The 115,343-nt window shown below is 42.0% G+C and carries 65 protein-coding genes and 2 pseudogenes (1 of these 67 running past the window's edge); 34 read left to right on the forward strand and 33 right to left on the reverse strand.

Going from position 1 to position 115,343, the window contains the following annotated elements; all coding sequences use genetic code 11:
* Positions 1-114: 114 nt before the first annotated feature.
* The 10 genes from N5O98_RS04955 to N5O98_RS05000 all read right to left on the reverse strand — a co-directional run bounded on the left by N5O98_RS04955 (position 115) and on the right by N5O98_RS05000 (position 16,727).
* Positions 115-888, reverse strand: a complete 774-nt coding sequence (locus N5O98_RS04955; protein WP_004298756.1) for a radical SAM protein — start codon at positions 886-888, stop codon at positions 115-117.
* A gap of 115 nt (positions 889-1,003) precedes the next feature.
* A complete protein-coding gene (locus N5O98_RS04960) occupies positions 1,004-3,115 on the reverse strand; it encodes a DUF5117 and DUF5118 domain-containing protein (RefSeq protein WP_022199732.1) in 2,112 nt (703 codons plus the stop codon).
* A 25-nt stretch (positions 3,116-3,140) separates the two neighbouring features.
* Positions 3,141-5,489, reverse strand: coding sequence for a zinc-dependent metalloprotease (locus tag N5O98_RS04965; protein WP_015531908.1), 2,349 nt, complete (start codon positions 5,487-5,489; stop codon positions 3,141-3,143).
* A 15-nt stretch (positions 5,490-5,504) separates the two neighbouring features.
* A complete protein-coding gene (locus N5O98_RS04970; RefSeq protein ID WP_022199733.1) occupies positions 5,505-7,178 on the reverse strand; it encodes a PKD-like family lipoprotein in 1,674 nt (557 codons plus the stop codon).
* A gap of 17 nt (positions 7,179-7,195) precedes the next feature.
* Positions 7,196-7,879, reverse strand: coding sequence for a DUF4843 domain-containing protein (locus N5O98_RS04975; RefSeq protein ID WP_004316104.1), 684 nt, complete (start codon positions 7,877-7,879; stop codon positions 7,196-7,198).
* A gap of 9 nt (positions 7,880-7,888) precedes the next feature.
* Complete coding sequence (locus N5O98_RS04980) at positions 7,889-9,412, reverse strand: RagB/SusD family nutrient uptake outer membrane protein (protein ID WP_004316103.1); 1,524 nt, start codon at positions 9,410-9,412, stop codon at positions 7,889-7,891.
* Between the two features lie 16 nt (positions 9,413-9,428).
* Positions 9,429-12,782: a SusC/RagA family TonB-linked outer membrane protein gene (locus N5O98_RS04985; protein WP_022199734.1), complete on the reverse strand. Its 3,354-nt coding sequence runs from the start codon at positions 12,780-12,782 to the stop codon at positions 9,429-9,431.
* A gap of 133 nt (positions 12,783-12,915) precedes the next feature.
* The gene (locus N5O98_RS04990; protein WP_022199735.1) at positions 12,916-14,094 is read right to left on the reverse strand and encodes a FecR family protein; all 1,179 of its coding nucleotides are present in this window, start codon (positions 14,092-14,094) and stop codon (positions 12,916-12,918) included.
* A gap of 31 nt (positions 14,095-14,125) precedes the next feature.
* Complete coding sequence (locus tag N5O98_RS04995) at positions 14,126-14,635, reverse strand: sigma-70 family RNA polymerase sigma factor (protein ID WP_004298736.1); 510 nt, start codon at positions 14,633-14,635, stop codon at positions 14,126-14,128.
* 43 nt (positions 14,636-14,678) lie between these two features.
* On the reverse strand, positions 14,679-16,727 hold the full coding sequence (locus N5O98_RS05000) for a helix-hairpin-helix domain-containing protein (RefSeq protein WP_022199736.1): 2,049 nt from the start codon (positions 16,725-16,727) through the stop codon (positions 14,679-14,681).
* A gap of 144 nt (positions 16,728-16,871) precedes the next feature.
* Here N5O98_RS05000 and N5O98_RS05005 point away from each other — a divergent pair, with 144 nt between their 5' ends.
* Positions 16,872-17,450 (forward strand): DUF4294 domain-containing protein, encoded by a 579-nt coding sequence (locus N5O98_RS05005; protein WP_022199737.1) that lies wholly within the window; start codon positions 16,872-16,874, stop codon positions 17,448-17,450.
* Positions 17,451-17,810: 360 nt separating this feature from the next.
* Here N5O98_RS05005 and N5O98_RS05010 read toward each other — a convergent pair whose 3' ends face one another.
* Positions 17,811-18,338, reverse strand: coding sequence for an RNA methyltransferase (locus tag N5O98_RS05010; protein ID WP_004298728.1), 528 nt, complete (start codon positions 18,336-18,338; stop codon positions 17,811-17,813).
* A 502-nt stretch (positions 18,339-18,840) separates the two neighbouring features.
* Between N5O98_RS05010 and nadA the strand changes: the two genes are divergently transcribed.
* Positions 18,841-19,779 carry a quinolinate synthase NadA gene (gene nadA, locus N5O98_RS05015; RefSeq protein WP_004298721.1) on the forward strand — a complete coding sequence of 313 codons (939 nt, stop codon included), beginning with the start codon at positions 18,841-18,843 and terminating at the stop codon, positions 19,777-19,779.
* A gap of 144 nt (positions 19,780-19,923) precedes the next feature.
* Here nadA and N5O98_RS05020 read toward each other — a convergent pair whose 3' ends face one another.
* The 4 genes from N5O98_RS05020 to leuS form a co-directional block, all read right to left on the reverse strand.
* Positions 19,924-20,766, reverse strand: coding sequence for an OmpA/MotB family protein (locus tag N5O98_RS05020; RefSeq protein WP_008775350.1), 843 nt, complete (start codon positions 20,764-20,766; stop codon positions 19,924-19,926).
* Between the two features lie 31 nt (positions 20,767-20,797).
* On the reverse strand, positions 20,798-21,379 hold the full coding sequence (locus tag N5O98_RS05025; protein ID WP_008775349.1) for a non-canonical purine NTP diphosphatase: 582 nt from the start codon (positions 21,377-21,379) through the stop codon (positions 20,798-20,800).
* 50 nt (positions 21,380-21,429) lie between these two features.
* Entirely contained in the window at positions 21,430-22,347 is a 918-nt protein-coding gene (locus tag N5O98_RS05030; protein WP_008775348.1) for a YitT family protein, read from the reverse strand.
* Between the two features lie 110 nt (positions 22,348-22,457).
* On the reverse strand, positions 22,458-25,292 hold the full coding sequence (gene leuS, locus N5O98_RS05035; RefSeq protein ID WP_009040664.1) for a leucine--tRNA ligase: 2,835 nt from the start codon (positions 25,290-25,292) through the stop codon (positions 22,458-22,460).
* Positions 25,293-26,028: 736 nt separating this feature from the next.
* Here leuS and N5O98_RS05040 point away from each other — a divergent pair.
* Positions 26,029-28,599: a family 78 glycoside hydrolase catalytic domain gene (locus tag N5O98_RS05040; protein WP_009040663.1), complete on the forward strand. Its 2,571-nt coding sequence runs from the start codon at positions 26,029-26,031 to the stop codon at positions 28,597-28,599.
* Positions 28,600-28,713: 114 nt separating this feature from the next.
* Here the strand turns inward: N5O98_RS05040 and N5O98_RS05045 are convergent, their stop codons facing one another.
* Together N5O98_RS05045 and N5O98_RS05050 are read right to left on the reverse strand one after the other, a co-directional pair.
* A complete protein-coding gene (locus N5O98_RS05045) occupies positions 28,714-29,631 on the reverse strand; it encodes a HEPN domain-containing protein (protein WP_118160989.1) in 918 nt (305 codons plus the stop codon).
* A gap of 16 nt (positions 29,632-29,647) precedes the next feature.
* Positions 29,648-31,399, reverse strand: coding sequence for an AAA family ATPase (locus N5O98_RS05050; protein WP_009040286.1), 1,752 nt, complete (start codon positions 31,397-31,399; stop codon positions 29,648-29,650).
* Between the two features lie 130 nt (positions 31,400-31,529).
* Between N5O98_RS05050 and N5O98_RS05055 the strand changes: the two genes are divergently transcribed.
* The gene (locus N5O98_RS05055; protein WP_007757676.1) at positions 31,530-32,405 is read left to right on the forward strand and encodes a DMT family transporter; all 876 of its coding nucleotides are present in this window, start codon (positions 31,530-31,532) and stop codon (positions 32,403-32,405) included.
* Between the two features lie 73 nt (positions 32,406-32,478).
* Here N5O98_RS05055 and N5O98_RS05060 read toward each other — a convergent pair whose 3' ends face one another.
* Genes N5O98_RS05060 through N5O98_RS05070 form a run of 3 tightly spaced genes read right to left on the reverse strand, consistent with a single transcriptional unit; the run spans position 32,479 to position 36,996 of the window.
* Positions 32,479-33,615 (reverse strand): alkaline phosphatase, encoded by a 1,137-nt coding sequence (locus tag N5O98_RS05060; RefSeq protein WP_022199739.1) that lies wholly within the window; start codon positions 33,613-33,615, stop codon positions 32,479-32,481.
* Between the two features lie 12 nt (positions 33,616-33,627).
* Complete coding sequence (locus N5O98_RS05065) at positions 33,628-34,731, reverse strand: metallophosphoesterase family protein (protein ID WP_022199740.1); 1,104 nt, start codon at positions 34,729-34,731, stop codon at positions 33,628-33,630.
* Positions 34,732-34,737: 6 nt separating this feature from the next.
* Complete coding sequence (locus tag N5O98_RS05070) at positions 34,738-36,996, reverse strand: GH92 family glycosyl hydrolase (RefSeq protein ID WP_022199741.1); 2,259 nt, start codon at positions 36,994-36,996, stop codon at positions 34,738-34,740.
* 773 nt (positions 36,997-37,769) lie between these two features.
* Between N5O98_RS05070 and mutS the strand changes: the two genes are divergently transcribed.
* Complete coding sequence (mutS, locus tag N5O98_RS05075; protein ID WP_032846723.1) at positions 37,770-40,358, forward strand: DNA mismatch repair protein MutS; 2,589 nt, start codon at positions 37,770-37,772, stop codon at positions 40,356-40,358.
* A gap of 130 nt (positions 40,359-40,488) precedes the next feature.
* Here the strand turns inward: mutS and lgt are convergent, their stop codons facing one another.
* The 10 genes from lgt to N5O98_RS05125 form a co-directional block, all read right to left on the reverse strand.
* Positions 40,489-41,325 carry a prolipoprotein diacylglyceryl transferase gene (gene lgt, locus N5O98_RS05080; protein WP_004317337.1) on the reverse strand — a complete coding sequence of 279 codons (837 nt, stop codon included), beginning with the start codon at positions 41,323-41,325 and terminating at the stop codon, positions 40,489-40,491.
* Positions 41,326-41,342: 17 nt separating this feature from the next.
* Positions 41,343-42,260: a ketopantoate reductase family protein gene (locus tag N5O98_RS05085; protein WP_004317339.1), complete on the reverse strand. Its 918-nt coding sequence runs from the start codon at positions 42,258-42,260 to the stop codon at positions 41,343-41,345.
* Positions 42,261-42,307: 47 nt separating this feature from the next.
* A complete protein-coding gene (gene ychF / locus N5O98_RS05090) occupies positions 42,308-43,411 on the reverse strand; it encodes a redox-regulated ATPase YchF (RefSeq protein ID WP_004298673.1) in 1,104 nt (367 codons plus the stop codon).
* Positions 43,412-43,477: 66 nt separating this feature from the next.
* Positions 43,478-44,620: an MFS transporter AraJ gene (gene araJ / locus N5O98_RS05095; RefSeq protein WP_008646862.1), complete on the reverse strand. Its 1,143-nt coding sequence runs from the start codon at positions 44,618-44,620 to the stop codon at positions 43,478-43,480.
* A 301-nt stretch (positions 44,621-44,921) separates the two neighbouring features.
* Positions 44,922-46,331 carry an alpha/beta hydrolase family protein gene (locus tag N5O98_RS05100; protein WP_022199497.1) on the reverse strand — a complete coding sequence of 470 codons (1,410 nt, stop codon included), beginning with the start codon at positions 46,329-46,331 and terminating at the stop codon, positions 44,922-44,924.
* Between the two features lie 386 nt (positions 46,332-46,717).
* Entirely contained in the window at positions 46,718-48,724 is a 2,007-nt protein-coding gene (locus N5O98_RS05105) for a glycoside hydrolase family 97 protein (protein WP_032852431.1), read from the reverse strand.
* A 6-nt stretch (positions 48,725-48,730) separates the two neighbouring features.
* The gene (locus N5O98_RS05110) at positions 48,731-49,756 is read right to left on the reverse strand and encodes a FecR family protein (protein ID WP_008646853.1); all 1,026 of its coding nucleotides are present in this window, start codon (positions 49,754-49,756) and stop codon (positions 48,731-48,733) included.
* Between the two features lie 40 nt (positions 49,757-49,796).
* Entirely contained in the window at positions 49,797-50,357 is a 561-nt protein-coding gene (locus tag N5O98_RS05115; protein WP_118160987.1) for an RNA polymerase sigma-70 factor, read from the reverse strand.
* Between the two features lie 107 nt (positions 50,358-50,464).
* A complete protein-coding gene (locus tag N5O98_RS05120) occupies positions 50,465-51,337 on the reverse strand; it encodes a fimbrillin family protein (protein WP_055235708.1) in 873 nt (290 codons plus the stop codon).
* 22 nt (positions 51,338-51,359) lie between these two features.
* Complete coding sequence (locus tag N5O98_RS05125) at positions 51,360-53,234, reverse strand: fimbrillin family protein (RefSeq protein WP_008646849.1); 1,875 nt, start codon at positions 53,232-53,234, stop codon at positions 51,360-51,362.
* Between the two features lie 243 nt (positions 53,235-53,477).
* On the opposite strand from N5O98_RS05125, the gene N5O98_RS05130 reads away from it, so the two are divergent.
* The 7 genes and pseudogenes from N5O98_RS05130 to N5O98_RS05160 all read left to right on the forward strand — a co-directional run.
* Complete coding sequence (locus tag N5O98_RS05130) at positions 53,478-56,858, forward strand: TonB-dependent receptor (RefSeq protein WP_008646848.1); 3,381 nt, start codon at positions 53,478-53,480, stop codon at positions 56,856-56,858.
* A gap of 11 nt (positions 56,859-56,869) precedes the next feature.
* Positions 56,870-58,600, forward strand: a complete 1,731-nt coding sequence (locus N5O98_RS05135) for a RagB/SusD family nutrient uptake outer membrane protein (RefSeq protein ID WP_008646846.1) — start codon at positions 56,870-56,872, stop codon at positions 58,598-58,600.
* 13 nt (positions 58,601-58,613) lie between these two features.
* Positions 58,614-60,143, forward strand: a complete 1,530-nt coding sequence (locus N5O98_RS05140) for a hypothetical protein (protein ID WP_134978715.1) — start codon at positions 58,614-58,616, stop codon at positions 60,141-60,143.
* Positions 60,144-60,276: 133 nt separating this feature from the next.
* Entirely contained in the window at positions 60,277-62,739 is a 2,463-nt protein-coding gene (locus N5O98_RS05145) for a hypothetical protein (RefSeq protein WP_008646842.1), read from the forward strand.
* Between the two features lie 15 nt (positions 62,740-62,754).
* The gene (locus N5O98_RS05150) at positions 62,755-65,841 is read left to right on the forward strand and encodes a glycoside hydrolase family 2 TIM barrel-domain containing protein (RefSeq protein WP_008646840.1); all 3,087 of its coding nucleotides are present in this window, start codon (positions 62,755-62,757) and stop codon (positions 65,839-65,841) included.
* A 97-nt stretch (positions 65,842-65,938) separates the two neighbouring features.
* The gene (locus tag N5O98_RS05155; protein ID WP_008646838.1) at positions 65,939-67,495 is read left to right on the forward strand and encodes an endo-1,4-beta-xylanase; all 1,557 of its coding nucleotides are present in this window, start codon (positions 65,939-65,941) and stop codon (positions 67,493-67,495) included.
* 451 nt (positions 67,496-67,946) lie between these two features.
* Positions 67,947-68,572, forward strand: a pseudogene (locus N5O98_RS05160) (glycoside hydrolase family 3 N-terminal domain-containing protein); the annotation flags it as partial.
* Positions 68,573-68,618: 46 nt separating this feature from the next.
* Here N5O98_RS05160 and N5O98_RS27570 read toward each other — a convergent pair.
* Positions 68,619-69,251 (reverse strand): annotated as a pseudogene (locus N5O98_RS27570) (transposase); the annotation flags it as partial.
* A gap of 837 nt (positions 69,252-70,088) precedes the next feature.
* On the opposite strand from N5O98_RS27570, the gene N5O98_RS05170 reads away from it, so the two are divergent.
* The 10 genes from N5O98_RS05170 (at position 70,089) to N5O98_RS05215 (ending at position 87,587) form a co-directional block, all read left to right on the forward strand.
* Positions 70,089-71,615, forward strand: coding sequence for a sulfatase-like hydrolase/transferase (locus tag N5O98_RS05170; RefSeq protein WP_008641386.1), 1,527 nt, complete (start codon positions 70,089-70,091; stop codon positions 71,613-71,615).
* Between the two features lie 113 nt (positions 71,616-71,728).
* On the forward strand, positions 71,729-73,387 hold the full coding sequence (locus N5O98_RS05175) for a hypothetical protein (RefSeq protein ID WP_032841896.1): 1,659 nt from the start codon (positions 71,729-71,731) through the stop codon (positions 73,385-73,387).
* A gap of 21 nt (positions 73,388-73,408) precedes the next feature.
* Positions 73,409-73,819, forward strand: coding sequence for a hypothetical protein (locus tag N5O98_RS05180; RefSeq protein WP_004307741.1), 411 nt, complete (start codon positions 73,409-73,411; stop codon positions 73,817-73,819).
* 12 nt (positions 73,820-73,831) lie between these two features.
* The gene (locus N5O98_RS05185) at positions 73,832-75,457 is read left to right on the forward strand and encodes a DUF1735 domain-containing protein (RefSeq protein ID WP_004307742.1); all 1,626 of its coding nucleotides are present in this window, start codon (positions 73,832-73,834) and stop codon (positions 75,455-75,457) included.
* Between the two features lie 44 nt (positions 75,458-75,501).
* Positions 75,502-76,491, forward strand: a complete 990-nt coding sequence (locus tag N5O98_RS05190; RefSeq protein ID WP_004307743.1) for a glycoside hydrolase family 43 protein — start codon at positions 75,502-75,504, stop codon at positions 76,489-76,491.
* A 140-nt stretch (positions 76,492-76,631) separates the two neighbouring features.
* Positions 76,632-79,820, forward strand: coding sequence for a SusC/RagA family TonB-linked outer membrane protein (locus tag N5O98_RS05195; RefSeq protein ID WP_022199269.1), 3,189 nt, complete (start codon positions 76,632-76,634; stop codon positions 79,818-79,820).
* A 20-nt stretch (positions 79,821-79,840) separates the two neighbouring features.
* Positions 79,841-81,727, forward strand: coding sequence for a RagB/SusD family nutrient uptake outer membrane protein (locus N5O98_RS05200; protein WP_032855758.1), 1,887 nt, complete (start codon positions 79,841-79,843; stop codon positions 81,725-81,727).
* Between the two features lie 22 nt (positions 81,728-81,749).
* Positions 81,750-84,833, forward strand: a complete 3,084-nt coding sequence (locus N5O98_RS05205; protein ID WP_004307746.1) for a SusC/RagA family TonB-linked outer membrane protein — start codon at positions 81,750-81,752, stop codon at positions 84,831-84,833.
* 25 nt (positions 84,834-84,858) lie between these two features.
* Positions 84,859-86,655 carry a RagB/SusD family nutrient uptake outer membrane protein gene (locus N5O98_RS05210; RefSeq protein ID WP_004307747.1) on the forward strand — a complete coding sequence of 599 codons (1,797 nt, stop codon included), beginning with the start codon at positions 84,859-84,861 and terminating at the stop codon, positions 86,653-86,655.
* A gap of 29 nt (positions 86,656-86,684) precedes the next feature.
* Positions 86,685-87,587, forward strand: a complete 903-nt coding sequence (locus tag N5O98_RS05215) for a BT_3987 domain-containing protein (RefSeq protein ID WP_004307748.1) — start codon at positions 86,685-86,687, stop codon at positions 87,585-87,587.
* A 440-nt stretch (positions 87,588-88,027) separates the two neighbouring features.
* Here the strand turns inward: N5O98_RS05215 and N5O98_RS05220 are convergent, their stop codons facing one another.
* Entirely contained in the window at positions 88,028-92,038 is a 4,011-nt protein-coding gene (locus N5O98_RS05220; protein WP_118160986.1) for a hybrid sensor histidine kinase/response regulator transcription factor, read from the reverse strand.
* 208 nt (positions 92,039-92,246) lie between these two features.
* Here N5O98_RS05220 and N5O98_RS05225 point away from each other — a divergent pair, with 208 nt between their 5' ends.
* The 5 genes from N5O98_RS05225 to N5O98_RS05245 are packed head-to-tail and all read left to right on the forward strand — an operon-like array spanning position 92,247 to position 100,993.
* Positions 92,247-94,304, forward strand: a complete 2,058-nt coding sequence (locus N5O98_RS05225) for an alpha-L-arabinofuranosidase C-terminal domain-containing protein (RefSeq protein WP_004307751.1) — start codon at positions 92,247-92,249, stop codon at positions 94,302-94,304.
* A gap of 26 nt (positions 94,305-94,330) precedes the next feature.
* Positions 94,331-95,884: a sulfatase family protein gene (locus tag N5O98_RS05230; protein ID WP_004307752.1), complete on the forward strand. Its 1,554-nt coding sequence runs from the start codon at positions 94,331-94,333 to the stop codon at positions 95,882-95,884.
* Positions 95,885-95,931: 47 nt separating this feature from the next.
* A complete protein-coding gene (locus tag N5O98_RS05235) occupies positions 95,932-97,119 on the forward strand; it encodes a family 43 glycosylhydrolase (RefSeq protein WP_004307753.1) in 1,188 nt (395 codons plus the stop codon).
* Positions 97,116-98,783, forward strand: coding sequence for an arylsulfatase (locus N5O98_RS05240; RefSeq protein ID WP_004298622.1), 1,668 nt, complete (start codon positions 97,116-97,118; stop codon positions 98,781-98,783). Before N5O98_RS05235 ends, N5O98_RS05240 begins: the two co-directional genes overlap by 4 nt.
* 5 nt (positions 98,784-98,788) lie before the next feature.
* Entirely contained in the window at positions 98,789-100,993 is a 2,205-nt protein-coding gene (locus tag N5O98_RS05245) for a glycoside hydrolase family 2 protein (protein WP_085931445.1), read from the forward strand.
* A 169-nt stretch (positions 100,994-101,162) separates the two neighbouring features.
* Here the strand turns inward: N5O98_RS05245 and N5O98_RS05250 are convergent, their stop codons facing one another.
* Entirely contained in the window at positions 101,163-101,606 is a 444-nt protein-coding gene (locus tag N5O98_RS05250; RefSeq protein WP_004302766.1) for a VOC family protein, read from the reverse strand.
* A 683-nt stretch (positions 101,607-102,289) separates the two neighbouring features.
* Between N5O98_RS05250 and N5O98_RS05255 the strand changes: the two genes are divergently transcribed.
* The 7 genes from N5O98_RS05255 to N5O98_RS05285 form a co-directional block, all read left to right on the forward strand.
* Positions 102,290-103,318 carry a Fic family protein gene (locus N5O98_RS05255; RefSeq protein ID WP_004302765.1) on the forward strand — a complete coding sequence of 343 codons (1,029 nt, stop codon included), beginning with the start codon at positions 102,290-102,292 and terminating at the stop codon, positions 103,316-103,318.
* Between the two features lie 188 nt (positions 103,319-103,506).
* Complete coding sequence (locus N5O98_RS05260) at positions 103,507-105,156, forward strand: DUF6377 domain-containing protein (RefSeq protein ID WP_004307755.1); 1,650 nt, start codon at positions 103,507-103,509, stop codon at positions 105,154-105,156.
* 212 nt (positions 105,157-105,368) lie between these two features.
* Positions 105,369-108,368, forward strand: coding sequence for a SusC/RagA family TonB-linked outer membrane protein (locus tag N5O98_RS05265; RefSeq protein ID WP_050541648.1), 3,000 nt, complete (start codon positions 105,369-105,371; stop codon positions 108,366-108,368).
* Between the two features lie 42 nt (positions 108,369-108,410).
* Positions 108,411-109,874, forward strand: a complete 1,464-nt coding sequence (locus tag N5O98_RS05270) for a RagB/SusD family nutrient uptake outer membrane protein (RefSeq protein WP_373187401.1) — start codon at positions 108,411-108,413, stop codon at positions 109,872-109,874.
* A gap of 36 nt (positions 109,875-109,910) precedes the next feature.
* Positions 109,911-111,425, forward strand: a complete 1,515-nt coding sequence (locus N5O98_RS05275) for a SusF/SusE family outer membrane protein (protein ID WP_004307758.1) — start codon at positions 109,911-109,913, stop codon at positions 111,423-111,425.
* A gap of 14 nt (positions 111,426-111,439) precedes the next feature.
* Positions 111,440-113,218 carry a glycoside hydrolase family 66 protein gene (locus N5O98_RS05280; RefSeq protein ID WP_004307759.1) on the forward strand — a complete coding sequence of 593 codons (1,779 nt, stop codon included), beginning with the start codon at positions 111,440-111,442 and terminating at the stop codon, positions 113,216-113,218.
* Between the two features lie 36 nt (positions 113,219-113,254).
* Positions 113,255-115,343: the 5' portion of a glycoside hydrolase family 31 protein gene (locus N5O98_RS05285; RefSeq protein ID WP_032855760.1), read on the forward strand. It continues 416 nt past the right edge of the window; the window shows 2,089 of its 2,505 coding nt (coding positions 1-2,089); it begins with the start codon at positions 113,255-113,257; the stop codon falls past the right edge of the window.

Below are 115,343 nucleotides of genomic sequence, written 5' to 3' on the forward strand. Positions count from 1 at the left end.
CTTTTGGATGTCTGCAAACGACCTTTTCCACATCAAAAGCAAAAGCGTAACGACCACTCTTTCAGTTGAATCGCTACGCTTTTCTCAAATTTACTTTTTAGCTATCTGTTTATTTTAATAAGAAGCTGTTGCCGGAATACCTTCCTTTTCCAATAAAGCCACAATACGGTCTAACTCTTCATGCGTAGCCTTTTGCAAATCGTGGTCGGGAGTCTCCCGGTCAATCGTATAAATCATCACTTGACGGGGAGCGATTTCTTTCACTGCTTCTATCCAGGGGAGCACATACTTGTCGGATGTATTATCCATGTCTTTTCCCTGATAACCTCCTTTCAGAAACATCGTCTGTACGATACAGTTTCCTTTGAACTCTTTCATTCTTTCGATGATCTTCTTAACAGAATATTTTCCGTTAGGACGATCCAACAGATGAATGTATTCTTCATCCACCGTATCCAGTTTCAGGATATTATTATCTATCTTGTTCAGTGCTTCGAATACGGCAGGACGGTCGATAAATGTAGAGTTACTCAATACGCTTACTTTTGCTTTTGGGAAATACTTGTCGCGAAGCGCAAGTGTATCTTCTATGATTTCCGGGAAATGGGGATGCGCAGTCGGTTCACCGTTTCCGGCAAATGTCAGTACATCGGGAGCAGGGCCGTTTGCCTGCATGTCTTTCAGTTTCTCTTCGAGAGCCGTGCGGACTTCTTCACGGGTAGGAAGAAGTTTCTTCGTACGATGTTCGGCATTGAAACCACACTCACAATAAATGCAGTCGAATGAACAAACCTTACCGTCGTCCGGCAATAAATTGATTCCCAAAGAAACGCCCAAACGGCGGGAATGAATAGGGCCGAAGATGGGTGAAGGAAAAATAATAGTCATCTTATTCTAATTATTTATTCATAAATCATAGCAAAGATAACCCAAAACTTATAGGTTATTCTATCTGTACGACCATTTTTTCATCATCCCAAACAAATTATTACTCTAACGCCACTCAAGAAACCACACGGAAATATTGATCCATTCTTCTCAAAAGCAGAATATACATATCACGTACTTCCCTTTGGGAATGTGTCGTGCTAAGCTCCTCCAGTCTATCGTGCAGACTATGCAATTCGTTCGTTAAACGTTTCTTTATACTATTATGTTCAGTAGCTTCCTGCATAATATCCAGCCACGCTTCCAAACATATCAGCTGAATATCCATCTGTTCATAACTAACGGCAGACTGCGGATCAAAACCATTAAACAATCCTTTATAAAGATCCCGGAAAAAATCAATATCGTCATACCCCTTCCGGTCACTCTGCAACGCCTGCAATCGAAGAGCTGAAATTGTCTTTACACTCAACAATTGTTTGAACAACTTCGCCAGTTCCGGATACAGAAGATTGTTTCTTGTTTCCAACAAATTCTCTTTTACATAGGTACATTCCATCTTTTTAACAGAATGAAATAAATAGTTGTCCAAATCAAGCATTGCCTGACGCTGCGCATCTGCCGGTTGAGAACTACCCACCACCTTTGCCATTTCCATCAGATAACTCCCATACAGACGAATAGCTTTTCTGTATATATCAGTGAGCGAACTCCCTTTATCGTATTTCTTCCCCTTATACACAATCTTATCCAACCGACTCACTACAGTCTGTAAATCCGATATTTTGACCGCATAATCTTCTGGAAATGAAGAATTAGAATTCTCCTTCCCTGATGGTTGGAATAAACGAATGTGATCTGGTAAATTATGATCTATCCATTGGCGGAGCTTCTCCCGTTCATCATAACAATTTTGGTCTCCTTTGAAAGGATGATAGCCAAAATAAATAGTCCGGCAATCATCATCTCCAACTTTTAAAGTCTTTCCACACGAGCTTTTCGATAAACTTCTGCGCAAACCTAAAAGATATCCAATTTCTTCCGTTATTTCATTTTGCAACAATTCTTTTTCCACTTCTTTAGAATAACGGTCAGCCAGAATACGCGAATCCGAGGCACCGCAACTTAACAGATAGTCGTCTAATTTTCCTTTTAGGAATCCATGTCCGATATTCAGACGACATGAAAGTATTTCTCCGGTACGAGGATGACAGATAAAGTCACTTTTGATCCCCGGTATTCTTAAATCATAAGATATAAAAGCACGTTGTTCCGCCGGAATTATCTTTCGGTCTGCATACCTTACTTGTAAAGCATCATGAATACCTGCTTTATGGAAGGCGGTATTCCATGCTTCCACTCCTTCCTTTACTGCCTGGAAGTATTCCTTCGGAAAAAGAGTGTCTACATAGAAAGTAAGCGGTTGTGACATATCCCAACGAAGAATCAATGAATCTTCTACCATACAATAAGGATTTTGCGAGTAATCTTTGAAACTCAATGTCCGGTAAGGTATTCTGTAATCTGCCAAGCGGATCTGATCTTTTTTCAGAGGTAGCAAGCGTACTGCACAAGTGACTTCCAAAGGCATACTACCTTCAGGCAATATAATGGCAGAACTGGACAGCATATATCTTTCCGCTTCAACTCCATGATAGCGCCTGACCGTAAACGACACACCTTCCTTAAAAGGATGTATTTTCATTATTTCCGACAGTTCCGGAACCAAGGAACGAATAAAACTATCATTATAGCTGAACCAGTCATCGCCAGTCATCAGATACTCTGTTATCCGAATAATAGCTCCCTGCTCTTTTGAATAGGCCACCACTGGATAACTTTTACCGGCAGGTTGCATATTTGACAACGAGAAAGATTGCTGATATGTGCTTTTTTCATCTAAAATACGCTCTGTATAAAACGGTTTTTGAAAGCAAATTGTAGCTTTATCCGGAGATATAATACGCACTACTCCCAGTCCGTCAACCGGACGATTCAACAAATCAAACCCTCGGTCTATCTGTCCACTGACTTCAATTTCCCGCCCGATATATTTTTCGGGTATTTCCAAATAGATTTCTTTTTCCGCTACATACACAGGAAACACACCGTCGATCTTATCCATCCCGGCAACAAAAAACTCGTCAAATGACTTGACGAAATCCTGTGCCTGAAGCAAAGCTGTGACACACAACAATATACCAATCACATATCTTCTTCTCTTCATGAATTTCTTTATTTACTTTTCATCATTAAAACAAAATACTATCTACAAGAAACATTGCCCGTTTTTTGGCAACCGGATCCGTAATCTTATGGCTATAATCAAGACTTTCCTCCTTTATTCTATTCAAAGCCTGCATGATGGAAACCAATAATCTCGACGAAGTTATCTTTTCTGATCTATCCAACAATTTAACAAGTTTACTCACATAAAGCAGCTGCACTTTATACTTGGCGTCACTTACAGGAATATTGTCAGCCCATTCGGTAAATAATTCTTTATGTATGCTTTCCAAAAACTCATCTACAGACAACATATCCTCACAAACATTCTCCGTTCTTTCCACTTCCCGGAGGGAACGAATCATTTCCGACATCAGCTCTTCATAAAAGCGATCGAACTCCCGACTACCATTTATTTCTAATTTAGCGGTAAGTTTTTCATCAAACATCCACACAGGCGGTTGTAATATATAAGCCTGTATAAAGCTCATAACCTTCTTATTGTAATCGGCTTTTTCAGGTATGTAAATATTCTCATCATCCGGCTCAGCAAGACGTTTCCCGCCCAAATGAGACAAAACGTGCTGTACCCACTGTTTATAATGCTCCAATACCGCTTCATAACGCCCCTGTAATACACGCAAAGACGTTTTATCCGTCACATTCCAGACATCCGGATGTTCACACAAATATTTCAAGTTCTCTATTCCCTGTGTATTAACCATAACATGGTCATTACCCAAATCTTCTGCCTGAGCCCTTACATCCATTCTGCCCGAAAAATGTAACGAGGGATCTTTCTGTTTTTCCTGATTCCAAAGGCTCCTGTTCTTTTCTCTTTCAGAAGCATCTTTACCCGGAAATATACGGTAGCCCCATTCAATAGCCCACTTATCATATTCGCCGACACGTACCCGTCTGTTTCTCAAATCAACTTTATCTTGAGGACGCAAAGCATAATTACACCGCACATAATCCATTATGGAACTACCAATACTATATTGACTTAAAAAGTCATTATCACGTAATTGATCGATGGAGTAATGAGAACTACCCAGAAAGTTATGTTCCAACCCTAATGTATGACCCACTTCATGTGTCAATACTTGTTTTATCTGTTCGTATTGCAAAGAGTCCGGCAACTCTATATTCCATGCCTGCGGATCATTCGCTCCACATTGAGCAAAATACCATTTCTGTTCCAAATTCAAGACACTGCAAAAAATACCGATGTGGCAAGCTATAATCTCACCGGACCGGGGTTCGCATGGAGTCGGTCCATAAGCGTTATTTTGTCCTGATATCTTCCATGAGATGAACGGATAAGTACTGTCATAAATACTAAAATCAGGATCTTCCTCAACGGTAGGAGCCAGTCGCGCATCAATGGCGTTCTTAAATCCAGCTTTCTCGAAAGCCGGACGCCAGTCACGCACCGCTTCAATGATACAGTCGATGTACTTTTCCGGTGTATTACGATCTATATAAAAAATAATAGGTTGTATGGGTTCTACCAGTTCCCCCCTCATGTATCTTTCTTCATCTTCCGCCCTTATTTCCAGCCGCCATCGTTTGACAACAGATTTCCGAATAGCAGGCTGATTCCCTTGAAAACACTCCTTGCTGATAGAAAAATAAGCTCCGGTATTTGCAGCAACTGCCTCCAACGGTCTTTTTGACAGTAATTTTATGCAGATACCTGTATCCCAGTCTCCAATATAAGGAGGTGCAACAGGCTTACCTGGTATTTTCATTGACGAACTTCGATAAACTCGTGATGCGTGTATCAACAAGCGGTTGTCATATCCTTTAATTTCCTTGATATAATCTTTCTCTCTTAAACGCGTACCTATCAATAAATCAAAAGATACAATATCAAGAGTAAACAAAGGAAAATCTTTTAATACTTCACCAATCTCTATCAAGCTGCTTCCCTGATTCCTAGCTTTAATCGGTAATATCTTATAAAGCCTTTCGTTCCCACGTTGGGCGGCGATTTTTGCATACGTTCCTTCAGGATTTTCTATCACCCTCTCATATTGTGGATCCATCATCCACAACTCGTCACCCTGTTTACGGAAACTGAAAAATACCGGACCTATCATGTCACCCGCATATCCGAATTTCTTTTCCATATCCCGGTCCGGACGGGCAGGAGCTGTCAGGATAGTTGTCGTTACGGCAAACTCACGTCCAATCAATGAATCCGGGATTTCCCAATAGATATGTTTATCACTTCGGTAGGTAGTAAACATACCGGGAATAACTTCCACTGGTGCTTCTTCTTTAATAAAAGTTGTAATACTTTGCTGTTGCCCGTACAGACAAGTACAGACAACAGCAAGAAATACTGCACCGATAATTCCTTTTAGCATAAAGACCGGTTTATACTATTCATAATTATAGCTAATATCAACAATCTTCCCAATAGGCTGATCGGGATCTTCGTAAACACAAATGCTGTTTTCTTCACGAGCTACATCGCCCGCCACTGTCAATTGCAATTCGACAACTACACCTTTGTCAGCAGTATTGATACCCAACCCGAGAGACATACCTAGTTTCTCCTTATATTCGCCTATTTCCTCATCGTCATCTTCCTCTCTCACACTTTCAGGGTCCTTAAATTTAAAACTAACTATCTGTGCTGACGGATCAGTTTCATAAGTATAAAGTTCAATTGCCCTTCCGCGACCAAGATCAATGCGATATAATTTATTACCCGATGTCATAAATATAAGGTTTGCCGTATACGCGTAAGAAGCTGCAAATTTTGCTGTTTCTACATTTACTTCGGACGGTAAAGCAATCGTATACCGGGCAGCACAAATCGGATCTTCATCTTGCGCACTGAATTTAAACACAGTCAGCTCTTTTCCGTTATGGGGAGCAGCAATTGCATAAGCAAAATTTCCCCCGTTTCCTCCCGTAACAATGTCATGCACTTCTAAAGACGGATCAATCTTATTTGGATCAAAGACATTTGATTCATCAGACGACATTAAATATGTCCTGACAGGTTTCTGATCAGTCCATTTAGTTCCATAATTACGTATATCTTGAGTAGCCGAATTCGGTACCATATAATCGCTAAAACCCAGAATAGAGGAAGCAAGAAAACGATGATTTTCAGAATCAAAAAACAAATAGCCTCCTCCATACGAACCATAAGCGGAAATGGCGGGAAACTCACTTTCCTTTTTTACTGAGAATGGTACACAAAATCCATCCATAGGAGCACAATATGCTTTTCCACTATTCACAAACAATTCACCATGAGTACTCATCTTATAGAGCTCGATATTCAACGGTTCACCTTTTCCAGTCGGTTCAAAAAGTATTTTATTCGATGGATATCTCGTTATTAAAGTACTTGGAGTCAACAAGGCCAAGTCCCGATCGGTTACCACCATTAACGCCGGACTTACTTTAAAACCAAAAAAACCCAGCATACTACTTAAAAACGAATCCCCATAGTTTTTTCTTGCACTTACCGCCAAAGGTTTTCCTTCTAACGGAAATGACTGATTCAATTCTGATTTAAAGACATCCGGATAAACATAATATCCTTCCGGAGTACCCTCTATCGCTCCTAATACTCCCTTTCCTTCTTTTTCCTGCAATACAAACCAGCAAGGATTTAAAGGACGAATAATTGCAACTTCACCTATCTGATACCAGATTGTTCCATTCTTTTTATCCGTAATGACCAACATCAAACCTATATTTTCGGATTCATAAGGCTCGACTGTTACTTTACATTCTTTGCCTACGGAATAATCTTTATAATCACTAAGTCTGTCCGACCCCGCTTTCTTTCCTTCGATTGTTTTCTTCCATTGAAATACAAGGTTTTCCTCATTTTGCTCCAAAGTCTGAGAAATCTCGGGTATAATTGAAACTTCGACTGCTTCCTCTTTAGGCATACGTACCTTCGTTTCAGGTATTACGATATCCATCGTATTTACATCATGATAATCGTAATCTCCCTTGTCATCGTAACAGCCTGTTTGCAATAAAGCCGCTCCGATAAAACTTACTATACAGATGATATATTTCCTCATAACGTTTCTTTTTAATCTTATTCATATTCTATTTCATCACCCTCTTCACCTAAAATCGGTGGATTTCCCTCCTCCTTATATTCTCTATAAGCTTGCTTGATTACATCAATATCTTCATCTTCCAAATCATCCCATACACGTTGACATACATCCATAATAAACATATATTTAGCATCGCTATAACTGCCAAATCCCACATAATCACTCCATTCGGTCGGTTTCAACTCCCATCTGACATTTAAAACGATTTGATTCTTTTCTACCAGACCTTTATCAAACTGATGAAGAGGGTTATTCAAATCAAACTCCAGATAACAACCATAAACATTTCTACCTGCCTCTACTTTCGGACGATTTATTTTATAATAGAATATCTGGCAAACTGTATCAAGGTCAGTATATGTATACTTGCTTTCCAATAATACATCCACTGAATTCTGATAATCATTATTCGGAGTTACTTTCACACAGAAATCACGATTCTCTTTCAAAAAATCTCCTTGTATTCTTACCTCGAAACTGTCTACAGCATAAGGTTCTTTCTTCACATAATCCGTATCAACCAAAGTACGGACATGCGTAGTGCTACCATAGAAATTGATACGAGGTGTCTGGTCATATAAGTCTATCTCGTTTTCACTGCATCCTACATAAATGCCGCAAACAAGAATAGCTAAAACAAAATATATAATACGTTTCATAATGCTTCATCATTTAGAGTTGTTTCCAAAAATATACTCGTCATCCGGCAACGTCATCTGATAATGGGCTTCAGTCATCGTTTCAATCCCACAACCATAATAAGTGCTATAATTATGCGCTTTCAAGAAATAGAAAAGTTGACCTTCCGCGAAATATTCTTTTCTATATTCTTTCATTATCTCATTAATACGTTTAGTCTGGTTTTTGTCTTCTTCCGAAGTATTATCAAGGTCATCATATCCGGTAGTCGGTATTTCATCACTATAAGAGATACCACGTGCAAAACGTACGGTATTTAACGCGTCAGCACTTTCCGATGCAGAAGGAACACATTCTGCTACAATATAATACATTTCGGGTAAGCGTATCAAAGGGATAGCGTCAGCACCGGAATAAGCATATCCGCCATTCAAAGGTTTCTGATTATATTTTCTACAAAAAACATCTGTCCGACTTGCCCCATTAATAACCTCAAACATTTCCGTATTTTTTCTCCAGTCAGTATTCCCTGCATCGGCAGTTTCATAGAAGAATTTAAATTTATCTCCATCCAGATAGAAATGTTGCTGAGTATTGGTATTCTCCATATCCATATAATTTCCAATAAGCAAATTGGAGAATTCATTGACTGTTATTCCAAAGATTTGCTCTGCGTAGCGTATGGAATTGTAATTGGAAGCAGTCTGCGATTTATACAATGTAAAATACTTAGAGGCAGCAATCACTTGTTTAGCGTACTCTGTGGCCAATCCTTTACTTTCCGCATCACCTTTGTAACAATATACACGAGCCAGCATAGCTTTAACCGCATATAGATTCATACGAAACTCACGATTGACAAGAAAATGATTTTTATCTATAAAATCTTCATCCGTCTGATCGGTAAAGAAATCAAGAGGATCACTCTCTTTCAGTAATTTTTCAGCGTCATTCAAATCTTTGAGAATAGCGTCAACCACTTCACTGGCTGGTAAAACAGGAGTGGCATCCTTATCAAAAGCAATACGGTAGGGTATAGCTTTGGATGCAGGATGTTCTTTATAAACAGGACCGAACATACGCAACAAATCAAAGTGAAGAAAAGCGCGAAGCCCGAGTGCCTCTCCCTTCATAGTTTCATAATAGCGTTCGGTAACTAAAACATCTTTATTTTTGTCTACGTACTCCAAGAAGTTATTAATATTGGCTATGATGTTATACATCGTTGAGTAAATCCCATTCTTCTTACTCAAAAACATGTTCTCATAATCGAACACGATACTTTGGTCGAAAACAGCATTTGTATTATACCCCGGATAATCGGAATATAATCCTGCCAACTCATCCAAATAAGCATAAGTCAAGTCTCCGGCATATAATGTCGTGGTTCCCAACTTCAAATAAATACCTGTAAGCGCATCCTTAAATCCTGATTCCGACTCAAATTGCTTGTCGGTAGGAATAGAAGTCTTCGGAGATACATCCAACCAGTCGCTGCAAGACATAAGTCCCAGCATTGTTGTTGTTAATAGTATATATATTATCTGTTTCATACAAATAGGTTTTTAATTAGAAAGCAACATTCAGAGCAAATGTAAACTGACGGGAATACGGATAGTACAAACCTCTTTCGCGTTTCACTGTAGACCAATAGAAAAAGTCTTCCATATTAAACGTCACTTTGGCGGAGCTCAATCCCCAATGGCTGATAAATTTTGTATTAGTACGATCCATGCGATAGTAGACAGACAACGAGCTTCCCTGAAATATATTTTCATCCATGATAAACCGGGATGTAGCTTTCGTTTCCCAACCGCTCGGATTAAGAGCACGGAATTGTGCCTTGTCACCCGGTTTCTCCCAACGTAACTGGCTCACACGTTGGTCTACATTATATTTCAGATTGGCATTTTCCACCTTGTCAATCAAAGTCTGGTTATACACCTGACCGCCAAACTGGTATCTGAAACTAACATCCGCTCCCCAACCTTTGTATGTAAAGGAAGAATTAATATATCCTTGCCATGTAGGTTCCGTATTGCCGATAGGTACTACATCATTCGCACTCCAGTTAACGGCACTGGTCATTTCTCCGTTACGCTTTAATAATATTTCATCTCCGGAAGCGGGATCAATACCTAATGAACGTACTACCCAAATGCGGGAAAGAGATTCGCCTTCTTCATAACGTGGCAATGGTGTATCTTTCAGATTTGACGCATTCAGGTCATTCCTGTATTTCATTGCTTCCGATATCTCCAGCAATTTGTCTGTATTGCGAGAACCATTCACCGTAATGGTCCAATAAGCCTGCTTGGCAGTATTCTTATAAGGAATAGCCGAAAGAGAGATTTCCCAACCTTTATTCTCTATCTTACCCAGGTTTTCCGGATAACTGCCGAAGCCAAGAGAAGGAGCAAGACTTATATTGGCAACCATATTATCTGTTATTTTCCGATAATATTCCACACGTGCAGTAAAACGCTGATCGAAAAAACCGAGTTCCAAGGCAAGATTAGTACTTTTTGTAGTCTGCCATTTTAAACTTTCATTATGCATAGCCAAGATTTCCGAACCTGTTGCATCCGACGAGTAATAAGGAAGCAGTAAATTGGAATATGTATAATAACCATGTGCCTGATAAGGATCAAAACCTTGGGAACCGGTCGTACCGTATGTACCCCTCAAAATGAAATCGGAAATAAAAGATACATCTTTCAAAAAGTTCTCTTTTTTCAAATCCCAACGTAATCCGGTTGACCAGAAAGGAGCCCAACGGTTATTTTTTCCAAACTGTGATGAACCGTCCAAGCGTATATTAAAGTCGAACGAATACTTATATTTATAAGAATAGCCTCCAGCAGCTACCCAACCAATGGAGCGCGTTGTCCTCTCATCGCCCGTCACTTTCTCGTTATATTTCTTACCAAACAACAAGTTATCCATATTATCATTCGGGAAACCGGTCACATAGTTTCCATAAGTCTCCGAATTATTCTCCAATACACTCATGCGTGCATTAGCAGTCAGATAATGGTCTTTCAATTGCTTGTTCCAGCTTCCTGTCAAATCGATTCCCCAACTGACAGCTTCACTCTGGCTTCTGCGGTAATCACCTCTTAAGGTAGGATCGGTCACATTATCAAAAAGCGTATGTTGTGCAGGACGGAAAATATCACGATGTCCTACACTTTTGGACAAATTAAAAGCTCCTTCAAACCGTAATTCATTAGTAGGATTATATTCTACCCTGAAAAGTTCACGTACTGTGAAGTTCTTACTCTGATCTTTGCTGTTGAATGTCGTATTGTACATCGGATTCAGGTAGCTCGACTCACCACCCACTCCTTCAAAATTATCAAGCCGTTTTTGTATTTCTCCGTTCTCTCCATACGGACGCAGATAAGGATTCAAGCGGGTATATTCACTAAAACTTCCCCACGGAGACTCATTAGCCACCGAATTATCCAACGTAATGCTATTCTTTAACAACACCTTTTTCAGACGATACTGAAAATCAAGTGAACCGGTCAGTACATCACGTTTGCTGTCTTTCATCACACCCGGAGAACTATTATATCCGACATACATCCGATAGCGTAAGGCTTCATCACCACCTTCCAGCGTAACCGTATGTCGTTGTTGGAAAGCTGTTTGCAAAGGCTTGTCCAGCCAATAAGTATTTACTCCTGCCAGCACTTCACGCAATTTAGATTGATAGAGCTGCCATTTTTCAACTGTTTCGCCGCCGTATGTATAAAGTCCGCTTTGCAACTCTGCATCTATCTTCTCTCTTGCATTCATCAAGTTATACCCGGTCATATCCGGAGCTTCAATACGAAGTTCCCCACCATAAGTCACCCAAATCCGTCCCGGTTTGGGAGTCTTGCTTTCGATAACAATTACTCCATTTGCCGCACGCGAACCATAAATAGCCGTAGCTGCCGCATCTTTCAACACAACGATGGAAGCAACACGGTCGGGATCCATATCAGCAAGTGTCTGTATACTGATTTCAAATCCGTCCATGATAAGCAGCGGTTGATTGGCATAGGTCTCATATTCGCCCTGAACTGCCAGCACATCATTACTGGCAGAATTTAAATCTACCGTAGCCTGTGCATTCAAATCCATATTTGCACCGCCACGCATACGCATATCAGGCAGATTATTCGGATTAGACCCCATATTGATATTATCCATGATACGAAGCCCGGGAGCGACAGCAGCTATCGCTTTAGCCACATTATTCGTACTATACTTTTTCAGTTCTTCACCCTTGATAGTAACAGCAGAACCAGTGAATCCCTCTTTCTTTCTATTAAACATACCTGTCACCACCACTTCATCGAGTGCTTTTGTATCAGACTTCATCACTACCGACATATAGGATGAAGGATTCAAGAACTGAGTCTCCAAACCTACATACGATATTCTAACCCGACTATCTTTCGAAACATTAGAAAGCTGAAAATTACCATTATTGTCCGTGATAGCCCTAATATTATTGGCATCTTCTACGATAATAGTGGCACCGATAACAGGAAGTCCGTCTTCCTCGGAAAAAACTTTTCCTTTTACTTGTGAAAAAAACTTTTTAGAATCCTCTTTTGTGATATTGATGAATTGTCCGTCAATGTGGTATTTCAACGGATTTTTCCCGATAATCACTTTCAATGCTTCATCGACTGTAGCTTTTTCTACTTTTCCGGTAGAAGTATAAGAACTGATTTCATCGTAGATAAAAAGAACTTTATATCCCGATACTTTTTCAAAACGTTTAAAAATAGAGGGTAATCCTTCATTTTTAAACTCCATTGTTATTTGCTTTTCCTTACCTGTTTGCGCTTCAACACGCCATGAATAGGCAAAAAGGAAAAACAAGAACAAGACAATGAACTTTTGTGCTTGATTCTTTTTCATAAGCCCGAATAGTTAAATAATATTTCATTCTTTTAATTATATACGAAGTTTAAAAAAGAATGGTTACCCTTAAAAGAATTTATTTTTCAGAAATATATATTTCTATTCAGATTTATGACTTTTTGCTCGTTTTTTATTCAATAATTAGTTTTCCTGTTTCAAAATGAGCATGTATCCTCTCCATTCGATTCAATAATTCAATCAAGTGAAAGATGTCTTGGTGACGATTTGCAAAGAAATGCATACGAAGATCCATAATTTTGCTATTGCGGAACTCAATATCTATATTATACCAACGCCCTATTTCTTTCATCATGTCAACCAGGGCAACATCGTCAAAATAGAAAAATCCTTCCTTCCAATATAAAAATGATTCAATGTCCACCTCGTTCACAGCAAACGTTCCGTCAGAAGAAAGCTGTGCACTTTGTCCCGGCATCATTTCAACACTATGAATTCCACAAGTATCGCTAACAGCCACTTTTCCTGTAATGAGCGTAACACGGACATCAATAGGAGAGTAGCTACGCACATTAAATTCCGTTCCTAATACGCGAACCTGTAGATTTCCACTTTTCACAATAAAAGGATGTTTTGCATCTTTAGTAACTTTAAAATAAGCTTCACCTTCCAAAGAGACGACTCTTTCTTTTCCTTTAAAAATCGTAGGGTAAGCTAATCGGCTGTCTGAATTCAAGAAGACTTCGGTTCCTTCGGATAAAACAACTTTGAATGTCTCTCCCCTGGGAATACTTAATCTATGTATCTGTACTTTCTGCTTTCCTACTTCCTTGGTTTCTGTCTGAAGAAGAGCACGACTATAATCTATTTCTTTAGAAGACAACTGTGCAGTAGAGGAAGACGAAAGAGATTCTACCACTTCTTTTAGTGGTTTTATTTCCTTCTCATCATTCACTTGTAAAGTGACTTCTTGGGCAACATGATTGGCTTGAAACACTTGAATGATTTCCGGTTGCGACGAAATCATCATTGCACGCAAAACTAAAATTATGACAACAGCTGCCGCTACACCTGTGATACTGGCCCACAACAGCATGCGTGTATTTTTTCTTCGATCGTTTTTAGAATGTTTATTATGAAAATCTGCCAGTTCATTCCGGACATCAATTGCCAGCATATTTTGTTTTTTCTGCATCTCTATCACAATTTCTGTCAAATCAGAACATGCTTGCAAGCACTCCTCATCTTCTTTCAAATTATGTAATTGATCAGCAGTTATATGAGAACGATTCTCCATAATTTCCAGGAGTTCTTCTTCCGACTTGCTTATATTTATATTCTTTTCATCCATAAATAATGTATTCAATATATATATTTACGTTTTAAAGTCTATTCCGGTTACCCTCTTGCCCCAATTCTTCGCGAAGAATACGCAAAGCCTTTACTATATTCTTATGAATAGCCGCAACACTTACATTCAATTCTTCGGCCACTTCTTTATATTTCTTATTATGAATATAGCATGCTTCCAATATATGATAATTATAAGGAGTCAACTTTTCCATAGCTTTACGAATACGCAAAACACGAGAATCAGAATGTTGTGAATCGACTTCTATCATTTTATCAGTTAATTGCGAAGTGAACTCTACATATTCTTCATGAATATTTTGCTTGCGAAGATAGTCAATGCAACGTGTACGAATGATTGTATAAAGATAAGTTTTAGCCGTCGCTTCTTCTATCTTTTCATAATTACGCCACAAATACTCAAAAGCATCACTTACGATATCTCTGCATACCTCAGCGTCATTTATAAAATAATATGCAAAATATACAAACTGTGCATACCATTCATTAAACATTTTGTCAAAAGTAGCCCTGTCATCCATTTAATATCGTATTCTTCTGTTATTTCTGGCAGACAAATATACATTAAAACTTAATACGCAGTTGCATTTGTACATCTGCTTTTTTATTTCCACAGATCAAATCATTGCCCGAACCGATCTCATTCCGGTCTAAATAGACTGTTTCGCCAAACTTGGTTATGAACAACCAATGCTTATTCAGTTCATATCTGAAACGAACGGAGCAGCGAAATCCACGACCTTGGAAGGACGGTGTGTAAAACGTATAAAGCAATCCGCTTTCCGAAGCATATACACGCGAATCATAATCGTCTGTAAAAAAGTAACTGCCCTGAACGTCAGCAAACAGCCTGGCCCAAGGCAGTTGGGAGGATATCATTTGTGTAACCTGATATCCTATATTAGCAGCTCTGTCCTGAGAATGAAAATGATTATAATCTAAAGTTGTACGACTGCTTAACACATCTCCTAAAGAATAGTTCAAACGGTAGCGAAGTTGATGGTGAAAAATAGGAAGTGTTAGTGTTCCTTTACTACCTGTCCAATCCCTTTCTTTGCGTTTATAGCGGTACTTCAGATACATGGATAGATAGCTGCGTGGAGTGAAAGTGGCTTGAAGCAATCCGTCTGTTCCGCGAGAGGGTTTATTTACTCTGTATTTTTTCCAAGGAAAGGAAAATAAATCGAATGAGGCGAAGAATTTCCAATAGGCAAAAGGAGAAGTTTCCATGCCGATATAATATCCCTGTTCATTTTGTGTCGTACTTCCTTCACCAAAAGAATGGGCAAACATGGCCCAATAGTTATAAGAATAAAACCGGTGTATCAACATGATTTGAGTGTTTTGAACCGGTGAATACTGCAAACGGTTCAAAGAGGCCCAACCTTGTTTTCCTATGGCCGTCTCTCCTTGAAAAGAAAAACGATGCCAGCGATAAGCATAATCAATCCCCAGATTATAGAAGTTGTTTCCATGAAGATTGTATTTGGAATAGCCTGTTAATTCCGGTTCATAAGGTCGGTTGAAAAGGTAGTAAATACCGGTGATACCCAGTCGGATACGGTTGTGTTGATAACTCACGTTTCCACCTGTTAATTGCATGGTGAACAGGTTCTTTTTATTCGCTTCTTTTTGACTTCGGTGCAGTCCAGTTTTATAGATAGAGGTGATTGCTCCATCAGTGATTACTCCATCTAATAAACGGTGTGAATAGAAACCGGAAAGATCCCAATCTTTAGATAAAGCAATAGTGGCAGCCACTCCCCGAAAATAATTGTATTCATCGCTGGAAGAGTGTTTCTTTATTCCGCCACTACGATTGTTGAAAGAAGAGGCATAGATTGTTTTTCCCATCAGATAATCAGTGCTAATCACTAATCCTTGTCCGAAACTAAGCCGATAGTTACCAATAGCTAATGCTTTTAATCGTCCACAATCTTTTAATAACAGATAAAAGGAATAATAATCGTAGCCATAACGATTGTGTAAAGCTCCAAAAGGTTCTCCAGCATCTTTTTCAGCAACGACTCCTGCATAGAGTCGGTCACTGTATCGGAAACTGTATTTCACAGAGTTATAAACAGAAGGTCCTAAATAGGTATGTTCATAACCTTTTCGCCTATAAAATGGTATATCAAAGCGAGTTAACAGCTCATTCTTTCCATACTTTGCTGCGCTTTTCAACAGACTTTTCCACCGAAAAGCAGGTTCATTGTTAATAGCTTTTATACAGACAAAAGGTAGTAAATACTGGATTGTTTGCCTATCCATCTCTTCTACCAGTTGAAGTTCATAGATGGTTTTCATCTGTCCGTGTATATAGATGTAGGCCAGCAGATGTTCAATCTGAATATCACTAAGGAAAGGAAACTGTTCGAGTTGTTCACGGGTAGCAACATTCAAATTAACTGGTTCCTGCATACGATTGGAAAGTTCTTCCAATTCATTTTCCCAATTAGGAATATTAACAGAGTTATCAGTTCCATTATTAACAGATAAATCTTCAAGAACATCTTCTAAAAGACTTTCGGAAGGGTTTTGAGCACTACAAGCAGGAATTATTAACAGACTGTTTATAATACTTATCAACCGTAAAAGTTGAATCGTTTTCATCAATAAAATGGTTTATTCTTCCTGCTTTTTAACAGATAAGGCCGCAAAGATACTTTAAATAGGTTAACATCGAAGAGAAATGTCTGAATAATAAAATTTTAATTCTATTTTTGTATCGTGAAAAGAAGGCTTAACATAGTAGTAATGACGCTGTTTGCTATTGTTTGTTGTTCGTTGCGCCTGCAAGCTCAAGATAAACAAAGCATCAATGGATATTTGGTTCCGATGTGTATCTACAATGGAGATACCATTCCATGTGTCCAGTTAAGAACTGTGTATATTTTCCGTCCGTTGAAATTCAAAAATGAAAAGGAACGCCAGGAATATTACCGACTGATCCGCAATGTGAAAAAGGTATATCCCATCTCCAGGGAAATTAACCAAGCTATCATCGAAACCTACGAATATCTTCAGACATTACCCAATGAGAAAGCCCGCCAAAAACATATCAAACAGGTTGAAAAAGGATTGAAAGAGCAATATACTCCCCGAATGAAGAAACTCTCGTTTGCACAGGGAAAACTGTTGATTAAATTAATAGACCGCCAAAGCAATTCTACCAGTTATGAACTGGTAAAAGCATTTATGGGACCTTTCAAAGCGGGATTCTATCAGACTTTTGCTGCATTGTTCGGAGCCAGTTTAAAAAAAGAATATGATCCGCAAGGTGAAGACAAACTAACGGAACGTGTAGTGTTGATGGTGGAGAACGGACAGATCTAAAATCAATCGGCTTATAAGTTTATCAACTTTATAAACTAATTGATCACTACTCAACCATACTAGTTATCATTTCAAGAATTAACAAACTTCCTGTAAGGTATTATTTTCCGGTTTCTCAGAAGTTAATACTTGAGTTCCCAGCTATTAATACGTATCATATAGACTGTTAATACCTGACAACTCAAATATTAACAGCCTGAAAACGAACTATCAACAACTATAATAATAACTACCCAACACCCATAGAATCAACATGGCTCCATATAGTTATAAACAGAACATAGTTATTGATTATAAATGAATTAACTAAGCTATTAACTCGTTATAAACAACTTATTAACCAATCCTGTATTATGACTATTAGTGTAACTTTTTGAATAAATCCCAAATTACAATACCAGTAGTTACGGAAACATTTAGCGAATGTTTGGTACCATATTGAGGAATCTCTATACAGCCATCCGAATGGTTAATAACCTCCTGCTGTACCCCTTTCACCTCGTTTCCCATAACGATAGCGTACTTCTTGGTTTTATCCAGCTGAAGTTCATCAAGCATGATGCTTCCTTCCGCCTGTTCTACAGAATAAACGATATACCCTTCGTTTTTGAGGTTATCAACAGCATCAACAGCGTTATTAACATACTTCCAGTCGACAGTGAACTCTGCACCCAGCGCAGTCTTATGCATTTCAGGGTGCGGTGGGGTAGCTGTTATACCACACAGATAGATACATTCAATACGGAAAGCATCCGAAGTACGGAACACAGAACCTATATTGTGCAAACTACGAATATCATCCAACACTACCACCAAAGGCAGTTTTTCAACCTGTTTAAACTCTTCGGCACTGATACGGTTCAGCTCTGTTATTTTCAGTTTACGCATACGTCTTTTCTTTTATTATGTTCTTGTCCACAAAGGTAATTCTTTTCAGTTAACAAGGTGTTGATAACGGTTTAAAACCTGTCAAAACTATCGGCAAAGATTTTGAAAAATAATTCTTGCATTATTCAAAAGAAGATATAAGAGGCCTTCGTTATGAACATTCCAAAAAACTAACCCAAAACTTTCTACACAGACATAAACATATTTTTCAGCACTTATCTACCTGTTTATATCCATAAAGTTTTTAACTTTGCACTTTATCAACAGGGAGTTAATAGCAAACTTCCATTTGACGGCATTTAACGATGCTTTCATTGATAATGAAGCAAGTAGAATAGGATATCTTGCCCTTTACATCAGTTCATAACCGACTCATAAAGCAGAAGTATGGACTAATAACTTATCTGGCAAGAGAAATCGTATTTATTTGCTAACATTATTAACAGGCTATCATCACTAACAAAGGATTTTTTTTTAAAAGGAAAGAAATAAGAATATTATTATGAATGAACTCATAAAGGCTATTAACGAGCTAAAGAAAGAAAAGAATGCAATCATTCTGGGACACTACTACCAGAAAGGGGAAATACAAGACATCGCCGATTACGTTGGCGACAGTTTGGCATTGGCTCAATGGGCAGCCAAAACGGAAGCGGACATTATTGTGATGTGTGGCGTTCACTTTATGGGGGAAACGGCAAAGGTGCTTTGTCCGGACAAGAAAGTGTTGGTACCCGACATGGCGGCAGGTTGTTCGTTGGCGGACAGTTGTCCGGCGGATCAGTTTGCACAGTTTGTCAAAGAGCACCCGGGATACACCGTTATTTCGTACGTCAACACAACAGCTGCCGTGAAAGCAGTGACAGATGTGGTGGTGACTTCCACCAATGCGAAGCAGATCGTGGAAAGCTTCCCCAAAGATGAGAAAATAATCTTTGGTCCGGATAGGAATTTGGGTAATTATATCAACTCTGTTACGAACAGGAATATGTTGCTTTGGGACGGAGCCTGTCACGTGCATGAACAGTTCTCTGTTGAAAAGATTGTGGAATTGAAAGCGCAGCATCCGGAAGCGTTGGTCTTGGCACATCCCGAATGTAAGAGTACGGTTTTGAAACTGGCGGATGTGGTAGGGTCTACGGCAGCATTGTTGAAGTATGCCGTGAACCATCCGGAAAACACGTATATTGTGGCTACCGAATCGGGTATCTTGCATGAGATGCAGAAGAAGTGTCCGCAGACAACGTTTATCCCTGCTCCTCCGAACGATAGTACGTGCGGATGTAACGAGTGTAGCTTCATGCGGTTGAATACGTTAGAGAAGCTCTATGAGTGTTTGAAGAATGAAGCACCGGAAATAACGGTAGATCCGGAGGTGGCTAAGAAGGCAGTGAAGCCGATTCAGCGGATGTTGGAGATTTCGGCTAAGTTGGGATTATAAAGAAATTTGGTTTTTATTATTGTTCTTGAATGAATAACAGTTAGAAACTGTTTTAAAATAATTCAATTCTTTAAAGATAAAAAAATCCTCCCAGTTTATTAACCGAGAGGATTTTTTATTGTTGATTATTGAATCAATTATTTTTTATTTGGATTCTTCCGAACTTTGAAGCATCTGGAACAACTTATCCAACTTCGGAGCCATGATAATCTCCGTACGGCGATTCTTGCTTCTTCCTTCTATTGTTTCGTTGTCATCAATAGGCATATATTCACCGCGGCCGCTAGGCTGAATCTGTAAAGGATTTACATTGTAATTCTTGATGAGGATACGAACTACGGAAGTGGCACGGATCACACTCAAATCCCAGTTATCTTTGAATTGTACAGTATTGATCGGTTTGTTGTCCGTATGTCCTTCGATAAATACGTCGATGTCCGTCTGTTTGTTCAATACTTCGGCCAGTTTGCCGAGAGCTTCCTCTCCACGTTTATCTAGGCGGGCACTTCCTGACTGGAATAATAATTTGTCGGACATCGCTACATATACTTTTCCGTCTTTTTCGCGAACGGTCAGCTCGTCAGTACTAAAACCAAGTAATGCATCTTTTACATTACTCAAGAGATTTTGTACCTTATCATTCTGTGCCTTAATCATGTCCTGCAATTCATTGATCGTGCGTTCTCTTTCGTTCAGCTCATTTTTCTTCTGGCTCAACAGCGCATTCAGTTTTTCCTGTTCAGTCATGTTGACATTCAACATACTCTGATATTGGCGGATACTGTTCCCCATCTTGGTCGTATCACGCAAGAGGTTTTTGACTTGTGCCGATAGCTGGTTACCAACTTCGCGGGAGTTATTCAACAACCCTTGCAGACTGTCTTTGCTTGCGGTGGCTGCCATCTCTGCAAGCATGAACTTCTTTTTTGTTACACACGAAGTACACAATAGGAGCGTAAGTAAAGTAAATAAAGTAATTTTCTTCATTGTGTTTTATATTTTAAGTGGGTATGTATAATCAGCTTTGCAGAAACTCACAAAGTTTCTGTACAGCCAGTGCGCGATGGCTGATTTGGTTTTTTATATCATTTCCCAATTCGGCAAAAGTCCGGTCGTAACCTTCAGGCATGAATACAGGATCGTAGCCAAATCCGGAATCACCACGTTTTTCTTTGATTATTTCGCCTTTTATCACTCCTTCAAAGAGATACTCCTTTCCGTCCAGTATCAACGAAATAGCGGTGCGGAATTGTGCTTTACGGTTTTCTTTTCCGTCCAGTTCGTGAAGAAGTTTGAGCATATTTGCCTGGGCGTCGTGTCCTTCACCTCCTGCATAGCGGGCGGAATAGACTCCGGGAGCTCCGTTCAAGGCTTCCACTTCCAATCCCGTATCATCGGCAAAACAATCCAGATGATAGTTTTTGTAGATATAGGAAGATTTTAATAACGCATTTCCTTCCAGTGTTTCAGCAGTTTCGGGAATATCCGCTTGGCAACCGATATCATTGAGACTTAATAATTCTACTTGATCTCCCAGGATAGCGGCCACTTCTTCCAGTTTATGAGCATTATTGGTAGCAAATACAAGTTTGCGTTTCATCATCTTATTTTTTGTTTTAACAGGGTTGTTCACTACTTATCAACCGGTTATTATTTCACTTTCAGCTTATCGAATCCTTCGCCATACACACCGATAACGGAACTTTGAGAGATAAAAGCATTCGGATCAATGCGTTTTACCAAACGGAAAATTTCGAGTGACTGACGTTTCTTGGCAAGTACTACCAACACTTTCACATTGGTTTTACTGTACCATCCCGTACCGTCGAGTACCGTTACTCCCCGGTCGGCGTCTTTAATGATACGGTCGGCTATTTCATCATATTTCTTGGAGAAGATGAAAAATTGAACCGATTGACGGGCACTGTTGATAATCCAGTCGAGCACAACACCAATAATAAATAGGGTGACAAAACCGAAAATAACCCGGCGCCAATCATGAAATATAAAGTAACAGGAACTGATAATGAATACATCACAAATCATAATCATTCGTCCAAGCGATACATCTTTGTATTTATTGACGATGGCTGCGATAATATCTGTTCCACCCGTACTTCCATTGTAGTTGAAAGTGATACCGAGGCCTACACCGCACATGGCTGCACCAATAATACAGGCCATAAAATCCTGTCCTGTACCGAGCAATAGCGGCTTACCGTCCGGCGTCATATCCGGTGCTTCTACGTAATTGTTCACCACTAACTGGAATAACCAAAGCAGAAAAGTCAGCGTAAAAATAGCATAAGTCGTTTTTATACTGAATTTCGGACCCAATATCCGGATGGCAAACGTCATCAGAACTGCATTGATAATAAAGTATGACCACTGAATTGGAAATCCTGTTGCATAATAGATAATAGCTCCGATACCGGTAGTTCCTCCGGTAGTTATCTGATAAGGTAACAGGAATGCAGCCCATCCCAAAGAATAGCTTATCAATCCGAGAGTGATATAGATGTAATCTTTCACTTCTCTCATTATTTCCGCTTTTGTCAGTTTATGCATGGATTTTAAGTTCAAGTATTAGGTAATAAGTATTAACCTGACGGATATATTTGGAAAACGACTACGGATAATACTTATTACTTAATACTTATTGTTTTATACTTAATACTTTAAATTACAACGTTTACAATCTTTTTCGGAACGACAATGATCTTTTTCGGAGTCTTGCCATCAATCCACTTCTGTGAACGTTCGTCTGCCAATACTGCGGCTTGGATAGCGTCCGAAGCTTCATCTGCTGCAAATTCCATATTGAAACGTGCCTTTCCGTTGAAAGAGATGGTATAGTTGATAGTATCTTCTTTCAGATATTCTTCGTTGTATGCAGGCCATTGGGCGTCGCATACGGAAGTTTCGTGTCCCAATACATCCCACAACTCTTCGCAGACATGCGGAGCGAAAGGAGCGAGAGTGATAACGAGCTGTTCCAGAATCTCTTTTTTGCTGCATTTCAGGTTGAAGAGTTCGTTTACACAAATCATGAATGCGCTGATAGATGTATTGTAAGAGAACTGTTCAATATCACCAGTCACCTTCTTGATTAATTTATGAAGGCTCTTCAATTCTTCTTTTGTTGCAGGTTCGTCCGTTACCAGATATTCGTCCGTACGGCTGTAGAACAACGACCAGAATTTACGGATAAAACGGTGTACACCGTCGATTCCGTTTGTATCCCACGGTTTAGACTGTTCTACCGGGCCGAGGAACATTTCATACATACGAAGTGTATCTGCACCGTATTTCTCAACAATCATATCCGGATTGACTACATTGAACATAGATTTACTCATCTTTTCAACTGCCCATCCGCAGACATATTTTCCGTCTTCGAGGATAAATTCGGCTGTTTTATATTCAGGACGCCATGCTTTGAATGCTTCCAAATCCAAAATATCATTAGATACGATATTTACGTCTACGTGAATAGGGGTAACTTCGTACTGATCTTTCAGGTTCAGTGAAACGAAAGTATTGGTGTCTTTGATACGATATACAAAGTTGCTGCGGCCTTGAATCATTCCTTGGTTTACTAACTTTTGGAAGGGTTCTTCCATTACAGACACACCCATGTCATACAGGAATTTATTCCAAAAACGAGAATAAATCAAGTGCCCTGTTGCATGTTCGGTACCACCTACATATAGGTCTACATTTTTCCAGTACTGGTCAATTTTCGGATCAACTAATGCCTGATGATTATGCGGGTCCATGTAGCGGAGATAATAAGCCGAAGAACCGGCGAATCCCGGCATGGTGTTCAGTTCCAGCGGGAAGACGGTTACATGGTCAATCTTCTCATTTTCTACGACACATTTGTTTACTGTATCCCAAGCCCATTTAGTTGCGTGTCCTAATGGAGGCTCACCTGTTTCGGTAGGCAGGAATTTAGCGACTTCCGGAAGTTCCAGCGGCAGGCTGGCTTCGTCAATCATATAGGGCATTCCGTCTTTGTAGTAAACAGGGAACGGCTCACCCCAGTAACGTTGGCGAGAGAAAATAGCGTCACGCAGACGGTAGTTCACTTTCACACGGCCCAGATTGTGCTCTTTTACATATTTCTTGGTTGTTTCTATCGCTTCTTTGATGGTCAGTCCGTTCAATGAAAGATCACAGTAAGGAGTGACATCAAGACGCGGAGAGTTGCAAACAATGCCTTCTTTTGCATCGAAACTTTCTTCGCTAACATCACAACCTTCTACCAACGGACGGATTTCCAATCCGAAATGTTTGGCAAATGCATAGTCGCGGCTATCATGAGCAGGTACAGCCATAATAGCTCCTGTTCCGTATCCGGCCAGTACGTAATCGCTGATCCATACAGGCACTGCTTCACCTGTGAACGGATTGATAGCATACGAACCACTGAACACACCGGTAACACTACGGTCGGCAATACGTTCGCGTTCCGTACGTTTTTTGGTACGATCGAGGTAGGCGTCTACTTCTGCTTTTTGTTCAGGAGTCGTTAACTGTGCCACCAATTCACTTTCCGGAGCCAATACCATAAAGGTAACACCGAACATGGTATCTGCACGAGTGGTGAAAATAGTGAATTCGAGGTCACTGTCTTTTACTTTGAATTGCACTTCAGCACCTTCCGAACGTCCGATCCAGTTTCTTTGGGTTTCTTTCAGAGAATCTGTCCATTCGATCGTGTCCAATCCATCAAGCAAGCGTTGTGCGTAAGCGGATACACGCAGACACCATTGGCGCATTTTCTTCTGGATAACAGGAAAACCGCCACGTTCGCTGACTCCGTCTACTACCTCGTCGTTAGCCAGTACAGTTCCTAATTCGGCACACCAGTTTACCATTGTTTCACCCAGATAAGCGATACGATAGTTCATCAGGATTTCCTGCTTTTCTTTTTCGCTTTTGGCGTTCCACTCTTCGGCAGTAAAGCTGATATCTTCGCTGCAAGCGGCATTGAGTCCTTCGTTTCCGTAGATGGCGAAGGCTTTTTCCAGTTCTTCGATAGGACGGGCTTCCTGTTCGTCGTTACAATAATAGCTGTTGAACATTTTTTGGAAGACCCATTGGGTCCAATGATAATATTCCGGGTCGCAAGTACGGATTTCACGGTTCCAGTCGAAAGAGAAACCTATTTTGTCCAACTGCTCGCGGTAGCGGTTGATATTGTTGACGGTAGTGATGGCGGGATGCTGTCCGGTTTGGATGGCATACTGTTCTGCCGGCAGACCGTAAGCGTCATATCCCATCGGGTTGAGTACATTGAAGCCCTGCAGTCGTTTGTAACGGGCGTAAATATCCGAAGCAATGTATCCCAGCGGATGACCTACGTGTAGACCAGCTCCTGATGGGTAAGGAAACATGTTTAGTACATAAAATTTTTGCTTCGAATCATCTTCCGTAACTTGGTAGGTTTTCTCTTCTACCCACCTTTTCTGCCACTTCTTTTCAATTTCTCTGAAATTGTACTCCATAGTGATAAAGTTTTTATTTATAGTGATTTATACTGTTATTTCTAATTCGAGGCACAAATTTACGTGTTTATTTTCAGATAACCACGCTTTCCCTATTGACTTTCTTCTTTTTATTTTGTATATTTGAGGTCAATAATAATAAAGAAATAACAATGAAATATATAAATTTTATTACATAAAGTTCAATAGGTTAATATGCGAATTGCATAACGAGGATAACAAATGGGCAAGAAACTGTGAAGGTTCTTGCCCATTTTTGTTGCAATAATTCTATTTTAGGTATTGAAAGTGTCAAAAAAGAGTTTATAATAAACTTGGATACCGTTTATAATAAACCTCTTTGTTATTTATTAAAAACTTGAATAGAGTTTATTCGATTTCGAGGCTTTCGTGTAAAGAAGAAAGAATGATTGCAATGAATAACCGGCATCTTCTTTTCTTCTTTAATAAATAATTTCTACAATATACTGAATGAGTGTATTGATTATATTATTTTACAATATGTCATTGTTTTGCCCGATAATCGATCATTCAACGTAAAAAGCTCCTGCTGTCTGTTCAATCAGTTCGGACTTATGAGTCAGTTCTCCGGATTGAATAGAAACCATCATTGAGTCAAAAAAAATGCAGAAATCGTCTGTCATATCATATAATTCTGTAATTTTGTTGTGCAAGCCCTGTAAAACTAAAACAGCATTTCCAAGTTAATCTTTTAATACTAAAAATACATATAAGTATGAAAATGAATCTTCATTGTTTTGCGAATCTTATCCCGATAATGATTCTCGCGCTTTTCTCGAATAGCGGACTGATAAACGCAACCGAAGTCGGAAAACGTACTGACGCATTGGAAGCATCAGCCTGGAACGAATCCAAATGGATTTCCGCAGTAGACGCTCCTGTAGTGAAAGGACATAACGACGATCGCGCAGCCGATGGCGCGAGTTGGTTCGTGTCCACCGTGAAAAATGAACAGAAAATTGTCTCCGCCAAGTGGATGACCGCTGGACTGGGAGTTTACGAGTTGTATGTGAATGGGAAACCCGTAGGCGAGGAATTTCTGAAACCGGGCTTCACACACTATGCCAAGACCAAACGTTCTTTCACTTATGATATTACAGACATCATCCGTACCAAGCTAAACGCCGAGAACATGCTTTCCGTACAGGTAACGCCGGGATGGTGGGGTGACAAAATCATAACTCCCGGAGGATATGACGGCATGATAGGCAAGAAATGTGCCTTCCGTGGTGTACTGGAACTAACTTTTTCTGACGGAAGTAAGAAGCGTTACGGTACCGACCTCGAAAACTGGAAAGCCGGAATTGCCGGTCCGGTGAAACATGCCGGTATCTTTGACGGAGAAGAGTACGATGCACGCGAACCGATGGGCTTCGAATGTGTGGATAAACTCTCCATACCCGAAGAGAACACCGAATTTTCTGGCGACATTCTGCCTTCGGACGGAGCGGAAGTCTATCTGCGTACAGATCTTGCTCTTGCTCCTATCAGAGCATATATTTGGAAGAATATAGAAGGAGCGAAAGAGAACGAGTTCGGTAAGGTGATTATCGCCCGTGAGTTCGCATCGGGCAAGGAGATAACCGTAAGTCCGGGAGAGACGTTAGTGGTGGATTTCGGGCAAAATTGCGCCGGCATACCCTCTTTCGTATTCAAAGCTGCCGAGGGAACGGTGCTGACCTGCCTTCCTGCAGAGCTGCTCAATGACGGCAACGGCGCCAAGATTCGTGGGATGGACGGTCCGGAAGGAAGCTGCCATCGCGAAAACCTGCGCATCCCCCACACCGGTATCCGTCTGGATTACACCTTTGCTGGCGGAGATAACTATGTGGCCTATTATCCTCACTGCACCTTCTTCGGTTACCGCTATGTCTCCATAACTGCCACCGGGAATGTTGCCATCAAGTCGTTGAAGTCCATCCCCGTTACTTCCATCGCAAAGGAACTGGAGACCGGCACTATCACCACAGGCAACGACCTTGTGAACAAGCTCATCTCCAACACTTATTGGGGACAGCTATCCAACTACCTGTCTATACCCACCGACTGTCCGCAGCGTGACGAGCGTCTGGGCTGGACAGCAGACACACAAGTGTTTGCAGAAACCGGTACGTTCTTTGCTAACACCATGAAGTTTTTCCATAAGTGGATGCGTGACATGCGCGACACTCAAAACAGTTTGGGTGGATTCCCCGGAGTGGCTCCCTTGGCACAATACGGTGATGAGAAAATGCGTTTGGGTTGGGCCGATGCCGGAATCATTGTGCCCTGGACGGTATGGAAGCAATTCGGTGACACGCAAATTATTGAAGAGAGCTGGAACGCCATGGACCTGTTTATGAACCACATCAACGACACCAAGTATAATCACGAGACTCTCTGCGGTGAGAACGGCAACTACCAATGGGCCGACTGGTTGAGCTACGAACCACTGGAAAGTTGTAGCGGACTCGCTTTCTCTCCCCAAGGCCCGCTTCCTGATGCCGTCAGCTATTGGAACTATTTGAGCGCTTCTTACTGGGTGATAGATGCTTTCATGATGCGGGATATGGCTGCCGCCACTGGTCGCGATGCCGCCAAGTACCAGCAAATGGCCGATTCGGCAAAGGCATACATCAAAGAGAACTTCCTCAACGAGGACGGCACCTTCAAAACCGCCATCCTCAACACCATGCAAACTCCTGCCTTATTTGCCCTAAAGAACCAGCTTGTGGAAGGCGAAGCCAAAGCGAAGATGATAGACCGCCTGCGTGAAAACTTCGCACAGCACGATCTTTGCTTGCAGACCGGATTCTTGGGCACATCCATTCTCATGGCCACCCTCACGGAGAATGGCATGGAAGACATTGCCTATGAACTCCTCTTTCAACGTAAGAACCCAAGCTGGCTGTATTCTGTGGACAATGGAGCCACCACCATCTGGGAACGGTGGAACAGCTATATGATAGACAAAGGAATGGGACCGCGCGGCATGAACAGCTTCAATCATTATGCCTATGGATGCGTATGTGAATGGATTTGGGAAACCGTTGCCGGCATCGCAGCCGATCCTGCCACCCCCGGCTTCAAACATATCATTATGAAGCCCATTCCAGACAAGCGGTTAGGACACGTGACTGCCGAATACCGTTCCGCCGCCGGACTCATCAAGAGTGCCTGGAAATACGAAGGAGATACCTGGATTTGGGAATTCACCATTCCTAAGGGTGTTACCGCTACCGTAACCCTTCCCGGAGAGATGAAGTCAAAGGAGTATGGAAGTGGAACTTACAAGGTGACCAAATAGTTCTTCATGTAAGAATTTGATAGTAAGGAGATGTATCGAAACTCTCTTTTAACGTGATTACCCTCATTACAGCTATTTGTGATGAGGGTAATTCTTCATTTTTACAATATATGGTTATATCTTGTCTTTCTCTTCTTTTTCTATCATCTCGTCGTAATATGTTATGCGTGCAGCACATTCTCGGATAGTCACTTCGCGCAGTACCTCTGTTCGTGCCAGCATATACTCGTATTCCTCTTTGTTGACGGTGAACAGCCGGTTGTATCGCGCTTCGATATATGCCCTGCATAATTTATCAAATGCTTTATTATCTTCGAAAGTATTGGTAGGAAACACATTAGCAAATCCTCGTGAACAGCTTCTGACCATCGCTCCCAGTACTTTTAATTCATGAGATTTAGGGCGAATTCCGTTATACACAAGCGTAAATGATTTGTAGAAGCGCTCGCAGGCTTGATGTAATAAGAAAGAACCTAATTTATAGTCTCCATCTTCATAGGCTAGTTCGCCATGTCTTAAGAATCCTTCTGCTAAAGGAAAACATTCTTCATATTCTTCCTCTGCATATTGCTTAATCTCCCGATACGGCAACTTTTCAGGTTTGCCAATATGAAACGTACCATTGTCATACAACAGAATTCCGTCTTTTATAATTTCATAAAAGAAATAATGCTTCCTTCTTATAGCTCTATTAATGGTCACTGGAGTTTCTACAATAATATTAGGCGGTGCCGGATGCCGCTTTCCTTCCATTCTTGTATCATATTTAGGAACGATCACCTCGCGCGCATGCCTCTCTGCTTTATTTGCGTCTCTCGTATCACATATCACCAGAATATCCAAATCACTTTGGTAGTAAGTAGTTACTCCACGTTCGTCGTATATTTCATCCCAGATAACATATTTTCCCCGTGCATAACTTCCATACAAGATAATCATACGCACATTCGTAAGATTCGACAATATCAGCTCTTGCAACACCGCCAACTCTTCTTGCGTGCGTTTGGGCAAACGTTTTATTGATCTTTTCATATTGTTAGCCTATCTGTTAAACCTCTTCACATATCGGCATATCCATTCCTTTGTATACCACCACAATCTTATGAAGTTGTGTAGTGCCGACTGCTCTCTTTACCGTATCAGTGTCAGCATAATGATTCGCTTGGGCAATAGCTTCCTGTCGCAGTTCTTCCACGCGGCTTTCGGGATCTTTATACTTGGCATACTTCAGTTCCACAATGTAGCTGTGCTTCATGTCGGAATAGATATCCAGTAGCGGACAGAGGAAAATATCGACATAACCTGCCTGTGTGTCCTGTTCGGAAATGGGACGGTAGAAACGGTTTTGTGCCGTCATGGCAAGCGTAAAGCCGTGGACAAAAAATTCACCTTTCTGCTTGTCACGCTGGGAAGTGTAGTGTTTCAGGCAGTCAGCAATATAACCGAAATAGGCTTTCCAATCGCCATCGTAGGCAAGAGCGCTGGCAAGTTCGTTCTTTTCGTAACTACTGAAATTGAGTTCGGCTTCGTTATAGGTACTTAGCAGATAAGTGTAAATTTGTTCGCGGACTACCTGATTAGGAATGGTGAGTTTGGTCTTTCCTTTATACGTGCCGCTAATGGTGAGCATACCGAAATAGTAGAGCAGGCTCACAAAGTTGTCGGGATTGGTGATATTGATGGCAGGAAAACCTTTTTTCAGTTCTCCGGTGACGTAGCCTTCGCTCACCAATGTCTGTATGATGGAGGCATCATGGGCAAACTCTTTGTCCTTCCGGATGAGCATACGTAATTTTTCGTAGTCGATACGGATATTGTCTTCTACCATATCCCGGGGGGCTTTGCCTCGTTGAATATAATTCTTGACGAAGTAGAGTACCATATTAGAGTTGTACATAGTGGTTTCACCATAACATTCTTCCGCAAAGCAGTAGTTGTCATACCAAGGTTTCATTATTTCTATCAGTTCGTCCACACTGTGGTTGAATGGACTGGTGGTGGAATAGTAAGTGAGCATTTGGCGCACTTCTTCTTCCGTGAAACCTATCATCTCGTTGAATTCCGGTGTGAGCGAGTAGTTGGTTCCGATATTGAAACCACTTGTGAGGTCGTCCATTGTCACGGGGCTTACGCCGGTGATGAAACAACGCTCGATGCTGGAATAGGTTCCGGCTTTGATTTTATTGAAAAAGGCGCGCAGATAACCTTCGCCATGTGTTTCGTCCGTATAGCGATGCAGGCTTTCTATATCCGAGAGGATGGCATTGGTGAAATGGTCGTATTCGTCGATAAAGAGGTAAATACGTTGGTTGGTCTTATTACATTCTGTGAACAGGTATTCAAATTGTTCGACAGCTCCTTCTTTTTTGTCGAGTTCTTCCTTGATGCCTTTGGGGAGATAGTCAGCGTAAATGTCACAGAAATAGTCGAACATTGTTTGGCAATGCGCGTCCAGTCCCTTGCGGTAGTTGTGTAGTTCGCCTACTATTCCGGAGAAGTTGAGGTATAGTACCAGATAGCTGTTCCGGTCGCGCGTAGGGTGCTTTCCGATGTAAAGGTCGCCAAACAGCGCTTCGAACTTATCCTTGGCAAGTATATCATAATAGTGCTGCAACATATTTACAGTGAGGCTTTTGCCGAAACGGCGCGGACGAATAAAGAAGAAAAACTTGTCCGCTTCTTCTATCATGGGTATAAACCGGGTTTTGTCCACATAATAACAGTCGTCGCGGCGGATTACTGCAAAGTTCATCATGCCGTATGGGATACGTTTTCTGTCCGGTGCTATATATTTTTCCATAACTTATACCTTATTTTAGGAGCTTTCTTTGAACATAAACAAAGGTACGGGCTTTTTGTTACTTCTCCAAACAAACATTCCATAACTTCTCGCTATCTTTGCACTCTATTAAACAAACATCACCACCATTATGGAATTGAAGCATGGATATTACCATCTGATTGCGATACTTGTAGTTGCTATCTGGGGATTGACTTTCATATCAACCAAAGTATTAATTAATCACGGACTGACCCCACAGGAGATATTCTTTTATCGTTTTCTCATTGCTTATCTGGGTATTTGGGTGATTTCTCCCAAACGTCTGTTTGCGGGTAATTGGAAAGACGAACTTTGGTTGATGGCAGGAGGTTTCTTCGGTGGTTCACTCTATTTCTTTACAGAGAATACAGCTTTGGGAATTACGCAAGCATCCAATGTCGCTTTCATCATTTGCACAGCTCCCCTGCTTACTACCATTCTTTCCCTTCTCTTTTATAAGAGTGAAAAAGCCACCAAAGGTTTGATTTATGGTTCCATATTAGCTTTAATCGGGGTGGGACTGGTGGTCTTTAACGGTAGTTTTGTACTTAAATTATCTCCGGTAGGGGATCTGCTCACTTTACTTGCCGCCCTGTCGTGGGCATTTTATAGTTTGGTGATAAAGAAAATGACAGGGCGGTACCCCACTGTATTTATCACCCGCAAAATATTCTTTTATGGAGTATTGACTATACTTCCCGCCTTTCTTCTTCATCCGTTACAACCTGATTTCGATGTACTTTTAAAACCGGTTGTATTATCCAATCTCTTATTTTTGGCCGTCCTGGCATCCTTGGTTTGTTATGTCCTCTGGAATGTGGTATTGAAACAGTTGGGAACCGTTAGAGCCTCCAATTATATCTATCTCAATCCGTTGGTAACAATGGTGGCATCCGTAATCATTCTTCACGAACAAATCACATGGATTACATTATTGGGAGCAGGTTGCATTATTTTTGGAGTCTATCAGGCAGAGAAAAAATAAGAAAGAATTTCTTATTTTCATATAGAAGAAATTCTTTCTTATTTCAGTTTGAATGACAGATCTGTTTTATATCTTATTTAGCGAGTAATTGGAGAATTTTATTACTAACATCGCTGTTTTCCTGAACACCACCAAAAAGCTTGGATTGTGGACCGTATGCAAACAGTGGAACCATGATTGGTGTATGTCCTTTAGATACAAACATTGCTTTCATTTTGCCTTCTTTTATGTTTCCGTCACGTAAAGCTAATGCTCCGGTTTCATGATCAGCTGAAATAATCACTAATGTATTTCCATCTTTTTCTGCAAATCTGATAGCAGCTTCTACCGCCTTGTCAAAGTCCAATACTTCACGGACAACTGCCGAATAATCATTACTGTGCGCACTTTTATCTATTCGGGCACCTTCTACCATTAAGAAGAAACCGTTAGTACTCCTGCTCGAAAGATAGTCAATAGCCATTTGGGTGGTAGACGGAAGGAAATCTCCCCGGTTTTCGTTTACAGAAGCTGTTTTGCTCTTTGTGGGTAAGTATCCCAGTTTTTTAGATTTCTTGATAGCTTTGTCATTCGGTTCCTCTATGATGGTAAACTCTTTTTTGATTTCCTTTTGAACGTTTGGTGCTTGTTTTTCAAATAGTTCATAACTACCGGCAGAAAAGAATGTCAGCTTACTGTTAGGAAGATCCGCCCAAATTTCTTTAGACATTCCACGCTCCGGTTGGTGAGCAAAAAAAGCAGCAGGAGTAGCTCCGTCGAGATTGTCAGTGGTAACAATTCCTGAAATGTAGCCATAGCCGGATAACTTCTCCGGTAAGTTTGGAATAACTTGGTTATTTTCATCCATTCCGAGTGCTCCGTTTTTAGTTTTTTTTCCGGTTGAGTAAGCGGTTCCGGAAGCAGCTGAATCTGTTGTAAACTTGTTGGCGGATTGCGTTCTGACGAAACCGCATGTTTTTAAATTAGTGATAGTAAGCTGTCCTTGATTGGCATACATTCCTGAACAGATATGTGCCAGTCCCATGCCGTCACCTATCATTAAGATGACATTCTTCACCGGTTTGTCGGTAGCATCCATGTCAAATGAAGGAACATACGAACTTTGTGGATTTTCGTTCTTAAAATCTCCTTTGACGATTTCTTGTGCTGATAGATTATAGCAAAAGAATAAGGAGAGAATAAATAAGTGAGTTTTAAATTTTACATTCATGGCTAATATGTTTTAATTAGAAGTAAGTAATTCGGATATGTTGACTGTATCGTATGGCTTTTCTCCAAATGCGGCATAATATTTTAATTGTATCTGGTTGTTTTCTTTGTCAATAGAAAGGATGCCGTAGCCCGGTAAATCCATTTGTTTGAAAAAACGGATATGGGGAGTTTCTTTATCAATCCATTCCATACGCTGTTGTAGAGTAGAAGGTTGCCATTGTGGGTGTGCCGTTACTAATTTAGGACTATAGTCTGTAACTACCTTTTTCGGAATCAGCATATTTTTATCTTTGATGACACTGTTGACGAGAATCTGAACGATAGGTCCCCAAGGAGTGTCCCGACAGATAACGGAGTATAGATGCAGATGTGCACAGAGTACGATTGCTTGTTGACTGGCGATGATTTGCAGTAATTGTTCCCTCTTGGTATTATCTTGTCGGAATACATGCCAGCATCTTTCGTTTACCGGAATCACAGGCTCGTGTAACATGACAAACTTGTAAGTAGCCTTCGAACCGGCTAGTGACTTTTCTAATTGTTGTAGCCCTTCCGGATTCCGATCCCATGGATCATAACACACAAATAATACATCATCAAGAGTAGTAGTGTAATTGGCTGACTGTAAGGATGGATGTCCTGCCAACCTTGCCATATTGGGTAAGTATACTTTTTCAAAAGCTTCTTTAGCCCCTGGCCCTGTGATATCATGATTACCTTTAGTCATAATGAAAGGTACTTTCAGATTCATTTTGTTGACAGCTTTAAAAGCACTGTTAGCCATCTGTATTGCTTTTTGTGGAGAACCGGCCAATCCTTCTGATAAGTCCCCCATTTGCAGAACGGCTTTTATTGACGGCTGGTGTTTTTGAACTTGCCCGCTGATTATCCGGGAGAATTCCGGCCATGTATTTTTCGTGAATACTGAATATTCTTTGGTAACTTGGCGCAGATCATCCGGTTTGGTGGATAACCATTCCATATCGTGATCTTCCAATAAATCATAGTGTATATCTCCCAACAAGAGAAATGAAACTTCTTTTTCATTTTGCTCTTGGGAGTATGATTGCAGAGAAGTCAAAAGCGATAAAAGGACAAATAATATTTTATTCATATTCTGTTACTTATTTATTTCAAAAGAAGGGGGGACACTGTCTGCCGCCCAATTCTTATTGGGAGTGTTTCCCATTGTAAATTCCAGTTTGCCGCCATTCATCAGTTCTTTATGTTCGAACCAGGATTGGGTCCAATCTTTGCCATTTAATTTGGCTGATTGGATATATTTATTTGTCGGCGAATAGTTGTGCGCAATGACCTCGAATGATTTTCCGGCTCCTGTTTCAATAACTGCTCTTTCGAACATAGGAGTTCCGATGACATAAATAGGCAAACCAGGAGTAATAGGATAGAAACCTAGCATAGAGAAGACTACAAATGCTGACATTCCTCCGCCATCTTCGTCGCCCGGGAGTCCCATCAGGTCATTTCTAAACCATTCATCGAGCAATGTCCTTACTCTTTTTTGAGTTCTCCAGGGCTCTCCTATATAGTTGTACAGATAAGGAATGTGCATACTGGGTTCGTTAGCCATTGAAAATTGACCTACATTACCCGTATGATCCGGTAATTGTGCATAAAATACATATTTGGCTTCGCCCAATGGGGTGTTATACATCGTTTCAAGATTATTTCTGAATGCTTCTTTCCCTCCCATCAGTTCAATTAAATCAGCAATATTATGGGGAACATCCCATCGGTATATCCAACCGTTATTCTCGCCGTATGCTTCACGAGCACCTAATCCACCGGCAGTGGCATAATCAAAGGGTTCTATGAATTCGCCTTTTGCATTTTTGGGATGGAAGAATTTTGTTTCAGGATTGAAAATATTCCGATAGTTTTTACTCCCTTGTAGAAAGTAGTTATAGTCTTTCTCATACCCAAGTTGTTTGGCTATTTGTGCCAGACACCATTCATCGTAAGACGTACCTAGAGTGACGGCTACTGGTTGGCGTTTTTCAAATGGGTGTACTTCGTCAGCTGTTTCTTGTTCTCCCGGTGCCAATGCCGGTAAATATCCGTTTTCCCAATAGAATTTTGTGATTTCACCTCCCTTTATGCCTGACCACGGGGCTAACGTTTTTTCTGTAATACCAAGTTTGCAGGCTTCGTAAGCAGCTGATAAATCAAAGTTACGGATTCCTTTTATATATGAATCAATAACAGTGGCTACACCGTGATTGGAATTCATTCTACGGCTGTCTCCCGTAACTTCAGGAAATGTAGGCATCCAGTTATGTTCCATTTGCTGTGCCATTCTGATAAAAGACTGAATCATGTCAGCTTCCATTTGTGGTTCGATGATAACACGTAAGGGGTGGACTGCTCTATACGTGTCCCAAATCCAATCGTCGGTATAAAATGGGACAGAATCTTTGTGGATACTATTGTCGAAAGCACTGTAATAGCGGTTGTCTTCCGAAAGGCAAATCATCCGTTCGTAAGTCCGGTAGAGGGAAGTATAGAATATTGCTTTTGCATTTTCGTCTATTCCTTCCACTTTGATTTTATTTAATGTTTGATTCCAGATGTTTTTGGCAATGTTCATCTGGTTTTCCACATCATAATCTTTTATTTCCCGCTGTAGGTTGGCTTTTGCTTGCTTTTCATCAATGAAGGAAATACCGTAGCGAACTTTGATTGTTTTTATATCTGTTGAATATAAGAGAGCGATACCCACGTTCTTGCCTTTTATGGCAGTGTGGCTGTGATTTATTTCTTCTTTGCTGACAGTCATCGTTTTTTCCGGCAGTGCGGAAGTCTCCATATAAACATATACTTTGGTTTGATGATCTATGTTCTGATAACCGGAAATGGTATTCTCCGTAGTTTTAAGCTCACCATTGGTGGTACTAAGTATTAAATATGGAGCATTGTTTTTCCGGAAACTTAGTTCATAGATTCCTGCCTGGTGGGAAGGAGCGAATTTAGTGGAAACCTCTTCTTCTTCAAAATAGGAAGAATAGGAATAGGGTTTTATCACTTCATTATCATAACAATAGTAATATACCGGTTGTAATCCGCTCTCTGCTCCCTGATAGAAAGACAGGCTGAATGCAGACTTTCCCCGATGCGAGGTGACAATGACCGGTAAGCCTTTTATTTTATCAGAGGTGTAATCTGCTCTTTCCGGATAGATGCGGAGCATACTATTGGGAAGATGGACAGTTGGGTAAGTAGGAACTAACAAATGACTGATATTCCCCATATAGGGATTTACATAGTCAACCGGAGTTAACACTACCTCTTGCTTGTTGCTGCATCCATTGACGATTAAAATCATTAACAGTACTAACGGAATGAATTTTCTCTTGTACATAAACAGATTTTTTTATTTTTCGATGGTTTTAATTAGATTTGCTGTAAATATAGGATGATTTGATTAATGAAAACTTAATGTAACCTTAAAATCTATCTTCTACAAATATTTTTTTTTGTAAAGTTTCGCCATTAAGAGAATATTAATCACCATAAAATATCTTTGGTTCATCTTTAATGCATTAATCAATACTGTATTTTTTAATTTAATAATTAAGTATTATGAAAAACTAAATACAGTATTAAAACAGGTTATCTCTTACTGGCTATTGGAAGCTACTGTTTAGTTTAGTTCATTAGAGCACCGGAATGAATCTATTTTTAAAGGTGGGGCTGCTCTGAACCGAATCTCTAGGATTTCAGGTTGGCCAAAAGAATCTGATGATTGAAAAAGAGAGAGTTCTGCTGGTTTATATCAAATAGGGACGAAGCGTATAGGCATAAAAAAAGGAGCAACGCCTTGCTCCAACCTTTGTTAACCTTAAATCTAATACTATGAAAAACACATTGCAAAGATACGGACTCTTGGGAAATTAGCAAATTATCCAAGAAAAATAGCATGTTTTATAACACGTTTTAATAGTTTTCCCCTACTTATTAAGAAATAAACTCTCCTTTTTTCAAGGTATGCAACATTTATTTTGAAAATTGAATCGGAGCATACCGTTGATTCTCTGCCGAAAAACCGTTATCTTTGCAAGGATAATTCATTATATACTCAACAAAAAAGAAAAGGAGACACCCGTGAACGAAGAAGAGATTGTCCTCACCCCGATGATGAAACAGTTTCTGGATTTGAAGGCAAAACATCCGGATGCAGTGATGCTGTTTCGTTGCGGTGACTTTTATGAAACATATTCTACGGATGCCATCGTTGCAGCCGAAATTTTAGGGATCACACTAACAAAACGTGCCAATGGGAAAGGAAAAACTATCGAGATGGCAGGTTTTCCTCATCATGCCCTTGATACCTACCTTCCGAAACTGGTTCGTGCCGGAAAACGTGTCGCCATCTGTGACCAGCTGGAAGACCCGAAAATGACGAAGAAGCTGGTGAAGCGTGGCATTACCGAATTGGTTACTCCCGGTGTTTCTATCAATGATAATGTTCTGAACTATAAAGAAAATAACTTCCTGGCTGCCGTTCATTTCGGAAAGGCTTCCTGTGGAGTTGCTTTTCTCGATATTTCTACCGGTGAATTCCTTACTGCAGAAGGGCCTTTTGATTATATAGACAAGCTGTTGAATAACTTTGCCCCTAAGGAAATTCTTTTTGAACGTGGCAAACGCCTGATGTTTGAAGGTAATTTCGGTAACAAGTTCTTCACATTCGAGCTGGACGACTGGGTATTTACAGAAACGACTGCCCGTGAGAAACTGCTGAAACACTTTGAAACGAAGAATCTGAAAGGTTTCGGAGTGGAGCATTTGAAGAATGGCATCATTGCTTCCGGTGCTATTTTGCAGTATTTGACAATGACGCAGCATACGCAAATTGGTCACATCACTTCATTGGCGCGTATTGAAGAAGATAAATACGTCCGTCTGGATAAGTTTACGGTGCGTAGCCTTGAGTTGATTGGTAATATGAATGATGGCGGAAGTAGCCTGCTCAATGTGATCGACAGAACGATCAGCCCAATGGGAGCTCGTCTGTTGAAACGCTGGATGGTTTTTCCCTTAAAGGATGAGAAACCGATCAATGAACGCTTGAATGTAGTGGAATATTTCTTCCGCCAACCTGATTTTAAGGAACTGATTGAAGAACAGTTGCATTTAATAGGAGATTTGGAACGTATTATTTCCAAAGTGGCTGTAGGACGTGTGTCGCCCCGTGAAGTCGTTCAGTTGAAGGTAGCTTTACAAGCTATTGAGCCGATAAAACAGGCATGTATGGAAGCTGATAATGCGAGTTTGAATCGTATTGGCGAACAGCTGAATCTTTGTATTTCTATTCGTGACCGGATTGCCAAAGAGATTAAAAATGATCCTCCTTTACTGATAAATAAAGGTGGAGTGATTCAAGATGGTGTGAACGCAGACTTGGATGAATTGCGGCAAATCTCCTATTCAGGAAAAGATTATCTGCTAAAGATACAGCAGCGGGAGAGCGAGGAGACGGGTATTCCGAGTTTGAAAGTGGCTTATAATAACGTATTCGGTTATTATATCGAAGTCCGTAATGTCCATAAAGATAAAGTTCCTAAAGAGTGGATTCGTAAACAGACGCTGGTTAATGCGGAACGTTATATCACGCAGGAACTAAAGGAATATGAAGAAAAGATTTTGGGAGCGGAAGATAAGATTCTGATTCTGGAAACGCAGCTATATACGGACTTAGTACAGGCATTGATGGAGTTTATTCCACAGATACAGATTAATGCGAATCAGATTGCACGTCTGGACTGTCTGTTGTCATTTGCCAATGTGGCTCGTGAGAATCGTTATATCCGTCCGATTATTGAGGATAATGACGTATTGGATATTCGTCAGGGACGTCACCCGGTAATAGAAAAACAACTTCCGATAGGTGAGAAGTATATTGCCAATGATGTAATGCTGGACAGCGATACACAGCAGATTATTATTATTACAGGTCCGAACATGGCTGGTAAGTCGGCACTCTTGCGTCAGACGGCGTTGATTACGCTATTGGCTCAAATCGGCTCGTTTGTTCCTGCGGAAAGTGCGCATATCGGTTTAGTTGATAAGATATTTACCCGTGTAGGAGCGAGCGATAATATATCAGTCGGTGAATCTACATTTATGGTAGAGATGAATGAAGCGGCTGATATCCTGAATAATGTTTCTTCCCGGAGTCTGGTATTATTTGACGAATTGGGTCGTGGTACTTCTACTTATGATGGTATTTCCATTGCCTGGGCAATTGTAGAGTATATCCATGAACATCCGAAAGCAAAAGCACGTACATTATTTGCTACGCATTATCATGAATTGAATGAGATGGAGAAATCTTTCAAGCGCATCAAGAATTATAATGTATCGGTGAAAGAAGTTGATAATAAAGTAATCTTCCTTCGTAAACTGGAACGTGGCGGTAGTGAACACTCTTTCGGTATTCATGTGGCAAAGATGGCCGGTATGCCGAAAAGCATTGTGAAACGTGCAAATGAGATATTGAAACAGCTTGAATCTGATAATCGCCAACAGGGCATAGCAGGTAAACCGTTGGCAGAAGTGAGCGAGAATCGTGGAGGTATGCAGTTAAGCTTCTTCCAGTTGGACGATCCGATTCTCTGTCAGATTCGCGATGAGATATTGAATCTTGATGTGAATAATCTTACTCCTATTGAAGCGCTGAATAAACTGAATGATATAAAGAAGATAGTCAGGGGGAAATAAGCTGAAAATGTATATAATGTCTTAGGATATGTTTTCGATTGTTGTCCTGACATTAGGGAAATGGCATTTGTTTTATTGATAAAAAAGAGGGATTAGTGATGTTTGAACCGCTAATCCCTCTTTTTTTGATTTAGGCTATTTTATTTTTCTTCTTGTCATAGAAGAACATGAAATAGACGCCTATTATGATAAACGGAACGCTTAACCATTGTCCCATATTGAACATCATGCTGTTTTCAAAATCTTCCTGATTTTCTTTTAGGAATTCGATGAAAAAGCGGAAGGTGAAGATGTAAGTCAGGCAGAGCCCGAAGAAGAAGCCACGGTGCAGTTTCTTGCTGTAATTCTTATACAGGTAAATCATGATGAAGAACAGGATAAGATAAGCAATGGCTTCGTAGAGCTGTCCCGGATGACGGGGGAGCATATCTACACGTTCGAAAACGAATGCCCAGGGCACATCAGACGGTTTGCCGATGATTTCGGAGTTCATCAGGTTGGCAAGGCGGATGAAGCAGGCGGTGATTGGAGTAGCTACGGCAATCATATCCAGCACGTCCATATAATGGAGCTTCGTCTTGCGGCAATACAGCCAAAGGGCGATTATCAGTCCTAATGTACCGCCGTGGCTGGCAAGTCCTTCATATCCGGTAAATTTCCAGTTTCCGTCCGGCATGAACTTGATAGGAAGAATCATTTCCCAAAAATGAGACAGGTAGTATCCCGGGTCATAGAACAGGCAGTGTCCTAGGCGGGCACCGATTAGAATACCAAAGAAACAGTAAAAGAAAAGAGGGTCAAACTTCTTTTCCTCTATCTTTTTATCCCGGTACTGGTAGTGAACAACCACATAAGCAAAGAATATTCCTACTGCCCACAGTAATCCGTAATAACGGATAGAAATGCCGAACAGGTTGAATAGTTCGGGATTCGGGTTCCAGTTGATGGATAATAGCATGGTATTCATTCTATATTGGATTAATGTTAATGATTAGATTCTTTGAATTTCTCCGCAACCATCCGGTAGGTCGGTATATCTATTCCCTGTTCTTCGGCTGCTGCAATCATGTCGAAGAGCAATCCTTGTATTTCCGAGTCGTGTCCGCGTGCCAGGTCTTTTTGCATAGAAGCGGTACTTTCGGGATCGAGCTTGTCAATCACTTTCAGGTTGTAGCTGACTGGGTCTTCGGGAAATTCGACGCCCAGTTTCTTTCCTAAGGCAGCGCTTTCCGTAGAAAGTCCGATAAATGTATCCCGTATCTTTCCCGGTTTCTGCACTTCTCCCATCGGAACGTCGTAGTAAGCACCCGTCACAGCCATTGCGGAGATAAACGACCATTTGATAAACGTATCCCGGTTGATGTCCGGTGAGAGGTCTACCTTTATGCCTGCTTCCTGCAAGTCTTGTTGGATAGCTTCCAGTAATCCGGGTTTTACAACTGTGCCGCGATGAGCGCCGTATACCAACCGGAATATCTTTCCCATTTGGGTGATTTCTCCGGTGCCGGATACGAAGCCTACGATATAGATGCAGCCGTCGAGAACGGTGACTTCCGGAACTAGCTTCTGTATGCGCGGCCCTGTGCCATATACATTCAGAATAGGGATGACAACCGTGTCTTTGTGTGCTGCTCTTTTTATCAGTTCTACGATAGAATCGACCGAATAACCTTTTACGCATACAAATATCACATCTGCTTTTCCATTGAATTCTTCAGCGGTAGTAGCCGGAATCCGGAGCGTATGTTCGCCCTTCAAATCCGATTTCAGTTTCAAACCGTTCGTTTGAATCGACTGCAAATGAGCTCCACGGGCAATACAGGTTACATCTTTGCCTGCCAGCGACAAGAATCCTGCGATACTGCCGCCTACACCTCCCGTTCCTGCAATGAGATATTTCATATTGTTAGCGAATTAGTAATTAATAAGTCGTCGGTGGTAACCGATAATCACACGTTGAAACGGAAATGCATGATGTCGCCATCCTGCACCACATATTCTTTTCCTTCCACACCCAGTTTTCCGGCTTCTTTCACAGCTGCTTCCGAGCCGTATTTGATATAATCATCGTATTTGATAACTTCGGCACGGATAAAGCCTTTTTCAAAATCGGTGTGGATCACTCCGGCACATTGAGGAGCTTTCCATCCTTTTTCGTATGTCCAGGCACGTACTTCTTGTACACCGGCAGTGAAATATGTTTCGAGATTCAGGAGTTTATAAGCAGATTTGATAAGACGTGCTACGCCCGATTCTTCCAAGCCTACTTCGGCAAGGAACATTTGACGGTCTTCGTACGTTTCCAGTTCGGCGATGTCCGCTTCTGTTTTGGCTGCGACAATCAGGATTTGAGCATTCTCGTCTTTTACGGCTTCGCGTACCATATCTACGTATTTATTTCCGTTTACTGCGCTTGCTTCATCAACATTGCAAACATACATTACCGGTTTGCTGGTCAATAAGAACAGTTCGTGAGCTATCTTTTGTTCGTCTTTTGTTTCAAAAGTCACTGTACGTGCAGATTTTCCCTGTTCCAATGCGTCTTTATATTGAACGAGTACATCGTAAGCTAACTTTGCAGCTTTGTCTCCGCCCGTCTGTGCTTGTTTCTGTACTTTCTGGATACGGCTTTCGATGGTTTCCAGGTCTTTCAATTGAAGTTCGTAGTCAATGATTTCTTTGTCGCGGACGGGATTTACGCTTCCGTCTACGTGTGTCACATTGTCGTCATCGAAGCAACGGAGTACGTGGATAATTGCATCTGTCTCACGGATATTGGCAAGGAACTTGTTTCCCAGTCCTTCACCTTTGCTTGCGCCTTTCACCAGTCCGGCGATATCTACGATTTCTACAGTTGTAGGAACAATTCGTTGGGGGTGCACCAATTCAGCGAGTGCGTTCAGACGTTCGTCAGGAACAGTGATTACACCTACATTGGGTTCAATTGTACAGAAAGGGAAATTTGCCGCCTGTGCTTTCGCATTCGACAAACAGTTGAAAAGTGTCGACTTACCCACGTTCGGTAGTCCTACAATACCACATTGCAATGCCATTTATCTATTTCGTTTTTATTTAGTTATCGATAATCTGACTGCAAAGATAGGCATTTTGGCAGAGTTTTAATATTTTGCCTGATATTTCTTATAGAAAATCAGGAATAAAGTAAATCCAATTAGGGCGAATGGTACACCCGCCAGGGACGGATAACGGTATCCACCACTAACAGCCAGTCCGCCTGCATAAGCACCGATGGCATTTCCGAGATTGAATGCAACCTGCACGCAGGCTGCTCCCAGCATTTCTCCTCCTTTTGATACGCGGATAATTAATATCTGCTCCGGACTGGATACAGCGAACAGTCCTGCCGTACAAAGGCACATCAACAGGGCTGCTGCCCATTTATAGGGAGAAAGGAAGAAAATGAGCAATAACATAATACAGATAAGTGCTTGAGCGGCAGTCCCTATTTTTCCGGGGGTGTAGCGGTCGGAGAGACGTCCGCTAATCAGGTTTCCCACTACCATACCGAAGCCGGCAAGGATCATTAAAGGCGTAATGCTTTCTGCGGAGAAGCCGGACACATTGGTAAGCATCGGATTGATGTAGCTATACCAGCAGAATACACCGCCATTACCTAGTGCCGTAGCACCGAGAATCAGCCACGGAGCCGGAGTTCTAAGAAAGCGGAATTGTCCTTTAAAGCCGGTATCTTTTAAGCCTTCTACATGCGGAACCCATCGCCAGATGTAATATAGGATAACAATTCCCCAGATACCGACCAGCAGGAAAGTGGCACGCCAGGAAAGCATGGTACTTAGGGAAGTGCCCAAAGGTACACCAAACAGGTTGGCAATGGTCATTCCTGCAATCATGATGGAGACGGCTTCCGAACCTTTACCCTTGTCGGCTAGTTTCTCTGCAACAATAGAGCCTACTCCGAAGTATGCACCATGAGGCAAGCCGGAGATAAAACGGGCAGCGAGCAACACCCAGTAATTGGGAGCCATAGCCGCACAGATATTACCTATCATAATTAAGGTAACTAATACTAACAGAATATGTTTTAGCGGATATTTGCGAGCCAGTGTCAATACAGGTGCACCGACACAGACGCCTAATGCATAAGCAGAAATGAAATGCCCTGCGGTAGGAATACTAATACCTAAATCTTTTGCCACATCGGGCAAAATTCCCATCATTACAAATTCGGCAATACCTAATCCCAGTGTGCCGAACGCCAATGCAATAAGACTCTTCTTCATACAAAACTTTACCTTAATACCTGTTACCTTTTTACCTTACTATTATTTGCCGCTTATTTGTTTTGGCTGCAAAGGTAAAACAAAATCTTTCAGGGTGAGTTCGATGAGATGGATTTTGATTTAAATCAAATTAGACAATGTTGGTGTAAGCTGATGACGGGAGATTTATGTAGTATATGTAAATTGTAGCCATTTACTTTCTTTCCAATTCTTGCAAATATTTGAAGAATTTGCAAGAATTAGCAAGAAAAGAATGTGATATTGAGAAATGTGTACTTGCTAAGTAATATCATTAATAGACTTATTGTTTCCTTATCCATTCAATGATATCTTTCAAGACTTCCGGATTGATTGTTTCTTCCAACTGCCCGTATTCAGCCAATGTTCCTTTTTCGCAAGTCTGAAACAGATGATTTAAGTTCGGATAGGCTTTGACTGTTACATTTTTGTTTCCATTTCCGGTGATTCTTTCCTGAATGGCAGCAAGATTCATGGCGGCATCCACTTGAATATCCTTTTCTCCGTTCAGAGCCAGAACCGGACATTTTAGTTTCTTCAAATCCTGGCCTGGGTCATATCTCATAAAATGAAGATACCATGGAGAAGTCATCGAACTGATTTGTGCAGATATCTGCTGGATGGTATTTAGGTCTTTCAATTGTTCGGGAGACATTGTTTTTGTGACGTCTGCATACAGTTCTTTCTGCAACTCTTCGGGAGTTTTGTCTGTTTGTTGCAGTATGGCATATCTGTTCCGTATTGAAGGCTTCATCCCTTGCCAGACGGCATCCGGCATTCCCTGGGATTTAGAGATTAGCTCTACCTGCTTCAGCATCAGACTGTCGCCTCTTACACCGGCTCCTGCCAATGAAACGACAAATGCAATGGATAGGTCCTTTTTAGCAACGATGAATGCAATGATTCCTCCTGCGCTATGTCCGATAATTCCGATTTTCTTTGCATTTATTTCTTTTCTGCTGCGCAGATAATTCACCATTGCTTCCGTATCTGTGGCAAAATCCTCATTGGTAGCTGTTGCGTGAGTACCTTGTGAAGCGGCAGTACCCCTGTCATCACATCTAAGTACAGCAATTCCGTTTCGGGTCAGATAATCGGCGATGACAAAGAAAGGTTTGTGTCCCATGATTTCTTCATCCCGGTTCTGCGCACCGCTTCCCGTCACCATTACCACTGCCGGAAACTTAGTTCCTTTTTCGGGAAGAGTCAATGTTCCGGCAAGGTTAATTCCATCGCGTTCATTCCTCACGGTGACTTCTTCACTTCTGTAAGGGAAAGGCGGTTGAGGCTCCTGCGGACGCTTGGGACGGCTGGCTTCTCCCTTTACCAGATTCAACGGAAGGGGCATTCCTTGTGTAAATGTTCCGTTGATTGTGTTATCACTGTTCAGCTTTCCTTTGTACGAAGCATGAATCACAGGTATCTGGATAATTAAAGTAGAATCATTGAAAGAAGTGGTCTGTGTCTTGATACCGTTGGCTCCTTGGTCGGGACTGTCCAGTGTGGTCACATAAGCGCCTTGTTCCGTTTGACTGATGTGGAATACAATAGTCAATGAACCGGTGGGAAGGGAAAGTTTTCCGTGCCAGGTTCCCGAAATTTCTTGGGCGGAAACAGAGGATGAGAAGAACACTCCGGCTAATAGTCCGGTAATGAATAATATAACGATGTAGGTAGCCTTAACTATTTTCATAAGCGAAAAATTAGGTTTAATCTTAATTGTAAATATAAGATATATACAAAGGTAACAATTTTCCTCATTATAAAATAAGACATTACCTAATCTTGTCAGAATCCGGTAATATCTTATTTGGCTGTTCCTGTATACAATAGTTCGTTAAATGTTAATTTAAAATTTAACGAACTATTGTTTATCTTTACCGCCGATTTATTCAGCAAGCCGATGATTATCTCACTATATTGGTCAAGTTCGTTCAGATTCATTTTTTTCAGGATGTAGGAACCCTTAATATAATGAATCGGTTCGACTTGACTTAATATTTTATTGTTAATTCAAAACTTAACGAACTATTGTCATTAAAAAGTGGAATTATAATTGCTTGAGTTATCTATATCAAATTAAGGTAAGTAGCCCTCTATCTTCATCGCAAATCCACCTCCTGGTGCTAAATGAAGCTTATGTATTTTTGTAATATCCTCTGTTACAAAAAAATCTTTCTTATAGTCCGTTGCATTGCGGTCTGCATTGATTCCATCTTTGAAGATTTCTATTTTATATTTTCCTTGCGGTAAAAAAGAGAGATCTAATTTTACATCACGCGATGTCCAGTTTGTGATTCCTCCTACATACCATATGGAATTATTACGCCGGGCAGTTATAATCCATTCACCTACTTCTCCGTCAATAATTCTTGTTTCATTCCATACTGTAGGAATGGAAGCGATAAATTCTGTACATTCTATTTCTTTGTTGTAATGAGTAGGAGAATCGCAAAGCATGTTCAACGGTGAGTCTAAAATCATATAAAGAGCCAACTGGTGGCATCTGGTTCCTTGACTCATAGGTTTGAAATAGCAAGGGTAAAAATCTTTTTTGGTTGCATTCAGCATAGCTCCCTGCGTGTAGTCCATGGGACCGGCTAACTGGCGAATGAAAGGAATGGTAACATCATATTTCATCTGGTCCTTACTGATATCGTTCCATTTCATCTGCTCCAATCCATGTACACCTTCAAAATTCAGTACATTAGGGTAGGTTCGGTTTAGCCCCGCAGGTTTATGTGTCCCATGTAAATCAAGTAATAGTTTGTATTTGGCAGTTACTTGAGCTGCCTGATAATTAAAGGCTGTCATTTTTTGGTCATCCCGGTCCATAAAGTCCACTTTAAAGCCCTTTACTCCCAACTTGGAATAGTACTTGCACACTTGTTCCATATCCCGATGAAAAGCATAATAACCCGCCCAGAGTATAATGCCAACTTTCTTTGTAGCTGCATAATCTATTAAAGCTTTCAAATCAATTTCAGGAACAACGCACATTAAATTCGCTTTACCGTTTTCGGCCCATCCTTCATCTAATATTATATATTCTATATTTTTTGATGCGGCAAAATCAATATAGTATTTGTACGTATCCGTATTTTTCCAAGCACGAAATTCTACATCAGCCAAATTAAGCGCATTCCACCACTCCCAAGCCACCTTTCCCGGTTTTATCCATGAGATATCTGAAATACGGGACGGCTCTGCCAATAAGAAACTCAAGTCTGATGCAGCTAAATCTGTATCCTTTTGAGCTATAGCAATAATTCGCCAAGGAAAGGTTCGCGCTCCATTCACCTCTGCTATATACTGTTCACGTTCCGTAACGAGTAATTGCAGATTATTATGACCACCTTGCTTTACGTACTTTGGATAACGGGCAAAGACTCCCACCATTGTATGTGGATGTATTTGGGAAATATTCATATAGAGTCCCGGATAATTCTCCAGATTGGTCTCAGTAATGCACATTTTTACTCCGGTGCCCGTATCGACCAATAGTGGCAGAAAACTCAGACGTTTAGGGTTATAGCCTGTAAGCGATGTGGTTTCATACACATTTTCAAATGAATTAAAGAATTGTGCTTCTATATTTCCTTCATTTTCCCTAACATAAGGAACTGTGACTTGATAATTATCAGGAAAATGGTACTCTACCGTCTCATTTTTGATGCAGAAAGGTTGTTTGGAGTGATTAATGAAGCGATACGCTATTCCATCGTTGTAGGCTCTAAACTCGATACTGAAATCTCCTTTAAAGCGAAGCACAAGCGACTTATAGTTTTCGGTTATTGAATCTGCACGGTAAAAAGGAGAAACAATATTGCCTTTTTTCTCATAATGATTCGCTTTAATGACTTTGGGTTGTTCTCCCCATGTGTTTCCATTAACGAGTGTCAGTGCTATCGGAGAATTTTCCAATAAAATTTTTCCTTTATTTTGAATTTGGTACTCAATTTTTTCTCCTACATACACATTTGTCTGCAGATTTTCGTCAGGAGATGTAAGAGTGTATTGTTTCTGAGCGAAAATTGAACTTATCGCAGTAAATGTCATGACGCACAACAGATAATATTTCTTCATAATTTATTAATTTCTTTTTTTACAGCTGATTTTAACATATTGTTTTTCAGTATGATCGCTACTTCCATTCTTAAGATATTGACACTCTATTGACATAGTTTTTTCCAATAAGTGCAAAATCCTATCCAATGATTCATCTTTAAAAGTTGCATGACAGATCAGATTTTTACTCATTTCATCCAATTGGAAACTGATGTTATACATTTGACTTAACCGTTTAAAAATATCCTGCAACGGTTCATTGCGGAAAACTAATTCTCCCTGCTTCCATGAACACCATTTTTCAGGATTACCCAAATATAATTGATAATCTTTGTTGCGGTGATTGTAAACGATACGTTCATTCGGATTCATAAGAATTCGACGTTCTTTGGACGAAACACATACACTGCCTGTGACCAATGTAACTTGCGTCAAACTGTCACTATCATAACTATAGACATTAAATTCCGTTCCCAAAGCTTCAATATCAAGACGAGGCGTATGTACAATGAATGGACGTTTTTTATCAGGAGCTATTTGAAAATAGCCCTCACCTTTCAACTCGACATCGCGCTTTTTACCTTCGAAAGGAAGCGGATAACGCAATGTACTACCACCGTTCATCCAAACTACACTACCATCAGGTAACACTGCTTTAGTTCGTGTGCCATATAAGGCATTCAGTTCTTGCCAGACGTGATTTGTCGATTCTTTCTTCTGAAGATATCCCAAATAGAAAGTCGAAAGAAGCAATGGAACAGCTATGAAAGCAGCTATCCGTTGCCAAGTTCTGACGAAAATTTCAAGCCGATTTCTTCTTTGCCTTCCTTTTATTTTCTCTAAGAGTTGTTCCAGCCGGTACTGAGGTTGAATGCTTTCAATATCAAAAGCAGGATGAGAGATATCCCAGATATTCTTCATCTTCAGGAAATAAGCCAAATGCTCCTTGTCCGCATCCATCCAACGAGACAACTCTTTAGATTCATCAACTCCCGCTTCGCCTGACAAACACTTTATAATCAGTTCATCTATGTATTCTTGTTGATCCATTATTTAATCTATTATATTGTTAGATAATTAATAAAATAAGTCACAAAGGCCATAAGTCTTTCAGGTTATCTCTAAGGTATTTCAATACATTTCCAACGCGTACCTCAACGGTTCTTCTTGATACGTTCATTTCTCTTGCGATATCATCATATTTAATAGATTGGAAACGACTCATACGAAACACATCGACAGACTTTTTATCAAATTGTTCCAACAATGTATTTATTTGTGTCTCTAGCTCAGAATAGCTTACATAATGATCTACATCCCAATTGGTTGCAGTAGAACATTCAAGTACATAAGCTATATGACTTTCAACTATTCTACGATGCTTGATTGCATCATAGCAGTCATGCCGTACAACTCTCAGTAAAAAACTTCTCAAAGAAGTATCAATACTCAATTCTGTTCTTTTCTCCCAAAGTTCCAAAAATATGCTTTGAATAATATCTTCGCATTCGTTTCTGTCTGCAATAAAAGTCCCACAGTATAACAACAGGTCAGAATGGTACTTAATAAAAAGAGTGGAAAAGGCATGTTGATCGTTTTTCCGCATCCGATTGACTAATTCAAAATCATCTATGACATGTTTTTCTTTCATTTGTTATTTAAGGTATTATATATACTGTCCTTATTGCCATGGTCATTGGGGGATAATTTATTAACAAGTATTATCCCCCGAAAATGTTTTTCAGAAATATTCTTTAATCATAAAAAAGTTTCTACATCCCAATCTTCAATCTCTTTTAAATTAACTTCAATGCCGGGCAGAGAAACCACAATGTCAAAGGTATATTGTTTTCCCATTTCAAATGTCATGTTCCCTATTTTTTTTCTATACTGATTTCCGGCAACATCAAATAGTAGAAGCCCGTTTCCCGTACTTGGAAGTAAGACACATTCTCCATAAGAACCTTCTGATGAAACAGAAACAGGGATATCTCCCGCTTCCATTTCTGTCATTTCGGCAGTTCCCAAAGAAAATTTCCCTATTGCCGGCAAATCAGAACAAGTCAGTCTCAACACTTTCAGGTCTTCCGCACTAATACCTTCACCGTTTCTAATATGAAAGATCATTTTCGCAAAAACATGTTTGAATACCACTTTTACCGGTGTGGTTGTACGATACTTGTTTTTAGCATTATTGCTGTAAAGATAATCGCAAAAATCTGATTTTGCTTGATTCCGGACGTCAAGTTGTAGTACATTCTCTTCCAGACTTGGATTCCATGGTGCATAGAGAATAAAATCCACCTTTGTCGCATCTGTCGGATACAAAAAAGCAGGCTCTTCTCCGGAGACCTTTAACATGCCATCCGCCTGAACTTGCATTTTTTTATTGAAAATTTGGTTGATCGAATTCTCTAATGAAAAATCGGCTTTATTCCGTATCATATAAACACCTACCGTTTCACCTTCTTTCCACTTTTCGACTTCATCTTTGTCATAAGAAGTGATAGATGGCTTGAACAAAACGGCAACTTCTGTTTGCTGATGGTTTTCACCGCCTTTATAGATGTCTTCACAAGCTGCCAAGCCGCACAGGCAAAATGACAATATTATCAATTGTTTTATTTTCATAATTCCATATAATTAATTCGGTTTATTTTGCAATTTTCACACAGCGTACCGGCATAGCGTTGGCACGACTATAATAATTATTATCTATTTTGTTTTGGTCTTTTGCAAGCATTACCATATAAGTCTTTAGATTGGAGGAAGACTCTCCGCAATAAATCATTGCCGACTTTGTTGCCCATTGGAAAGTGCCATCGAATTTTAATCTTCCTGCCAAAGGATAGTTACCGAATGCAGTTCCTGCCGAAGCTAGATATTCAGTATACGTAGTCGGCAGATTCTCCCAAGGCGATTTCCCGTTTTTGTAGATGGGAAGCATCCAGCCCGCAGGTGACGGGTCATAAATAGTCTTTTCCTTTGTCTTACTGTTAGGCCAAAAGTCAGCGGCAAGGTCGTTAGAGGCATTTGGATTAGTAGTCACCCAACTATAGGGCTCGCCTTTAGCAGAGATAAATAGCAGAGGATCTTTCAATACACGACGAATAGACTGTCCTTGGTCGTCTCCCCAAATAGCTTCTACTTTAATCTTCGGCTTATTTCCGTTGTGTCCGAACAACTGGATATCCGCGACGGATGCTCCTTCTCCGGGAAATGTGACAGAACTAGTGGGAAATGGGGTATTTCTACCTCCCTGATAAAAGCAACCGACGGAATTAGGATTGTTTGCATCATCAGTCAAGGCGCCTAAATTGCGGTCCATAAAGTAGTAATCTGTCACCCCGTCTCCATTGTTGTCATAGGCATAAGTGTGTTCATCCGGATTGTAATCTGTTACCCAAATATGCCATACCCAACGGGTATCATTACCGATTTTTACTGCAATGACAGCATTTCCTTGCTTGCCGGCAGATGTTCTCACAGTAATCGTACTTTTATCTGCCTGTTGTCCGTCTTTACTTAAAATTACACCTTGCTCAGGAATAAGGTCTTCTGTGTCCATCCACAACAATGATACGCTCAAAGTCCCGGACAAATCCGGATTCCCGCAGTAGGATTCCTGCCGCCAGACTTCGTACGCTTTCAATACGGGAAAAGTAATTTCTCCACCAGGCTTCACCATATAGCAGTTGGGCAATGAAGGCAAATCTACAAGTTTTGAAGCAATCTGATAACTGTAAGCTTTACCAGGTTCAAACTGTTTATTAGCGGGAGAATATTCATGTTCCGAATTTCCGGCTTTTATAATAAAAGACAGTTCCTGTAGAGGCTGAGAAGGTATGTAAGCTCTGAAATTCTTTTTCCGTTCTTCATCGAAATCTATATTTCCCATAGATGTCTCTTCATCTGCAAGCTTCATTTTATCAGGTGTACCAATTTGAGCGAGATTAAACGTACAGGCGGGTATTACATTTTTCATCTCTATATTTTTCCCACCGCCCGAAGTCAGCTTGACGTCCACCAACGTCAGTTGATGTTTAAATAATAATTGCACTGTTCCGGAAGATGAGGCCAAGTCTACTGTTTTTGCCAGCATCAAGTCATACATGGATTTGGAAGCATCATAGTTGATTGCTGTAGGATTAATGTTTTTGGAGTAAGGATAATAAGCATAAAAATCGAGAACTTCTCCATTCTTCGGAAAATAGACAGGAGTTCCTTCCATTATCCATTCTCCGTCTTTAAGTGTTAATTTTCGATTGTCTATGTAATTACCTTGAGATTGAAGCGCTGTTGAATTACCCGGTAAATGCGATACCGCAAAGACACCAACCGCATCTCCTTCATTAAAAAAGGTCTTAAAGCTGTCGTCAGTAGTCACACGTGTGTTTTTGTCATTGTCTACAGCCAAAACAAATTGTATCTGCTCCCCGCCTGAAGGAGAGGTCTCTGCGAGTTCTGTTTCCTGCTGACAGGAAAACAAGGAAAGAATTCCTATACAATAATAGCAAATTTTTTTCATACATTGTTTTTTTAAGTAATATGCAAAGGCTCTTAAGGCATAAAATAAACTATTCTTGTTTAAAGGGCGATTTAAAAAGAAAATTCCACATCATTCTTATATTGTTTTTTAGATTTTAAAAAAATATGATTATCAACGTGTGTGATTACAATTTGGAATCGCCTTATAAATACATTGGCAAACTGTATAAAATAAACTAATCTTATTATTAGAATTTGCTAACAATTAAATCTTTAAAGAAACATGTCAAAAGAATTATTAAACAGCAAAAACTGGAATAAACTGAAGAAAACTGCTCAGCAGTGGTGGGCGACTTTTTGTTTTCCAGTTATCATGTTGCTCTGCTTTTCTCTGCCGGCATTGGCACAGGAGAAGCAAACAATCACATTACAAGTGAAAGACACATCCATTTCGGAAGTATTGAACATGGTTGAAAAGCAAAGCCAATATAGCTTCTTGTACAACAAGAATGAAGTTGACGTAAGCAAGACTGTTACTCTCTCATTAAAGAAAGCTTCGATGAAAGAAACTTTAAATAAGCTCTTTGCCCATAGCAACATTACGTATGAGTTTGACCGAAACTATGTTATTTTGAAAAAAGTCAAAAAGACCGTTAGTAGAAAGACAGTCAAAGGACGTATCACTGATAAACACGGTGAACCCATGGCTGGAGCAACCATAGCCGATAAAGACGGAAAGACTGGAGTGATCTCCGACATGGACGGAAACTATATGATAACAGTTTCGGCCGGAAGTGTTCTATCTTATCAGTTCATCGGATATGAGACGACGGAAGTTAAAGTGGATGATTATAAGAATGTTATTGATGTCATTTTGATAGAGGCAGCCCAAGGATTAGACGAGGTGGTCGTTATCGGGTACGGCACAGCACAGAAAAAGGACTTGACCGGTTCTGTAAGTTCTGTCATGGGTAGCAGGATCACCGATCGAAAGGTTGCACAGTTGTCTACAGCACTGCAAGGTGCCATGTCGGGAGTCACTGTTACTCGTACCAACAATGCTCCTGGAGCACAAAGTGCGATACGCATTCGTGGTATCACTACGATTGGCGAAAGCAGCCCATTGGTGATAGTGGATGGTGTGCCTGCCGATAACATTAATGATATCAATCCCAACGACGTGGAAAGTATCACTGCACTGAAAGATGCTGCTTCAGCTGCTATTTATGGCTCCAGAGCTGCTTCAGGCGTTATTATTGTAACAACCAAACGAGCCAAGACTAACCAACTCTCTTTGGAATATTCTTATGAATTCGGGATAGATAAACCTACCGCCAGACCGGATTTTGTAGATGTACAACGCTTCATGGAAATGACTAATGAGCTACGTTGGAACGATGCTGGTAATGGAAGCGACGAGTATCCTACATACGCTGCTACAACGATAGATAATTACATGGAGTATAACCGCGAAAATCCAGACAAATATCCCAATACGAATTGGAGAAACGTCTTGCTAAAGAACAAAGCTACCAAACAGACACACTCTTTCAGCATCGCAGGAGGAACGGAACATATACGAACCAAAGCCACTTTCGGATATGACTATGCTGACGGTTTGTACAACAACCGTGATTATGAGCGTTTCACTGTTCGTATGAATAATGATATAAAAATCAACAAATATATTTCTGCGGCATTTGATATCAGTGTAAAGAGATCCAGCTATACCAAGCCAACATACGATCCTATGGATGCCAGTAACTTGTTCCCTCAGGTTTATGCCGCTACTTGGAGCGACGGACGTATAGCCGATGGAAAATCAGGAGATAATCCCTATGCAAAGTTACATTATGGCGGTAACAAAAAAGAGTATTACAATCAGGTCAGTGGGAAAATAGCTTTGTATCTGACTCCGGTCAAGGGATTGAAATTATCAGCCGTGTTATCTCCCATTTATAACGATTCACGTACAAAGGAGTTCAGAAAGCGTATCGAATACTTTAGTGCAGAGAATCCGAATGAACTGATTGGCGCCATTACAGACTATGGTTCTACACAGCTAAGTGAATCAAGAGGCAATAAGCAAAGCATTACCAAACAGTTGTTCGCCAATTATGACTGTACGCTTGGTAATCACACATTAACTTTACTTCTGGGGTATGAAGACAATACCTATAAAACGGAAGACCTCAAGGCTTCCCGCGATCATTTTGAATTGACACAATACCCCTATCTTGACAGAGGTTCAAGTGACTATCAGTTCAATAATGGCAATGCCAAGCACACTGCTTACCGATCTACTTTCGGTAGAATTATGTATAATTATAACAATCGGTATTTGCTTCAGGCTAACCTGCGTAGTGACAGTTCCTCCCGCTTCGACAAGAAACATCGTATCGGATATTTTCCTTCCATATCCGGCGGGTGGGTCATCAGCGAAGAACCATTCTTTAAGGATCTCCATATCAAACCGCTGTCTTTTCTGAAATTCCGTGCGTCTTATGGCTTGTTGGGTAATGACCGTGTCGGAGAATACCCTTATTTGCCTTTACTGGCTTATAGTGACCAATTATTTTATGAAGGTAATAATGTTACTTCCTATCTTACTGCCGCACAGTGGCAATACGCCATCCGCAATATATCATGGGAAACAACAAAAACATTTGGATTAGGACTTGATGTAGCCTTATTGGACGGACGTTTGCGGTTGACTGCAGACTATTACTACAAGATAACTAAGGATATGATTTTGGATGTAGATATACCGGATTATGTAGGATATGACAACCCTCAACAGAATACCGGCAAGATGAAAACAACCGGTTTTGAAATTGAAATGAGCTGGAATGATCATATCAATGACTTTCATTACGGAATATCTGCCAATCTAAGCGATTATCGTTCTAAAATGGGTTACCTTGGGGGAAATCAATTTTTAGGAGACCGAATAAAGAGAATGGGTAGCTATTTCAACGAATGGTACGGATATCGTACAGATGGTATTTTCCAAACATCGGAAGAAATTGCGAATACTCCAGTGATGAATAATAATGTGAAACCGGGTGATATCAAGTATCTGAAAGCCGATCCAACCGATAATTCACCGATCTCTCCGGACAGAGACAGAGTATTATTGGGTAATTCACAACCCCGTTTTTTATATGGCGCCACTTTAAATGCCGATTACAAGGGTTTTGATTTGAATATTAGCATGCAAGGAATAGGAAAACAATTGCAATGCAAAAAAACGGAAATGGTTCAGCCGTTGCGTAACAATTTCGGTGCTATTCCCCGACTGATTGATGGCAAATATTGGAGCAATTACAATACTCCCGAACAAAATGCAGAAGCAAAGTACCCCCGCCTTACATCCACTCAATCAGGCCACAACTATGCAATGTCCGATTTTTGGCTGTTCAATGGCGCCTATTTCCGCTTGAAAAATATCACTGTCGGTTATACCGTCCCCAAGCATTTGACAGAGAAATTGAGTATTAAGAGTCTGCGCATCTATCTTAGTGCCAACGATATTCTGTGCTTCAGCAAATATCCGAAAGGATGGGATCCGGAGAACAGTTCGGACGTAATCGGTGGTACGGATAATAAAGATTTCTATCCTATTACCAGATCCATACTTGGAGGTATTAACATTAAATTTTAAAACTGAATAATATGAAAAAGGTTTATCATATTCTTTTTATCTTTACAACAGTATGTCTATGGAGCAGTTGTGCCAATTTAGATTTAGATCCGTTGGACACAGGATCAAGAGATTCCTGGTATAGTTCGGAAGATGAAATCCAACGTTCTATCGGCGGGCTATATCGTACTGTGTTCTTCACGTTAAATGGAAATGAAAGTACAATAGATTATTCACCGTGGAGTGATGATAACCAGTCTAGAGCCAGTTTGAATTTTATAACAGGTGGAACAATTAATGGAGAATCAGATCAGGTAAAGAAACGTTGGCAGAATGGATACAAGGCTATCGCACGCGCCAATATTCTGTTAGAAAAACTTGAGGATGCAAACAGTGTAGGCATCTCGGAAGAAAAAAAGCAATTGTACAGGGCACAAACTCTTTTTGTCCGTGCCACCCAATATGCCATACTTACTTCTCTCTTCGGAGATGTAGTTTATATAGACAAAGAGATCAGTATTGATGAAGCGTTTGAAATGGGGCGAACTGATCGGGAAGAGGTAATGGAAAACGTGTACAAAGATTTGGATGAAGCAGCGCATTATCTGCCCGAGACTTACGGCACTCAACGGGAATTTGCAACCAAAGGAGCCGCTTATGCCATTAAAGCCCGTTACGCATTGTATAATGAAGATTGGGAACTTGCGGCACAAGCAGCAAAAAAATGTATGGATTTACAGATATATGAACTTCATCCGGACTTCGAGGAGTTGTTTATAGCTTCTACACACCATGCGAAGGAGAATATTCTTTCTTGGCCTCGTTCGGTAGAACTAAAAAACTACTTGGACGTAGGTGCAGCCATGTCGTATTGCCCTAGAAACCGTGGCGGATATGCTTCCGAATATCCCTCTTGGGAACTATTCTGCTCTTTTCTTTGTACAGACGGGCTTCCCATTGATGAATCACCATTGTTTGACCCACAAAATCCTTTCAAGAATCGCGATCCGCGCTGCACTGCCACAATCGTAGAATTTGGAACTGAACATGTAGGTGTAATATATAATCCTAATCCTAACATCAGCAGGGTCTGGAGTGCTATTGCCGGAAAAGAAATTACCAATCTTGATTGCAAAACCGGAAGCCAATATGCTTCTTACAACGGTTTGCTCAGGAAAAAAGGAGTGGATGAACTATGGATTAATGACGGAACATTCAAGGTAGACCCCGATTTTGTGTTTATTCGTTATGGAGAAGTGCTGCTGACCTATGCCGAAGCGAAGATTGAGGCCAATGACATTGACCAGTCTGTGTTGGATGCCATCAATCAGGTTAGAGCTCGGGCTTACAAAAAAGACTACGCGGCTGCAACAGGATACCCCAAAGTCACTACCCAAGATCGGGACAAGTTGCGCCAAATAGTACGAATTGAGCGACGTATGGAGCTGGCTTTTGAAGGTAGTATAAGGTATATGGACATTATCCGATGGAAGCTGGCAGAGAAAGTCTTGAATTTACCAAACTATGGGTTGCTTGACAAGGATGAACTGATAAATAAAGTTGTCAACAAAAATAAATGGTTTTTCCCATATACACCAGAAATCGATGAAGACGGAATTGCAGATTTCACCCCTATGTACAATGAAGGGCTTATCAAGATAATTGTTCAACGTAATTTTGACACAGCGAAGAATTATCTTTGGCCAATACCCTCACAGGAGATTATTACAAACCCGAATTTGGGACAAAATGATAACTATTAACAGCCAAAGAGACATGAAAAAAAGACAAATGATTGCACGCTTAGTATTTCTAATAGGGCTATTCTTGTTTCCTAACGCAATGACAAGTTGTAGCAAGGAGGAATACAAAACTTACCATCACCATGAGAAGCAGCCTTCTGATGAAAATGACGACCCGGACAAGAAAGATGAAATTCCTTCAAAGATGTCCAGTGGTAACTATCAATTACTAACCAGCCAGCCCGGACAGGTAATTGAAGGATTGGGATTTGAAATTCAATCCGATAATTATAGTGAACGATATGAAAATGATGACCCTGAATTCGGAGTTCCTTGGGATTTAGCACCGGCCGAACGTACGCGTTTGGCAAAGGAAATGCTGTCCGGATTTCGTTACATGCGTGTAGCTATGGGAATTTGGTTCAGAGGAATCAGTGATGACCGGAAAAACTTTCAGGAACGTTTTCCCGGACAAGTAAACAGCTTGTTGCAACTGATGAATGATGCCGGTGTGGAAGGAATCTCTATGGAGTATTGGTCTCCAGCTCCTTATTGGAAAAATAACAACAGTCTGAATAACGGTACCTTAAAGGACTACAACGATGATAATTTTCTGGAGGAATTTACCGATGCTTTGGTTAAAGACGCGAAATACATGAAAGAACAGGGATTTAAGATCTCTTCATGGGGGTTGCAAAATGAATCACAATACTCTAACCCCACTTATCCACACTGCCACTATACCGAAGATCAATTGGTGAAGGTATTTGGAATGGCCGCTCCAAAGATTCGCGCATTAGATAATACAATAGAGATAATCTATGACACCAATAGTGGAAATGCGGGAACGTATGGTGAGAAATTGTGGAAGGAAAATCCACAATTATTGCAATATGTAGATGCTTGGGTATACCACCGTATAGGGGATAACTCGGACAATGTGATGAAGCGTCGTGAGAATTATCTGGCAAACAATCAGGGCAAGCCTATTTATCAGAATGAATTTGAATACTTTAGAGAACAAGTTAAAGATTATACACGTGAGTGGCGAATGGTAAACACAGCACAATCCATTATGAATTGGATGACTTTTATCCAGTCGCCGAAATGGTATTGGCTGCATGCGTTGAAACCGATAAGTGAGATAGACAGGGAAGGATTTGGTTTGGGCGTTTACCGTCCGAGTGCTGAAAACAGAGGACTTGATTATCCCAATTTAAAGCACGGGCATTTCACTTATGAATGGTCTAACTACAATGCTATTGCCGGTTTCCTGAAATATATGCCTTGGGATTCAAGGCGATATAATATAAAGGAGGATGAGGAGCGGAGTAATAACCGCGTTATGGCATGGAAAAAACCGGATGGTAAATATGTAATAGCCGTTACCAACCGTTCTGACGAATGGTTTGAATTTAAAATTACCTTGGATAAAGAACGTTCTTTTAATGGGCACCGATATAATAAAGAAGGGGTAAATTTGGATTTGGGAAGACAAACAGATAGTTCTATCCTTTCGGCCAAGGTGAAACCGTGGAGTATTGATTTCTGGGTAGAAGAATAGGTCAATCATAGTTTTTAATAGGTTTTATTTTTGATTTGGTGGATGTATGTGTCCAGTATATTGTTATGTATAGTTTCAGCACACTGGATATACATGTCCACCATTTGATTTTGTAATATGTAATAATATAGTAATGAATAAATATCTTATCAAAGGCAACCTGTTGTTGCTGTTTGTCGTTCTTGTTTCCTGCCGTCCGCAGAACTCCGTGACAGACTCCCACAAACCCTGTTATAGCGGGATTTACCCGCACCTTGCATATTATAATAATGAAGGAGAGTGTGGCACAGGAGCAATCGTTCCATGGCAAAACAGGTTATGGGTTGTTACTTACGGGCCTCATTTACCATGGGGGTCCAGTGACAAACTTTATGAAATCACAGACACACTTGGAGTTCGCGCACGTGCAGAAAGTGTGGGAGGGACCTCTGCCAACCGATTAATTCATAGCGAAAGCAACCAACTTTTTATAGGTCCTTACGCTATAGACAGTAACCGTAATGTACGTGTTATCTCATATAAAGAAGCGCAAGGCCGTTACACCGGCGTTGCACGTCATTTATCTAATCCGGCGGAGAAAGTGTATATCGCTACTATGGAGGAAGGATTCTATGAAATAGATGTAAATACACTAAAGGCGAATACCCTTTATCCGGATGTGAACGGAGGAATGCATGATGACACAGATATTAATCCGACTAATGACTTGCTCCCCGGCGCACATGGTAAGGGGTTGTATAGTGGACAAGGAGTATTGGTTTTCTCTAACAACGGAGAAGCAACCCACGAAGCACTGGAGAAATTTAACATACCTGCAGGATGTTTGGCGGAATGGAACGGAAAAGACTGGAAAGTAATACGCCGTAATCAGTTTACAGAAGTAACAGGCCCAGGTGGAATTTACGGTAATCCACATCCGGAAACAGATCCGGTTTGGGCTACAGGCTGGGATTATAAATCATTACTTCTTGCTCTACGGGAAAAAGGAGAATGGAGATTCTTTCGGCTTCCTAAAGCAAGCAATTCTTATGACGGTGCACACGGCTGGAACACAGAATGGCCACGTATCCGGAATATAGGAACAAAGGATAATCCGGATTATTTGATGACAATGCATGGTATGTTTTGGCATTTTCCCGAAACATTTTGTATAAATAATACGTCCGGGATATTCCCGCGTTCATCTTACTTGAAAGTAGTCGGTGATTTTACTCGTTGGCATGACCGTATTGTGTTCGGATGTGACGATACGGCACAGAAAGATTTTTTGAACAAGCGAAAGATAAAAGGAAATATTGGTGGTCCCGGTCAGTCTAATTCCAATTTGTGGTTTGTCTCACCGGAACGTATTGATCAATTGGGGCCTACAAATGCATCCGGTTCTGTTTGGATGAACGACACTGTAGTTGCCGGACAAACGAGTGATCCGTTTTTGTTTAATGGTTGGGATAACAGATGTGTATGGGTTCGTAATGATAGCAAAGATAAAGTTTGCCTGACTTTTGAGGTAGATGTGCAAGGAAATGGACAGTGGACTGTGTTATGCTCTAAGAGTATAGACCCGAAGAGCTCTTCTTTAGTAACTTTTACTCCGAAAGATAAAGGAGAGTGGATTCGTATATCTACAGATAAGACGTCTGTTATAAGCGCCACTTTTGTTTTTGCGATGAACGAGAAAAGAACTATATCTTCCGCTGCCATTTTTGAGGGCATCACCCGAGTGAACGAAAAGCCCGTTTCGGAAGGGACGTTATATTGCCTGGGTGATAATCGTCGTTGCCTGGGCATTTTAGCGAGAACGTCAGAAGGGGAAAAATACTATGAACTTTCTGGAGACATGAAACTGGAAAATAAAAATGACATAAAGACTGTAGAATATATCCGAAGAAATTTTGAAATAAATGCCGGAGAAATGGTTGTATCAGACGGATCCGTCCTGATTATAGATGACAAGGAACGTCGCTGGAGATTGCCGTTGGGCAAGAATGAGTTTACCACTCTGACAAAGCAAAACAAATTGAGAATTTGTCGGGAAGTGGCAACAGAACGTGACTTGTTCAATTGCCATGGCACATTTTATGAATTACCAGCTGAAAATGCGGACGGCTTTGCAAAAATCCGACCGATATCTTCCCACAAATTACGAATTAACGACTATGCTTCTTATCGTGGCTTATTGATTCTGTCAGGTATGAATGCCAATGATTGCGGCAATAAACGCATGGTGGTGTCTGACGATAAAAAACTCACGCTTTGGGCTGGAACCATTGACGACCTGTGGGAGCTGGGAAAACCGGTGGGAAGCGGTGGACCATGGGTAGATGCACAAATTGAGGCAGACGAGTATTCCGATCCCTACTTGATAGGATTTTATGATGAGCGTATTCTGAATATTTCTCACAAATCTTTCCAACCGGTCAGATTTTACGTAGAAATGGACCCGACAGGGGATGGTCATTGGATGGAGTACAAGCATTTTGATATTGCGCCCGGTGAGTCATTCATACACCATTTCCCTCCAGCTGTCCAGGCACGCTGGATTAGATTCAGGACAGATAGTAAATGTGTTGCAACGACATGGCTCGAATATAAATAAAATGGAAATACAGTAATGAATAAAAATTATATTATAGGTCTATTTACATTGGGAATAATTAATGCTAACGCCCAAACATTTGACGAATGGCAGAATCCGGAAGTAAACGCTGTTAACCGAACGTTTATGCATACCAATTATTTTGCATACGAATCAGAGGAAACAGCTTTACTAGGTCATAAAGAGAAGTCTGTTAATTATATGAGTTTGAATGGACTTTGGAAATTCAACTGGGTAAAAGATGCAACTTCTCGTCCTGTCGACTTTTGGAAAACGGACTTTAACGACAAGGGCTGGCAGGAGTTAAAAGTACCTGGAGTATGGGAACTGAACGGCTACGGAGTCCCGATTTATGTTAATCACGGTTATGCCTGGCGGAACCAGTTTCAAAACAACCCTCCGCAATTGCCTGTTGAGAATAATCATATAGGTTCCTATCGCCGTGAATTCATTATTCCAACTTCTTGGAAAGGAAAAGACATCATCGCTCATTTCGGTTCTGTCACTTCTAATATGTATTTATGGGTAAATGGAAAGTATGTAGGATATAGTGAAGACAGTAAGCTGGAAGCGGAATTCGACCTTACTCCTTTCCTCAAACCTGGACAAAAGAATCTGATTGCCTTTCAAGTATTCCGCTGGTGTGACGGATCGTATCTGGAAGACCAGGATTTTTTCCGCTATAGCGGTGTAGGGCGCGATTGCTATCTGTACGCCCGCAACAAGAAACGTATTAATGACATTCGTGTGACTCCGGATTTGGATAGTAACTATGAGGACGGCGCTTTGCATGTGTCAATCAGCCTGAAGGGCAATGGTACCGTTAATCTGGATTTACAAGATATAGCCGGACGGACTGTAGCAAAGGGAATAGTAAAAGGAAGCAATACTGTTGTAATGAATGTAGAGAATCCTCGGAAATGGACAGCAGAAACGCCTTATCTCTATACGTTGCTTGCGACTTTGCAAGAGAATAATGAAGTGATCCCCGTGAAAGTCGGTTTCCGCAAAATAGAACAGAAGAACGGGCAGATTTTGATCAATGGCAAGCCGGTATTATTCAAGGGGGTCAATCGTCACGAATTAGACCCGGACGACGGGGCTGTGGTGTCACAGGAACGAATGATACAGGATATACAGATAATGAAGAAATTTAATATTAATGCTGTACGTACCTGTCATTATCCGGATGCAAATTTATGGTACGATTTGTGTGATAAATACGGGCTTTATGTAGTGGCTGAGGCTAATATAGAGTCCCATGGGATGGATTATAGAGGAAATGGAACATTAGCCAAACGTGCGGACTATAAGAAGGCTCATTTAGAAAGAAACCAACGCAATGTACAACGTGGATTTAATCATCCTTGTATCATCTTCTGGTCATTAGGAAACGAAGCGGGTTTCGGACCGAATTTTGAAGCTGCGTATCGTTGGATAAAGGCGGAAGACACAAGTCGTCCCGTGCAATACGAACAAGCAGACGGAAATGAATTTACAGATGTGTATTGCCCGATGTATGCAGATTATGCTCAAATGGAAAAATACGCTAAACGTAGTGGTTTGCTAAAACCGATGATTCAGTGTGAATATGCTCATGCCATGGGTAATTCAATGGGAGGGTTTAAAGAATATTGGGAACTTATCCGTAAACACCCTCATTTACAAGGTGGATTTATATGGGATTTTGCAGATCAGTCCTGCCATTGGAAAAACAAAGAAGGAGAGGGTATTTATGGCTATGGGGGTGACTTTAGCAAATACGATGCTTCAGATAATAATTTCTGTGACAATGGCTTGGTCAGCCCTGATCGTGCGCCTAATCCTCACATGCATGAAGTCGGGTATTTTTATCAAAACATATGGACTACTCTAAGCAATGTAACCAAAGGTGAAATCAACATTCATAACGAAAACTTCTTTCGAGACCTCTCTGCCTATTATATGGAATGGGCTGTATTGGCGGATGGCGAAACTGTGCGTACAGGATTTGTAGAAACATTGAATGTCGCTCCCGGACAGAAAGCAAAAGTCACATTGGACTTAGGCGATAGTAAATGTGGAGAACGGTTACTCAATGTGGCTTATCGTTTGAAGAAACGGGAAGGTCTGCTTCCGGCCGGACATATTGTCGCTAAAGATCAGCTTGTACTGAATGCATATAAGGCTCCTGCTCTGGAATTGAAAAATGTAGAGACTGTCAATACAATAATTGAAGTTCCACAAATCCGGGATAACGACAGGAATTATCTGCATATAAACGGTGACAACTTTCATTTGGAGTTCAGCAAACATACAGGGTATCTGACTCGTTATGAAGTAGCAGGTCTGGAATTGATGGATGAGGGTGCTGCATTAACCCCTAACTTTTGGCGTGCCCCTACTGACAACGATATGGGAGCTAATCTACATCGCAAACTTTCAGTATGGAAGAACCCTGGTATAAAGCTTGATTCTTTGAAATGGGAAACAAGAAATGAGCAGGTAATGATATATGCCGATTACGAGATGAAGAATGTCTCTGCCCGACTAAATCTTACTTATGTCATCAATAATCAGGGAGCTTTAAAGGTATCACAAAGGATGTCGGTCAATCCGCAAAGTAAGACTCCACCATTATTTCGTTTTGGTATGCAAATGCAAATGCCGGAAGATTTTGAAATGATTGAATATTATGGCCGTGGTCCTATTGAAAATTATTGTGACCGGAATCATAGTAGTGACTTGGGAATCTATCATCAATGTGTTACAGAGCAGCCTTATCCTTATATTCGTCCGCAAGAAACCGGGACAAAAACAGACATTCGTTGGTGGAAGCAACTAAATGTAGCAGGACGAGGTTTGCAAATTGTAGCCGGGGCTCCGTTCTCGGCCTCTGCCCTTCATTATACGATAGAGTCTTTAGATGATGGATGGAGTAAAGACCAAAGGCATTTCCCCGAGGTGAGAAAGGCCGACCTGACTAATCTTTGTATTGATAAAATACAAATGGGATTAGGATGTGTAAACAGCTGGGGTGGGTGGCCGTTGTCACAATATCATGTAAAATATATGGATTATGAATTCTCATTTGTTCTTACTCCTGTGGATAATGCCTTTTAGGATGAACGGACAATATAATTAATGATAATCAATACTATTTTAAGAGCATAAAGGCAGCCGAGCCTATGCTCTTAATTAACATAATATGTAAGCAATAATGAAAAATTTTATTTTGTTTGTCTTCTTTTTATTCTTCCTGCCAGGTATATATGCACAAAGTGATTTTCCTAAAAATGCCAGCGAAGATAAAGAGAAAATAATGAGTGATTTATATTGGGAAATCTGGAATGACAGTGTTCAAGCGTGTATAGATAGAGATATAGAAGAATATCGAAAAGCGAACGCCACAATTGAATTGCCGGAAGTAAACGAGGGAACAGAAGTGAAAATCGAACAAGTGTCACATGATTTCATATTCGGAGCCAGTATATTTAACTTCAATCAGTTAGGAACGGAAGAGCATAATCAGAAATACAAAGATTTGTTTGGTATTTTGTTTAATCGAGCTACTATTCCTTTTTATTGGAAAGCGTTTGAAACAGAGCCGGATCGATTGCGGTTCAAAGAAGAGTATTGGGATACAGAAATATATTGGAACCAACAGGGTGACCCTAAATCAAAACCACATTGGCGACGTCCGGCTACAGATCCTATTGTCGATTTTTGTATCGCCAAAGGGATAGCAATCCATGGACATCCGTTAGTCTGGGGACTTCGGAAAGCACATTTCCCCAATTGGATACTTAAAAAATATTTAACAGGAAAGGAACGTGAAGAATTTAACAAGCTCGTGACTGCATACGTCGAATCTGATGATTATTATTTTGGAGAGGAGAAATACAATGATAATTATCAAAAAATATCTCCAGATGAATTACAAACCAAATTACCGCGGTTCTCCAGAAAATTAGAAGAACTGTTTAAGAAACGTATGCAGGAAATTGCCAGACATTATGGCGGGCGTATCGGCAGTTGGGATGTCGTGAATGAGAGTGCGGTAGATTATGCTAAAGGTAAGATGCATCCAAATAGTAAGCTTTGTTTGAGTTCCCGTTATGGCATTATGCCGGGGGACTATACTTATAACAGTTTCAAACAAGCTTCATCACTTTTCCCGGATGGGGTGCAACTAAATATAAATGATTATTGGACAGGACCGGAATATGCTTCCCAAGTTAGGGATTTAATAAAACGGGGAGCCAAAATTGATGTAATTGGTTCTCAAATGCATTTGTTCGACCCACAACAATGCTTGGATATTGCTGCGGGTAAACATATTCAGTCTCCTCAACAAGTGAGAAGTGTCATAAATCGTTTGGCAGCGACAGGACTGCCTGTTCATTTGAGTGAAATAACCATCACTTCTCCTAACAACAATAAACGTGGACAGAAAATACAGGCTGTAATTACCCGGAATTTGTATCGACTGTGGTTTAGCCTTGAGCCAATGATGGGCATCACATGGTGGAACGTAGTCGACGGATGTGGAGCAGTGGATGAGACCGGTGTTTCCGGGCTATTCACCAAAGACATGATACCCAAACAAGCGTATCATGCTTTGAATGAATTGATCAATCACGAGTGGAAGACTAAAGGAGTGATAAAAGTTGACAGCTGTAGACAAATAAAATTTCGTGGTTTCAGAGGAAATTATGTTATTTCATGGATTGACGAGTCTGGTAATGTCCTAACTAAAGAATATTATTTAAAGTAAATCATTAATGTGAATTGGTAGTTAAATGTAAATCGAAACCTAACTTTTAACTACTGATTCGTATCTAATCATAAAAAACAAAAACTATCAGTGTTATGTCAGATTGTAGAACGGAGTACTTGGTAACAAGAAATAAGCAGTTTCTCTGCATGACAATCTTTTTTCTTTTTCTATCAAGTCACAAACTGTAAGTGTAGCCGATTTTTGGGGTGATCTCCAAGCCGCAGTGAGCCTTACTTTTGACGATGGTATCCAAGAGCATTATACTTTAGTACCCCCCCCCATTTGAATCGGTATGCACTTCGAGGCACATTCGGGATAAATGGCAAATATATGGGCGATATTGATGATCATTTTGCTCCTCGACTCACTTCCATAAGAAAATATAGGCACTAACTGAATTTGCCAAATGAACGAAGAAAAAACTACCACCAAATTTGAAGAAGAACCGAAACATTTTGCTCTTTATGGTGCAAGTGAATCAGGGCGTGATTATAATACGGTTGATATGAGCCGTTTGCGTATGTATAATGAATACCTTGCTCCCTATCGTGCCGCTGTTGATGCAGGTGCAGGCAGTATTATGAGTTCCTTTAATGTTGTGGATGCTATCCCGGCTACTGCCAACAGATGGTTGCTGACTGATTTGCTTCGAAATGAGTGGGATTTCGAGGATTATTGATGACAGATTATTATGCGTTGGGCAAGATGGATGCCCACGGAGTTGCTCCTTTGAAAGAAGCCGCTGCGCGTGCTTTGCTGGCGGGTACGGATATGGATATGGTTTCCTGTGGTTTCCTGAATACGTTGGAAGAGTCTATAGCGGAAGGAAAAGTGGCAGAAGAACAGATTAATGCTGCGTGTAGGCGTGTGCTGGAAACAAAGTATAAATTGGGCTTGTTTGTCGACCCATATAAATATTGTGATACGTTGCGTGGTGAAAACGAGCTGTATACGACCGCTCATCGTGCTGTGGCACGAGAGATTGCTGTCGAAACGTTTGTTCTACTGAAAAATACGGATAATCTTCTTCCTTTGAAGAAGAAAGGTAGGATTGCTTTGATTGGGCCGATGGCAGTCTCCCTCTTTTACCTGTAGGCTGTTCTGTGGTGAGATACCGGAAATAGGCATCATCTCTAAATCGACTGATTACATGAAATCCCATTTCAAGTACACCATCTACAAATGTGGATTTGGAGAAGTAGGCATCCGCAACCACATAGTTTGTCAGTCGCAGAAGTCTTTCTTTGCGGGTACGTAGCACATGTAAATACCAGTCTATTAATGTGTATTTGACTTGCTCCAGTGTTTTTGCCGGTGGTGTTTGAACAGCCTCCAAATGGAAGCAGGTATGAAGGTCCATATCAATGAGACCAATGCCGGAGATTTCCAAACAACGTTTAGCCATCCTGGCACAACCCGACCAAAAACGCCCAAGGTAGGGAGTACATTTACCCGATTTGCTGATATAGCTCGGATCGAAAGCAATCGCAACACGATTACCTATCTGAGATCCTGCCAAGTTGGCATTAAAGGACAGCCAGTCGAACCTGCGACCAAACTGCTGACGATAGCGTTGTTCACCAAAGCGACCATAACGACCCAGTTGAAGGAAATTAATCCGACCCGGGATAATCAAATGTAAAAGTAACACTTCAAGCATAAACTTCTCACGCCATTTGTTTATCTTTACCGCCGATTTAAGCAGCACACTATTTATTAGCTCCAAATATTGGTCAAGTTCGTTCAGATTCATGATTATTAAAGATGTCGAAAACCTTAATATAATGAATCGGTAGGACTTGACCTACTTTTTATTTGTTAATTCAAAACTTAACGAACTATTGTGTATACTATTACAGTTTTTATTGTTAAGCACAACCTCTATTCCAAACTATATAGCCTCCCTTAAAAAACGATGATTCTTAAAAAAGGAATATTTAATCATCGGAGAAGGACATAAATCGCAGTTTGGTAAAGAAAAGCCGGAAAATGCCATGCATTTGTAATTACGTGATTCTCTATTCTCGCTGTTTTGAGAATATACTAATCGAATTGCGATAGATTCTTGATTCTTTTTGTTATTTGGAGAGTAGATACCTGAATAACCAATCATTTTATTATTTTCTCCTTTCCAATATATTATGATAAACTAGGGAGAAAATATTTCTTAATAGTCCATTTTTATCTTCTTCACCGGAGAACGATAGCTTCCTCGGTGAGGAACAAGTCGATGCACACCGAGGAACACTTCGTTGGTTTTAAGGCAATGAACGGTTCCTGAATAGAGAAAGATGTATATCTTGTTTGGCTTTATGCAATATTAGACTGTTTTTTGTATGCTCATGCGTTTATTTATACAGTTTATTTTCTAGTTTGCTACTTTCTAACTGGCTATTTTCCTGTAGAATATTAAAAGTAGAACATTGACAGGCCTATGCTATCATTTCGAGTTAATTCATCACACGCATTTTCATACCTTATTTCTCTGGAATAGTTGCAGGATGGACATTTTTCCCCATTATTAAACATTTGTTCTACATAAATAAATAAGTGGTGGCTAAATTTGCATCGTTATTAACTACATAATATTATGAAAAAGATAATCTATCTAGTTCCTACGTTGTCTTTAGTAGGTTGTACCTCACAGCCAGTAGAAGAAAAGCCGAATGTGATTGTGATTCTTGCCGATGATCTGGGATTTGGTGATGTCAGCGCTTATGGCTCTACTACGATTCATACTCCGAATATCGACAGTCTGGCTCATGGCGGAGTTTGTTTCACGAACGGATATGCCACTTCGGCAACTTCCACTCCCAGCCGTTATGCTTTGATGACCGGAATGTATCCGTGGAAAAATAAGGATGCAAAAATCCTGCCGGGAGATGCTCCTCTTATCATTAATGAAAATCAGTTTACCTTGCCGAAGATGATGCAGCAGTGCGGGTATGTGACCGGAGCTATCGGAAAGTGGCATTTGGGGATGGGAGACGGCAATGTCAACTGGAACGAAACCGTCAAACCGGGTGCCAAAGAAATCGGTTTCGACTACTCTTGCCTGATTGCAGCAACCAACGACCGTGTCCCGACGGTTTACGTGGAAAACGGCGATGTAGTAGGACTCGATCCGGCCGACCCTATCGAAGTGAGTTACGAGCATAATTTTGAGGGGGAACCGACTGCCATCTCTCATCCGGAGATGCTGAAAATGCAGTGGGCACACGGACACAATAACTCTATAGTAAACGGAATTCCCCGTATCGGATATATGAAAGGCGGACAGAAAGCCCGTTGGAAAGACGAGGATATGGCCGACTATTTTGTAGATAAGGTAAAGAACTTTGTTACTGAACACAAAGATGCTCCTTTCTTCCTGTATTATGGCTTGCACGAACCTCACGTACCTCGTGCTCCCCACCAACGATTTGTGGGCAAAACAACGATGGGGCCTCGTGGCGATGCCATCGTTGAGGCAGACTGGTGTGTCGGCGAACTGCTTGCCCACTTGAAGAAAGAAGGATTGTTGGAAAAGACACTGATTATCTTCTCCAGCGATAACGGGCCGGTTCTGAATGACGGTTACAAAGACGGTGCTCCCGAACTGGCAGGCGATCACCTTCCTGCAGGAGGTCTGCGCGGAGGTAAATATAGTTTGTTCGACGGTGGTACGCATATTCCTCTGTTTGTTTATTGGAAAGGAAAGATTCAGCCGGTCGTATCCGATGCACTGGTTTGTCAGGTAGATATTCTCGCTTCTCTGGGTTCGATGATACATGCCGATTTGCCGGAAGGTTTGGATAGTCGGAACTATCTGGATGCTTTCTTCGGAAAAGAGCAGACTGCCCGCAAGGATGTAGTGTTGGAAGCGCAGGGACGTATGGCTTATCGTTCAGGCGACTGGATTATGATGCCTCCTTATAAAGGTTCCGAACGAAACCTGACCGGAAATGAATTAGGCAACTTGGGTGAATACGGTTTATTCAATGTAAAAGCCGACCGAACTCAATACCAGAATATGGCGGCACAACAGCCCGAACTTCTGGACTCCCTGAAGCAGAATTTCTTTGCTGAAGTGGATGGTTATTATCGCAGCGAAGTAGAAGAAGAACCATTAAAATAAGGTCAAATGTTTATTCTGAACATAAATCCCGTTGATAAAACAATCGTTCTATTCTACCGGGATTTATTTCTCTACCTTTGTTCTGTTCGATGTCGGACAATTAACCTTGAAGTATGTATATGAAAATGAAAGCTTTTTTAATGTTTGTATTGCTGTTCTTATGTTCGATGGGAACAAAGGCGCAGGATTTGGGGGCGAACTATAATGAAAATATAGATTACCCGATTACGGAAATAGAGATGTTGAAACAGTCGAAAGTGAGTTGGGTGAGAGGATTTGTCAATATCCCCAATCTGTTTCTTCAGAATGAAAACGGGAAGATTGTTGGTGTGAAAGAAAATGCCATCAGGACACATATTCCTACATTGAAATTTATTCAGGCCAAGAAAGCCTTGGGCGACCGTGTGAAATTTATATTGAGCCTGAAAATACCTTTTGAATTATATACCGACACGGTTCCCAAAGTAGGAACTAAGGAGATGGAGTACATATTTCAGGCAACGGAAATATTACTGAAAACCTATGATATGGCGAAGAATATTGAAATACTTGTCATGGGTAACGAGCCGGAATGGGAGAATGCATTGGATACCGATCTCTGTCATGCGGATGGTGAAGATTATCGGGCATTTCTGAATGAGTTTGCCAATCGGCTGACTACTTGGAAACAGACTAATGGCTGGACATTTGATATTTATGCCGGAGCATTGAACCGTGTTTCCGAGTTGCCGAAGAGCGAAACGGTACCTGCAGTAGTCTCTGTGGTTAATAACAATCCTAATGTTGTAGGGCTCGACTTGCACGTTCACGCATTGAAAATCAACCAGGCGGAAGATGATTTCCGTATTATCCGCGATAAATATGGTGTAACAAAGAAACTGATTTGCACGGAATTCTCTATGGTGCGTGCTTTAAATCCTCATGTGGCGGATGCACTGGGAGAATGGGGAACCAAGCATGGTTATACGGCCGGGATGAAAATTTACGAATACCTTAATCTGATAGCCGAAAAAGCTAACGCCGGTACACCGGTGAGTGCAACCGAGTTCAAGAGCCTTTTTGAGAGTTATTCCTGGTATCCGAAGAATTGGTATAAGACTTTTTATGAAGTATTCAAGAAATATGATACGTATGCCATTACCGGACGTTTTAGTGTGGTTCCCGGTGGAGCGAGAGCTGTTTACGATGCGAAGACTGAAATGTGGGAACTTGGAGGAATTTATTTTTCCCGTTATTTAGGACTGGATGCAGACGGATTCTACAATCCCAATCCATTGTTATATCCTGATTTTATTGCTGCCCGGGATGGATTGGCAGTTTCCAGCCTTGTCGGAGGACAACGGGAATTGTTCATAAGTTGGGGTAATGGAGCCGATAAAACAGGTATATTGTCAGTAACAGATGAGGAGGGAACAGAGGTGGTGCGTCGATCGCTTGATTCGGAGAATGACTATACATTGGTTGAAAATCTTGCTCCCGGAACGACTTATCATGTAGCATTGCTGAAATCGGATGATGCCGTGTTGTGGAAGGATGATGTTAAGACCAAGTCTGTAACAGGAAAGTTTCCTTTGTTGAAATATCAACAAGTGGATGGATATATGTTGGTACAACTATTAAATTTGCCGGCTGATGTCTCATCTTATAAAGTAAAGCTGGATGGACAGGAAATCAATATAGTGAATAAGAACCTGAACGGACAAATACTTACCGCTGAAGTGACTTATAAGGATGGATCGGTAGAAATATTGTCGACAACTATTAGAAAGTAATTATCTTAAATTTATTCGCTTATGAAAGTAATATATGTAGTGTTGGTATGTTTGTTGACTTTCACCTCTTGTGCGGAGACGGAATATGCCGAAAACGGGGTTGATAAGAAGAATATAACAGGATATACCGAAGTTGGGTTTTATAGTTTGGATGGAATTTGTACTTTTACAGAGCAGGAACAACTTCAGGCTGCAATTAATCCTAAACGGTTGACTTATCGCCTGCAAAATTCGGATCAAAGCAAATACATTCATGTGAAGTTTGACGGGAAGCCCACGGCTGTTGGTCAAAAGATAAAGACTGAATTCTCATTCCAAGGAGTTTCTTTCCTCAAAGAAGGGATGGAGATGGAAGTAGTTCGTATAGATGGAGATAAAGTTTGGTTGTCAGGAGATAACGTCGGTATAGTAATCCCTGTTTTTAATAATTAAAAGAAAGATATTATGAAAAGATACATTCCTATTGTAGCGTCATTAATGGTGTTTTCGTTGATATCATGTGATGAAGTCATGGATCTGACACAGCCGGAAAAGGCTGAAGTTACCTATTCCAATATTACCTTGTCGCTTTATCAGACAGGCAAATATGATTTATATCTGGATGAGCCGGAATACCAATATAACATTATGGTGGAGAAAAGCCATTGCGAAAAAGAAGCAAAGGCGAAATTGGCTGTTGTCGATGCCAAAGAGTTTGGTGAAGAATATCACCTCTTACCTGTGGAATATTATGATCTGGATGGGAGTAATTTTAATTTTAAGGGGGACGATGTCCTGCGTATGGTAAATTTGCGCTTCCATGATTTAGGTACGCTTGACGGATCAAAGAAATACGTTCTCGGTTTGAAACTGGTTTCCGACGATCTTGCAGTCAATCAAGAGAAAAGTACAATGACTTTCTTCCTGCAACAGAAACAGGGAGAAATCGACAACCCTTATACCGTGGCGACAACGAACGACTTGATAACTCTCGGAGAGAAACTCAAAGATGGTAAGACGATCTATGCCAAGATAGAGAATGATATTGATTTGCAAGGTGTAGACTGGCAACCGATAGAGACTTCGGTTTCCAAACAACTTGTATTGGATGGAGGCGGACATACGATTCGTAATCTGAAAGTAAATACTTCCTCTTCTGTTAATCAGGGATTCTTTGGATTGTTGGTTGGTAAGTGTTCCAATATAAACTTTGAAAATGCGCAGATTACAGCCAATACAAAGATGGCAGGCATCCTTGCCGGACAGGTGGGAGCTGCTACTTCTCCGGGTATTGTGGAGAATGTTCGGGTATCCGGTACGATTTCTTTAACTTCGGGAACGGGAGCGACTGCCTGGGATAACGGTCAGGCTGGTGGTATCTGTGCAAGACTTCATGGTGCAGATAGTAAAATTCATCAGTGTACATCGGCAACGGATATTACTGCCGTATGGTGCGCCGGCGGTATTTGTGGGGAAACGAGAGGCGGAGCAACGATCTCTCAATGCTCTTCCACTGGGGATATTGTGACTGAATCATGTGTAGGAGGCATCGTTGGACGTATGTTATATTCTATCGTTACGCAGTGTTATTCTTCAGGTCTTGCACAAGCTTTCCCGATGAAAGTGGCGAATCCTGCGGGTGGTATTGCCGGATTTGTAGATCCTAGTCCGACAGCTGTGATCTCTTATTGTTATTCCGATTGCGAGATTTCCGCTCAAAATCAGGTAGGCGGTATTATGGGATTTGCTAACAAGGCGACAGGAATCACCGTAACACATTGTGTGGCTTGGAACCGGAAATTATTCTCTAACGGTGCACCTAAGTCGGGAAGAATTTGCGGACGCTTTAACAAAAATGAGGCTAATAATTGCTATGCGAATCCGAATATGGAATGTCGTTTTTCTGCCAATACGCCTGCTATCGTAGATGAACAAATACCCAACTACGCAGCACAAAACTTTGGTGCCGACCGTTACAATGGTCTTTCTACGATGAGCACCCCGATAGATGCTGCCAAGGCTCTTTCCTGGGATGAATCAATATGGAATCTCGCAGGGGAGAAACCCGGTTTGGTTTGGATGTTAGATTGAAATTTTGTAGATGAGATAAAGATCAGATATAGAATAAAATAGGTATGAAAAAACATAAAATGACAAAAAGACTTATTCTCGCATTAGGAATCATTGGTTTGTCTGTCACTGGGGTACGGGCTGATTCGGTTAATGAGAAGGAGATCACTTATGCCGATCCTACAATTTATGTGGAAAACGGAAAGTATTACCTCACCGGCACACGCAATCAGGAACCACAGGGCTTTGCTATCCTCGAATCGACCGATCTGGAGCATTGGACAGTGCCTGATGGCAGTTCCCTGCAACTGATTCTGCGGAAAGGAGATCGAACGTATGGTGAAAAAGGCTTCTGGGCACCTCAATACTTTAAGGATAAAAGAACTTATTATTTCACTTATACCGCTAATGAGCAAACAGTAATTGCTTCCTCAAAATCGGTATTCGGACCTTTCCGGCAGAAGGAAGTCAAGCCGATAGACGCTTCCGCTAAGAATATAGACTCTTTCCTATTTAAGGATGATGATGGGAAGTACTACCTATATCATGTCCGCTTTAATAAAGGTAATTACCTTTGGGTAGCCGAGTTTGACATAAAGAAAGGAAGTATCAAACCGGAAACATTGAAACAATGTATGGACTGTACGGAGCCTTGGGAAAAGACTCCGAACTATAAGTCTGCACCGGTGATGGAAGGACCGACTGTTATGAAGTGGGACGGGGTATATTACCTCTTCTATTCTGCCAATCATTTTATGAATATCGACTATTCGGTAGGTTATGCCACTGCTTCTTCCCCTTTCGGTCCGTGGAAAAAGCATCCGAACAGTCCGATCATTCATCGCAGTCTCGTAGGAGAAAACGGATCAGGACATGGAGATGTATTTAAAGGTCTGGATGGAAAATATTACTATGTTTACCACGTTCATCGTTCAGATTCCACCGTGTCCCCTCGTAAAACACGTATTGTTCCGCTCATCCTGAAGAAAGGAAATGACGGCGTATACAACATCACCGTAGACAAAGAGCATGTCATAAAGCCAATGTGGAAGTGATTTGTTCAGAAATGTAGTAGAGAAATCTATTTTGCACATTTGTACGGGTTTTAAGGAGATTCTTCCCTTTCATTTGAAGATTTTCCCGCTTAATTTGTGCTATGAGATAAAGAATTTGTTAACAGTTAAAAATAATGTTTATGAAAAGGAACAGACTTTATTTTTCTTTCTTCTGTCTTTGTTGCTTTTTGCTTTGTGCGCTGGACGTGCAGGCACAACAAATCTATTGGAAGGGACAAGTGAAGGATGCAGTATCCGGTGAACCGATGATTGGAGTCAGTGTTCGCGTGAAAGGTACGGGAAGCGGTACGATTACTGATTTTGACGGTAATTTTACTGTGAAGGCATCGAAAGGAGACATACTTGTCATTTCTTATGTGGGTTATAAAACTCTGGAACTGGATTTAAAGAATAAAACGACTTTAGGCGTAATCTCTTTGGGAGAAGATACGGAGACACTGGAGGAAGTGGTAGTGGTTGGATACGGCGTACAGAAAAAGGTATCCAGTGTCGGTTCCATTGCCACGGCAAAAGGAGATGATTTATTAAAGATAGGTAGTGTGAACTCCGTTTCCGAAGCTTTGCAAGGGCAGATGCCGGGCGTGGTTGCCATCAATTCCACCTCAAAGCCGGGAGCTGATAAGGCTTCTTTATTGATTCGTGGTAAGTCTACCTGGGGAGAAGCGGATCCACTGGTATTGGTGGACGGTATCGAACGTGACTTCAACGATGTAGATGTGAATGAAATCGAATCTATTTCCGTACTGAAAGATGCTTCGGCAACTGCGGTTTACGGTGTGAAAGGTGCGAATGGGGTGATCCTGCTGACTACCAAACGCGGACTCGAACAGAAACCGGAAATATCATTCACAGCTAACTTTGGTTTTAAACAACCTTCTGCCGCTCCTGAATGGTCTGACTATGTGACCTCTATGAAACAGTATAACAGAGCACAGGCCAATGATGGTAATTGGGGAGCAATGGTTCCCGAATCTACCATTGCCGCATGGGAGAATGCGTATGCTACCGGAAATTACGGCCCGTATAATGATGTCTTTCCCGAAGTGGACTGGTGGAAAGAACTGGTAAAGAATGTAGGTTATGAACAGGCTTATAATCTTAATGTACGTGGTGGTACGAAGAAAATGAGTTATTTCGTATCTTTGGGTTATTTGCATGACGGAGATATTTTTAATACTACCAAACAAGAGGATTTCGATCCTTCCTTCTCTTACCGTCGTTATAACTGGCGTAGTAATTTCGACTTCAATATCACAAGTACTACTAAACTTTCGTTCAATGTGGCCGGTAAGATGGGTTATCAGAACCAACCGTCTTATTATGAGAATGTCGATTCTCCGGATGAACGTTTTTTTAAAACGTTCTTTACGGCTCCAAGTAATGAATTTCCGATTAAATATAGTAATGGAATATGGGGAGACGGGTTAAGTTCCGATCAAAATATAGCCTGTCTGATGAACGAAGGAGGTAGTCGTAATATTAAGCAACATCAAGGTTTCTACGATATAATCTTGAATCAGAAGCTGGACTTTATTACAAAGGGACTGTCATTGAAAGCATCATTGTCTTACACTACTTCTTCTTCATGGACTACCCAGATCATGCCGGGTAAGATTTTAGGTAAAGACGATTTGGTTGCCCAACGTACACATATTCGTATTAATCGTGTGTATGATTACGCCAATCCTATTTATAATGCTGACGGAACAATTACTTATAATTATACCGAGAAACGCTATCCGGATGAAAATGCTCCCGGAGATTTGCCTGTTGGTGGTGTTTATGACGGTTTCAAGGCTTACGGACGTAAACTTTATTACGAATTAGCATTGAATTATAGTCGCCAGTTTGGCGATCACGATGTAAGTGCCTTATTTGTATTTAACCGTAAGATGAACGAATCAACCAATACTGCTAATTCGGGTGTGATGAACTTCCCGGCTTACGAAGAAGACTGGGTAGGCCGTGTCACTTACAACTTCAAAGAGCGTTATCTTGCTGAATTTAACGGTGCCTACACTGGTTCGGAAAAATTTGCTCCGGGACGCCGTTTCGGATTCTTCCCCTCTGCCTCTATTGGTTGGCGTATCAGTGAAGAACCATGGGTAAAGAAATTGACCAAAGGTGTACTGACCAACCTGAAAGTGCGCTATTCGTATGGAGTAGTTGGTAATGATAAAGGTGCTACCCGTTTCAACTATATTCAGAAGTTTGAGCAACTATCTGCCAATGCGCAGTTTGGTAAATATCAGACCAGTAACTGGGGACCTTTATACAAAGAAGGAAAATTGGCCGACCCCGATGCTACCTGGGAAGAATCTATTAAGCAGAATATCGGTATCGAAATAGGTTTGTGGGGTAAACTAAACTTTACTGTGGACTTGTTCGATGAAAAGCGTAATAACATTTTGATGACACGTAATACGATTCCGTCATGGGCCGATAGTGGTATTGCTTTTCCGCAGGTGAATCTGGGTAAGACTAAAAATCACGGTCTTGAACTGGATATTGCTTGGAACGACCGTATTGGAAAGTTTAATTATTACGCGAAGTTTAATTTTGCAACCAGTGAGAACCGTGTTGTCTTTATTGATGACCCGAAGAATCAGAGCGAATATTTGAAAAAAGCCGGAAAGTCAATCGGATATGTGAATAAATACCTGGCAACAGGAAACTTCCAGTCATTGGATGATATTTATAACTCGGCGCAGTCCACTATTGCCAATGGTACACATAATACATTGATTCCGGGAGACTTGTATTACATCGATTATAATGGTGACGGCATGATTGATGCTAAGGATATGGTTCCGATGAAAAACCTGAACTATCCGACTACTACCCTCGGATTTACATTGGGAGGTTCTTACAAAGGAATCGGATTCAATATGTTGTGGTACAGTGCTATGGACGTTTATAAAGAAGCGATTCCTTCCTATTTATGGGATTTCCCGGAAGGTAATATCAAGGCTCAACCAAATACGTTGAATACATGGACAGCCGATGCTCCGATTCAAGGCGGTCCGATTCGCCCCAGTATTCATGTTCAGAGAAGTTATAATTCGGTGGCTAGTACATACACATATACCAACCATGCTTATCTTCGCTTGAAGAACCTGGAAGTGAATTATCAGATTCCGAAGCGTTGGTTGCAGCCTTTACGTCTGACAAAACTGCAAGTATATGTCAACGGTACCAATTTGTTGACGTTCTCGAAAGGTGATTCCCGCCGTGACCCCGAACATTCGGGACAGAATGTTTATCCGGTGGTGAGACGTTATAACATTGGTTTTAGATTAGGATTATGAGACACTTTAAATTTACTGATATGAGAAGACATAAGTTGAATTGGATATGGATCATTCTATTGGGGTTGTTTGTAGGAAGTTGTGAGGACTATCTGGACCGCTCTCCCGATGACGGACTTTCCGAAGATGATGTTTATAAAGATTATAGCAGTTTGTTAGGGTTCATGGACCGCATCTTTCAAAATGATGATATATTAATCTTTACACATGGTATCAACTCTTATTCGAATACATACGTAACGGTAGGTAATTTATCGGATGAATATGCATCCGTTCGCGATAATGATCCGTCGAAGTTTGTCAATGCAGGTAACTGGCTGGAGAATGCCGGTACACGTTTCGAAATAGGAAGTAAAAGTGATGGGAAGAATTTCAAAAGTGCTATTTCTCGTGCTTATACCGGACTTCGTATCGTGAACCGTGTAATTAGCGGAGTAGATCAAGTGAAATCCATCACAGACGACCAAAGGAGAAAACTGTTGGGACAGGCTCATTTTCTGCGTGCCTACTTCTATTTTGAGATTATCAAGCGATATGGCGGAATGCCCATCTTTGACCAGCTTTGGGGAGCATCGGACGACTTTGACTTTCCCCGTAAAACTTATCAGGAATCCAATGCTTGGATGCAGACAGACCTGGATAAAGCCATTGAATATTTACCTATAAGCTGGCCTGACGAGGAACATGGACGGCCTGACAGAGTAAGCGCCATGGCATTAAAAGCGATGACACAGCTTTATGCTGCCAGCCCTTTGATGCAGAACGACTTGAATTCTATTGAAAACAAAGGATATGGAAAAGAGATGGCTGCTGAAGCTGCCCGTAGTGCGCAAAAGGCGATCAATGCTATTGAAAGTCACGAATATTATCGCCTGATGAATCATGACGAATATCGTAGTATTCAGCTAATGCCTAATTCCAATCAATTCGCACAGCCGGAATATTTATGGTTCCTGCGTTGGCATCATGGCAACTGGTCTGCTTTCGTCAGAGCGCAATGGCTGACACAACCATACGATAATAAAACCGGTGCCGAAGGTACTCCTTATAATGCTCCGACACAAAATGCGGTAGATATGTACGAACGTAAGGGAGCCGACGGTAAATACTATCCGATTACTGATCCGCGTTCCGGTTATGATGCGGTAAAGACTACCAATCCTTATTCGGATAGAGACCCTCGCTTCACGAATAATATCCTCGTGCCCGGTGAGCAATGGGGGAAGAATTTACAGGGTGTTCCCTATTATCTGACTACTTATTCGGGTGGTTACTCCGAGAACTTCATTTCTACCAATCAGTTTACGAGAGGCTCTCAACAGACCGGATATATGTGCAAGAAGTTCATTTGGCCGGAAGCAAGTGTGCCTTTGTTTGGTGAAGCTGGTTTCCAATTATATCGTTTGGTGGCTGTGTACATTCGTGTTTCACAAGTTTATCTGGATATGGCAGAGGCTTCATACGAAGCGACAGGTGATCCGGATGCAGTCGTTACGGGTTGTACGATGTCGGCCCGTCAGGCTTTGAATAAAATCCGTGTAAGAGCCGGAATCGGCGAACTACCGGATGGAGTGGATTTTAGAGAAGCTTATCGTCGGGAACGTGGTGTGGAATTGATGTTCGAAGGACACCGCTGGTATGATATCCGCCGTTGGATGATTGCTGAAGACCTGTTTAAGGGTGAATATCCGATCATGGGTGTCAAAGCAACCCCGATCAATCATTCTTATACGGCCGACCAGTTGAAAGTGGAAAAAGCCTGCACTTATAAGTTGACCGACTTTACTTACGAGTATGTTCCGGTGAGGACAGCCGTGCGGACGTTTAACAAGCGTAATTATTGGTATCCGCTACCGATGGATGAAGTGGCGGCTTTGGATAATCTTCAACAGAACCCCGGATGGTGATACCTAAAATAAAGAAAAGTATATGAGAAACAAGATTAGATATATAAGACTGATAGGGCTCATATTTGTCCTTATCGTTGGCTCTAGCCTGACTTTCGCACAGAATAAATCAAAGAGAAAGTCGGCGAAGAAGCCTTTGGTGGAAGTAGTTTCTATTGTTACCGACGAGAAAGGTAGCCCGTTGAAGAATGTTTCTATCATTTGTGGAGAAGGCGCAGTCGTTCTATATACAGATGCAAAGGGACGTTTTCAGACGAAGGTCGAGAATGACGCAACCGTCATGGTGGAGGCTTTGGGATATGAAGATAAAGTGTATAAGCTGACAGGCAGCAATATCGTTCCTGAAAAGATTGTCCTGAAGAAAGAGCCTCTGTTCCTGACCGAAGAATCGTTGGTGAATAGAGCCGATGGTGGCAAGACGTATAAAGGGAATGAAGTAGGCGCAACGAGCGTACTGGAGAACGGACAGTTCGGAACGTTCCCTGATTTGACGCTGACTAATATGCTGCAAGGTAAAATGTTAGGTCTGCAAGTTCGCTCCACAGTCAGCGGATTGGGTAATAATACGCCTGATTTATTTATCCGTGGCCAGCATGGCATGTCGGAGAATACAGCTATTGTTATCATCGATGGTGTGGAACGTCCGGCAGCGGATTTGATTCCTGAAGAAATCGAACGTATCGAGTTGCTGAAAGATGCCACTGCCAAGATTCTTTATGGGGCGCGTGCTGCGAATGGCGTACTTTGGGTGACTACCCGCAGAGGAAAGGCCAACCGCCGCATTTATAACGCAACCGCCGAAGCAGGTGTGGTACAGATGACGCGTACTCCTGATTTTCTGAATTCTTATCAGTATGCTAATCTGTACAATGAAGCGCGTGCAAATGACGGATTGACTCCTTACTATAATCAGAAACAACTGGAAGGATATAAAAACTCCAAAGGAGCCAATGACCTATTGTATCCGAACGTCGATTTGTACGATCAGTTATTGAACAAAAATGCCAACTATCGGAAAGTATCGTTCGATATGACGGGAGGTACCGACAGAGTGCGTTATGCCCTGATTGCCGGATATGTAGGAGGTAGCGGATTTGAAGACGTTACCTATACTCCGCAACTGCACCGTCTGACTCTTCGCGGAAACCTCGACTTCAATGTAACGGATTTCCTGACTATATCCGCAGACGTTGCCGGACGTATGGAAATGCGTAAATGGGGGCAATTGGACTGTGGTCAGGTATTTACGGCCCTGTCTACGCATCGTCCGAATGAATACCCGCTGACTATGTCACCGGAAGAAACCGGACTAGCCAGCTCGGACGGAATTCCTTTGTTTGGCGCAAGTCTGCTGCGTCCGATGAATGCATACGCGGAAACAATGTACGGAGGATATACGGATGAGCGTTATACACGCAGCCAGACCAATATCGGTTTGAAATTCGATCTTGATATGCTGACAAAAGGGTTGAAAGCCGGTGCTTTCCTTTCTTTCGACAACTATGATTACCTGCAACTCTCTTTGAGCAAAGTCTATCCGACGTATGCCATCAAAACATATCGTAACTTTGCCGGTGAGGAACAGATCATGTACACCCAGATGAAGAAAACAGATGTAGCCACTTCACAGAGTCGGAAGTCGACTACCTTACAACAGACATTGGGTTGGAATGCCTTTGCTGCATACGAGAATACATTCAACCAAAAGCATGATGTATCGGCACGGCTGACTTACATGTACTCGAAAACAACGAATCAGGGAGTGACCCAGGACATCATCAATGCAAACTACGCATTGCGCTTAAACTATATGTATGACCGCCGTTATGCTGTGGAAGCCGACATGGCATTGATGGGAAGCAACCGTTTCAAATCGGGAAATAAATACTTCTTCTCGGCAGCGGGCGGCCTTGCCTGGATTCTAAGCAATGAAGATTTCCTGAAAGACAATGAATACGTGAACTTCCTGAAACTGAAAACCAGTGCTGGTATCTTGGGATATGACAGAAGCACCGAACATTTATTGTATGAACGTGCCTGGTCACAAGACGGCAGCTTCCGGTTCGGAACAACGAACAACGGTGCTACGGCTTACTATTCCACTTTTGTCCGTGCAGGCAATCCGAACCTGAAATGGGAAAAGGCAGCAGAATGGAACATCGGTGTGGAAGGCCTGTTCCTGAACAACCGCTTATATACCGAAATAAACTATTTCCGTGAGAAACATACGGACATCATCGGTTCTGTCGATGCCTCTTACGGGGATTATACAGGCAACTTTACCTACCAGGATAACATGGGCTCCGTCTTGAATCATGGTATAGAAGGAATGTTCACTTGGAGCGACCGTATCAACGACTGGTCTTATTCGGTAGGAGCTAATTTCGTATGGTCTAAGAATAAAGTATTGAAATGGAACCAGGTGAAACATGGTGAAGAATACCGTTATACAGTGGGGCGTTCTACCGATGCTATGATGGGACTGGTTGCCGAAGGATTATTTGGCAAAGATGTAGCCATCAACGGACATGCCCCCCAGACGTTTGCCGATTATCAGGAAGGCGACATCGCCTACAAAGACCTGAACGGCGATAAGATCATTGACGGTCGTGACGTAAAGGAACTCGGAAACTCATTCCCACGTACTACATTGGGCATCGATTTCAATGTAAGTTACAAAGGCTGGGGATTGTATCTTCAGGGATATTCCGAACTGGGCGTTCACACTTGGGCAACAAATGCTTATTATTGGAACAATGGAGAAGGTAAATACTCTAAACTGGCATTAGATCGTTATCATCCGGCAAACAATCCGACCGGAAGTTATCCGCGCCTGACAACCACTGCCGGTGAGAACAATTTCCGCAATTCTTCTTTCTGGTTGAAGAATACAAGCTTCTTCCGTATGAAGAATGTTGAATTGAGCTACACGTTCAATCAGTTCTCCCCAAGTTCGGTCGTGAAGAAGATGAAGGTTTTCGCTCGTGGTGCAAATTTGTTTGTGCTTTCTTCCGTGAAAGATTTGGATCCTGAATTGCTGAATGCCGGTGTGACAAACTACCCGGTGACGCGTACTTTTACAGGCGGAGTCTCTTTTGTATTTTAATTTTGAACAATTAATAGATGGCAATATGAAACATATATTAGGAAGTTGCGTTTTAGCAGGTCTGTTTCTCTTTTGTGCTTGTGACGACACATTGGATACAAAGGTGACATGGCAGATCGGAGACTCTGATACCTGGAGAGTGCCGGAACTTGCTCAAGGCGTACTATATAAAGCTTATAATGGCATAGCCAACCGTCCGGATTGTTTTGAAGATAACTTTCTGGATTGTGCTACCGATAATGCAGTGACTAATCTGCGCAGCTCTTCTGTCTATAAATTAAATATGGGTGGGATGACAGCGTTTAACAACCCAATCGGAAACTGGAGTAATGCGTACAACATGCTGAACTATGTAAACTCTTTCCTCGAAAACGGCTTAACCGACCAAGTGCAGTACAACCGCACCGACCCGGAAGTGGACAAGCAAATCAAGCTGCGTCTGGAAGGTGAATCGTATTTCCTGCGTGCATGGTGGCATTTTGAGCTATTGAAGATGTACGGCGGAAAGGCGAAGAATGGAAAAGCGTTGGGTATTCCGTTGGCAGATCATTTTATTTCGCAGGATGAGGCCGCGCAGAACGGTGAATTTCTTCGTCCTACTTATCAGGCAACAGTCGATTTTATCGTCAACGATTTGAATAATGCCATCGAGTTATTGCCGAACGTGTATCAGGGAGATGACTTGGAGTTCGGTAATACACAAATCGGTCGTGCCACGAAAGCGGCGGCAGCTGTTCTGAAAAGTCGTGCGCTTTTATATAGCGCAAGCCCTGCCATGCAGGATGATGACGTGACGAAGATCACCGGCATGGGACAATTCGAAATACTGAACCCTACGGTTTACCAAGCAAAATGGGAAGCGGTAGCCAAAGAGATCAATAAGATTCTGGGCATGGAAGGTTTCGGAACTTATGTTCCTGTTACGGCTTCCTCCATTGCCGATGTTCAGACGGAAAGTTCCGATTATGCTTTCCGCAGATATTTTAATAATAACCTGTTGGAAGGCCTTCATTTCCCGCCGTTCTACTACGGAAGTGCCCGTGCCACTCCTTCTCATAATCTGGTAAAGGCTTTTTATGCGAAGAATGGTTATCCGGCAACCGATGTTCGTTCCGGTGTCGATCTGTCTGATCCTGATTTCGATCTGACGCAGCTTTATGCCGTACTGGATAATCGCTTTGCGCTGAATGTCTACTATCATAGTGCTACATTTGGCGATTCCGGTCAGCCGTTGGATATGTCCGAGGGTGGAAAAGATTCTCCTTCGTTTAGTGAGAATGCTACACGTACGGGTTATTATCTGGCTAAATTCGTTTCCAAGAAATCGGCTATGCTGAATCCGATTCAGACGTTAAACTCGGTTCATTACAATCCTTTGTTACGGAAATCGGAAGTTCTTCTTAACTTTGCCGAAGCTGCCAATGAGGCTTGGGGCAACCCGACGGTGAAAGCCGAAGGATGCCTGTATTCTGCATACGAAATATTGAAAACAATCCGTTCGCAAGCCGGGGGTATCAATTTTGATCTTTATCTGGATGAAATGGCTCAAAGTAAGGACTCGTTCAGAAAGTTGATTCAGAACGAACGTCGCTTGGAATTTACTTTCGAGAATCATCGTTATTTTGATATGCGTCGTTGGGTATTACCGTTGAACGAAGAGGTGGAGGGTGTTGCCGTTACCCGCAATGAAGATGGCACATTCAGCTTCAAAGTACAGAAAGTGGAACAACGGAAATATGAAGTGAAAAACTATTTCATGCCATTACCGTATGCAGAGCTGGAAAAGAATAAGAATCTAATGAATAATCAGGGTTGGGAATAACGTGCTGTTGATATAAATACTTATTTACAATGAAAAGACTAAATATATTATGGATAGGGCTGATAAGCGTTCTGATGACTGCTTGTTATGACGATTATGAAAAGGACTACGATGAGAGTTCTGTGTACTTTGCTTCGCAAAAACCTTTGCGGACACTGGTAGCCGATACAGATATGTCGATAAAGGTAGGAGTGGCTATTGGCGGTAAAAGAGAGGTGCATACCGATGATTGGGCTACATTCGAGATCGATCCGTCTTTATTGGATGGTACGGGCTTGACACTAATGCCGGAAAACTATTATCAGTTGGCTAATCCGAATAAGATGACAATTAGCAATCCGAATCTGGCAATAGCAGATGTGAAAGTGACTTTCTCCGATGCTTTCTATGAAGACAATGCTGCTTTGAACAAGCACTATGCAATCCCTTTCCGGTTGGTCGATCATAATCAGGATGAAATTAGTACTGATGTGAATGGTAATTTGAAGGATTACAGTATTGTAGTTGTCAAATTTGTCAGCCAGTATCACGGTACCTACTTTGTGAAAGGAAAAGTTACCAATTTGTCTACCCAGCAGGTTACTGAATACAGTAACAAGGATTTGAGTCAGAATATGACCCGCGACTTTGTTTCGTTAGGTAGAAACAAAGTACGCAGACCGGGTTTCGGAAACACATTGGAAAACAATGAGTCGGTGAATCTGACAGTCAATCCGGATGGAAGCGTCAATATTGAAGCCGGAGGAAGCGTCGCTATCACGGATGCATCCGCCACATTAGATCCTGCAGCCGAATCATTGGAATTTGTAGGGAAACAGCCTAAGTTTACCCTTTCTTATAAGTACACGAAAGGTGGCGTCACTTATCAAGTTGACGAGGAACTGATTCGTCGTCAGAATCCGGAAGCTGATTTACGCTTCCAAGAATGGTAGAATAGGTATGAGTTGATTATAGATTTCTATTGCTCGCCGGTAATTAGCTGCATCAGTGAATGTTGCAGATTAATTACCGGCGATATCTTTTTCTGTTGGGCGTAGTTGATTTACAAGATATACCTACTTGCCCTGTTGGCTATTAATAGCTAACTTCCTTTTGATATAGACCAAACTTCTTTTTGCCGGTTGGATAACTTCCTTTTTCTTCATTCCAAACTATAATTGCAAGCTTTGTTTTTATAAATGCAAGTTCCGTTTATAAAAACAAAGCTTGCAATTATATAAACGGAACTTGCGTTTATAGTTTGAAATAGGGCAAAGACAACTTTACTATGAAGGGAAGAGATCTTTGCAAAGGGAGCAAAAGAACTTTTCTATTAATAGTTGACACGTTGTCTAAGGGTAGGTTGAATTTCTGAAGCAGTTACTTTTGCTTTCTATTTCAACTGTTTGAGAAACTCTGTCGGAGTGATATTAAATTCTTTCTTGAAACACTTTGTAAAGTAGTTTGGATCTGATATACCGACGGCAAATGATGCTTCGGAGACATTCATACCATTCAGTAAATGAGTTTTAGCCTCTTTCATCTTAATGGTCCGTATGAATTGAGTGATGGAGCATCCGGTGAGTGATTTCAGCTTCATGTGCAACAGGCTGCGGCTGATGCGGAGATGGGCTGTGATTTCCGTTACTCCGAAGTCTTCCTTGGTGAGGTTCGCCATAATCAGTTCCATCAGTTCTTTCATGAATATTTCATCCCGCGGGTTGTTGGTTATTTGCTTGATGTTCAGTTCTTCTGCCTGTTTGAAGTGTTCAATGCTCTGTTTCCGGCTCTTTTGGATATTCTGTACCAGCAGTTCCAGATTCTTGGCGTTGAAAGGTTTGGTGATATACGCATCAGCTCCCCGCAGATAACCTTCCGTATGGTCGTTTTCATCGGTCTTTGCAGTCAGGAGGATAACGGGGATATGGCTGGTCGTTACGTCCTGTTTGACACGTTCCGTGAATTCCAATCCGTCCATCACTGGCATCATTAAATCCGATATAATGAGGTTAGGCAACTGTTTGGCTATCTTCTTGCAGGCTTCTGCACCGTTATACGCCCGTATAATATCATATTTCTCACTGAATATGCTGGCAAGATAATCATTCATTTCTTTGTTGTCCTCTACAATCATAATAGATTCCCGGGCAGGATCTTTCTCTTTGTTGGTCAGCTTTTCTGGAATGAGTTCGATGGTTTCCTTGATTCGCTGGTTATATTTCTGTATTTCTTCGGTCGTGATGTTCTCGGACGAGCGTTCATCGGGGTTGTAAGCATCCTCGGATACATTCAGGGTAACGATAAAGTCCGAACCTTTGTTGATTTCGCTTTCTACCCGGATTTCCCCTTTGTGCATGTGTATGAGCGAACGCGTAAGCGATAATCCCAGTCCGAATCCCTCGCGATGGTCGCGCTTCTCAACCTGGTAATAACTTTCAAATATTTGTTCTTGAGCTTCTTTAGGAATCCCCCTGCCATTGTCTTTGACGGAGATTTGCACAAATGTCCCCTTCTCTTCTTTTATTAGTTTGGCACTCAACTTGACGTATCCACCAGGCTGGGTATATTTAAATGCGTTTGAGAGCAAGTTATAAAGAATCCGTTCCAGCTTGGAAGGCGAGAACCAGACTTCCTCTTCGGTGTCTTCCAGATTGACGATGAAGTCAATCTCCCGTTCTCCGGCTACAATGTCGAAGATGTGCGACAGTTCTTCCAGAAAGTGCATGATGTCTCCCTTCCGGACGCTGATACGCATCTGTTTCATCTCGATTTTACTGAACGTCAATAGTTCATTAATCAGATAATTCATCCGGTTGGCGTTTCGGTAGATGACTTCCAGTTTCTCTTTATCGTTGTTGCTGATTTGTGGCTGCTGGATCAATCGTTGCAGAGGCGATAGAATCAGGGTCAGCGGTGTTTTCAGGTCATGGGAGATGTAAGTGAAGAAATTGATCTTCTGTTGATTCATATTCTCTATGTTGACGCGCTGTTCATGCTCCGTTTTCAGTCGCATGAGCAGGATGATACGCGTTTTGGTATATCTGTATGCGGCGTAAATGATTAATAGGAAGAGTAATGCATAAACTAAATATGCTCCCGGCGAGAGCCACCAGGGAGGAAGGACTCTGATAGCAAGGTCCTTTTGGCCCGTTTCGTCCCAGTGGATGCCGTCTTTGCTGGCTTTGATTTTTAAGATATATCTTCCTGAAGGCAGATTGGAGAAGCGTACCTGATGCTGGTTGCCTACAAACTGCCAATCCTTGTCGATACCTTCCATTTTCATCGCATATTGAGTGTTGTCGGTATATTGATAATTCAGTCCGGAGTATTCGAGACGCAGGGATTGGGCTTGTTCGTGGGTCAGGGTGATTTCTGTCAGTTCGGAGATAGAGGAAGGGATGAATGCTTTCTCATTGTTGGGTGACATATATTCGCTGTTGCTCCAAATGGCAGTCAGTGCAATGTTGAAACGGGGATTGACGGAGCGTACCTGTTCCGGGTAGAAAGAAATCATACCGTTGATAGTTCCAAAATACAATTCTCCGTCAGGCTTCTTGCAGGCGGAGGAGTAGTTGAACTGGTTGATGGGCAATCCGTCGGCCGTGGTATATCGGTCAATGCTTCCTGTTTGGGAATTGATACAACAAAGTCCGTTTCCGGTACCTACCCAAACATTACTCATCTCATCTTCAATGATACCTTTGATGGCGTTGGATCCCAACTGTTCTTTACTGTAAAAGGCGATAATGTTACCGTTGCGGTCTGATACATAAAGCCCGTTGTTGTCTGTACCTATCCATATCCGTTGATGTGAATCGGGGTAGATATAGGTGATGTAGAGATTGGTGTGCGGCAGGATAGGGAGCGAGGTTACTTTCAGTGTATGGGTATTGATCTGAAATATACTGCCTTTTCGGGTTCCTGCCCAAAGTATACTGTCATTAAACTGTACCAGGTTAAAGACACGGAGAGATGAAATTTTTTCCGGGCGGGAGTTTGCTTTCTTCCTGTTGATCAGGAATAAGCCGGAAGGGCCTCCGTACCAGATATGATCGTTCTTGTCTTCGATGATGCAGAAGCCGGAAGAAACCTCATCCGACAATAGATTATAGTCCACCGTGCGGTTTAGATGCGGTATATAGTGAAGAGCTCCTTTCAGGAACAGTCCGAGCCACAAGCTGTTATCTTTGTCGAGCCATAAAGAATGTATGTTCTTGGCGTAGATTTGCATTTGCTTGTGCAGCCGTTCGGCACGGGTGATTTCCTTCTTATTGTCCAGGTAGTTCAATCCGCCATCTTCGGTGGCGATGTACAGACCGTTGTCCGGAGCATTGATAATCTGGCGGACAGCCTTTCCGCTCAAATGATTGAAACTGGCTCCGTATGGATATATCTGGAACTGGTCGGAACCGAATATATAATAGTTGACTCCTCCGAAATAGGTTCCTACCCACATATTATGAGCCTTGTCCTGATAAAGGCTGTAAATGGGAGAATCGTTCAGCGCACTTAAATCCCGTTCCGATTGTTCGTAATGTGCAATCAGTTGATAGAGTTTGTTGAAGACAAAGATACCATACTCTGTGCCTACCCATATATTCCCCGTATGGTCGGTTGCCGCACAGCGGAAGTGTTTTACTTCCAGGTCTTTCGAGAGATTACACAGGGTATTGCTTTGTATATGATAGACGAAAAAATCGTTGTTAGTATTAAATAACAGCTGGTTGGACGAGATCAGGACGGCATTGTTGCATTGCAGTGTAAAAGGCTGGATGAGAGTCGGGAGGGAAACGAACTGTTTCTTGTCCAGACTGTATCGCATCAGCCCTTTGTTGGTGTCTATCCATAAGGTTTTGTCTCCGTCCTCCGCAAAGTATCTCACATGAGGTTTTTCTTTATCGAGAAGAAAAGGAACGAACAAGCTGTCTTGTTCATTGTAGCGATAAAGTCCGTTGCTACAAGCTGCCAGAAGCATACCATCGCTGGTATTCAGGAAACAAACATCATCCTTAGTGTTCCCTTTAATCTGGTAACGACTGAAATCTTCTGTCTCGTAGTTATAGCTGCAGATGCCCTGATCGGTAGAGATCCATAGAATGTTACGGAGCGAATCGTTATATAAGCGCGTGATGAAATTGTGGCGGAGTGAGGTGCTGTCGGCTTCATTATGTGCGAACAGGTTGATATTATAACCGTCATATCGGCACAATCCGTTGCGTGTACCAAACCAGATGAACCCGTGGTTGTCCTGGGTGATTGCATTGATCGTATTATGCGGGAGTCCTTCAGCTATACTTAGCTGTTTGAAGCGTATATTATTATATTGAATCTGTCCCGTCGACAAGCTTGTATTTAAGAGCACGAGACTAAATAAGAGTATGAATTTAAGTAAGGTGGTTCTCATGGCTTTTCTGATTGATTTTCACGACCTAAAGATACGTCTTTTTTTGTTTTGAACAGTCGTAGAATTGTTCAAACGGGCAGCACTCATGTTCAGTTTGCCGCTTCGCTACAGATTTTTATACATGATTGCAGGTATTAAGCATTATTTTTCTGTTTTTCTTGGATAGAAAAGACCACATTTGCAATGTGAAACTCTAAAAACAAATGCTATGAATCATTCGACATTCAAATCCTTTACGTTTGGTATCGGTCTGTTTTTCACATTACCTCTGGTATATGGGAATAGTTCCTCTCCGTCTTCTTCCGATGGAACGTTGTATATCAATAAATCGAAAACCCACAAAGTGGCTCCCGTAAAGTACGGTTTCCATTATGAAGAAATAGGAATGATGGGCGAGGGTGCCCTGCACGCCGAACTGATACGTAACCGTTCGTTTGAAGAAGCTACACCGCCTGCCGGATTATCTGTGAAGAACGGTCTTTATGAAAATGTTCCGGCTCCCCGCGTTAAAGAGAAAAAAGTGTTTCAGGCCGATCCGCTGATTGGATGGACGACTTATCCGTTATCATATACTCCTGTATTTATCAGTCGCACGGATGAAAATCCGATGAGCGGGGAAAATAAGTATTCGATGCTGGTTAATGTCACGGAAGATATTGCGAACCATCCGGATGCCCTGATTCTCAACCGTGGATATTATGGAATGAACCTGAAGACAGATACGTCTTACCGTCTTTCCTTGTTTCTGAAGAACAGGAATTATTCCGCTCCGTTACGTGTATTTCTAGTTGACGAATGGGGACAACGGGTGAGCAATGTGATCGAAGTGAATGTAGGGAATCGGGACTGGACAAAATATACCGGTGAACTGAAACCGGAAAAGAACGTCCGGCGTGGAATGTTTGCCATACAACCGATGTCGAAAGGGCAATTTCAGATAGATGTCGTTTCCCTGTTCCCGTCCGATACCTGGAACGATGGAAAATCCGTATTCCGTAAAGACATTGTTCAGAACCTGAAAGAGTTTTCTCCCAGCTTTATCCGTTTCCCGGGCGGATGCATCGTGCACGGAGTCAATGAAGAAACGATGTATCACTGGAAAAAGACGCTCGGACCGATTGAAAATCGTCCGGGACAGTGGAGCAAATGGGCGCCTTATTACCGTACCGACGGAATCGGCTATCATGAGTTTTATGAATTGTGCGAATATGTGGGAGCTGATGCGATGTATGTGATGCCTACGGGTATGATTTGCAGTGGTTGGGTGAAGCAAAGTCCACAGTGGAATTTCAGACACATTGATGTCGATCTGGACGCTTATATCCAGGATGCGTTGGATGCCATCGAGTATGCCATTGGTGATACAACTACGAAATGGGGAGCTGAACGGGCAAAGAACGGTCATCCCGCTCCTTTCCCGCTAAAATATATCGAGATTGGAAATGAAGATTTCGGACCTGTGTATTGGGAGCGTTATGAGAAAATCTATCAGGCGTTGTCCGCCAAATATCCTGACTTGATTTATATAGCCAATAGTGTCATCCGTGTAGTCGGAAGAGAGAATGATGACAAACGGAAGGATATTCCCAATTTTGTCAACCCGAAGAATGTGAAAGTGTTCGACGAACATTATTATAACTCAATCGAATGGGCTTGCGAACAGCATTATCGTTTTGATAACTACAAACGGGGTGTTGCCGATCTATTTATCGGCGAATTGGGAATCAACGGAAAATATCCTTATAACCTGCTGGCTACCGGAGCCATCCGTATGTCAATAGAACGCAACGGCGATTTGAATCCCTTGTTTGCTGAACGTCCGGTGATGAGGCATTGGGACTTTCTGGAACACCGTATCTTCCTGCCGATGTTGATTAATGGAGTAGACAGTAGCGTAAAGACTTCCTTCTTCTACCTGGCAAAGATGTTCAGGGATAACACGTTTGACGTGTGTCTGGATGCAGCGATCAAGGATATAGAAGGTTTGCAGAACATCTTTGTTACGATGGGATATGATACGGCCAGCAAACAATATATCCTGAAACTGATAAACCTGCAGGATAAAAAAGTCACTCTACAACCGGAAGTTTCCGGCTTTAAACGTCCCGTCAAGGCACATAAAACAAGCCTGGTACTGGTTCCGGGAAAAGAAAACACACCGTTTGCTCCGAATGAAGTCCAACCGGTAGAGACGGAAGTCGGGCTGGACCTGAATCAACCGTTCGAACTGGAGGCCGCTTCCATGGTTGTATATCGTTTTAAATAGGATCTTTTAAATAAGAAATAAATAAAATGAAAACAATCTTTTGTATCACAGGACTTGCCATACAAGGTTTGGCTATGTCAGTCCAGGCGCAAACCGGCAAACCGAATATTGTGGTTATTATGACCGATCAGCAGCGTGCCGATTTGTGCGGCAGGGAAGGTTTTCCGCTGGAAGTGACTCCCTTTGTCGACCGTTTGGCGCAGGAGAATGTATGGTTCAATAAGGCATACACTGTGATGCCGGCCAGCTCTCCGGCACGTTGTTCCATGTTCACCGGGCGTTTTCCTTCCGCCACTCACGTACGCACGAATCACAATATCCCCGACATCTCCTATCAACAGGACTTAGTGGGCGTATTGAAAGAAAACGGATATAAAACAGCATTGGTTGGCAAGAATCACGCTTACCTGAAACCTGCCGACTTGGATTTCTGGTCTGAATACGGACACTGGGGAAAGCACAAAAAGACGACTCCCGCAGAGAAAGAGACTGCCCGTTTCCTGAATCAGCAAGCCAGGGGGCAATGGCTGGAGCCATCTCCCATCTCGCTGGAAGAACAGCATCCCACCAAAATCGTGAACGAAGCACTGGCATGGATTAAACAGCAGAAAGAAAATCCTTTCTTCGTATGGGTCTCTTTTCCGGAACCTCACAACCCTTATCAGGTATGTGAACCCTATTACTCCATGTTCTCCCCCGATAAGCTTCCCGTCTTAAAGACCTCCCGCAAAGATTTGGCAAAGAAAGGAGAGAAATACCGTATTCTGGCGCAACTGGAAGACGCGTCCTGCCCGAACCTGGAACAAGACATGCCTCGAATCCGTGCCAACTATATCGGAATGATCCGGTTGATAGACGATCAGATCAAGAGACTGATCGAATCATTGAAAGCCAGCGGACAATATGAAAACACCATCTTTGTCGTACTCTCCGACCACGGTGACTACTGGGGGGAATACGGATTGATCCGTAAAGGAGCCGGACTTTCCGAAAGCCTCGCACGTATCCCGATGGTATGGGCAGGATATCACATCAAGAACCAGCCTGCCCCTATGGATAGCCACGTATCGATAGCCGACCTTTTCCCCACCTTCTGCTCTGCCATCGGTGCCGAAATACCGGCAGGAGTTCAGGGTCGTAGCTTGTGGCCGATGCTGACCGGAAAAGCTTACCCTAAAGAAGAATTCTCCAGCATGGTCGTACAACAAGGCTTCGGAGGAGCCGATGTCGGACTGGATGCCTCCCTGACTTTTGAACAGGAAGGAGCATTGACTCCCGGCAAAATAGCCCACTTCGACGAACTGAACACCTGGACGCAAAGCGGTACCTCACGCATGATAAGAAAGGATGACTGGAAACTGGTCATGAATCATTATGGCAACGGAGAACTCTATAATTTAAAGAAAGATCCTTCGGAAGTTCATAATCTGTTTGGCGAGAAGAAATACAGCGAAATTCAAACAGAACTTCTGACCCGTTTACTGGCATGGGAGTTGCGTTTGCAGGACCCGCTGCCTCTCCCGCAAAGACGTTACCATTTTAAACAGAATCCATTTAATTATCTCCATCCGGAATACTAAAAAATAAGAAGATTGTACATACCTACGGATATTAAAAACATGATTCCATGAAGTCTGCCCCGCAACGGCCTATTTTTGTATCCGTAAACATAAAACAGAAATATATGAAATTGATTTTGCGATTAGGATTGATCTTGTTTACAGGATTTATTTCCATCTCTACAGCATCAGCACAGTTATATGGAACGGCAGATACAAACGCTCCGGAACTACGTGTTCCGACATCTGTAAAGCCGGCATTTGATTATTGGATGAGGGACACTTGGGCTACACTGGGTCCCGACGGTTATTATTATATCACAGGAACCACCTCTACTCCCGATCGTTACTTTCCGGGACAGAGGCATTGCTGGGACTGGAACGACGGTTTGTACCTGTGGCGTTCCAAAGATATGAAGTCTTGGGAAGCCAGAGGACAAATATGGTCGATGGAAAAAGACGGAACCTGGCAAAAAAAGCCGAAAGTATATAAAGCAGGAGAGAAATATCAGAAGAAATCCATCAACGGTGATCCGATGGACAACCGCTTCCATGCAGTGTGGGCTCCGGAAATGCATTATATCAAAAGCGCGAAGAACTGGTTTATCGTTGCCTGCATGAATGAGTCGGCAGGTGGGAGAGGTTCTTTCATTTTGCGGAGCAAGACCGGAAAGCCGGAAGGACCGTACGAGAATATCGAAGGTAATAAAGACAAAGCCATCTTCCCGAATATCGACGGAAGTTTGTTCGAAGATACGGACGGTACTGTCTACTTTGTCGGGCACAACCATTATATCGCCCGTATGAAACCGGATATGAGCGGATTTGCCGAGGAACTGAAAACATTGAAAGAGAAAAAATATAATCCGGAACCGTATATTGAAGGAGCGTTTATCTTCAAATATGATAACAAATATCACCTCGTACAGGCTATATGGTCGCACCGTACGTCGGAGGGAGATACCTATATCGAGAAAAAGGGAGTAACCTCGCCGAAGACACGTTATAGTTACGACTGCATCATCTCGACAGCCGATAATGTGTATGGTCCCTATAGCGAACGCTACAATGCCATCACGGGAGGAGGACACAACAATCTTTTCCAGGATAAGGATGGAAACTGGTGGGCTACCATGTTCTTCAATCCGCGTGGGGCACAGGCGGCGGAATATAAAGTGACGTGCCGTCCCGGATTAATTCCGATGATCTATGAGAATGGTAAATTCAAACCCAACTTTAATTATAATACCAAATGAAAACTTCTTTATTGATAGCAGGCAGCCTGGCTCTGGTCCCGATGACGTATGCGCAGGACAAACCGAATATTATTATCATACTGGCAGACGATTTGGGCTTCTCCGATCTCGGCTGTTTCGGTGGTGAGATTCATACACCGGTACTGGATAAACTGGCAAAGAATGGCGTCCGTATGACGCAGATGTACAACAGTGCCCGTAGTTGCCCGTCGCGTGCCAACCTGTTGACGGGACTTTATCCGCATCAGACGGGATTGGGACACATGGACGGCAGTCATCCTGCCTGGCCGAAAGGATATTCCGGTTTCCGTTCCAATTCGGACAACGTCACGATTGCAGAAGTCCTGAAAGATGCCGGATATTTTACGGCTATGTCAGGAAAGTGGCATTTGGGGAATAAGTCGAATCCTATTCTTCGTGGTTTCCAGGAGTATTACGGTTTGTTGGGCGGATTCAACTCTTTCTGGAATCCGGCAGTATATACCCGTTTGCCGAAAGACCGTACGCCCAGACACTATGAGGAAGGAACTTTCTACGCTACCAATGTGATAACGGATTATGCGATTGACTTTATCGACCAGGCACATCAGGAGAAGAAACCGTTGTTCCTGTATCTGGCCTATAACGCTCCCCATTTCCCTTTGCACGCACCGAAAGAAGTGACCGATAAATATATGTCTCTCTATATGCAGGGATGGGACAAGATTCGTGACGCCCGCTGGAAACGGATTGTGGACCTGAAACTTATGCAGGGAAAGCCGGCACTTAGTCCGCGTGGTGTAGTTCCCGAAAGTCTGTTTGAAGATGAAACGCATCCGCTACCGGCATGGGATTCATTGACGAAAGATCAGCAGACCGACCTCGCACGCCGTATGTCCATTTTTGCCGCTATGGTAGATGTGATGGACGCGAACATCGGCCGGGTAGTGGATGAATTGAAGAAAAACGGTGAGTTGGACAATACGTTTATCATGTTTATGTCCGATAACGGAGCTTGTGCCGAATGGCACGAATTTGGCTTCGACAAACAGACCGGAGTCGAATACCATACCCATACCGGAGAAGAACTCGACCAGATGGGTTTGCCCGGAACCTATCATCATTACGGTACAGGCTGGGCAAATGTCTGCTGCACGCCGTTCACGCTCTATAAACATTATGCACACGAAGGAGGTATTTCCACTCCGTGTATCATTTCCTGGGGTAATCATGTGAAGAACAAAGGCGGACTGAATCATCAGCCTGCACAATTCTCCGATATCATGTCTACCTGTGTGGAACTGGCAGGAGCCACTTATCCGAAAGAATATCAGGGAAGAGCGATTCTGCCTACGGCAGGTCAGTCTATCCTTCCGATTGTGAAAGGAAAGAAGATGCCCGAAAGATATATTTATGCCGAGCATGAAGGCAACCGCATGGTGCGTAAAGGTGACTGGAAGCTGGTTTCCGCCAACTTCAAGGGAGATGAATGGGAATTGTACAACATCAAGGAAGACCGTACCGAACAGCACAACCTGATCGGTAAATATCCTGAAATGGCAAAAGAATTGGAAACAGCCTATTTCGAATGGGCGGACAAGAGTGATGTTTTGTATTTCCAGAAAATGTGGAATACCTACAATAAGAATCGACGGAAAGATTTTAAAGAATATAAAACCCGCTAATGCTTATGGATAAGAGAATCTTACTAACTCTGGCTTTAGGAGCCATGTCGCAGGTGTTTACCCATGCATGGGAGCCTAAAGGAGATAAAATTAAAACAGTATGGGCTGAACAGGTGACGCCGGAAAATGTGTGGCAAAGTTATCCTAGACCACAGTTGCAACGGGCAGAATGGATCAATCTGAACGGATTGTGGAAGTATGCCGTAACGGATCAGAACACGCCTCGGAAGAACGTTTCCTTTGAAGGGGAAATCCTGGTTCCGTTTGCGATTGAATCATCTCTGTCCGGAGTGCAGAAAACATTTCTTCCTACGGATAAACTATGGTATCAACGTGAGTTCACCTTAGATCCTTCCTGGAAGAACAAATCTACTATCCTGCATTTCGGAGCAGTGGATTATGAATGTCAAGTATGGGTGAATAACCGGTTGGTCGGTACGCATAAAGGAGGAAACAACCCGTTCTCGTTCGATATTACTAAATACCTGAAGAAGAGTGGCCCTCAAAGCATTGAAGTAGCCGTCACCGACCCGACGGACACGGAGTCTATCTCCCGAGGAAAACAGCAACTTAACCAGGAAGGTATCTGGTACACGCCTGTATCGGGCATTTGGCAAACTGTGTGGCTGGAAGCGGTGAATAAAACCTATATTCGTCAGGTACTTCCTTCCACTGATATTGAGAGAAAATCCGTGAAGCTGGCTTTCGATATAATCGGAGCCAAAGGCAATGAAGAAGTGAAAATAGAAGTGTTGGATGATGGCAAAGTAATCAAGACGGTGGAACAGAAGTTGACTAATGCGATAGAAATAGACGTTCCGAACGCTGTCTTATGGTCTCCCGAATCTCCGAAACTGTATCATTTGAATATTGTCTTATCCAATGGAGGACGTGTTTTAGACCGGGTAAAGAGTTACTTTGCCTTGAGAAAAGTAGATGTCCGTAAAGATGAATGTGGATACAACCGTATTTGCCTGAATAACCAACCCATCTTCCAATACGGTCCGCTGGATCAAGGCTGGTGGCCCGACGGATTGTTGACTCCTCCTTCCGAGGAAGCGATGCTGTGGGACATGGTGCAGTTGAAAAAGATGGGATTCAATATGATCCGTAAACATATCAAAGTAGAACCGGAGCAATATTATTATTACGCCGATTCCCTGGGATTGATGATGTGGCAAGACATGGTTTCCGGTTTTGCTACGTCAAGGAAGAAGGAGGAACACGTCAATCCGTTGGCTACTACTGATTGGAACGCCCCCGAAGAACACACCCGCCAATGGCAAAAAGAAATGTTCGAGATGATCGACCGTCTCCGTTTCTATCCCTGTATCACTACCTGGGTGGTTTTCAATGAAGGATGGGGACAGCATAACACGGTGGAAATCGTAAATAAAGTGATAAAATACGACGATACACGCCTGATAAACGGAGTGACCGGCTGGACGGACAGAGGCGTAGGCGATATGTACGACGTACATAATTATCCTGTCACTTCCATGATTCTGCCGGAGAACAACGGTAACCGCATTTCCGTACTGGGAGAATTCGGCGGCTATGGCTGGGCGATCAAGGAACATATCTGGAATCCGAATATGAGGAACTGGGGGTATAAGAATATAGACGGAGCAATGGCTCTGATTGATAGTTACGGCCGTCTGGTATATGATTTGGAAACGCTGATTGCCCAAGGGTTGAGTGCGGCTGTTTATACACAAACCACTGATGTGGAAGGAGAAGTGAACGGCCTGATTACTTACGACCGGAAAGTAACTAAAATACCGGAAGGCTTGTTACACCTGATGCACAACCGTTTGTATGAAATCACTCCCGTGAAAGCGGTTACTTTGATTGCAGACAGTCAGAACGGAAGCAAGAATACCCGCCTTGTCGGTATGAACGGTCAGGAGCTGAAAATGACTTCTTTGCCTTTCGACTGTCCCCCTCGTTCTACGGTAGTATCAGAAGCTACTTTTAAGGTGGATAAGGATTTCAATCATCTGTCTTTATGGCTGAATGTTGCCGGAGAAGCCAAAGTTTGGCTGAATGGTGTAGAAGTCTTTGCGCAGGAGGCAAAGCAGACCAGGCAATATAATCAATATAATATCAGCGATTACAGCCGTTACTTGCGGAAAGGAAGTAATCTGTTGAAAATCGAAGTGAAAGATAGCAAGAAGATGAGATTCGATTATGGGTTGAGGGCTTATTAATCAGATTCATATTCTACTTTGTGAGTTTCTTGTTATAAAGTTGAAAGGCAAGTGAATATCTGCAATATCAAGTTAATGTATGAGCCCCATAGCGATGTCACTATAGGGCTCATTAACTATCATTTTTCCGGCTCACTCGTATGGGCACATTTCTTTATAACAAACTTTCTTATTGAAATTTCTTATCTTCTTCGAGGAGCTCCTGGCTACATTGCTCCGGTGCTAGAGGGGTAAAGAGTTCTATCAGGTTTTCTTCGGGATCGCGCAGGTATAGGGTACGCATCCCCCAATCGGGCATATCCGTAGGTTCGGTGATAAACGTCACGCCTTTTGCTTTTAGATCGGCAAAAGTTTCGTCGAGGTTATCTACACTGAATGAAACCATTAATTTCTCACGCATCGCAACGGGCTGTTGCTTATCTGCATTGCCTACCGCAGGTGCCATCCAGTCGGATACAAAAAGGGTGAAGCCTTCTATCCCGTCAGCTACTTTAAAATTGGCATATCCGCTATTTTCATCTCCCCAGGATGGCTCTAATCCGAGTTGTTCGGTGTAGAACTTGAAGCATTTGGCGAAGTCTTTCACTAATAATCTTACGTTGCTGAATCTCATGGTTTACTGATTAATAGTTTGTAATTTGTTTCTTATATCAAAATGCAAATATAATCATTCTATTGGATAGCGTTTCAAAAAACTGTATTTACCTCATTAGTGCATAGAAACGAGTTAAACGTTGCGCTAATGAATGGGTCCAGGGTGAGGGGTGGTGAGGGTAGATTTATAACTTTCGTATTTTTTTTGAGGATAAAAAAGGAGATAGTATAGAAAATAATAAAATAAAAGGTTATAAATCTACCCTCACCACCCCTCACCCTGGACCCATATCTTATAATAAAAAGATAACGGGGAATCTTAAAAACTCAATCATCTTTTTCAGATTTACCACAACGTTTCCAGAATACTCCATTATTTTATTCAAAACCGTACAGAGAATGAGCCAAACCCGTACGTAAATGAACTATTTCACCACAGAGGACAGTCAGAAGATCCATACTGAACAGATGAGATTATCTGAAATCCAGAATAAAGAATTACAGGATAAAATTGCTGTGATAAATAAGAATTCTGAAGAATAGATCAAAGCAATGCAGAAACAATATGAGACTACTAACAGGTAGCTGAAGATTTTCATATCGGCTCAAAAGAGTCCTATACACTGTAATTATTGGCTCATTTTGAGCCGATATATTAATAATATTATGTATTTTTGAGCCGATATAATCAATTAAATAGCAATGGAAGAAGAAATTCAACAATATCTTCGTTTTCATCCTCTATCTTCTAGGTCAGAATTAATGGAGGGAGTGAATACTAAAGTAAGTGTCGCCACATTCAAGCGTTTATTAGCTGCCATGATTTCCGCTGGAAGTATTGAAGTCATAGGGCAAGGACCTGCCACATGTTATAAACTAACACCACAAACGTTTGTTACAAGTTATTTCGACTTAGAATCATACTTTCGGAAAGAAGTTGATGAGCGTGAAATTCAACAAGCTTTCAATTTCAGCCTTATTCCTGATATATTGCCTAATGTTGACCCTTTCACGATGGACGAACGGAAACATTTAACGGCTCTTCAAGAAACGTTTAGAAGAAATGTATTAGAAATGACAGACGGAGAGTACCGGAAAGAAATGGAAAGGTTAGGTGTGGATCTTAGTTGGAAGTCTTCTCAAATTGAAGGGAACACATATAATCTTCTTGAAACGGAAAGACTTTTGCTGGAAAAAGAAGAAGCAAAAGGTAAAACTAAAGAAGAAGCCATTATGCTACTAAATCACAAGGAAGCTCTTGATTTTATTTTAGATAATCCTGATTATCTTCAGTATTTATCAATAAGAAAGATTGAAGACATTCATAGTATCCTTATTAAAGAACTGGGAGTTGAGCGTCATATTCGTTCTCGGCGTGTTGGTATTACGGGTACGAATTATCGTCCACTTGATAATGAATATCAAATAAGAGAAGCTATGGAAGACACTTGTCAATTAATTAATAATAAGCAGAGTATCTTTGATAAAGCTTTCCTAGCTTTAGTTCTGTTATCTTACATTCAGCCATTTGCTGATGGTAATAAACGTACTGCCCGTATAACAAGTAATGCAATACTTATAGCCAACGGTTATTGTCCTTTATCATTTCGTTCAGTTGATTCTATCGACTATAAGAAAGCTATGTTAGTTTTCTATGAACAAAATAATATATATCCATTTAAGAAAATATTTATAGAACAGTTTGAATTTGCTGTGAATACATACTTTTGAATTTATCTGTATATTGATGGTTGTTCCAACGATAACATTATTATAAATATAATAATTATGTTCATAATAAATTTGTAATGCTTCCTGTTTTAATACAAGATTGTTCATTCCGTCTGCAGTAATTTTCTCCTGAAAGCCGGAAGTTTCTGAAAGACTTTTATCTTTGCAACTATAATACATACGGCACTATGAAAAAAGTGATTCTGATTTTTGTGACAATCGTCCTTTCCGGTCTGCTTTATGCAAAAGATAATAAGAGTACCGATGCGTTACTTCGTGAGATTGATGGTATCATTAAAAATCGTCAGACTTATGGAGCGGAAAAGGAGGCGCGTATCGCTGACCTGAAGAAATTGTTGGCGGAGGCTACTTCCGATGAACAACGATATGGTTTTTGCGGACGTCTTTTCGATGAATACCGGGCTTATAATCTGGATTCGTCTTTTGTCTATGCTCAACGGAAAGAGGAACTGGCGCATCGCATGGATAAACTGGATTACCTGGATGATGCTGCCATGAATATGGCGGAAGTGATGGGAACTACCGGAATGTATAAAGAAGCGTTGGAACTATTGGGGCAGATTAATAAGAAAACGTTGCCCGATTATCTCTATGGTTACTATTATCATCTGTATCGCACTATTTACGGATTGATGGGAGATTATGCCGTTACGGAGAAAGCCAAGAAAGAGTATTATCGAATGACGGATCTGTATCGTGACTCTCTTCTGCAGGTCAACGCTTCCGACTCTTTGGGGCACGTATTGGTGATGGCGGATAAGTGTATCGTACATGCTCAATACGATGAAGCCATCCGTATGCTGATGAAATATTACAACAAACCTTCTTTGGATGACCATTCAAAAGCAATGCTTACTTATACTCTCTCCGAGGGTTACCGGTTGAAAGGCGACAAGCAGGGGCAAAAACATTACCTGGCCCTTTCGGCTATTGCCGACCTAAAATCGGCAGTAAAGGAATATGTATCTTTGCGCAAACTCGCTTCTCTTGTCTACGATGAAGGGGATATTGACCGTGCCTACAATTACCTGAAATGCTCCTTAGAGGATGCCACTCTTTGTAATGCCCGCCTTCGTACGTTAGAAATCTCGCAAGTCTTTCCTATCATTGACCAGGCTTACCAATTGAAAACCAAACGGCAGCAGCAGGAGATGAAAGTATCATTGATTTGTATCAGTTTGCTTTCCGTATTTTTGTTGGTTGCCATTTTCTTCGTTTACAAACAGATGAAAAAGGTTGCTGCCGCACGTCGCGAAGTGGTCGATACCAATACGTTGCTGCAAGAACTGAACGAAGAACTTCACGACTCTAATTCGCAACTGAAAGAGATGAACCATACGCTTTCGGAAGCCAACTATATCAAGGAGGAATATATCGGCCGATATATGGACCAATGCTCCACTTATCTCGACAAGATGGATTTATACCGTCGTTCCCTGAATAAAATTGCCGCTGCCGGAAGAGTGGAAGAACTATATAAAGCCATTAAATCTTCTCGATTCCTTGACGAAGAACTGAAAGAGTTTTATGCAAACTTCGACATGACTTTCCTGCAACTCTTCCCCAATTTTGTGGAGGAATTTAATGCGCTGCTCACAGAACCCATGCAACCCAAACCGGGAGAACTGTTGAACACCGAACTCCGTATCTTTGCCCTTATCCGGCTGGGGATTACGGACAGTACCAAGATAGCGCAATTCCTCCGTTATTCCGTGACTACCATTTATAATTACCGGACCCGTGTCCGTAACAAAGCTTTGGGAGAAAGAGATGAATTTGAGACTAAAGTAATGCAAATAGGGAAGGTGGAAGAATAAGAAAATTACTACTTTTTTAGTCTGACTTCTATTTTATAACGTTCTTATATTTAGTGGTTTATGCTGTGAGACACTGTATAAATCACTATATTTTTGCTATCTGCTTTAAGAAGCAGTATGAAATGTGGATACTTTTGTTTCACGGTCATTTCAGCAATGACACAGAGAACGAAAACAAAAGTAACCCTAATATTAACTTTAAATTAATGTACATGAAACAGAGTATGAAGTCGAAAGGCTTTGAACGCCGCCTCTTATTAATAATGTGGGGCTTGTTCCTATCTCTTAGTGCATTCGCACAACAGATTTCAATAAAAGGACATGTAGTAGATGCCACAGGTGAACCGGTGATCGGTGCCAGTGTGGTGGAAGGACGTACAACGAATGGTACGATAACCGATGTAGACGGTAATTTCTCATTAAGCGTTCCGGCTAACAGCACGCTGACTATCTCTTTTGTCGGCTATAAAACGCAGACAGTTCCGGTGAACGGGAAAAACTCGTTGAAAGTAACCTTGCAGGAAGATACGGAAGTATTGGACGAAGTTGTTGTAGTAGGTTACGGAACGATGAAAAAGAGCGATTTGACTGGTGCCGTATCTTCTGTCGGAGTGAAGGACATCAAAGACTCTCCGGTAGCTAATATCGGTCAGGCAATGCAGGGAAAAGTATCCGGCGTGCAGATTATCGATGCCGGTAAGCCGGGTGATAATGTCACCATTAAAATCCGCGGTTTGGGTACGATCAATAACAGTAACCCGCTGATTGTCATTGACGGAATTCCTACCGACTTGGGATTGTCTTCCCTCAATATGGCTGATGTGGAACGGGTAGACGTATTGAAGGATGCTTCGGCAACAGCTATCTATGGTTCCCGTGGTGCCAACGGTGTGGTGATGATTACCAGCAAACGTGGTGCCGAAGGTGCCGGAAAAGTAACGGTAAACGCAAACTGGGCTATTCAGAACGCTACTAAAGTGCCCGATATGCTGAATGCTGCGCAATATGCTGCCTTGAGCAATGATATGCTGTCTAATAATGATGATAATACAAACCCTTATTGGGCAGATCCTTCTTTATTGGGAACAGGAACGAACTGGCTGGATGAGATGCTACGTACGGGAGTGAAACAAAGCTATTCGGTTAGCTATTCCGGTGGTACGGAAAAGGCACATTACTATGTATCCGGCGGTTTCCTCGACCAGTCCGGTATCGTGGAAAGCGTTAATTACCGTCGTTTCAACTTTCAGGCAAATAGTGATGCCCAGGTTAATAAATGGTTGAAGTTCACTACTAATCTGACATTCAGTACGGACGTGAAAGAAGGAGGAACTTACAGCATCGGAGATGCGATGAAAGCACTCCCCACCCAGCCGGTGAAGAATGATGACGGTAGCTGGAGCGGTCCCGGACAGGAAGCGCAATGGTATGGAAGTGTCCGCAATCCGATCGGTACGTTGTACATGATGACGAACGAGACGAAAGGATATAACTTTCTGGCAAATATCACCGGAGAGATTGCCTTTACCAAATGGTTGAAGTTGAAAAGCACCTTCGGTTATGACGCCAAATTCTGGTTTGTAGACAACTTTACTCCGGCTTACGACTGGAAACCGAATCCGGTAGAAGAATCTTCCCGCTATAAGAGTGACAACAAATCATTTACCTACCTGTGGGATAATTATTTTGTATTCGACCATACTTTCGCCCAAAAACATCGTGTAGGGGTGATGGCAGGTTCTTCCGCCCAGTGGAACAACTATGATTACCTGAATGCTCAAAAGAATATCTTCATGTTTGATAATATCCATGAGATGGACAACGGCGAGAAGATGTACAGCATCGGTGGCAGCCAGAGCGACTGGGCACTGCTCTCTCTGATGGCACGTCTCAACTATTCTTACGAAGATAAATACCTGCTTACAGCCACTGTGCGCCGTGACGGTTCCTCCCGCTTCGGTAAGAACAACCGTTGGGGAACATTCCCTTCCGTTTCTCTGGCATGGCGTATTTCGCAGGAAGAATGGTTCCCGAAAGACAACTCTCCGGTGAATGACCTCAAACTGCGTATCGGATACGGTGTGACCGGTAATCAGGAAATTGGTAACTACGGCTTTGTGGCTTCCTATAATACGGGAGTTTATCCTTTCGGCAACAACAACTCCACCGCTTTGGTATCTACCACCCTTTCCAATCCGAATATTCATTGGGAAGAGGTACGCCAAACCAACTTCGGTGTGGATATGAGTCTGTTCAATTCACGTGTCAACCTTTCGCTGGATGCCTACATCAAAAAGACGGCAGACATGTTGGTGAAAGCTTCCATCCCTATCACCTCCGGTTTTGAAGATACTACTGAAACCTTTACCAATGCCGGCAAAATGCGCAACAAAGGAGTGGAAATGACCCTGCGCACCATCAACCTGAAAGGTCTTTTCTCTTGGGAATCTGCTTTAACGGCCACCTATAACAAGAATGAAATTCTGGACCTGAACAGCGAAACTCCGATGTTTATCAATCAGATGGGTAACTCATACGTGACTATGCTTAGAGCCGGTTATCCGATCAATGTATTCTACGGATACGTGACCGACGGACTTTTCCAAAACTGGGAGGAAGTAAACCGCCACGCCACCCAACCGGGAGCAGCTCCGGGGGATATCCGTTTCCGGGATTTGAATAACGATGGAGTCATCAATGATGAAGACCGTACCGTTATCGGCAACCCGAATCCGAACTGGTTCTTCTCTTTAAGCAATAATTTCTCTTATAAGGGATGGGAACTCTCCGTTTTCCTGCAAGGCGTATCGGGAAACAAGATTTATAACGCCAACAATGTTGACAACGAAGGAATGGCAGCCGCTTACAACCAAACCACAGCCGTATTGAACCGCTGGACGGGTGAAGGTACCAGCAACTCTATGCCCCGCGCCATTTGGGGAGACCCGAACCAGAACTGCCGTGTATCCGACAGGTTTGTGGAAAACGGTTCCTATCTCCGTCTGAAGAACATCACGCTTTCGTATACACTGCCTAAAAAGTGGATGCAAAAGATTCAACTGGAAAATGCCCGCATCTCTTTCTCTTGCGAGAATGTGGCAACTATCACCGGATATTCCGGCTTCGACCCGGAAGTGGATATTAATGGCATCGACAGCAGCCGTTACCCGATTTCACGTACTTTCAGTATGGGCTTGAACTTTAACTTTTAAATCAGGAGAAAGAATATGAAAAAGATAATAACTTTGGTATTTATGTCTGCCGTGCTGGCATTGACATCGTGCAACGATTTCTTGGATAAATATCCCAAATATGGCGTCGATCCCGAATCGGAAGTGACGAATGAGATTGCTGTGGCACTGACTACTGCCTGCTACAAGACTCTTCAGTCATCTAATATGTATAACCAGCGTATTTGGAGCCTCGACATCATCGCAGGCAACAGTGAAGTAGGAGCCGGAGGAGGTACTGACGGTTTGGAGACTGTTCAGGCTTCCAATTTCATTGCCCAGAGCGATAACGGCTTTGCCTTGTATGTATGGCGTTCTCCGTGGGTTGGGATCGGACGTTGCAACATCGTGCTTTCCAATTTGCCTTCAGCATCTGTCTCCAATGAGATAAAGACCCGTTGCATGGGTGAAGCTTATTTCCTGCGTGCACATTATTATTATATTCTGGTTCGTTTGTACGGAGGGGTGCCTTTGCGCTTGGAGCCGTTTGAACCGGGAGAATCTGCGGATATTGCCCGTAATACGGTAGATGAGGTATATGCTCAAATTCTTTCCGACTGCAAAAATGCAGTGAATATGCTTCCTCCGAAAAGCAGTTATGGAGATGCTGACAGGGGACGTGCCTGCAAAGAGGCTGCAATGGCGATGCTGGCGGATATTTACCTGACACTGGCTCCCAACCATCGCGACTATTATAATGAAGTAGTGACCTTGTGCAATAACATTGCTGCAATGGGATATGATCTGACTCAATGCAATTATGCTGATAACTTTAATGCGACGATCAATAATGGTGCGGAATCTCTCTTCGAAGTGCAATACTCCGGTAGTACGGAATATGACTTTTGGGGCGGCGATAATCAAGCGTCCTGGTTGTCTACTTTCATGGGACCACGTAATTCGGGTATGGTAGCCGGTGCTTATGGATGGAACCTGCCTACGGAAGAGTTTGTCAAGCAATACGAAGACGGTGATTTGCGGAAAGACATCACTGTGTTGTATCAGGGTTGTCCTGCTTTTGACGGTATGGAATACAGACGTTCCTGGTCGAATACGGGTTATAACGTACGTAAGTTCCTTGTGTCGAAAACCGTCTCTCCGGAGTATAATACCAACCCCAACAACTTTGTAGTATACCGTTATGCGGATGTCTTACTGAAGAAAGCGGAAGCTTTGAATGAGCAGGGACATCCGGATCAGGCTGCCGAACCATTGAATATCGTTCGTAAGCGTGCCGGACTGACAGAGCTGCCGACTACTCTGACGCAGACCGAAATGAGAGAAAAGATTATTCACGAACGTCGGATGGAACTTGCTTTTGAGGGACATCGCTGGTTCGATATGATCCGGGTTGATAATGGAAATTATGCATTGACATTCCTGAAATCTATCGGTAAGAATAATGTGACCAAAGAACGTCTCCTGTTGCCTATTCCGCAGACGGAGATGGACTCCAATCACCTGATGACTCAAAATCCCGGTTATTAATCCGTTTTATAATCATTCATTTAGACAAATAATATGATGAAGAAATATATATATCAGTTGTTATGCTCTCTTTTCATCGGTGGAACGATGGTTGCTTGTACCGAGGATTATATGGAGACAGATAAAGGACATGATACCCTCACCCTTTCGGTGAATCAGCAGGAGTTGGTGTTGAACGAAAAGAACCATAGTCAGGAGGCGCTGGCGCTTTCATGGACTACCGGAACGAATTATGGAAGCGGTAACCGTATCTCTTATACGCTGGAACTGGCGAAAGCCGGAACGGACTTTGCGAATCCTTATTCGGTAGATTTGGGTACGGGAACGTATCAATGGACTAAGAAAGTGGAAGAACTTAACCAATTTCTGCATACGCAGTTCGGTATCGGTTATGCCGTGAAAGCGGAGTTGGAAGCACGTATCACAGCGGTTGTTGCCGGAATGGAAGATCAGAAACAGATTGCGACGGCTGCCTTTACGGTGACTACTTACCAGCCGGTTACTACGACGCTTTACCTGATTGGTGATGCTACTCCGAACGGATGGAGCGCCGATAACGCAACGGCAATGGAACGTACGGATAACGGACAATTTACATGGACAGGAAAGCTGAATACCGGATCGTTTAAATTTATAACGACCTTAGGAGAATTCCTGCCGTCGTACAACCGTGATGCTACTGCCGAAGAAGGATTCAAACTGACCTACCGTACATCGGGTGACCAACCGGACGAACAGTTCACAATCAGTAAAGAAGCAACTTATATCGTAAAAGCAAACCTGCTCGACCTGACATTAACACTTACCGAAACGGAAGATATTGGCTGGAGATATGAAGAATTTTTCATTGTCGGTTCGTTTACGGGTAACAATGGTTGGGGATTTGAAGCACTGTCTAAAGATGCTGTTCAGATGAACCTGTTCCATTATGGAGCCGTGATTCCCTGGAAGGCGGACGGAGAATTTAAATTCGCTTCTGTGACAGATTTCGGTCAGGCGGATGCTTTCTTCCATCCTACCGTGGCTAATGCTCCGTACACTTCGACATCCGTAGTGCTTGGAGGTGACGATAATAAATGGCAGATGAAGGAAGCCGAATGTGGCAAGCCTTATAAAGTATGGTTCTACACAGGAAAAGGAAAAGAAAAGATGCTGATGCGTCCGTTCACTCCTTACGAAGGACTGTATCTGGTGGGTGAGGCAACTCCGAACGGATGGGATTTAGGCAATGCTACTCCGATGACTAAGAGTGCTGACAGTCCTTACATCTTTACCTGGAGCGGCACACTGAAAACAGGTGAGATGAAGATATCCTGCGATAAACAGTCAGACTGGAACGGGGATTGGTTTATGGCGGATAAGAGCAACAAGGCTCCGACGGGAGAAGTAGAAACGGCATTGTTTGTTGCTAAGTCGGATGCGGAGTTGAGCAGTATGTATCCGGATGCAGATTTGGGTAGTTTGGATTATAAGTGGAATATTCAGGAAGCCGGTTCTTATCGGATTACGATTGACCAGTTGAAAGAGACGATTTCGATTGTGAAACAATAAAACAAGAATTCAAGATGAAGAAAATAATATATTGGGTGGCTGCTTTTCTGTGTATGGCTTGCAGTGACGATCATGGGTCGAACCAGGAGAATGGAGGAGCTTCGGGCAGTGTCACCGAAGTGACTCCGGTAACATCGGATTTAAGTGTGGACCTGTCTACGGATAAGGCTTTCTATAAACCGGGGGAGAAAGTGGTATTTACAGCAGAAGCTGCGTTGCCTGCCGGAACTAAAGTTCGTTATCGTCTTTTAGGGGAGGTTGTCGGAGAAGAGTCGGTAAATGGTACCAGTTGGACATGGCAACCGCCTACTACTGATTTCAAAGGATATATGGCGGAACTGTACCGTCAGGAGAATGGTACAGATGTGATTGTCGGTACGATTGCGGTAGATGTATCCAGTGATCCGGCACGTTTTCCGCGTTATGGTTTTGTCGCTGATTTCAGTCGGGAGAAGACGGCTGAAAAGACACAGGAAGAGATGGCGTATCTGAATCGTCATCACATCAATTGGGTACAGTTTCAGGACTGGCATAATAAGCATCACTGGCCGTTGGGCGGTACACGCACACAGTTGGACGAAGTATATATGGACATCGCTAACCGGGAGGTTTATACAAGTTCGGTGAAAAATTACATTGAAGCGCAGCATCGTTTCGGTATGAAGTCTATGTTTTACAATCTTTGTTTCGGGGCGTTGAAGGATGCCGCTACGGACGGGGTGAAGGAGGAATGGTATTTGTTTAAGGATGCTTCTCACACTACTAAAGATAGTCATGATCTGCCGGGCGGATGGAAAAGTAATATTTATCTGGTAGATCCTTCTAATAAGGAATGGCAGAAATATTTGAACGAGAGGAATGATGATGTATATGTGAACTTTGCCTTCGACGGCTATCAGATAGACCAGTTGGGACGACGCAGCACGCTTTACAATTACAATGGTATTCCGGTCAATCTGCGTGAGGGATATGCTTCTTTTATTGAAGCGACGAAGCAGGCTCATCCGGACAAGAGTTTGGTGATGAATGCGGTCAGCCGTTACGGTGCCCGTCAGATAGGGGAGACAGGTAAAGTTGATTTCTTCTATAATGAAGTGTGGGCGGATGAGGCTGATTTTACCAATCTGAAAGCCATTCTTTATGAAAATGGAGTCTATGGCAATTATCAGTTGAATACGGTTTTTGCAGCTTATATGAATTATAATAAAGCGGATAACCGGGGAGAATTTAATACGCCGGGTATCTTATTGACAGATGCTGTCATGTTTGCTTTGGGTGGTTCGCACCTTGAGTTGGGAGGCGATCACATGTTGTGCAAAGAGTACTTTCCGAATGAGAACCTGACAATGAGCGAAGAACTGAAAACAGCGATGGTTCGTTATTATGATTTCCTGACTTCTTATCAGAATCTGCTTCGTGACGGTGGTACGGAAAATAGTGTTTCCATGAATTGTACCAATGGCGAAATGAGATTGAATAGTTGGCCTCCTCAACAGGGATCGGTTACTACTTATGCCAAGCAGGTAGGTGGCAAGCAAGTGATACATCTTCTTAATTTCTCGCAAGCGAACAGTCTTAGTTGGAGAGATGTGGACGGTACGATGCCGGAACCGGCTTTGATTACAAAAGCGGCTTTGCAAATGAATCTGTCGGCAAAGGTGAATAAGCTGTGGGTAGCGTCGCCGGATGTACACGGAGGAGCTTTGCAGGAATTGGCCTTTACACAGGAGAACGGAGTTGTCTCTTTCACATTGCCTTCCCTGAAATATTGGACGATGATTGTGGCTGAATAAAGCGGCTGCTACAGAATAACTAAAATGATAGGTATGATGATTAGATATAGATTATGGGTGTGGGTGTTGTGCCTGATGTTTCCAACATGGGTTTGGGCGGAAAATGAGATACGTACGTGCACTTCTTTTACACAACAAGGACGTCAGGTGACTTTTCACCTGACGGACAGTGCCGCCTTGCAATTGCAACTTTGCAGCTCTTCCGTCGTGAAAATCTGGTTCTCACCCGACGGGCAATTGCAACGAAGAAATGCTTCGTTTGCAGTGATTAATGAAGAACTGGAAGAGGTAGGAACTATTCATGTGGATGAACAGGCGGCCTGTTACGAGATATTTACTCCGAAGTTGCGTATCCGGGTGAATAAATCTCCGATGAGTCTTCAGATATTCGATAAATATCAGAAACTTCTGTTTAGCGATTATGCCGATAAAGCCCATGTCAGTGAAGGAACGAAGAAAGTGGAATATAAAGTGCTTCGTCGTGACGAGCACTTCTTCGGACTTGGTGAGAAAGCGGGAAAGATGGACCGTCGTGGCGAGTCTTATAAGATGTGGAATAGTGACAAACCTTGTTATAGCGTGGTAGAAGATCCTCTTTACAAAAGTATTCCTTTCTTTATGAGCAATTACCGGTATGGTATTTTCCTTGATAACACCTATAAGACGGAATTCAAATTCGGAACAGAAAGCCGTGATTATTACAGCTTTGAAGCGCCGAACGGGGAAATGGTATATTACTTTATCTTCGGTAAAGACTATAAAGAAATCATCAGCCAATACGTCAGACTGACCGGAAAACCTATCATGCCGCCGAAATGGGCGTTGGGTTTTGCTCAATGCCGCGGTCTGTTGACAAGTGAAAAGCTAAGTCGTGAGATAGCCGAAGGCTACCGGAAACGGGGAATCCCTTGTGATATTATCTATCAGGACATCGGCTGGACAGAATACTTGCAGGATTTCGAATGGCGCAAAGGAAACTATGAAAACCCTAGGAAGATGCTTTCGGATTTGAAAGAGATGGGTTTTAAGGTAGTCGTATCTCAAGACCCGGTAATTGCACAAGCCAACAAAAAACAATGGGAAGAAGCAGACCGCCTGGGCTATTTTGTAAAGGACAATACGAACGGTAAAAGCTACGATATGCCCTGGCCGTGGGGTGGAAACTGCGGAGTGGTGGACTTCACTCTGCCTGCCGTAGCCGACTGGTGGGGAACCTATCAGCAGAAACCTATTGACGATGGTGTCTCCGGCTTCTGGACAGACATGGGTGAACCTGCCTGGAGTAACGAGGAGCAGACGGAACGCCTGGTGATGAAGCACCATCTCGGTATGCACGATGAAATCCATAACGTCTATGGCCTGACCTGGGATAAAGTGGTGAAGGAGCAATTTGAAAAGAGGAATCCGGACCGTCGTGTTTTCCAGATGACTCGTGCTGCTTATGCCGGCTTGCAACGTTATACGTTTGGCTGGACGGGTGATAGCGGAAACGGAGACGACGTACTGCAAGGTTGGGGACAATTAGCCAATCAGATTCCTGTAATGCTTTCCGCCGGATTGGGATTAATCCCATTTTCTTCCTGTGATATCACCGGTTACTGTGGGGATATTGAGGATTATCCGGCTATGGCCGAACTCTATACCCGTTGGATTCAATTCGGTGCATTCAATCCTTTGAGTCGTATTCACCATGAGGGAGATAACCCGGTGGAACCGTGGCTTTTCGGACCGGAAGCGGAAAAGAACGCGAAAGCGGCTATCGAGCTGAAATATCGTTTGTTGCCGTATATCTACACTTACGCCCGCGAAGCGTATGATACAGGATTGCCTATCATGCGGCCTCTGTTTCTGGAATATCCAATGGATATGGAAACTTTTTCTACGGATGCCCAATTCCTGTTCGGTCGTGAATTGTTGGTAGCTCCCGTGGTGAAGAAAGGTGCCCGCACAAAGAACGTGTATCTTCCCGAAGGTACATGGATAGACTATAACAACAAGCAGACGATCTACACCGGAGAGCAATGGACTACCGTTGATGCTCCCTTGTCCTCTGTTCCTATGTTTGTGAAGCAAGGTTCTATCATCCCCACCATGCCGGTGATGAACTACACCCATGAGAAACCGG

This window comes from Bacteroides sp. LFL-34 (assembly GCF_027257075.1).
In the GTDB taxonomy this organism is placed as follows: domain Bacteria; phylum Bacteroidota; class Bacteroidia; order Bacteroidales; family Bacteroidaceae; genus Bacteroides; species Bacteroides ovatus.

Excerpts from the sequence above, each read along its gene's own strand:
- N5O98_RS04955 (WP_004298756.1), bottom strand. The coding sequence starts at position 888 with ATGACTATTATTTTTCCTTCACCCATCTTCGGCCCTATTCATTCCCGC.
- N5O98_RS04960 (WP_022199732.1), bottom strand. The coding sequence starts at position 3,115 with ATGAAGAGAAGAAGATATGTGATTGGTATATTGTTGTGTGTCACAGCT.
- N5O98_RS04965 (WP_015531908.1), bottom strand. The coding sequence starts at position 5,489 with ATGCTAAAAGGAATTATCGGTGCAGTATTTCTTGCTGTTGTCTGTACT.
- N5O98_RS04970 (WP_022199733.1), bottom strand. The coding sequence starts at position 7,178 with ATGAGGAAATATATCATCTGTATAGTAAGTTTTATCGGAGCGGCTTTA.
- N5O98_RS04975 (WP_004316104.1), bottom strand. The coding sequence starts at position 7,879 with ATGAAACGTATTATATATTTTGTTTTAGCTATTCTTGTTTGCGGCATT.
- N5O98_RS04980 (WP_004316103.1), bottom strand. The coding sequence starts at position 9,412 with ATGAAACAGATAATATATATACTATTAACAACAACAATGCTGGGACTT.
- N5O98_RS04985 (WP_022199734.1), bottom strand. The coding sequence starts at position 12,782 with ATGAAAAAGAATCAAGCACAAAAGTTCATTGTCTTGTTCTTGTTTTTC.
- N5O98_RS04990 (WP_022199735.1), bottom strand. The coding sequence starts at position 14,094 with ATGGATGAAAAGAATATAAATATAAGCAAGTCGGAAGAAGAACTCCTG.
- N5O98_RS04995 (WP_004298736.1), bottom strand. The coding sequence starts at position 14,635 with ATGGATGACAGGGCTACTTTTGACAAAATGTTTAATGAATGGTATGCA.
- N5O98_RS05000 (WP_022199736.1), bottom strand. The coding sequence starts at position 16,727 with ATGAAAACGATTCAACTTTTACGGTTGATAAGTATTATAAACAGTCTG.
- N5O98_RS05005 (WP_022199737.1), top strand. The coding sequence starts at position 16,872 with ATGACGCTGTTTGCTATTGTTTGTTGTTCGTTGCGCCTGCAAGCTCAA.
- N5O98_RS05010 (WP_004298728.1), bottom strand. The coding sequence starts at position 18,338 with ATGCGTAAACTGAAAATAACAGAGCTGAACCGTATCAGTGCCGAAGAG.
- nadA (WP_004298721.1), top strand. The coding sequence starts at position 18,841 with ATGAATGAACTCATAAAGGCTATTAACGAGCTAAAGAAAGAAAAGAAT.
- N5O98_RS05020 (WP_008775350.1), bottom strand. The coding sequence starts at position 20,766 with ATGAAGAAAATTACTTTATTTACTTTACTTACGCTCCTATTGTGTACT.
- N5O98_RS05025 (WP_008775349.1), bottom strand. The coding sequence starts at position 21,379 with ATGAAACGCAAACTTGTATTTGCTACCAATAATGCTCATAAACTGGAA.
- N5O98_RS05030 (WP_008775348.1), bottom strand. The coding sequence starts at position 22,347 with ATGCATAAACTGACAAAAGCGGAAATAATGAGAGAAGTGAAAGATTAC.
- leuS (WP_009040664.1), bottom strand. The coding sequence starts at position 25,292 with ATGGAGTACAATTTCAGAGAAATTGAAAAGAAGTGGCAGAAAAGGTGG.
- N5O98_RS05040 (WP_009040663.1), top strand. The coding sequence starts at position 26,029 with ATGAAAATGAATCTTCATTGTTTTGCGAATCTTATCCCGATAATGATT.
- N5O98_RS05045 (WP_118160989.1), bottom strand. The coding sequence starts at position 29,631 with ATGAAAAGATCAATAAAACGTTTGCCCAAACGCACGCAAGAAGAGTTG.
- N5O98_RS05050 (WP_009040286.1), bottom strand. The coding sequence starts at position 31,399 with ATGGAAAAATATATAGCACCGGACAGAAAACGTATCCCATACGGCATG.
- N5O98_RS05055 (WP_007757676.1), top strand. The coding sequence starts at position 31,530 with ATGGAATTGAAGCATGGATATTACCATCTGATTGCGATACTTGTAGTT.
- N5O98_RS05060 (WP_022199739.1), bottom strand. The coding sequence starts at position 33,615 with ATGAATGTAAAATTTAAAACTCACTTATTTATTCTCTCCTTATTCTTT.
- N5O98_RS05065 (WP_022199740.1), bottom strand. The coding sequence starts at position 34,731 with ATGAATAAAATATTATTTGTCCTTTTATCGCTTTTGACTTCTCTGCAA.
- N5O98_RS05070 (WP_022199741.1), bottom strand. The coding sequence starts at position 36,996 with ATGTACAAGAGAAAATTCATTCCGTTAGTACTGTTAATGATTTTAATC.
- mutS (WP_032846723.1), top strand. The coding sequence starts at position 37,770 with ATGATGAAACAGTTTCTGGATTTGAAGGCAAAACATCCGGATGCAGTG.
- lgt (WP_004317337.1), bottom strand. The coding sequence starts at position 41,325 with ATGAATACCATGCTATTATCCATCAACTGGAACCCGAATCCCGAACTA.
- N5O98_RS05085 (WP_004317339.1), bottom strand. The coding sequence starts at position 42,260 with ATGAAATATCTCATTGCAGGAACGGGAGGTGTAGGCGGCAGTATCGCA.
- ychF (WP_004298673.1), bottom strand. The coding sequence starts at position 43,411 with ATGGCATTGCAATGTGGTATTGTAGGACTACCGAACGTGGGTAAGTCG.
- araJ (WP_008646862.1), bottom strand. The coding sequence starts at position 44,620 with ATGAAGAAGAGTCTTATTGCATTGGCGTTCGGCACACTGGGATTAGGT.
- N5O98_RS05100 (WP_022199497.1), bottom strand. The coding sequence starts at position 46,331 with ATGAAAATAGTTAAGGCTACCTACATCGTTATATTATTCATTACCGGA.
- N5O98_RS05105 (WP_032852431.1), bottom strand. The coding sequence starts at position 48,724 with ATGAAGAAATATTATCTGTTGTGCGTCATGACATTTACTGCGATAAGT.
- N5O98_RS05110 (WP_008646853.1), bottom strand. The coding sequence starts at position 49,756 with ATGGATCAACAAGAATACATAGATGAACTGATTATAAAGTGTTTGTCA.
- N5O98_RS05115 (WP_118160987.1), bottom strand. The coding sequence starts at position 50,357 with ATGAAAGAAAAACATGTCATAGATGATTTTGAATTAGTCAATCGGATG.
- N5O98_RS05120 (WP_055235708.1), bottom strand. The coding sequence starts at position 51,337 with ATGAAAATAAAACAATTGATAATATTGTCATTTTGCCTGTGCGGCTTG.
- N5O98_RS05125 (WP_008646849.1), bottom strand. The coding sequence starts at position 53,234 with ATGAAAAAAATTTGCTATTATTGTATAGGAATTCTTTCCTTGTTTTCC.
- N5O98_RS05130 (WP_008646848.1), top strand. The coding sequence starts at position 53,478 with ATGTCAAAAGAATTATTAAACAGCAAAAACTGGAATAAACTGAAGAAA.
- N5O98_RS05135 (WP_008646846.1), top strand. The coding sequence starts at position 56,870 with ATGAAAAAGGTTTATCATATTCTTTTTATCTTTACAACAGTATGTCTA.
- N5O98_RS05140 (WP_134978715.1), top strand. The coding sequence starts at position 58,614 with ATGAAAAAAAGACAAATGATTGCACGCTTAGTATTTCTAATAGGGCTA.
- N5O98_RS05145 (WP_008646842.1), top strand. The coding sequence starts at position 60,277 with ATGAATAAATATCTTATCAAAGGCAACCTGTTGTTGCTGTTTGTCGTT.
- N5O98_RS05150 (WP_008646840.1), top strand. The coding sequence starts at position 62,755 with ATGAATAAAAATTATATTATAGGTCTATTTACATTGGGAATAATTAAT.
- N5O98_RS05155 (WP_008646838.1), top strand. The coding sequence starts at position 65,939 with ATGAAAAATTTTATTTTGTTTGTCTTCTTTTTATTCTTCCTGCCAGGT.
- N5O98_RS05170 (WP_008641386.1), top strand. The coding sequence starts at position 70,089 with ATGAAAAAGATAATCTATCTAGTTCCTACGTTGTCTTTAGTAGGTTGT.
- N5O98_RS05175 (WP_032841896.1), top strand. The coding sequence starts at position 71,729 with ATGTATATGAAAATGAAAGCTTTTTTAATGTTTGTATTGCTGTTCTTA.
- N5O98_RS05180 (WP_004307741.1), top strand. The coding sequence starts at position 73,409 with ATGAAAGTAATATATGTAGTGTTGGTATGTTTGTTGACTTTCACCTCT.
- N5O98_RS05185 (WP_004307742.1), top strand. The coding sequence starts at position 73,832 with ATGAAAAGATACATTCCTATTGTAGCGTCATTAATGGTGTTTTCGTTG.
- N5O98_RS05190 (WP_004307743.1), top strand. The coding sequence starts at position 75,502 with ATGAAAAAACATAAAATGACAAAAAGACTTATTCTCGCATTAGGAATC.
- N5O98_RS05195 (WP_022199269.1), top strand. The coding sequence starts at position 76,632 with ATGAAAAGGAACAGACTTTATTTTTCTTTCTTCTGTCTTTGTTGCTTT.
- N5O98_RS05200 (WP_032855758.1), top strand. The coding sequence starts at position 79,841 with ATGAGAAGACATAAGTTGAATTGGATATGGATCATTCTATTGGGGTTG.
- N5O98_RS05205 (WP_004307746.1), top strand. The coding sequence starts at position 81,750 with ATGAGAAACAAGATTAGATATATAAGACTGATAGGGCTCATATTTGTC.
- N5O98_RS05210 (WP_004307747.1), top strand. The coding sequence starts at position 84,859 with ATGAAACATATATTAGGAAGTTGCGTTTTAGCAGGTCTGTTTCTCTTT.
- N5O98_RS05215 (WP_004307748.1), top strand. The coding sequence starts at position 86,685 with ATGAAAAGACTAAATATATTATGGATAGGGCTGATAAGCGTTCTGATG.
- N5O98_RS05220 (WP_118160986.1), bottom strand. The coding sequence starts at position 92,038 with ATGAGAACCACCTTACTTAAATTCATACTCTTATTTAGTCTCGTGCTC.
- N5O98_RS05225 (WP_004307751.1), top strand. The coding sequence starts at position 92,247 with ATGAATCATTCGACATTCAAATCCTTTACGTTTGGTATCGGTCTGTTT.
- N5O98_RS05230 (WP_004307752.1), top strand. The coding sequence starts at position 94,331 with ATGAAAACAATCTTTTGTATCACAGGACTTGCCATACAAGGTTTGGCT.
- N5O98_RS05235 (WP_004307753.1), top strand. The coding sequence starts at position 95,932 with ATGAAGTCTGCCCCGCAACGGCCTATTTTTGTATCCGTAAACATAAAA.
- N5O98_RS05240 (WP_004298622.1), top strand. The coding sequence starts at position 97,116 with ATGAAAACTTCTTTATTGATAGCAGGCAGCCTGGCTCTGGTCCCGATG.
- N5O98_RS05245 (WP_085931445.1), top strand. The coding sequence starts at position 98,789 with ATGGATAAGAGAATCTTACTAACTCTGGCTTTAGGAGCCATGTCGCAG.
- N5O98_RS05250 (WP_004302766.1), bottom strand. The coding sequence starts at position 101,606 with ATGAGATTCAGCAACGTAAGATTATTAGTGAAAGACTTCGCCAAATGC.
- N5O98_RS05255 (WP_004302765.1), top strand. The coding sequence starts at position 102,290 with ATGGAAGAAGAAATTCAACAATATCTTCGTTTTCATCCTCTATCTTCT.
- N5O98_RS05260 (WP_004307755.1), top strand. The coding sequence starts at position 103,507 with ATGAAAAAAGTGATTCTGATTTTTGTGACAATCGTCCTTTCCGGTCTG.
- N5O98_RS05265 (WP_050541648.1), top strand. The coding sequence starts at position 105,369 with ATGAAACAGAGTATGAAGTCGAAAGGCTTTGAACGCCGCCTCTTATTA.
- N5O98_RS05270 (WP_373187401.1), top strand. The coding sequence starts at position 108,411 with ATGTCTGCCGTGCTGGCATTGACATCGTGCAACGATTTCTTGGATAAA.
- N5O98_RS05275 (WP_004307758.1), top strand. The coding sequence starts at position 109,911 with ATGAAGAAATATATATATCAGTTGTTATGCTCTCTTTTCATCGGTGGA.
- N5O98_RS05280 (WP_004307759.1), top strand. The coding sequence starts at position 111,440 with ATGAAGAAAATAATATATTGGGTGGCTGCTTTTCTGTGTATGGCTTGC.